Source organism: Lysinibacillus sp. NPDC093712 (assembly GCF_050280025.1).
Taxonomy (GTDB): Bacteria; Bacillota; Bacilli; order Bacillales_A; family Planococcaceae; genus Lysinibacillus.
In genome coordinates, this window is the sequence record NZ_JBNNUU010000002.1 from 802047 (window position 1) to 917389 (window position 115343).

A 115343-nucleotide genomic window follows, 5' to 3' on the forward strand; every position below is an offset into this window, starting at 1 on the left:
TCAGTTTAATGCAACGACATCATACAATGACTGTGGAGGACCAACCGCAATATCACATGCTAGTCGTGATTTATGATTACTATTTAGTGTCGACGTAACAATCTGTCCGGGTCGCGTTCTCCCTTGTGCATACAAATAATTTTGTCGTTCCTGTGAGCGATATGTTTCAGTAATGAAGATGTTTTTAATGCCAGCCTTAGCACTCCTGAAATAGTAAACGTGCAGATTTTTTCTTACCCGAACTTGGCGGTTGTTCTTCATCCCATCGATCTTCTTTTTTCCAACGACGTATGGTACTTTTGCTTACTCCATACTTAACCGCTAGTGCCTTTAACGTTACGTTCCCCTTATTTTTCAGGTAGTATTTCCACGCTTTATTTCGGTTTTTATTTCTAGCCATAATTCATCTTCACCACCTCCCACCTTACTTACAGGCGTTTTGAAGTGTAGTTACTTCGATTGCTTTTCTTTATTTTCGAGATATTTCGCTTTTAGTAATTCCATTCGTAAGATGCGCTTTTTGTTTAGTTTTTTGCCATTTTTCCGATAACACTTCTTGTTCACGTGCATATTTCTCCGTTAGTTCATCTTCAACGAAAATTGTTTCTTCTCCACCACAATTCTGGCAAAGAATATATGAACGGATTTGATTTTTCTTCATACTCCTACTATCTCGATGTAGTGCGTCTTTTACATTGCAACTGTATCCACAAGGGCATTCAAGTTTTCCAATATTATCACCTTTCCACAATACTTATCATAATTTTAATTGAATTAATAGAAATGAAGAGCATAACTAAAAGAAAGCGTTGTTCTTTCTTTTTTGGTAAAATCATAAAAAGAGACCACCGAATTAGTAGTCTCCACTTTTTCATATGCAATTAGTCAACACTTTTTTACTCACAATTACTTTTTCCAGGGAATTTTTTATCCATTTCTGCTGCGCACTCTACCTGAATCAACGTAAGGGTTGTAATAACTCCCCAAATATTTGAATTAAATCCTAATTTAATTATTTTTTCTGCAGCTAATTTAAACTCTTTATCTCCAATTAAATTTGCTATAGTACTTGCTATAGCTATGTAACCATAACTAGAAGTTATACCGTTAGTGATACATTTATTTTGGGCTGCTGTAAATTCTGCTGTTGGTCTCATTAAATGCCATCCACAAGCTGCAGCTCTAGTACCAATTTGAGGTTTTTCAGAAATATCGATTTGATTTGTAGTGACAAATAACCCCTCATCCTCAATTTGTTGCATAAACCCTTCATAATCATCGTACTTACTCAATACATTTTCAAAAACCTCTCTATTATACCCTAAGAAATAACCTTTTTCGTTAGTAACTACACCTGTCTCATAAATTAGCTCTAAGGAATCTTCCATTAATGCAATTTCTTCTTCTAAGTTCTCGCTTTCATCGTATTCTCTTGCACTAGTGTTTTCAGTAAATACCCCTAGAATAGAAAACATAGCGATTGCTACTACCATAATAATTTTAAATAATCCATCTTTGATTTTTATTGTCATATTATAACTCCTAAGTAATATAATACCATTTCATTTTTTGTTTTTCAATGGATAATTAACTAAGAAAAATAACGTAGAAATAATTATTGCAATAAAAATTTTTATTAACAAATTTAAATTTGTTTGTAGCTGCATAATGAGTAATAATGCTACAAAGAAAAAAACAGACGCCCAAAGCACTCTATTTTTTATTATATTTTTTTTACTACTCAACTAAAATCACCTCATTTTAATAAAATATTTACTTAATTAATTTTACACCAATATATGGAATATATGTATTTTAACAACTTTAATTAGTTCTTAACACTATATTTTTATAAATAAATGTAAATAACACTTCTAAGCTAAAATTCTTATTTGTTTTAGCGAAAAGCCTCACTTTGTTAAATGTGACTTCTTGTTTTCTTATCTACGATAATATCGACCTAGCTTCTTCTTCCCACCACACCATTTTTCAATAATTTGGTCTGTTTCTAAGTTCAATAAATCCATTACAAATTTACCTTCATAATTTTGTTCACTTGGTGACCACATAATCACGTAAAGAACCTTTGCATCGACACTAGTGGAACTCATAATAAGGTTTCAGCTAATTCTTCCATCGCTTTTCTGTTTATAACGACGAGCTATTAACAAATGCTCGAACTGATCACAGTCATCAATGGTCAGACATTGAATTCAGGAATTTTGTTGATTCTTTCAAGGAAGTCGCTAATTTACTTAATATTGATGGAGATGAATATTGGGTAAATAAAGCTTTATCTTCTGACAAAGAATAATGAAACTACCTGTTCAGTTTTTCTGAGCAGTTCTTTCTATCTTAGAAAATAGGTCTTACCGTCCAATCATTTGCCAATATATCCTATGCTTTCGGATTCCAACGTTTGCCGGGGATATACTTTTCACCAACCTGACCTATATAATCTTTTGAGATATGAACTATATAACAATCATCAGTATTAGTTGGTTGAATTCTAAAATGTTCAAAACCTTGTATTTCTCTTGTTATAAACAGCCCTTCATTCAAAGCAATCCTTGTTGCTTCCTGAATGTTCACATTCTTCACCCCCATCATTTTTTTAAATCCTAACGCTTCTGTAGCTACACCCATGTAACGTCTCGTCTCTTAAGAGAATTATCGACCTCTTAATTCATCTAAACTTACTTCCAATGCATCTGCTATTTTACACATAATCTTAAATGTTGGATTTGGTTTCTCATTATTTTCAATCATTTGTAAAGTTGAGTCATTTACACCAGATAATTTTTCAAATTGGTATCGTGACAACCCTCGACTTTTCCTAACCTCTTTTAATTTAAAAATCAATATACAGCACCTCCAATCCTTGAATAGCACATTATATTGTGTTATTTTAATTGAAAGCACTTGACCACTATTCACACGTATTAAAAGAAATGGAAAAACGCGATGAAGAAATTGCAATTAACATTTATTCATCCTAATTTTTTGTTCACCTTGTTTACATTTTGTTTACCTAATATAAATTTTATATGATATTCAATGCGATACTCGATATCTTCCTGACAAAGTAAAAAACGCCTAAAACCCAGTATTCTCAAGGTTTTAAGCGTTTTTCTTTTTGGTTTAAAATCGATCTACGTTTTGCTAAAAACGTCCCAGGAGGGATTCGAACCCCCGACCGACGGCTTAGAAGGCTGTTGCTCTATCCTGCTGAGCTACTGAGACAACTACGTTTCTTTGAATTTAGGGATTCGGTCAAATTACGTTCTTAGACCGAAAGTATCTTTGAACCTATAATACCATTAAAAAATATTTCCAAGAAGATATTCTCACTTTCTGCCAATAATACCTTCTTTATAATACGAATTAACTTGTAATTTGCTTATGTCAGTTACAAAACTAGCTGCTTTTTTTCTCGTTTTTCTATCTTGTAATCTTGTATGCAACGGTCTTAAACTTGTCCCAACGCTTCCAATTCCCAATCCTTCTCTAACTTGTTCTGAAATATTACCATTAAAACTACTAGTAATTCCTATTATAGTACCAGTAAGGGCAATACCTAAATCTAATAACTCGAAAGCTAATCCTTGCTGTCCTTCTATTAATAGCCTCTCAATATCCGATGGTGTATTTTCATTTACTTTATAATTTGGTTGATTAATCATAACATCTACTAGCTTTTGAAACTCTTTTAGTTTTTGTTGATATGATTGGGTATTTCTTAGTTTAATTATATCTTCTAATTGAATATCTTCAATTTTCATAGGAATCTTTAATTCAATAAATTTCTTAATTGAATTACTTGTTTGTATTATTCTCTTGGAATAGTAAGGACTTCGAACTATTCTTTTTTTATTTTTATGGTCTTTCATATCAGTAATTATTGACATATCATTTTTATTAGCTATTTCATCAGCTAAAATTGACATATATAAGTTTCCGATATCTTCGTGTATTATTACACCGTTTTCAGTTCTTTGGGCGAAACCATTTTCCAAACAATACGTTTCTAATTGATAACTAAACTTGGAGCTAAACAGCTCGAAATTTTGAAGATTCGGATTCCTCCATGTTTCATAAAGCCCATAATCTATCCTGTCACGTTTTGAAGCCTTAGCAAAAACACTATTCAATTCAGAGTCTATTTTGGTTAAAGCCATTTTAGTAGTCTCAATTCTTTCATCAAAATTCGGCCTATATGAAACGAGTAAATCAGTCTCTCTTAATATTGTTTGATGGACTTGTGTAAGCTGTATATCTGCATCTTCTGGAACTATAGTATTAATTTCAGTCATATATAATAATGCAAATTTTAGCCAGCTTTCATCCTGAATAAAAAATGATGGATAATATAACAATCTCTCCATATGTTAATCCCTCTCTCTATCTAAATGTGTATCCTAATGTCTATGTTGACCAATAATTTCTTTTAATTCTTCAACACTTAATACTTCATCTTTTTTTCTATGTATCATTCGGTGACAGTTAGCACATAGTGGAACTAAATCTGTTTCGGGATTTATCTCAACCGCTTCTTCTAATGTGCTTAAAGGTTTAATATGATGTACCTCGATGAAGTCTTTCCCCCTTTTACCATAAACTTCTTCAAAGTTAAATTCACACGCAAAGCATTTAGTGCCATGTTTTTTAATCGCTAATCTCCTATTCTTAGAATCTCTTTCGTAACGTTTTCCATAGTAATATTTCACATTACCTTCTATGCCATGACCTTCTTCAACTTCTTCAGCTTCAAGGTCAGAATTAATCGTATTTATTAACTCACTATCATCTAGAATTGTTAACAAACAGACTGAATCTTCATAACCTTTGCCCTGCTCTCTTAATATTTCTATAACTTCCTTTAATTCTTTACCTTCAAAGATTCCTTTATAATCTGCTTTCATTCCCAGATAATGAAGGATACCCATTGATTGATAACCTTTGCTTTTCTGTTTATCTAATCCAAGAACAACTTCGTCAAGCTCTCTATGTTTCAAGCCATTAACAATATGTTCAAAAATAACTTTTGCTTTTAAATAGTCTTCATAGTCATTAAATTCTCTTTCTCGACCACTTGGTTGTAAAGATGGTAAATCGAAACTTATATCTTCTACCTCATAACCAAATTCACTTAATCTAGTTTTAGCAGTCTCCAACTCTTCTTTAGTAAACAAAGGTTTAAATTTCTTTTGTAGTATCACAGCTTCAGTTGATAAATCTAATCTGTTAAGTTCCCATAATTTCTCAAACCCTGTAGAAGTTCTATGAATCAGTTTTTTTGCTACAGTGTACCCACCTTCATTTGCTATCATTTGATTAAACTTAGTAGGATTGTATCCAATACTTTTAGCACTTTTTGCTGCTTCTAATAATGCTTTATGTAATTCATTTTGCAATTGCTTATTTTCTTCTACTGCCATACCTTTCCCCCTTTAATTTTCAGATGACTCTAAGAGATTTTTCAAGTTACTTAAGATAATTATACCTTTAATTCAAGTACAGTTATATAATAACAAAACGAGATAAACACATAGTTTATCCCGTTTAATTGCTACAGATTACACTTCATCAAGTTGTTCACTTAAAAATGTACTTAAGCTCTAACTAAAATATTACCGATAAGTTCCAAGTGATGTTTTATTGAAAACCGCTTTAACATCCCTAGCCCCGGGAAATTACCGTTATGGTGACACGCTAACAATTCATTCAAACCTTGAGTGTTGATTGTCGGTGAACTATTTTCGTTATACCATTCAATAAACTTTTCCAAAGCTTCACCAAATTTACCTGCTTGGTCTGCTCGGTTTTCATTAGAATCAGAAACAAAATGTCTAATTCTTAAATGATTTTGATTGTCAGGGTATAAAATATGAATAGCCACTGCTTTAGCACCAAATCCACTTTCTGTATACTCTTCGCCCACAATAGAGTAATCTGCAAACCCTATAAAACCTTCCTCTTCATGATATAAATGTTCTGCTGAAAACCATTCATCTTCATGATTCAAATACTCAGCATTAGGTGTTCTTTTTTCAAATGAATCCTTTAAAACTATTCCATTATTATTTGCAAATCTTCTTCTAAAAGGGGTTTCATCTGGTATAAAGTTAAATTGAGCTTCTAGCTCTCCAAATAATTGGTCATAAGTAATTAAATTTCTCAAATCATTATGGAAAATAGCTACATTCTCAAGTCCACCACCACATCTCTCAACAATTTGTGGTAATTCATCTAATGCATTATCAGACTCTAAATGATATCCAATTATGGCATGTGAATGACTCATAACTTCTAAAACCTCTTCAAGTTGTTCTCTATTTTCTGTCAAATCATCAACGAATGTCCCAACACTTGGATTCATTATTACAATTACATGGCGATTACTATCTAGTAGACCACTAAGTGTGTTCACCAACTGTGTAGAATACTTCACTGGCTCAATAATAGGTATTATATCCTCGGTTAATATACCTACTTCGTTTAAATCTCTTAAGGCAAAAAGTTCATGTTGCTTCCCACGTAAAAATGGATAATACACTCAAAATCCCCCTTGTAGATTATTTAAGAGCCTTTCAAATTTTTCTTTATTAAGCTGCGATTGATATACTAACCACCTTAACTCTAAAGGCACTCTATTTAGGTATTCTACATCATTCTTGTTTTTCCTCCCTAATAATATATTAAATACCAATTTTTGAGCTTTTATTAGTTCTATCTTCTTAAACATACTCAGATATGTTGCATATTTGAATATCGGTTTTACTTCTGGTACATTATCAAATTGTTTTTCAATTAACCCCTCATACTCATTTTTTCTAAGAAGTTGAAAAAGGCTTTCGTGACTTAATTTACTGTAGTCCTCAGTAGCTTGTTTCCTAACACTTATTGCATTTTTTTGAGTTAAAACCATTATTCCTACATTAGTGTCTTTCGTTAATCGATATACTTGATAGTAATAATTTTCAGAAGTTAAAACATAGACCATCGAAAAAACTTTGTAATAGTCCTCAATCTGATAAATAAGCTTATCTAACGTATCTAAGTCAGTTTTAATTTCAATTACAAATGATTTTTTCCTATTGATTAAAGCAAAATCAGCTTTCGATTTATTAATTTCTATTTCACTCATTGCAATTGAAGTATTTAAACTATAAGTACCTAATAAATACTTATTAAACAAAGTATTTTTATAAAAAAATTCATTTCTATAACTAGTAGCCAACTCTTTATACAATTCTTCTGACTTTTGAATGCCATCTAAAAATTCTTCAGCTACCTGAGGTTTAATTAGCTCAATCACAGTTTTTTTATTGAACCACTCGTTAAACCTACTTTTATCCATAATTAACACTCTCTCATTTAAATTTTTACTATATTAAAGATATTAGCATTATAGTTTATACCTTTTCTCTCTCAACGGTTTTTATTTTACAAGTAGTGATTACAAAAAATTTTAAATTTTTTTTTTGATTAATCTCGTATCGCTCCATTTTCCTTTTGGTGTGGTTGTAGTAGGAGGCTTGAATTCTTCATTTATTATCATCAATATATCGGAAAACACCCCCTACCTGAACCATGCCATGCACCACTTGAAATGGCTCTTTGACAAGCTTTCGACCTCCACTGACCCAATTGTTCAAATCGACCTCTAGAGGCAAGCTACGAGCCAGCTATGCCCCACTCACAAGCCATCTGACACGTTCATGACAGCTTCACCTCGACTCATGTAAAAGCTTGATTTTACGGCTTCCCTATAGCAACAATTGAAGCGGATTAAAGCCTTATAAATCAAGGGATGAATTGATAAGGTTACGCTCATGTACTTACTGTAATTTCTGTGCCTTACGCTTATTCATGGCTCTGATTAATGTACTCTTACTTATTCCTGTCTTTTCTGTCACTTGGTTGTATGAATGGTTCTCTAGCATACTTAAAGCATGTTCTAGCTGTGCCTTTGTGTATGTAGGCTTTCTCCCTTCACGATAGTTAGGATTCTGTTTGGCAATGGCTTTGCCTTCCTGTGTACGTTCAATTATCATATTGCGCTCCATTTCAGCAACCGCAAGTAAAGTTGTTAAGAAGAATCGTCCCATGCTTGTGTTCTCCAATAAGCCTACATTCAGCACATGGACTTTCACATCTTTCTCAAATAATTGTTCGATTAGTTCGATACCTTCTTTGGTGTTACGTGCTAAACGGTCTAGCTTAGTTACAATCAACTTATCTCCTGCATGCAAAGTTTCAATCAGTTCTTGTAGCTGTGGTCTGTCTGTAGATGTACCTGTGAACTTTTCTTTGTAGATGTATTCCACATTCTCTTTCTCTAATGCTTCAATCTGTACCTCTAGTTCCTGACCTTTAGTTGACACACGAGCATATCCATATACTGTCATTTCAGTTCCTCATTTCACGTTTATTTATGACACTTAATTACGACACCGTTTAATATACAGATAATACTACATCGACTCACTGGTGTCAAAACTTAAAAGTTGAGACACCAACAATTTGAGTTCCATTTCAATTGCAGTTACAATATTTTTATAACTCTAGGAGGTATTTATGAAATTCATTAAGAAACAAATAGCTAAAATTATGGTTGATGAATTAAGTGAACCAAATGTCCTTGTAAAGTTCATAGGATTAACGTTTATTGTTTTCGGTGTTATGTTTATTTTCGACTTAATATCCATAAGCAATCAGTTTTTAATGTGCATTGCCTTGGCAGGAGTATTTTTCGTTATCTCTGACATTTCACAGCATTACTACGATAGTTATTCCACCAAGAAAGCTTTACCTATTAAGCATCGTTTTAGAGTAAGATTATTATGTAAAGTTTTAAAGTTTGTATCTTTATTTTTTGCTATCTTTTCTATAGTAGCAGGACCTTACATACTATTACCTTTCACAAACTCATCTATTGAAAAGTTCGCTACTACAATTACTGTATTAGCTATTGGATTAACAATTTTCAATATAAGTTTGAATAATACAAAAAAACAATTAGAATTTTACGAAAGTATTGCTAATGACTACGAAAACCTTTACCAAGAGCTTCAGGAAGTTGAACAAGTCCGTAATGAAGAAAAATAACCATTCAGCCAAACCGCAATAGTATTAATTTCACCGACTTGTACAAACATACAAGAGAAATTTCAACATCAGCGTCAATTATAACTTCTTTGAATATCTCTAAAATATCCCTATAATCCACACCTTTTTCAGCTAAAGGCATTTTTCACAATAGCAGTTGCCTTTAGTTGTTTTTTATTCCCATTGTTTGATTCTCTATTTTTCTTTTACAATTGAAAGATTCCTTAATGATTTTAATGTTATCGTACTCCCTCTCGTCAAGACCCTAGTTTCTTTATGAAATAGCGGTATTCATTCACACGTTTTAGATGATGATACTTTTACCCTTATGTACCGCTACTATTTGGATAACCATTTAATTTGAGTATTGTATAGGATTTTCCCCATGAATCGCTGCGCTTTATTGTTGAATAGACTTCTATGCTCCTTTAACCTGCTCGTCTCGTTGGTTTTGTAACAGTCAATCTTTCTTGTTGTACATTTCCATTTATCTATCAAACTAAAATTTACTATGGTATGATTTTTACGTATAATTTCCAATTAAATAAAATAAGTGGAGGGATAATATTGAATAATAGTTGGTTAAGACGTGCAATGGAAAATCTCTTTAAAAAGAGTGAAGAACAAGAAGATTTCCAAAAAGCACGTCAAGAATGGCTTTACAACGGACTAGAAGACAATGAATATTGTGAAGCAGAATGTGAATTATGTAACCATGAGGAAATCCGCTACGAGTACACTATTATTAATAGTTTGAATAAAAATGTAATGATTGTTGGTTCAGAATGTATCAAGAAATTTACAGATGATTTTAAAACTGATTTCTATGATATAGAAGGTAATCTTGTTAATGAGAAGCGCTTATCAAAAGATAAGAACGAATACTTCAAAAAAATTTTAAATGAAGCATTGGATGAGAGATTAGCCAATTCCAACAATTCATTCTACAAGAGCATTGCTGAACAGATAAAAAAAGATGGAAAATTAACTCCTAATCAATTAAAGCATTTATACAATTTCTATCCAACTCTTAGTGATATGGGAAAACGTGCGTTTAAAAGTATAGTGAAAGTAAGTTTAAGAAAACAAAGAGAACAGGAGCAAATCGCTACACTTAGTCAAATTAATTTAGAGTTTGTAGTACAGTTTATGACACCTGAACAACGTAAACGATTCGGTATCTCACATTCCTAATGTTACATAATTCTAAATTCTCAACTTTTAAATCTATGGGGCTTGTATGCAGTATGTCTAATCACTCACACAAGTCCTTTTGTTATGCTTTCGCAACCTATCCTGTAGCCCCATAAATGTTCCTATAGCAACTATTAGATAGCCTGTGTCAAATGGATTCCTCTGCTCCCTATCAATGCTCACTAGCTCGTTAAACACTTCTAGGAGTTTGCTATTATTATTCTAGTTAACTCAAAGTTGAATCTATTTTGCCCTTATCCTTTTGCCCTGTGATAACGGTCAAATGATTGAGTTGCACCAACCCTATTAATATCAAAAATACATTAATGCTATCACTTACTACTTCATTTACAATTACAAATAAAGAAGGAGGAAATAGAGAATGGATTTTTTTATAGATAATTCAGTTATAAATAAAATGGAAATTCAATTAGCTCTTATTCTAATAATCATGCTTGGAGCAGGTGTTGCTATAGGATTAGCTTTGAAAATTATTAAAGCCCCACAGTGGGTTTTCAAACCTTTTATTACGTTAGCTATCCTAGTTGGAATGTACTTTGCGTTCAATATCATAACTTAACTTCACAAACCATCAAACGAATGGAAAGTATGGCTTTCATGATGTTCCATTAAGGCTGTCAAATCTTTTATGGTATTGTGAAAGCCTCAGGTGCTGAACTAAGTACTTGTGGCATGGCTTTATCTGTTGTCATTCAAGTTCTCAACAGCACTCTTAGGCGAATCGAGAAAAGAACATATGAATAGTTGGTCACTCAATTACGCTGAGCGCCATTTCAATAATCATACTTCGACCAAATAAAAACGATAGAGCATTGATTCACTCTACCGCATAGCAATATATTAAAAAGGGAAATAACCAAGGTCACTCAAAACATGGCTTAACGCTAAATATAATGTATTTTCATCTACAGTTATACTCTTAACCACATTATCTCTATAAATCAAATCTCTAACCTCATGGTCATCACTGAATAACTCAGTACCATCTCCAATATCATTATTCGCAATATATTCATTAACTATCAATTTAATTCTATCTTTTAATATCTTATCTCTTTTCTTCCTATTTTCTTCATTGAATTGATACGTTAATTTCGATTCAACCTTATTAGGCTTTACTTCTCTAATTTCTCGCTTAACATCACTAAACATTTTTTGAAGATAGTCCATCATAGGTAATTCTGTGCTTTGCAAATTCGCTACTTTAAATGTACCAAAATCCTTTAAGTACATACTTTCTTCTTTTAACGACTTCTTATAAGTAGCATCTAATTTCATTTTCAATTGATTTTTCATATCAACAATATCTTTATACCTTAAATCTCTCGGGTAATTTATACGATATATAGATGAAATATCAAAAACATAATCTGTTGAATCATCTTTCAACAATATAAACGGTCTATCAAATGCCAATCTTACACCTAGTTCGAACATTACATTTGGATTCTTAGAACTAACATCAACAATTACAATATCATCAGAATAGATTCTTTGAATTATTGTTTTTTGAATTAATGTAGAATCCTCTGCTTCGCTAACCATACTTACTTCAACTTTATAATCCTCAAACTCACTCAATGCTTCCTCAATTATTTTCCTCACGTCACCCCAATGCCCTACAGGATAACCTTCAGTATGCGATATAGGCATTATTAAACCAACTTTTAATTTCTTTGTCTCAGTTTCCGTTTCACTTGATTCATTCTGTCTAGATTCAGCAACCATCTCTACCACAACTTACACCCCTTATATTATGTATTTATTCCATTATAAGACAAAAAGCGACCGTATTTCTATAAAAAGCAATATAGCCATTGCTTTTGAACTGAGAAGCAACCTTAGAGCAATCCACGCAACCAAGTATACTCCTATCCAATTCTCGAATCGCCTGAGTGCGAATGTTCTGTGAGACTAAAAAAAGAAAGCACATCAATAGTACGATGCGCTCTCTAAATTACTAATTGTAAATCATTTCACCATCAGGTTTTTTCAAATGCTTACCTGCTGGTTCTTGATTATGCTTATTGCCGTAAAAGATAATTAAAGGTTGCTCCATTGACTCATGCATTTCTTTTGAATTCTTATGTTTATCTTCAACAATAAACAACTTGTTACCGATAAATGACAAACCTTTAGGCAATTTAGATTCTAGGCTAAATGCCCATGCATTTTTATAAGCTGTCACAAGAAACACCTTCAATTGTTGATAATTATCATATTCCGTTTGGGCTACTGTATACTCATTTGTTCCTCTTAGACTAGCGCCCATTTGTTCTAATGCTAGCTTTTCATTACGAAGGATAATAATCTTTAAACCTTTATCTACTCCCTGATTCCACAAAACATCTTCATCTTCTAATAAGTGTTTGAACTCTGCATAGACAAATTCTACATCTTGAATAATGCCATTCGATACATTTAAAACGAATGTATCATCAGGTTGGCGATATTTCACCACTCGCTCATGCCCAACAAACTTACGATTTTTATTTTTTGCATTAGATGCATCATCTTCGTGACAAATACGTAGATTACATTTTCGATTATCATTTTTATCTCCATTAATATGGTCTACATAGTCTTTTGAAGGCTTATCTAACATATTCATCACTACTCGATGTAAGGATACCTTTTTACCAAGATTTTTATCACTGGCAATTGCATACCCTTCTGCATTTCTACAGATAGTATATTTTTCTATTAATGCTCTGTCATCAATATCGAAAATAAACGGTATTGCATCAAAAACATTCGGGAATACTTTTAAAATATTTCCTTCTTCTACTATAAAGTTCCCACGTTGTCGCTTTTTCTTTTCAGTAGCGTTTCCTGTTACTTTTACCTCATTTTGATTTGTATTAGTTATCATTTCTATTATCTCCTCTTAGTCTTCGCCGAATGGGTCTTCATGCTCTAAACAAGCTTTTTCAAATGTATTCATATTAGACTGATTCTTAGGCGATTTCTGTTTAATTTTGTCTTGATGCGTTACAAATAAAATATCAGTTTTACTGATTTGGCTAACTTTTCTATTAGCCTTTTCAACCTTGTCATCAACAATTGTTTTTAGCTTCGGGTTTGTTGATAAGATTTTAATTCTCCGTTGCGCCACATCTAATAGCTTTTCTTCTTCAGGTGCTAGCAGGTGTGTTTTCTTTCTTCTCGCCGCAATTGCTACAGGATAATAGTGTTCATCATTTGGAAAGAACTTTTTATCCATATTTTCAAATGCTCTAATTGCTTCATCAACTTGATAAGCGTATTCTTGCATACCCTTCCGCTCACTTAAAGGGGTGCTGTCATAACCCATGATTCCATCCATATACTTGCTATTAGCTGCTTTTTCATATGAAATTGAAGCAAGAGTCTTAGAACCCTGTGGAATCGGTTTGATATGGTATTCATTAACCTCTTGTTGCTTGGAAGAACCTTCAATATAGTTCCCACGATTAACGAATATTACTTTCTTAGATACAGCTTCTTTGATTTTGCTTTTAGCTGTTCGCTCTGAACATTGGAGCAATTCCGCCCAACGTGTATAAGGACACTTAAAGAAGCCTTTATCTTTGTTTACCCATCGAGCAACACACACATAGATATAAAGCATATCCACATTATTCAGCGACTCTATCACTTCAAATGGTACTTGTGTATGGTTCTCTGTGTTCTCAGGCATACGGAAAGCTAATAAGTCTTTGCTCGAACTATTTTTCCAATCCGAGTTTTCAACAATTAAAGGTGTCTTTTCTAATAACTCTTCTAATGCACCATTCAGTTTTGTAACGATGGTACTTCGTTTAGAGCCGTATATCCCCTCTAGCTGTTGAATCAAAACATCTCTATTTGTAGAAAATGTCTTGTTAATATTCAGCTGTGAATTAATCAGTACATACAGATATAAACCATTAACAGACAGGTGAGATTCTGAGTTTTCGGTTATTAATCTATTCTGCACTTTTATAAAAATTTCCAATTTAATTTCTTTTCTCCTCTCTTGTTCTCTCTTTATAGAGTTCTTTCTTTAAACTGGGTAATAAAGGTGTCATGAAGATACTCAAATGTAGGTTGATGATGGAAATTGGAGGTACTGAATGAAACCATTTTTGCACTAATAGTCCATTCAGCTAGTATCGTTGTAGAATATAAAAAGACACTCATAAACTAGCGTTTAAAAGTGTCTATCATTTGAAATGTTTGGTTTACGTTCTTTCGTTCTTAGACCAAATAATCAAAATAACAGACAATCCATAGCATAGCCATATCCTTAAAAAGCCTATTCTTAATAAGCCTAATACGAAACATAAAAGGCAAACTTAAATAAACCCCTTTAAAAGGATTTCAAAAACCTATTTGACTATACTAGGCACTATCTCATTGTCGAGATGTATGTTCTGCTGTATGTGCCTAAAAACTCTTCACACTTACTATTATATATTCTATTTCTACTTTTGACAGGGTATTTTTGAAACTTTTTTATTTAACTGCATCGACATGTTAACTCTAAACGAATGCTAACTAAAGACAACTGCTTTGTGTAAAAATGACTGACTACATCACAGAAACAAAAAAATCTTGAATCTATGACATAGACTGCCATAGAATTTATAGGTACTCTCTCAAATCCTTCGCCACTTCCTCAACATCTAAGTCCAAGTATTGTGTTGTGACAGCTAAATCTGAATGACTGAGGGCTTTAGATATTAATGCTATACTTGCTCCCTTTTCATGTAAGTTCTTTGCGTAGGCTCTCCTAATAGCATGTGCATTGATATTCTCAAGTCCATAGCGCTTAGCATACTTAGTAAGCTGTTTAGAAATGGCATTGTTGGTTGACTTCGTGTTCAATGGTGTTGCCTTCGAGGATATAAACAAGTTGGTATTACTTTCTCCATAGTGTTTTCTTAGTCTATCATTACATTGAATCAGCACTTGGTATAGACTTACTAGCTGTTCATCTATTGGTAACTTCAACACTTGGTGGTTTTTCAATATCGCTCCATCTAGCACTAAGCATTTATTCTCCCAATCAATATGTCGCTCGTTTAACTGTCCTAGAGTGTTAATGCGAATCCCTGTCTTGTACATCGTTAAAATAGCCGTTACATCTCTCAGACCAATGAATGTACTTTTATCAATTAACGACACTAAGATTGCAATGTCATTTGGCTTTGCTCCCTTTTTAACCTTCTTATCTACCTTCACATTGATTGATTGCCAAAAGTTTAAGTGTCAGCCAACCATTGGTGAAACACTTACCTAAGAACGATTTCAGAACCTTTAGGCGTGTTAGCTTTGTTTGATTCACTACATGCATACTATCAAGCCATGAATAAATAGTATCTACTGTGATTTCTTCCAAATAGGTAACCCCCGCACTCTTTGAGAAGTTTCTCAGTACTGTATCATAATCCTTGATGGTACGGGGTCTATAGCCGCTAACCTCCATTTGACTTAAAATAGTTCTCACCGCTTCTGAAAAGAGCTTGTAGGAAGCGGTAGTTGTCTTCTCCCCTTTAATAGAAGCGGTAAGCTCTTTAGTTATTAGTGAGAAGTCTACATCAAATAACCCTGACTTTTTGGTCATAAAAAAATCCTCCATTCATTTAAATTGGAAGATAATTTCGGTACTATATTCACGTAATTTTCAGGGTAATAAAAAAGGGATTCTACATCAGTGACCGAAGCCCTGACCGAATCCCTAGTTTCTCACAAACTCAATGGTATCAATGGTTTGTGACTGTTTTATAGACGTCCCAGGAGGGATTCGAACCCCCGACCGACGGCTTAGAAGGCCGTTGCTCTATCCTGCTGAGCTACTGAGACATGATGTGTGTTCCTAATTTCTAATTTAATTTTCTCTTAGGAAAGACAATATTTATTATATGTCGTATATAACATAATGTCAACATTATTTTTACTATGAAGGCAAGGTTTGCCTTGAAAATATTATATACCTATTTATTGTATGAATCTAGATGTTTCTTTATGCCATTTCAATATAGTTCACTGCCCTATTTTTGCTAAAATAATGAAAAGTAAAAATTGGAGGAATGAGTATGTTTGAAAACGCTGTTGTTGTCGTAACTGGTGGTGCACAAGGAATTGGAAAAGGTGTAGTGCTAGCATATGCAAAAAGTGGTGCGAAGGTTGTCATTGCAGATGTCAATGTAGAGCTCGGTAAACAGCTGGAGCAAGAAATGCATGGGCAAGGTTATTCGGCATTATTCGTAGAGACAGATGTTACAAAGGAACAAGATATTATTTCTTTAATGCAACAAACGGTTCAACATTACGGGACGATTACAATTTTAATTAATAATGCTGGAAAGTTTCTGCAACTGTCTCCTTATAATATTACGTTTGCACAATGGCATGATATTTTACAAACGAATTTAACAAGTGTTTTATTCTGTTCACGAGAGGCGGCTAAAATAATGCGGACGAATGAGAATGGTGGTTCGATTGTTTCTTTAGCCTCTACACGGGCTTTTATGTCTGAGCCCCATACCGAAGCATATGCCGCTACGAAGGGCGGTATTGTCGCTTTAACACACGCTTTAGCACGCTCTTTAGGGTCAGATCAGATTACGGTCAATTGTATATCGCCTGGTTGGATTGAAACGGGGGATTATGAACAGTTACGTTCCATCGATCATGCACAACATTTATTAGGACGTGTTGGCGTGCCGGAGGATATTGCTCAAGCATGTCTATATTTAACTAATCCAGCAAATCGATTTGTTACTGGTATTAATCTTACTGTCGATGGAGGTATGACAAAGAAAATGATGTATGAAGAATAATGCACGCTCTGCATTCATGCACACTCAAAAATCTTGTCGAGTATTCTACAATAGAATGTATTCATGAGGAAGTGAACGTGCATTGTTTCCGTATCCAAATGAATATTATAGCAATTCATTAAGCGCCATCTATACTGCCCCATCCAAGCGGTATAAAGCGCCTATTCGGCACTTTTTACAACCACAGCGCGATAATCGAAAGTGCATCAGTAAAGCCGAATCTGATTATTTAGCTATGAATCGACTGTTGTGGATGGACCATGTCAATTGGACGAGGATGACCATTATTAGCATTGTCTTTGGTTTGCCAGATTTACCATTTGTGCAAACGCGTCTTTTACAAAAATGCGACTGATTTAGGAAATTATCTTCGTCCATTCTATAGTGATCAAATAGCTGATCGGTACGCCGAGCTTATTAAAGAGCATCTACTTATTGCAGCACAGCTCGTTACAGCAGCGAATAAAGGCGATGCGGCAACAGCAGCAGCAAAAGAAAAAGAATGGTATCGTAATGCCGATGATATTGCTATATTTTTAAGTACGATTAATCGTTATTTGAGGAAAGAAGCTGTACAGCAAATGTTTTATAGCCATTTAGCTTTAACGAAAAAAGAAGCTGTTTCCATGATTCAAAAAAACTATCAAACAGATGTGCAAGTTTTTGATGAGATAGAAGCAGAGGTACTCGAAATGTCGGATATGATTGCAATGGCAATTGTTATGAATTTCGCTACCACTTCTATTAAACGAATCAATAAAAAACCAGATTCATCGACAATATCTTTTGTCCATCAATCTGGTGTATTTTCCTATAAACTAGTGTTTCCCTTTTATTTAAACCAACCTATCATTTCTCCGTATCGATTGGTTGCTTATCAACATAGCGGTAATATAAATTGCGTAGTTCAGATTCTTTAAAAAGCCCTAGATGGCTCTTTAATTGAGGATGTACTAATATTCCCTTTGCACGTAGCTCCTTTACAAACCAACCTTTAGAATATTGATGCACGTTGCACAGTCTCCTTTTCTGTTATTCATACATAACGTATGCTTAAAGGTTTTGTGCTGTTACCGCTTTCCTTTTACATCAATAAAAAAACGAAGGATATGAAATCCCTTCGTTTTAAATATATGATTATGTGCCACAGAACGTTTGATAAGGACAGCTCGTTGGTGCTGGTAGCGTTGCATACTCTTCTTGATTAGCTAAATGGGCGTATGGCTGTGAAAGTGCCTGTAATAGCTTGTCCATTACACGATAATCACCATGTGTAACAGCAGCTTCTAATGCTTCTTCTACTCTGTGGTTTCTAGGAATAATCGCTGGGTTGTTATTTCGCATTAATTGTTGTGATGCCGCTTCAGTTTCCTCTTGTCTCCCACGTCTCGCTAGCCATTGTTCATTCCATTTTTTAAATTCTGTACTATCAAATAGTGAAATTCCTTCACATTGATTAAAAGTTAAAGCACGGAATGTATTCGTAAAATCGGCATCATTCTTTTCCATTAATGTTAGCAGTTCTTCAATCAATGTTGCATCTTGCTCTTCTTCATTAAAAATCCCTAATTTCGCTCGCATGCCTGATAACCAATTGGTGTAATACAGCTGAGGATATTGCTGTATTACTTCTTGGGCTAATGTCACTGCCTCTTCTTCGTTGTCATGAATGAGCGGAAGCAATGATTCAGCAAAACGCGCAATATTCCACCCTCCAATAGGTGGCTGATTTCTATATGCATAGCGACCTTGTCTATCGATTGAGCTAAAAACTGTTGCAGGGTTATACGTATCCATGAAAGCACAAGGACCATAATCTATTGTTTCACCACTAATGGTCATATTATCAGTGTTCATAACACCGTGAATAAAGCCAACTAGCTGCCATTGTGCTATGAGTTTAGCCTGTCTCTCCATAACTTCCTGAAGCAGGCTCAAATAGCGATTAGGTTGCGTCTGATCAATCATTGGGAAATGGCGTTCAATCGCATAATCAGCTAAAATTTGAAGCTCTTCATTGGTCCCCCATTGCGCCACATATTGAAATGTTCCTACACGTAAATGACTGCTCGCAACACGCGTCAAAATAGCACCAGGTAGTTCAGTTTCACGTATGATTGTTTCTCCTGTCGTTACCACCGCTAAACTACGAGAAGTCGGAATGCCAAGTGCATACATCGCTTCACTAATAATATATTCGCGGAGCATCGGACCGAGTGCTGCACGACCGTCTCCTCCTCGAGAATATGGTGTTCGCCCTGACCCTTTAAGCCCGATATCATAGCGCTCCCCTGTAGGTGTGATTTGCTCGCCAAGCAGCAGTGCTCTACCGTCTCCTAGCATGTTAAAATGCCCAAATTGATGTCCTGCATAAGCCTGTGCTATCGGTAATCCACCACTTGGCACCTCATTTCCAGCAAGTATCTCGATACTGTCTTCACGTTGGAGCGCCTGATAATCTAATCCAAGAGACTTAGCCACTGCCTCATTAACAATCACCAATTTTGGTGATTGTACACGATTCAATTGAAGGCTGCTATAGAATGAACTTGGTAGACGAGCGTAGCTATTATCAAAATTCCAACTTAAGTTGTTTGCCATTGTCATTTAATCACCCTTGTTCTTTTCATTTAGTTTTACTACTATAATGCAAATAATTCATGGTCATAATTTCCAACAACATTGCTTTGCATAAATATAAAAACGCTTAAACTCTCTTTTAGCAGAATCTTAAGCGTTTTTATATTAGTTTTTGCCATTTAACTTATTTCCGAACAAACTTATGCGTTGAAATACAATCATTGTCATCTGTTAAGAAATTGACCTGAAAATAATCATCTTGAATATCTATAATTGCAAAGCTTTTTTCGTTGCGACCTCTTGGCTTTAGTAAGCTTCCTGGATTTATAAATAGGACATCATCTATCATTTCAGCACCTAATACATGCGAGTGGCCGAAGCAGGCAATTTGTGCATCGACCTCCTTTGCGCGATACGACAATGATAAAATGGATGTTTTCACATTAAATAAATGACCATGTGTCACAAACAGAGTAACATCTTCCACTTCCATAATGACTTCATCTGGAAATGCTTTATCGATATCACAATTTCCTCGAACTTTCTTCATATCGTTGAGTGCTTCATGGGAGAAAGGAAGCTCACTATCGCCACAATGAATCAAAGTTTCTACATTTGGATAAAAGCTACGTACTTTATCAATAACAGCGCTATCTCCATGTGTATCACTCATGACTAATATTTGCATAGAATCACCTCTTACTTAATAAGATTTGGCAATTGATCCTTTAGCTTACGAATGGCATTTCCACGGTGAGAAATAGCACCTTTTTCTTCTGGCGATAACTCAGCCATCATACGATTTAAGCTTGGTACAAAAAAGACTGGATCATATCCAAAGCCATTTGTACCACGTTTTTCACGTGCAATTACACCTTCACAAGTGCCAAAAACAGTTGTTGTTTCAAATTCTGGACCTGCAATGGCAATGCAGCAACAAAATCGAGCTGTACGCTTATTTTCTTCAACGTCTTGTAAATTTTGTAATAGCTTCACCATATTCGCCTCGTCATCATGATCTCCAGCATAACGTGCCGAATAAACACCTGGCTCACCATTTAACGCATCCACAGCTAACCCACTATCATCTGCAATAACAATAGTAGCAAGCTCTTTCGCCAAAGCTTCTGCCTTTAACACAGCATTTTCTTCAAATGTAGTGCCTGTTTCCTCTATTTCCATATTTGGCGCAACATCAAACATCGTCACCACTTCATAGCCAAGGGGCGCAAATAACGCTTCAAAATCTTTGGCTTTGCCTTTGTTTTTTGTAGCAATTACAACTTGTTTCATATTAGCTGTTTCCTCCTACTTTATGAGCCAGATCTCCAAGCGCTTGTTTTTGTAGTTCAATTAATTCTTGGATTCCTTTTTCACCTAATGCTAGCAATTCATTTAATTCTTCTCGTGAAAATGTTGCTTCTTCCCCTGTACCCTGTAGTTCTACAAAACGGCCAGCACCAGTCATGACGATGTTCATATCTACAGCTGCATCAACATCTTCAACATAGTTTAAGTCTAAAACTGCACCTTGCTCTTCAACAATTCCTACACTTGTAGCAGCTAAGAAATCTGTAATTGGGAATTTTTCTAGTTGTTTTTCTTCAGCAAGCTTAGCAATCGCCTGTGTCATCGCTACAAATGCACCTGTAATTGACGCAGTACGTGTCCCACCATCCGCTTGAATTACATCACAGTCAATCCATACTGTACGTTCACCCAAAGCCTCTAAATCGACGATAGCACGCAATGCACGCCCAATAAGACGTTGGATTTCCATTGTACGTCCGTTTACTTTTCCGCGTGACGATTCACGTGGTGTACGTTGTGCTGTGGCACGTGGTAGCATGGAATACTCAGCAGTAATCCATCCTTTACCTTGGCCGCGTAAAAAACCCGGTACTTTATCTTCAACTGTTGCCGTACAAATTACTTTCGTATTTCCAACTTGGATCAATACTGAGCCTTCTGGATGTAATAAATATTCGCTATCCATTTTTACAGGACGCAATGCATCTGCATTTCTACCATCAAATCTTGTCATAATTAATCGTGCCTCCTAAAATCTTTCGCGCCCTTATTTTATCATATTTTACATTGGTGCGACGATTTACTACGCCCAATATATGATATTTATCATATAAATTGCATTACATTTTCATCTACAATGAAAAATCTCCTCATGTTATAGTAATATAATAAAGAAAGAGGTGATGGTCATGTCTCAACCAACAATTGGGCATAATAGTTATACCATAAAGGAAGAATTTTGGAATGCGCTAACACATGGAATAGGTGCATTTTTGACAGTTCCTGCTACCCTTCTATTAGTGCATAAAGCTTTAACAACTGGTACAAGCACCGAGCTTATTAGTTACATTATTTTTGGTTTATCGATGTTTTGTTTATACATAGCATCTACCTTGTATCACTCACTGCCGACAAACAAGGTACTTTTAAAAAAACTAGATCATAGCTCCATTTTCTTATTAATCGCTGGAACTTATACACCGATTGCATTAATTGCGGTTGGTGGAAAGCTTGGATTGAGCATTTTTATTATTGAATGGGTACTTGCCTTCATCGGCATCATACTAAAACAATTTTTCGTGTATCGTTTTAAAAAAATATCATTAATCGTCTATATTGGCATGGGCTGGCTCATTGTCTTCGCCTATAAGCCATTAGTTGCCTACATCTCATTCAAAGGGTTTATGACACTTTTAATCGGCGGCATTTTTTATACTGCTGGCACTTATTTTTATAAGAACAAAAAGATTAAGTACAACCATGCAATTTGGCATGTCTTTGTAATGGCTGGAAGTGCTGCGATGTTCGTTGCAATCTATTTATTTATGTAAAACATTTAGCTCCATAAATTATTACGAAATAAAAAAATCAGCCTAGCTATTAAGCTAAGCTGATTTTTATTTTAATGTAATACGGTTTATGTCAAGCGTACCTTGCTCCAGCCAACTTTCTGCAATCGAACGGAAAATTGGAACAGAACCCGTTGCAAAAAATTTATGTGCGGGCTTAGCATTTGAATTTGCTAAAGTGCCATTATACGCAAGCATTTCCTCAACATCCTTTGCTGTTTCTTCCGCAGAAGATAGCACGAATACATCTTCTCCGACAACAGCTTCAATTTGTTTTTGCAAAATAGGATAATGTGTACATCCTAAAATGACCGTATCAAATTGTTCGTTTTTTAACGGTTTTAAGCCATCAGCAATTAAATTATTTGCAAATTCACCTTTATATTCGCCACTTTCTACTAGTGGTACGAATGTTGGACAAGCCAATGGAATAATGTGGGTAGACGTATTAAGAGATAATAATGCTTCTTCATATGCCCCACTTTTAATTGTTCCTTCTGTTGCAAGCACAACGACTTCATGTCGCTTCGTTTTCTTTACAGCTGCACGTGCGCCAGCATTAATAACGCCTAATATCGGAAAAGGCATATTACGTTGTAAACTTTCGAGTGCTACTGCAGTCGCTGTATTACAAGCAATGACTAGCATCTTGATATTCATTTTCTCTAGCGCTTTTGCCATTTGCCAAGTAAAATTCCGTACTTCCTGACGAGTTCGAGGACCATAGGGACATCTTGCAGTATCACCAATATAATAAATCGTTTCATTTGGTAAACGTTTTATTATTTCCTTTGCTACGGTTAAACCGCCTACTCCTGAATCAATAACGCCTATCGGGGCATTCATACTTTCCGCCTCAATCCTGTTTCATGTGTACATGTAGTTTTTGTAAATAGCTTGATAATTGCGCGACTTCTTGTTCGTTAAATCCAACAAGCATTTCCTGCAAATATTGCTGTCTTTTTTCTATAACCTCTTGAATAATACGTTCGCCTTTTTCGAGAAGATGAACGACAACGACACGACGGTCATTTTCATCACGCATTCGCTTGACTAATTCATTTTTCTCCATTCGGTCCACTAAATCTGTTGTCGTACTAAAAGCTAAGTATAAACGGTTTGATAAATCGCCAATTGTAATATCACCAAGCTCTTCTAACCACTGCAATGCAACAAATTGTGGCGGCGTAATCGCATATTGTGAAACAATTTCTCTTCCTTTTTGCTTCACAATGGCCGCTATATAGCGTAGTTCCTTTTCAACCGTTGCAACGGTTTCAGGTGAGTGCTTTGTTACTTCATCCGACATATAACTATTCCACTCCTAAAAATACGTTGAATAGTTCTATTTTGTCGTTTTTTTAATGAAATAGCAAGAGTCCATTAGTCTAATTTAAATTCTTCTAAGCGTAACAGCTCAATTAACGCTTGAGATCGATTTGTTACACCCAGCTTTTGAATTGTATTGGAAATGTGATTTCGCACTGTTTTTTCACTAATACCAAGTTGCCCTGCAATATCCCTCGTTGTTTTTTCAGCTAATAAAAGCGCAAATATTTCACGTTCTCGGTTTGTTAAAAGAGAACGATGATGAGAGCCATTCATTTTCAGTCACACCCTCCTCCCCCGCACGTATTGTAACTTATGTTAAGGAGTGTTGAGCGGTGACGGCTATTTTCATTAATATACGCAGTTTCCACAAAAAAATCGGAAGTTCTTCTATAATAGCGCAATTTACAAATTAAAGATGAATCAATTACCTTTGCATAGTTACGTCCAGCTTTTTTGAACTTGTCGAAAAGCTCCTCTTTAAATTTGTAACATCTACGCATTTAGTTTGATTTAGCTTTATTCCCATCCCGACTTATAAAAGTGACAGTTGCTGATGCAAGCTAAATAATAGCTAATGCCGCTAAATGTGCCTTTTCTTCTTCTGTTATTGGCACACTTTTACCTGTTCGAGGGTCCATTTGTACAACGGTACCACGTCCCGTAAAGCATACTTCATCCTTTTGATTTTTTGCTAAGTAATGAATATCCATTGATGAATTACCTACTTTAGCTACTTTCGCATACACGTGAATTACATCATCGAAGAAAACTTGCTTTCTATAATCACATTGTAAATCCGCTACGATTGGAATCCCATTTACATTGTCATCAATTGCAGAAGGCATTAATATGCCCAGATGATTAAAATAATCAATCCTAGCCTGTTCAAAATATGTAAAGCTAACTGTATTATTCATATGGCCATACATATCCGTTTCTGAAAAACGAACACGTACCTGAGTATAAAATGAGAAATCATTTGCCCATTTCTCAAAATCCCCAATATAACTTGCTTTCATATTTAACTTCCCCCTTCATTCTGTATCCAGCTTATGTTTTATGAAACTGTTGTTTAGTTAGCCGTATTTTAATAGTTTAAAAATGAATACAAATTCATTATAAAGGAAATTGCTATATTATGATAGAAAAATCAGAAATTTTAGTGTTTTATTCCCGAATTACCTATTTTCTTATAACTAACAGTCTATAAAAAAAATCCCTTACACAATTGTGTAAGGGATTTGCATGTACAATTAGTCAACGTAATGGTCAGAACCGAAGAAGTTACGGAACATTTGCACTGTTGTTGCACGGTTTAAAGATGCGATAGATGTTGTTAAAGGAATACCTTTAGGACAAGCAGCTACACAGTTTTGAGAGTTACCGCAGTTAGCAAGACCGCCGTCACCCATAATTGCATTTAAACGTTCGTCCTTAATCATTGCACCTGTTGGGTGTGTGTTAAATAGACGTACTTGTGATAATGGTGCTGGACCAATGAATGAAGCTTTTTCAGACACGTTTGGACACGCTTCCATACATACACCACAAGTCATACATTTAGATAATTCATAAGCCCATTGACGTTTACCTTCTGGCAAACGAGGACCTTCACCTAAATCATAAGTACCATCGATTGGTACCCATGCTTTTACTTTTTTCAGTGCGTTGAACATACGATCACGGTCTACTTGTAAGTCACGTACTACCGGGAAAGTTTTCATTGGCTCAAGGCGAACTGGTTCAGTCAATTGATCAATCAGTGTTGAACATGATTGACGTGGACGACCATTGATTACCATTGAACATGCTCCACAAACTTCTTCAAGACAGTTCATGTCCCATGAAACTGGTGTTGTTTTTTCACCTGTTTCTGTCACTGGGTTTTTTTGAATCTCCATTAACACAGAAATAACGTTCATACCATGACGGTAAGGAACTTCGAATTTCTGCCAGTAGCCTTGGCCACCTTGTGTATCTTGACGTAAAATTTCAACTTTTACTTTTCTTCCAGTATTAGCTGCGATTACCATAATTCTTAGTCTCCTTTCGCAGAGTAGTCACGTTTACGTGGTGGGATTAATGAAACGTCTACTTCTTGATATGTGATAACTGGCTCGCCCGTAGCTGGGTCGAATTTCGCCATAGTTGTTTTTAAGAAGTTTTCATCATCACGTTGCGGGAAGTCTGGTTTATAGTGCGCACCACGAGATTCATTACGAAGTAAAGCACCTTTTGTCATTACTTTCGCTAAGTAAAGCATGTTTTTCAACTGACGAGTAAAGTGAGCACCTTGGTTACTCCATTTTTGCGTATCGTTGATATTGATGTTTTCCCAACGTTGTTGGAATTCGCCAAGTTTTTTATAAGTTTCTTCAAGTTGGTCGTTAAAGCGTACAACTGTCATTGTAGCTGTCATTAACTCACCAAGCTCTTTATGAAGAAGGTAAGCGTTTTCTGTGCCATCCATTTTCATGATAGCATCCCACTTAGATTGCTCTTCATTAACACGTGCATCGAAGATATCTTGAGATAAATCTTCAGCATGCTTTTTAAGATGTTTAACGTAATCAACTGCATTTGGACCAGCAACCATACCACCATAAATAGCAGATAATAATGAGTTTGCACCTAGACGGTTTGCACCATGTTGAGAATAATCACATTCACCTGCTGCAAATAGACCAGGAATTTCAGTCATTTGGTTGTAGTCAACCCATAATCCACCCATAGAATAGTGAACTGCTGGGAAAATTTTCATTGGTAATTTACGTGGGTCATCACCTACGAATTTTTCGTAGATTTCAATGATACCACCAAGTTTAACATCTAATTCATGTGGATCTTTATGAGAAAGATCTAGGTATACCATGTTTTCGCCGTTGATACCAAGCTTTTGGTTTACACAAACGTCAAAAATTTCACGTGTTGCAATATCACGTGGTACTAAGTTACCGTATGCAGGGTATTTTTCTTCTAAGAAGTACCAAGGTTTACCGTCTTTATATGTCCAAATACGACCACCTTCACCACGAGCAGATTCTGACATTAGACGGTTTTTGTCATCTCCAGGAATCGCTGTTGGGTGAATTTGAATGAACTCACCATTCGCGTATGAAGCACCTTGTTGGTATACGATAGAAGCAGCAGAACCTGTGTTAATAACAGAGTTTGTTGTTTTACCGAAGATAATACCAGGTCCACCAGTCGCCATAATAACAGCGTCTGCACGGAATGATTTAATTTCTTCTGTACGCATATTTTGTGCTACGATACCGCGGCAAACGCCGTCATCATCGATAATTACACCAAGGAATTCCCAGTGTTCATATTTGTTAACTAATCCAGCTACTTCGTGAGAACGAACTTGCTCGTCCAACGCGTATAGTAATTGCTGACCAGTAGTTGCACCTGAGAATGCTGTACGGTGCATTAACGTACCACCGAAACGACGGAAGTCTAATAAACCTTCTGGCGTACGGTTGAACATTACACCCATACGGTCCATTAAGTGAATAATACCAGGGGCTGCATCACACATACCTTTAACAGGTGGTTGGTTCGCTAAGAAGTCCCCACCATATACTGTATCATCAAAGTGAATCCAAGGAGAATCCCCTTCACCTTTTGTATTTACGGCACCATTAATTCCACCTTGCGCACATACAGAGTGTGAGCGTTTTACAGGAACTAATGAGAATAAATCAATTTCAGTACCAATTTCAGCTGCTTTAATCGTTGCCATCAGACCAGCTAAACCGCCGCCAACAACAATTATTTTGCTTTTCGCCATGATTATTTCTCACTCCTCTTAAAAAATTGCAATGATTGCATGCACTCTTATAGTAGCTTCTATTAAATTAAACGAAAGCTAAAATAGCAGCCACGCCAACTACACTTAAAATTACGAAAAGAACGTTTGTTACATAAGTAGCAATCTTTTGAGACTGTGGTGATTGTGTAATACCCCAGCTTACTAGGAATGCCCATAAACCATTTGATAAGTGGAACGTTGCTGATATAATACCAACAATATAGAATCCAAGCATAAATGGATTAGCAACGATACTTGCCATCATGTCGTAATCAACGTGTGTACCAAGCGCTTTTTGAATACGAGTTTGGAAAATATGCCATGCAATGAAAATTACTAAAAATACACCAGTGAAACGTTGTAATGAGAACATCCAGTTACGGTATGTGCTAAAACGCCCTGTATTTGGTGTAGCAGTGAATGCGATGTACACACCATAAAATGCGTGGAACATTAATGGAATGTAGATGACAATCCACTCTACTAGGATAAGAAATGGAATCTTTTCCATTACTGCGGTAGCATCATTGTAACTTTCTGCTCCGCCTGTTGCTGTAAAGTTAATGAATAGGTGCATCGTTAAAAACAGACCTACTGGAATGATACCTAGTAGAGAATGTAAGCGACGCCATAAAAACTCTCGATCTTTCGACAAGACTGTTACCCCCCTTAGTACTTAAAATAGCACAACAAAAGAAGTCACCATTTTGTAAATGATACTCCATTGACTGTGTATTTCATCATGGTACAATATTATGACATGTTTATTGTACTCTCAAGTGCTACGAGCGTCAAGGTAACATAGATTTTTTACTAGCCCTTATTATAGAAGCAATCTAGTACATAACGTGTCGATTCTTCTCGAAAATTCTATCTTTACTTTATTGACGCTAAATTACAAGAAAATTCTAAGAAAGAAGGATTTCAATGTTAAATAATCCATCTAATACAATCTCTTCATTCGGATATGAATTAATCCGTGATCATATTCTATCTTCTATTCTCGGTAAGCATGAAAATGACGTGCTTTATTGGGCAGGGAAGGAGCTTGCACGGAAGTTCCCTTGTAAAAGTCAAGATGAACTTATCGCATTTTTCGCGGATGCGTGCTGGGGTACTCTTGAATTGACAAAGGAGTCTAAAGATGGACGCATTTTCCATTTATCGAACGAACCTACACTTTTGCAAATTCATAATCGTAGCTTCAGACTAGAAGCAGGGTTTATTGCTGAACAAATCCAGCAAGTAAAAGGTTACTTAACAGAATGTTATGATGAAAAGCGTGAAAAGCAACAGCTCGTCATGTTTACAGTTAAATGGGATGTTAAAGAACGTATTATGAACACAATACCAAATAAATAAACTAGTAAAGGATTGCGATTTTGTTAGAAAAGCAATCCTTTCTGAGTATCGGCAAAAGGCAACATGAAGTAACTCTTGATGCCTTTTGTCATTTTTTTATCCTTTTATAGTAATCAATTGGAATATTCATGCCACCTTGTACCTTTGATTGAAGCGGAGGACGGCGACTCCTGCTCAGAACGCACAGAACATAAGACGTAACAAACCGCGCGTTAGCGAGGGTTATGGCTTACGTATGTGCCCGCGGAAAGCGTCCGCCCGAAGCGGAAATCAACCGCTGTATCCATCTATACTTTATAGAAAGCTACTGTGCATGAATCTTCTCCGCTAAATTAAACTCATCATGTAATGCGTTTGCAGCGCGAATCATTTCGTCCTGTGGCACAACAACAGAAACTTTAATTTCAGAAGTACTGACCATTTTTACTGCAATATCCTCGCGTCGTAAACGATCAAACATTCGTGCAGCAACGCCAGGATTTGATGCCATGCCTGATCCTATAATTGAAACTTTCGCTAAGCCAATTTGAAAATCTGCAAAGCTAAAACCAAGTGACAATTTACTATCCTCTAGTACACGTAAAGCATCAGCAAACTCTTCTTTTAAAATTGTAAAAGATACTGATGGTCTCACACCTTCTATAATAGCTTGCACAATAATATCAACATTAATGCGATTTTCTGCAAGTATAGCAAACATATCTGCTAACGATGCAGTTGAGTATGTATCATAACCGATTGTTAGACGAATAATATCAGACTCATAAGCAACACCACGTACGATTAAATTTTTCTCCATTTCAACTTCCTCCTTCAATAAAGTACCTTCTGAATCTACTACGCTTGAACGAATAATGACTGGGATTTGAAACTTTTTTGCGAGCTCCACTGCACGTGGATGTAAAATATGTGAACCTAAATGTGATAGTTCAAGCATTTCATCATATGAAATCTCCTTTAACTTTCTTGCTTTTTCAATATGACGAGGATCTGCTGTATAAACTCCATCCACATTTGTATAAATATCAACACGTTCCGCTTCTAATGTGGCTGCAATGGCTACTGCTGTTGTTTCTGCGCCACCCTTACCTAGTGTTGTTATATTGTGCGCACTATTAATACCTTGCTCCCCCGCAACAACGACAATTTGTCCTTGTATCAAATGTTCTTTCATACGGCACACATCGATATGGTCGATACGTGCATTAAAATGTTTCGCATCTGTTTGCACACCAGCCTGCCAGCCAGTCAATGAAATTGCATCATAACCTTCCTCTTGTAATGCAATTGCAAATAGGGCACTTGCTAATTGTGAGGTCGTCGATAGTAGTACATCCATCTCACGTTTAGAAGCATCGTCTGATAAATCACGGACCATCTTCGCTAAGTCTTTTGCTGTGCGACCCATTGCTGCGGTTACTACTACTACTTCATAGCCGAGCTCTTTTTTGGCTATCGCTATTTTAGCGACCTCTCGAATCTGCTCAGTTGAAGCGATTGCAGGTCCGCCAAATTTCAATACAATACTAGCCATTATCATCATTCTCCTTTATCAATTCGTCACTTGAACAGCAAAAAGGCAGCCCTCACATAACGTGAAAGCTGCCTGCAACATGTACAATAAAAAGCTTGCGCATGTGTGATAGCTCTCCGAAACGTAAAGATTCGACAGTCTTACATCTATTAAATGCAAAACCAGCAAAGTATCGGAAACAACGATACTTCACTTCGGCAAGCTCCCCTTTCACACATCGTCACTGGATTTGTCCATCCTTCAATGTGCTACTATTGAATCTTGCACCTCTATCATCACTTAAAATAGTGAATTTATTAATTTTCCCTTTATGAAAATAGTTCCTTTTTATGCTTTGCTCACATAAACATTCATATAAGGTGTCATAGAACAAGATAGTGTTTTCACTTCATTGTTCTATGACAACCTTAGCATATGTCTAATCCTTTGACAATGTCTGTTGCTGAAAATAATTGTAAATACTGTTCGCTAAGTTCGCAGGTATTCCCGCTTCTTGAAGTGCAAGCTCACTTGCCTCACGAATCTTTTTAACAGAGCCGAAATGCTTCAATAATTGTTGCTTGCGCTTTGGACCAACACCTTCAATTCCATCGAGAACAGATTGAATAGCATTTTTCTCATGCTGTTGGCGTAAAAATGTAATAGCAAAACGGTGTACTTCGTCCTGAATACGCTGTAGTAAATAAAACCCGTCACTTGTCCGCTTTAATGCAATGACATCGGGCGGATCTCCAAATAAAAGCTGTGATGTATTATGCTTTTCATCTTTTGCTAAGCCAGCAATTGGGATAACAAGACCAAGCTCATCCTCTAACACTTCTCGCGCTACTTCCATCTGTCCTTTACCGCCATCTATTAGAACTAAATCAGGCAATGGCAAACCTTCTTTCAATACACGCGTGTAACGGCGACGTATCACTTCTTGCATTGCTCCGTAATCATCATGTTTAGCGGCTGTGCGTGTTTTGTATTTACGATATTCCTTCTTTGCAGGTTTACCATCAATAAACACAACCATTGCTGATACCGCATCAGCACCATGCATATGACTATTATCAAATGCTTCAATGCGAAGAGGTGCTGAAATCCCCATTGCTTCACCTAATGCCTCGCAAGCACCAATTGTTCGCTCTTCCTGTCGCTCAATTAGCTGGAATTTTGCCGCCACAGCAATTTCTGCATTTTTCATGGCCAAATCTACTAATTCTTTTTTTTGTCCTCGCTTCGGTGTTAGCACTTTAACCTCTAATAATTCCGTTAAAATTGTTGCATCAATCGACTGAGGAATAAAAATTTCCTTAGGCTTAATATGCTCAGGCTTTTCATAAAAGCGACCAACAAATGTTAAAAATTCTTCCTCAACATCCTGATAAATAGGGAAAATGGAAACATCGCGTTCAATCAACTTACCTTGACGAACGAAAAAGACTTGCACACACATCCAGCCCTTTTCAACTGCATAACCGAATACATCGCGATTCGTAGTATCACTGGACACAATTTTTTGCTTTTGCATAACCGTTTCAATATGTGCAATTTGATCGCGGAACTCCTTCGCTCGCTCAAATTCTAATTGCTCAGCTGCAGCCAACATTTTCGCTTCAAGCTCTTTTTTTACTGTCTCAACTCCACCATTTAAGAACTTCGTCATATCTTCAATCATATCGTGATATACTTGTGCATCAATTTCTTTTACACACGGCGCTAAGCATTGTCCCATATGGTAATACAAGCAAACTTTCGAAGGCAATTGTACACATTTTCGAAGTGGATATAGTCTATCGAGCAACTTTTTTGTCTCACTTGCTGCATACGCATTTGGATAAGGACCAAAGTATTTTGCTTTATCTTTTTTTACTTTCCGTGTTGTAATAAGCCGTGGATATTTTTCATTCGTAATTTTTATATACGGATACGTTTTATCATCCGTTAGCATGATATTGTATTTAGGATCGTGTAGTTTAATAAGGTTCAACTCTAGAATGAGTGCCTCTAAATTAGAAGAAGTCACAATGTACTCAAAATCCTCAATCTCACCAACAAGGCGCTGTGTTTTTCCTTCATGCGTTCCTGTAAAATACGAACGTACTCGGTTTTTAAGCACCTTTGCCTTACCTACATAAATAATTGTCCCTTGCCGATCCTTCATCAAATAGCAGCCAGGCTGATCTGGTAAAATATCAAGCTTTCGTTTAATTAAATCATTCATCGCCTACCTGCCCCCCCTTTTGATGTCTTAATAATAACCGCCATTCTATAACCATTCTCTTATTGTCTTTCATCGTTACAAAAAACAAGAAAATTTATTAAAAAACGAGCGTTTATTGATTTTCCTCTATCTATTATATAACGAAAAAAAGCCAAGCACATCTAAAGATGGCTCAGCTCTTTATTTTACGAATTAAGCATGTTTAGCGATGAAAGCTTCTAATGCTTCTTTTGGTTGGAAACCAACAGTTTTATCTACTAATTCACCGTTTTTGAATAAAAGCAATGAAGGGATAGACATGATTTGGTATTGTGCTGCAGTACCTTGGTTGTTATCCACATCTACTTTTACGATTTTAGCCGCACTACCTGAAGCGTCCATTTCTTCAAGAACTGGTCCAATCATTTTACATGGTCCACACCAAGCAGCCCAAAAGTCGACTAATACTAAGCCTTCTTTAATATCATCTTGAAACGTTGCATCTGTTGCATGTACAATTGCCATTTGAAATCCTCCTTAAATCTTACTATGGTTGTAGTATAGCATGGATAAAATAGCTTGAGCGAACAATCTGCCTGCAATGTATATTTTATGAAAAAAGTGTCAGGAAAATAAATAACGCCTATTAATTCACCTGATGTCGGCCTATAAATACATACGTTAACGTAATAAAGATGTATATTGCCAACGTAATTCCTGTCACGATAATAGATGTTGTAAAAATAATCCCAATGAGTATGGCACTTAACGCAATAATTGCAATCCACGTTGTATATGGAAACCATTTAACTTCATAAGCGCTTGTTTTTTCTGATTGTTTTTTTCGTGATTTTAAATGGGCAATCGCAATAATTAACCAAATAAATAATACTGTATAGCCAAGCGATCCCATTAGGAAATCGAAAGTCTTGCTTCCAGCATATAAAGAAAAGATTACACCTATATATAAAGCTAACGTACACATTAAAATAGCATATACAGGCACTTTTCGTTTAGATAGATGAGCAAAGATTTTAGGAACACGACCGTCTACAGCTTGTGTATACAGCACTCGAGATGAACCATAAAGCCCTGAATTCATAGAAGAAATAATAGCAAGTAAAACAACAGCATTCATAATATGGTCTGCACCTGGAATTCCGATCATTTTAAATACCATGACAAATGGACTTTCAGGAACACCATTTACTTCATTCCAAGGAATCAAGCTGACGATAATAAAGAACGGTAGTAGATAGAACGTAACAATACGGACTAATGTACTGCGAACAGCTTTTGGTACTACTTTTTCAGGATTTTTTGTTTCAGCTAATGTAATCCCAATGATTTCTGTTCCACCATAAGAATAAATGACGACAAGCATTGCAGCTATTAACCCAGTTGATCCGTTAGGGAAAAAGCCTCCGTGTTCAGTTAAGTTAGAAAAACCAACTGCTGTATGATTTCCAAACGTACCAAACAATAAAATAAGTCCCGCAATAATAAATACAATAATAACAGTGATTTTAATCATTGCTAGCCAGTATTCTGTTTCTGCAAATAGTTTTACGGATAACAGGTTAACGGCTGTTACTAATATTGAAACAGATAGAGCAAGTATCCAAATCGGATATTGAGGTAGCCAATATTGAATAAAAATAGCAGCCACTACTGATTCTGCTGTAATATTTAAAACCCACATTTTCCAATAAATCCAATCAAGAAAATACGCAGGGTATTTTCCTAACACGGACTCAACTAAATCCCTGAACGTTCTTGCTTCTTTATTTCGAACAGCCATTTCGGCTAAACCTTGCATGACAAATAATAAAATAATGCCTCCTACTAAATACGCAATAAGCACAGACGGCCCTGCCATATCAATGGCTGCACTACTTCCTTTAAATAATCCGGCACCAATGGCACCACCTAACGCCATCATTGTAATATGGCGCGAGGTCATAGTTCGTTTTAATTGTTGATTGTTGTTTTCCACTTTCTTACCTCCTAAAATCAAAAAAGGCATACCGTCTGTTCCTTCATAATCAAATGAAAGAAGAGACGATATGCCATAAGCAACCGCGGTACCACTCTAATTGGTCCATTAAGAACCCAACTTAAAAAACCTTGTAACGAAGGTTAATCGTCAAACAAATAGAATAATCCGACAATTCTATTTATCTTACCACTCCTAGGCAAGTTCAAAGTCTTATTGGACTGCGTTGCACCAACCCGCAGCTCTCTTTACCGAATAATGAGCTTTTACTACTCCTAATCTTTGCGTTTCAAAACAATATTATTGAAAAAATTAATGATTATTCACCACTATAATGTTTACTGTTAGTTATGTCAATATTTTATTTTACGATAATTTTCAAATAATGCCTTTCGCTAGATACATCCATACAAAAAGCAGGAAGGATTAACCCTTCCTGCTTCTGCTTGTTATGCGTTTACTTTTAATGCTTTAAATTCTTCGATTAGAAGCGGAATCACTTCAAATAAATCGCCTACAATACCGTAGTCTGCTACTTTAAAGATATTCGCTTCAGGATCTTTATTAATCGCTACAATTACTTTAGAGTTAGACATACCTGCTAAATGTTGAATTGCACCTGAAATACCTGCTGCGATATATAGGTCTGGTGTAACAACCTTCCCTGTTTGACCAATTTGTAAAGAATAATCACAGTACTCAGCATCACATGCACCACGAGATGCACCAACTGCACCGCCAAGTAAATCAGCTAATTCCTTTAATGGTTCAAAGCCTTCCTCTGATTTAACACCTCGACCACCAGCTACAACTACCTTTGCTTCTGAAAGATCTACACCTTCTGAAGATTTACGTACGACCTCTTTAATGATTGAACGTAGGTTTGTAATATCTACAGTGACAGAAGATACATCACCTGATTTACCTGCATCTTTTTCTAAAGGTGCAATATTGTTCGGACGAATTGAAGCTAACACAATGCCCTCTTTTACTTTTACCTTTTCAAAAGCTTTACCTGAGAAGATTGGACGAACGAAAACTACATCGTCACCAGCACCTTCAATCGACGTTACGTCAGAAACAAGACCAGCTTGTAATTTACTAGCAATTTTTGGAGATAAATCTTTACCATTTGCAGTATGACCAAATACAATGCCCGTTGGCTGTTCTTGCTCGATAACAGCTAACAAAGCTTGTCCATAGCCATCTGATGTATATTGTTTTAAATGTGGATGTTCCACCGTCACAACACGATCTGCACCATACTCGAATAATGGACCTGTTAATCCTGCAACTGCGTCCCCTAAAAGTACGCCAACAACCTCGCCACCATCAGCGATTTGTTTTGCTGCTGCAATTGCCTCGAAAGATACATTACGTAAGCTTCCTTCACGAACTTCACCTAATACTAATACTTTTTTTGACATAGTATATTCCCTCCGTTACCCTTTAAGATTCGATTTGCGCTAACACTTAAACAACTTTCGCTTCTGAATGAAGTAGGTTGACTAGCTCTTTTGCTTGCTCAGAAAGTTCGCCTTGTAAAATACGACCTGCTGCTTTTTGAGCTGGTAAGTAAATGTCGACTGTTTCTACTTTTACTTCAACATCATCTTCATCGATATCTAAATCATCTAATTCAAGCTCTGCAAGCGGTTTCTTCTTCGCTTTCATAATGCCTGGTAAAGATGGGTAACGTGGCTCATTTAGACCTTGTTGAGCAGTTACTAAAAGTGGTAAAGACGTTTCAATCACTTCTGAATCACCCTCGATATCGCGCACGATTTTTGCAGATGTGCCATCGATTTCAAGGTTTGTAATTGTTGTAACATAGTTGATGCCTAATAAATCTGCAACACGTGGGCCTACTTGACCAGAACCACCGTCAATTGCCACATTCCCTGTTAAAATCAAGTCAGCATCTTTATCTTTTAAGTACTCAGCTAAAATGTATGCAGCTGCATTTTGATCTAATTCATCTAGATCATCTTCTGTATTAATAAGAACCGCTTCATCTGCACCCATTGCTAATGCTGTACGCAATTGCTTTTCTGCATCCTCGCCACCGATTGTAACAACTGTTACTTTACCACCAGCTGCATCACGAACTTGAATTGCTTCTTCAATTGCATATTCATCATAAGGATTAATAATGAATTCAGCGCCGTCCTCTTGGATTTTACCACCCGACACAACGATTTTTTCTTCTGTATCAAACGTACGTTTAATTAATGCAAAAATGTTCATATTTCATACCCCCTGCAACGTTTTTTAAATTCCCAAGTAAACTTGTAAATATTATATATTTTCAGAGTTGATAAACTCCCCTTAAGTGGTTAACAACACTGATGGAAAACTATTTGCCAGTAAACACAGGCTCGCGTTTTTCAATAAATGCTTGAATTCCTTCTTTAGCATCTTCTGATACAAATACTGTACCAAATGATTTAGCTTCAGCTTGAATACCCTCATAAAATGAAGCATGTTTCGCATATTGTAATGCTTGAATCGCTTCTTTTAATGCAATTGGGCTCTTCTTCGCAATCTTTTTCGCTACCTTTAGTGTTTCATCAAGTAATACTTCTTCTGTAAATGCACGATTTGCTAGTCCCCATTGCACTGCCTCATTACCGGAAATAGGATCGCTTGTAAACATCATTTCTGCTGCTTTAGCTACCCCAACATAACGTGGTAAACGTTGTGTGCCACCGAAGCCTGGAATAAGACCTAGTTGTAGTTCAGGCAATCCTAATTTCGCAGATTCCGTTACAAAGCGCAAATGACAGCTCATAGCTAATTCTAGACCACCGCCTAGTGCTGCACCATGAATTGCAGCGATTACTGGCTTATGGAACGACTCAACGCGTTCAAATACTTGTTGACCATGACCTGCAAGCTTCGTAAACTCTTCCCCAGAGTCAACTTCTGTAAATTCTTTAATATCTGCACCTGCTGAGAAGAAACGGCCTTCGCCATGAAGTACAAGGACACGTACTGCGTCATCGTTTTCTACGGCATCTAGCACAGCATTTACTTCTGCAATGATTCCGCGAGATAATGCGTTTGCTGGAGGACGTGCAATCGTAATAATCGCTACTCCATCTTCTACTTTCCAACTTAGAAATTCCATTTCTCCACATCCTTTTAAGCTTTAATCCCGTTCAGGATTAATGCCTGAACTTTCGGAACCTGTTCTATCAAATCATATCGATAGTCATTCATAACCCAAGACGTAATAGTTTCGTCAATTGTTCCAAATACCATTTGACGCGCTAAGCGAACATCCATCGTTTGATTGAACTCACCAGAAACCATACCTTCAATTAAAATTTGATCAAGCAGTTGTAAGTAATCTCTTAATACACCATTGATCTTTTGTCGTAAATCTTTATTTGATTGTCGAAGTTCTAATTGTGTAACGGTCGCAAGTGATCGATCTGTAGCTAGAACACTAAAATGATTTTCAATCATCCGTGAAAGTTTGTCTTTCGACGTACTCCCATTTTCTATTATATCTTGTAATGACTCTACAAAAACAGCCATTTTTTCATTAAAGACAGAAATTAATATATCTTCTTTATTTTTAAAATATAAATAGATTGTTCCATCGGCTACTCCTGCTTGTTTTGCAATCTTCGATACTTGCGCTTGGTGATAACCATTTTCTGCAATAACGAAAACAGCTGCATCAATAATTTGCTTATATTTTGGCTTATCTCGCTTCATTTTTAAATCACCACCTACAAAAAACATACGCACACCTAATTATATTTTGTGACATAATTGACTTATCGTTAAAATAATAATTTGCCAATATGAAACACACTGTGTAATTCCTTAAACGCTGAAGTTTCGAAACAAAATTTTGAACCGGTTCTTCATGATTAACATGGCGTGGTTTTAAAGAAACAAAAAATACGAAAATATGAATGGTTATTCATTCATATTTTCATATTATATTTTACATTCACGCTTGTCAATACTTTACCACGTAGTTATTTTGCTTCTTTATTCGCCATTTTTGTTTTTTCTTCTTCCACTAAAGTACGACGTAGAATTTTTCCGACTGCTGTTTTGGGTAACTCATCTCGGAATTCATAAAAGCGTGGCACTTTAAAAGCAGCTAAGTGCTGACGACAGTATTTATTTAATTCGTCTTCAGTAATCGAATATCCTTCTTTTACAACAATATAAGCTTTTACTGTTTCTCCTCGATACGGATCTGGAATGCCTGCTACTACGCATTCTTGAATTTCTTCCCGTTCATATAATACTTCTTCGACTTCTCGAGGATAAATATTAAAGCCACCCGCTATAATTAAATCTTTCTTCCGGTCAACTACATAGAAGAAACCTTTTTCATCCATATACCCAAGATCACCCGTTAAGAACCAACCATCTGCAAAAGTCGCAGCTGTATCCTCTGGACGATTCCAATAGCCCTTCATCACTTGCGGACCTTTAACAGCAATTTCGCCTACTTCACCAACAGCAAGTTGTTCAGTATCCCCTGTACGTAAAATGACAGAATCCGTATTCGGCCATGGTAAACCTACTGAACCTAAGACCCGGTTACCCCAAATTGGTGTTGCGTGCGTTACTGGAGAGGTTTCGGTTAACCCATAACCTTCGACAAGCTTGCCACCTGTTACTGCCTCAAATCGCTCCTGTACTTCTACAGGCAATGAAGCCGAGCCACTTAGGCATGCTTTAATAGACGATAAATCATATTTCGCAATATCCGGATGATTTAATAAACCAATATATAATGTCGGCGCACCAGGGAACAATGTTGGCTTTTGCTTATCAATCGTTTTCAAAGCTGTTTCTGCATCAAACTTCGGTAATAACACCATTCTATTTTGAGTGAACACCGATAGTAGCATGACTGTTGTCATCCCATAAACATGGAAAAATGGAAGCACACCCATAATCGTTTCCTCGCCGTGGACACATTTATACATCCAGGCGTCACACATTGAGGTATTGGCAATTAAGTTTTTATGCGTTAACATAACACCTTTCGGATACCCTGTCGTCCCACCTGTATACTGAAGTAATGCAAGATCTTCTTCGAAATCAAATGGCATTTCAATCATTTTCACAGGTGAGGACTTCATAATTTCTGTAAATAAATGATTTTGCCCGCTATGCTCAACTTTCACACTAAAGCCGTACTGCTTTTTTTGAATAAATGGATATACTAAGTTTTTTGGGAATGGTAAGTAGTCTTTGATGGCTGTTACAATGACATTTTCAAGCGCTGTTTCTTTCATAATTTTCATCACGCGCGGATATAAAATATCCATTACTAAAATGACCTTTGCACCTGAATCCGTCAATTGATATTGCAATTCACGTTCAGTATATAGTGGATTTGTTTGTACGACGACCGCTCCGGCATACATCGCCCCATAGTAAGCGATTACACTTTGTGGGGTGTTTGGCAACATAATTGCCACCCGATCTCCCTTTTCTACACCAAGTGCTTGTAAATAGTTCGCGAACTTAAGTGCAGACTCATATAACTCGGTGTACGTCAAATCCTTACCCATAAAATGAATTGCCACTTTAGATGGTTTCTTTTTATAGGCACGTGTCAAAAACTCTTGCACAGGAATTTCCTCAAACGTTAAAGACGGTGGTATTTCTTCAGGATAATTTGCTAGCCATGGTTTTGCTGTCATACGTCCTCTCCCCTTTGTCCCAAACTTTGTAAATTCTTAATTCAATTATAATGAAAAAGAAATGTACTTTCAAACACAAAATAGAAAATAAATGTATTTTCGATTAATTATTATGCGTTTTACAACATTTATATAACTACCATATAAAGGGTTTAAGTCGACTTCCCTTATGAATGCTCATTCATTGTTTCGTTTTTTATACAATTGATGCTCCCCCTATTTCTATATTAAAAAAATAATTTTCTTCAAAAGTATTTCTATTATTTTATAAAGAAAATAGACTTTCTCTATTAGCGATTCATAGTTTTGATACAAAAAAACTGTAGAGAAACTTGAAATTCCAAGTTTCTCTACAGCTAAACATTCCCTCACATTATTGAGGCTACATTATAAAATTATACGGTCATCATATAGTAAATACCGACTGCCAAAAATGCGATGCAGACTATGATTAGAACTTTCGCTAATTTTTCCATCTCATAACACTCCTATGCAATACTTGCCCCAATAACGAACGATAGACCAACTGAAATCGTAAAGGAAATAAAACCTACTGAGCGATTATCATTGGCGATTTCCTGATCCACGTTAAAGCGTGGCGTCATAAATTCAAATAAGAAATAGGCCACAATTAGTAACGTAAAGCCAAATAGTCCCCACCCAATCATTTCACTCAGCGTACTATGGCGTGCAATTGAATAACGGAAAATATTACAAATCCCTAATATTTTACCGCCGGTTGCAAGCGCAACAGCTACATTACCATTTTTTATTTCTTCCCAGTTTTTGTATTTCGTAACGACTTCGAACAATGCCATCGAGACGACTAAACATAACACAACAACACTAAAATATCCTGCCGTTTCGATAATTGGATATCGCCAAAAGCTAGAATTCAGCATTTTCTCCGTCCCCTTTACAGCTTATTTCAATTCCACAACAGTAACGCCAAATCCACCTTCGCCTGCTTCTCCAAAACGGAAGGATTTCACCCGTTTATGTTTTTTTAGGTAACTTTGTATGCCCTGACGCAATGCCCCAGTCCCAACGCCGTGAATAATCGACACTCGACCATAGTTTGAAAGCAGCGCATCGTCTATATATTTTTCAGTGCGAATGATCGCATCCTCATAGCGCTCCCCACGTAAATCTAACTCTAATTTCACATGGCTATCTCGATTTTTCACACCAGAAACTCGTTGTACAAGCTCTTTTTCAGGTTTAATGTATTCTATATCTGTATCGGCAATTTTCATCTTTAAAATGCCCATTTGTACAACCCATTCAGCATCAGATACTTTTTCAAGTAAAGTACCTCGTTGACCATAGCTTAACACCTTTACCTCATCACCGACAACCAAGTTTTGTGCACGCGCCTTAACTTGCGCTGCTTTTTTCAATACTTTGTTATGCTCAAGTGGTGTCGCTTCTTCTAAACGTTTACGCGCCTCAATAAGCTCATGCTCTTTCACTACTTGATCAGCATTTTTACGCATTTCGCGAAGCTCGGTAATAATTGTTTCTGCTTCTCTTTTTGCATCATCCACAATTTTACGTGCTTTTTCTTTCGCTTTTTTATCGAGTGCCTCTTTGCGCTCTTCATATGCTTGAAGCTTGTCTTGTAGCTCTTTGCGAAGTGCCTCAGACTCTAATAGTAAGTCATGGGAGCGCTCGGCATCATCCTCTGATTGGCGTCTCGTTTCTTCTAAGGAAGCAATCATAGACTCCACCTCATGACGGTCCGTACCTGTGAAGCTTTTAGCACGATCGATAATGGACTCCGGTAAGCCAAGACGACTAGAAATTTCAAAGGCATTGGAACGACCAGGCACACCAATGAGTAAGCGATATGTCGGACTTAATGTTTCGATATCGAATTCTACACTTGCATTGGCAACGCCAGGGCGATTATAGCCGTATGCTTTTAATTCAGGATAGTGCGTTGTTGCCATTACACGAGCGCCACGACCATGCACTTCATCCAAAATTGAAATAGCTAAGGCAGCCCCTTCTTGTGGATCTGTTCCTGCACCCAATTCATCAAATAACACGAGTGACTCGTGATCGAATTGCTGTAAAATGTCGACAATGTTTACCATATGAGATGAAAATGTAGAAAGCGATTGCTCAATTGATTGTTCATCACCGATATCAGCAAAAAGCTGCTCAAATACCGCTAGCTCTGAACCATCCAATGCTGGCACTGGTAAGCCTGCCTGCGCCATTAACGTACAAAGACCAACTGTTTTTAACGTAACGGTCTTACCACCAGTGTTCGGTCCTGTAATCACAATTGCTGTAATGTCTCTCCCGAATTCGATGTCATTAGCAACCGCAGTTTCAATAGGTAAAAGTGGATGACGCGCTCGCACAAGTCGAATATAGCCGTCCTTGTTCATCTTTGGCATCGTGCATTTATTGGCTTGGCCGTATTTACCCTTTGCTAAAATGACATCAATTTCACCTAATATTTTTACTAAGTTAAATAAATCTGGTGCAACTTCCTCAACCATGGCGCTTAAAGCAAGCAAAATACGATCAATCTCCGTTTGCTCTTTCATTTTAAGTCGATGTATTTCATTATTTGCTTGTACAACTGAATCTGGTTCGATAAATAATGTTTGGCCAGATGACGATTGATCATGCACAATTCCACCATAATGATGACGATATTCTTGTTTAACTGGAATGACATATCGGTCGTTACGAATCGTCACAATGGCATCTGAAAGCATTTTTGACGCATTACTTCCTCGAGTTAAGCTTTCTAGTTTCGAACGCACTTTAGCCTCTTCAGCACGCAGAGATTGACGAATAGATCGCAATGTTTGACTTGCTGAATCTAAAACAGCGCCGTTATCGTCAATACAGTTATTAATTTCATGCTGTAATCCTGTTAGTACAGGCATCATTTCTTTTTTAGTAATGAAATGAGGAATTTCAATGATTTCTTCGGACTCTAAATCCTCAAGGAAATTGCGAAGAATACGACTAGCTCGAATCGTACTTGATACTTCCATTAATTCCATCGCTGAAAGCATTCCGCCGATTTGGGCACGTCTTGCAGCAGGTCGAACATCGAAAATACCACCCATAGGCACATTACCTTTTACACGTAAAATGGATAGCCCTTCATCCATCTCTTCTAACAACTGAACTACTTTTTCATAGTCTGTTTGTGGTACAAGCTCATCAATGGCTGATTTGCCGATTGATGAAGTACAGTATGTAGCCACTTGTTGACGTACCTTATCATATTCTAGTGTTTTCAATGCGCGGTTTGCGATCACTGAGAACACCTCCTCAACCTATTTATTTCGTCGAATGAACGCCTCAAACTGTTCACGCGTCCATGTGTTGACAATCATATCTTTTTTCAGCCATGCCTTATTTGCATAGCGCACACCTATATCCATAAAACGTAAATGAGCGGTATCATGAGCATCGGTATTTATTGCTACAGGGACACCTGCTGCAACAGCCATTTCTAAGTGCTCAACACATAAATCTAAACGATATGGATTTGCGTTTAACTCTAAAATTTTACCATATTCCTTCGCCCATTCAATTAGCTGTGCTATATCTGGATTATAACCAGCACGATCCTCAATAATGCGACCCGTCGGATGGGCAATCATATGAACATACGGATTTTGCATTGCCGTGTGCAAACGCGCCATAATTTTATCCTGCGATTGTGTAAAACTCGAGTGAATAGAGGCTATTACGAAATCTAATTTTTTTAGTACTTCGTCATCAAAATCTAACGAACCATCCGGTAAAATATCCATCTCTGTTCCTGCATATAAATAAAAGTCTGGATGTGCTTCGTTAAATGCATCAATTTCTACTCGTTGCTTCTCTAAACGTGCAGGTGTTAAACCATTCGCCACTTTTAAATACTGGGAGTGATCGGTAATAACGCCATAGTGATAACTACGTGACATTAATGCATCTCCCATTTCAGCAACGGAGTATGCACCATCTGACCATGTCGTATGCATATGCAAATCTGCCACAATATCCTCTAGCTTTACTAAATCCTTCACTTCACTTTGGCGATCAAACTCAGTCGACCCCGTTCGTAAGCTAGGTGGAATAAATGGCATATCAAAATGGTCAAAAAATGCAGCCTCATCCTCAAATGTCAATACTGAGCCATCTGCTTGCTCTACACCATATTCACTAATTTTCTCCCCACGTGCTTTTGCAAGTTGACGCATACGAACATTATGATCTTTTGAACCAGTAAAATGGTGCAAGGCCGTTGCATACTCAACATCCTTCACTAATCGAAAATCAACACTTATCGGTTCATCTAAATCTAAAATAACTGAAATCTTTGTATCACCTGCAGCCACGACTTCCTGAATTGCCAGTTCACTCAATAACTTTTCACGTACTATCTCAACCGCTTCAGTTACAACGATAAAATCAATATCTTTACTCGTTTCTGAGGCACGGCGGAAGCTTCCAGCTACTGAGAAACGTGCCACTTCCTCCATACTACCGAGAAGTGCTTCAATTTGTAAAACAACAGGCTCTAGCAGCCAAATTGGCAAACGTTCCGAACGATTGGAAAAGTTTGCAAGCTCCTTTAAAATTTTTTCTTCAGTTTTCGCCGCAAAGCCCGCTAGCTCGCGCACTTTACCAGCCTCACATGCAGCCTGTAAGCTTTCTGCAGAGTCAATGCCTAACTCTTGGTGAAGCTTGGCAATTTTTTTGCCGCCTAGACCTGGCAACTTCAATAGTGGCAGTAAGCCTTTTGGCACGATATCTTGTAATTCTTTTAAGAGACTTGATTCTCCTGTCTCAATCAGGTCTTCAATAACAGCAGCTGTGCCTTTACCGATTCCCTTAAGCTTTGTTACATCTTCCATTTCACTTAACGAGCGTTCGTCTCCTTCAAGTGCTGCAGCGGCCTTTCGGAAGGCGGATACCTTAAACGGATTTTCACCTTGTAACTCCATATATAATGCAATTTTCTCTAGTGTACGAATAATTGTTTTTTTGTTCATTTAGAATTCCTCCTATCGTAAAAACACTTCCCTCAAGTCCGAGAGAAGTGCATCGATTACTATTGCCTATTCATTACGGCTCTGCGCACAAAATAGCTGTGCTCTTAACAGCAACTTCGCCATTTAAGCGGATTTCTACGGACAAACAAGTGAACACCACATTCAGTTTTCCATGCGTAGACGCCAAATTTTATGAAGCATGGAGATAAATATACCACCAATTTTGGAACATCTTTGTAATAATCGGTGTATGCTCCAAAATGAGGCCTGATAAGAACGACTTCGACATTAAATTCTGCACCAATTCAATTGGTACTAATGCCAAAACATACAACACAATAAACAAAATTAAATAATTTTCAATCATGCCAAGCAGTGCACCAAGCCAACGGTTCACTATATTAAGCACCGGTAGATAGGCAATAAAATCAAAAATAGATGCCACAATTTGCAATGCGATTTTCACAGCAAAGAAAATAACCGCAAATGCTATAACACGGTAAAACGTGCGGTCTAAATCTAAGCTGTCAATGACAACCCCAAGGCTTCCCGAATCCGTAACACCTGGATATGGCACCCAAAACACAAATTTCTGTGCTAATGGCTTATAATAAATATACGCAACAATTAGGGCAACGACAAAGCTGACAATATGCATCATTTGTACAATGAAGCCACGTTTTGCCCCCACTAGTAGTCCAACTAATAGAACTACTAATATGATTAAATCTAGCATTCACTTCAACCCTTTAATTTTTTCAATTCTTCTTCTAGTAATTCTATTTGCTCTTTTAAGAGTAAATAATCGTGCACCGTATTTACAGCTGTAAGGACGGCAAGCTTTGTGCTATCAAGTGAGGGATTATGTAAATTCATTTCGCGCATACGGTCATCAACAATAGAAGCGACAAGTCGCATGTGTCCAATGGATTCGGAGCCGACCATTTTATATGTATGACCATATATTTCCACAGAAATTTTATTCTTTTCTTGATTTTCCATAGTCGCACCCTCCAATAAAATCATTTTGCTCACGATTTTGACAGTAATGAGCAACGTCCACACAAAAAAGCTATATATTATCATAACATGAAAGGTATAAAATTGTGAACAATGAGGATAGAAAGGAACGGTTAAATGTCAAATATTGTACTTTTAATTTCAACAAATGCACAAAAAGAGGTGATGTCTTATTACGCAAGTTATTATGTGGAGCGAAAAGCACCAGGTGTCGTATTCGCCGCAAAACTTCCTGATACAGCTATTACGATGTACAAATCAGGGAAATGTATGTTTCAAGGAGGGGGTGCTGAGCGAGAAGCGGCACGATGGGGTTCCTCTGGGGTAACAACAACCCAAAAGTCTTCAACTGTTGGCGCAAAAGGCGATACGCTTCCTGAGGGCTTTGCTTCAATGTCTGTGCTAGGCTCTGATGAAACAGGGACAGGCGATTATTTTGGGCCTATAACAGTCGCTGCAGTTTACGTACCTTCTTCAAAAATCGAACTAATAAATGAGCTCGGCGTTAAAGATTCTAAAATGCTTACTGATGACTATATGCGAAAAATAGCTCCAGATTTACGTGCGGCATGTATCCATAGCGTACTCGTATTACGCAATGAAAAATATAATGTATTACAAGCAAAAGGTTACTCACAGGGTAAAATGAAAGCAATGATGCATAATAAGGCGCTCGGCAATACATTGTCCAAAATGGCCCCTGAAAAGCCTGCACATATATTAATTGATCAGTTCGCAGAACGTGGAGTCTATTACAATTATTTAAAAAATGAGCGAGAAATTGTTAGAGATGACGTACTATTTTCAACGAAAGCAGAACAATTACATGTTTCAGTCGCTACCGCTTCGATTTTGGCACGCGCTGCATTCTTAAAGGAAATGGACCGACTAAGTGAGTTTGCTGGCATAGAGTTACAAAAAGGAGCATCTAGCAAGGTTGATGCATTAGCGGCACGGATTTGGCGTGGACAAGGCGAGGAATTTTTGCGCTCCATCACGAAATGGCATTTTGCGAATACAGAAAAGGCTCGAAAGTTAAAATAAATTTATATGGGTCGATTGCCGTTGATTTCCGCTACGGGCTGGACGCTTTCCGCAGGCACACCGTAAGACGCAACCCTCGCTTACGCGCGGACTGTTGCGTCTTACGTTTTGTGCTGTTCCCGTAGGAGTCGCCAGCCCTTCGCTCCAATCAACTAGACTGCATTCTCTTCCAGAAGATAAAAATTAAAATTAAGCACAATCAACATTCTTACGTTCTGAGCAGGAGTCGCCACACTCCGCTTCAATCAACTTGCTATCAATAACAAAAGAATAAAAAAGACAAAAAGCATCTAGAGCGAACCTCTGGATGCCTTTTGTCGACACTCTTAGCTGTCTCTAACTTCGAGACAGCTTGTTAAATTAGTATAAATTAACGTACTTCTGTTCCTTCAATTGTGGCGATTGCTTTTAACATTTTGTTATGTGCTGCAACAACCTCATCATCTGTTAATGTTCGTTCTGGATCGAAGTATGTTAATGAGAAGGCAACAGATTTTTTACCTGCCTCCATTTTTTCTCCTTCGTAGACATCGAACACGCGAATATCCTTCAACAGCTTCACGCCTGCTGAACGAATAGCGGTAATTACTTCACCCGCTGCTGTTGCACGGTCCATAACAAGTGCGATATCTCGAGACATAGCTGGGAAACGAGGAACTGGTTTATAACCAAGTGGTGCTTCACTTGCATTTGCATGAAGTAATGCTACTAAATTCATTTCCATTACGTACGTATCTTTTACACCCCATGTTTTTTGTTCTGCAGGATGTAAACCGCCGATAATACCAACTTGTTCTCCATCTAATAAAATGCTAGCTGTACGTCCAGGATGTAAGCCAGCTACTTCTGATTTAACAAAGGTAATGCGATCTGCTAAACCAAGCTTACCAATTACGCCCTCGATAATACCTTTTAATACGAAGAAGTCTACTTCCTTTTTCTCGCCTTGCCAAGCATGATCTAACCATTTACCTGTTAAAACTGCTGCAACATGCTCTTCTTCAAACGGTAGCCCCTCTTCCGTTTGACCTAGGAAGACAGAACCAACTTCGTATAATGCCACGCTATCAGCTTTACGCGCAACGTTATATGCTGCTGCTTCAATTAAATGTGGAATTAAGCTTTGACGTAGTGTTGAACGGTCTTCACTCATCGGCATTAATAAACGCGTTACCGGCTCTGCTTTTAGTGCAAAGCGTTGTGATAGTGCGGCAGATGTTAAAGAATAAGTGACAGCTTGATAAAGTCCTGCACCTTCCATAAAGTTACGCACTATACGACGATTTGCTTGGTAAGCTGTCAATGTCCCAACTTGGTTAGCACCTTCTGGTAAAGTCATTGGAATTTCATCGTAACCATATAAACGTGCAATTTCTTCAACGATATCTTCTTCAATTTTAATATCTTGACGACGTGTTGGTGCATCGATAATTAATAAGCCATTCGCTGCTTCTACACCAAATTTCAAACGCTCTAAAATCGAAAGCATATCTTCTAATGAGATTTTCATGCCAAGACGCTCGTTAATAAAGTCTGGAGAAACAACAACACGTGCTGGTGTTTTATCTAATTCATCTACGATACAAGTACCTTCTAACACTTCACCACCAGCTAACTCAGCAAGTAATGCTGCTGCTCGTTCAGCTGCAGGAAGCACTCGGTTTGGATCAACGCCTTTTTCAAAACGAGCTGATGCATCCGAGCGAAGACCTAGATTACGTGAAGTTTGGCGCACTGTTAAGCCATCGAAATAGGCAGATTCAATAACAACAGTTGTTGTAGATTCTGTTACCTCAGAATTTGCTCCACCCATTACACCCGCAATCGCTACTGGCTCTTTGCCATTCGTAATCACTAAATCAGTTGCCTTTAATGTACGTTCTTGGTCATCTAAAGTCGTGATTTTTTCACCTTCTGTTGCTTTACGAACAACAATTTCACCAGTTGCTAAGCTATCATAGTCAAATGCATGAAGTGGTTGACCATATTCCATTAAAATATAGTTTGTCACATCGACCACATTGTTGTGGGGACGTACTCCAGCTGCCATTAAGCGGTGCTGCAACCACATTGGTGATTCTGCAATTTTAACGTTTTTCACAACTTTTGCTACGTACATTGGGTTTGCTTGTAGATCTTCCACTTGAAGCTTTAATAAGTCCACTGCCTTTTCAGAAGATGTATTATAAGCGATTTCTGGGTACTTTACTTCTTCTGAAAGAATTGCACCTACCTCATAAGCTACCCCTAACATTGAAAGTGCATCGGAGCGGTTTGGTGTTAAGCCAAGCTCAAGCACTGTATCACGAAGACCTAAAAACGCTAGTGCATCAGAGCCCACCTCTGCATCTGCTGGTAACACATAAATGCCTTCAGCATAAGCTTTCGGTACTAACTTACCTTCAATACCAAGCTCTTGTAATGAACAAATCATACCGTTCGACTCGTGCCCACGAAGTTTTGCTTTTTTAATTTTAATGCCACCTGGTAAATGTGCACCAGGACGAGCAACGATCACTTTTTGACCTGCATCTACGTTTGGCGCTCCACAAATAATTTGTTGTGGTTCCGCTTCCCCAACATCTACTTGGCAAATGTTTAATTTATCGGCTTCAGGGTGCTTCTCTTTTGACACAACATAGCCGACAACGACTTTATCCATACCTTTAGCACGGTCAATAACTGCGTCTACTTCTATGCCAGAGCGTGTAATTTTTTCTGCTAAATCTTCAGGCGCTAAGTCCTGTGTACTTACATAATCTTTTAACCATTCTAATGATACTAACATTTATAGTCCCCCTTACGCCTCTGTTCGCTCGAATTGTGATAAGAAACGTGTATCACTTGTATAGAAATGACGAATATCGTCGACACCATATTTCAACATAGCAATACGTTCTGCACCAATACCAAATGCGAAACCAGAAACTTTCTTCGGATCATAACCAGCCATTTCAAGCACATTTGGATGTACCATACCCGCACCTAAAATTTCAATCCAACCTGTGCCTTTACATACGTTACAGCCTGAGCCACCGCATTTGAAGCAAGAAATGTCCATCTCTACAGAAGGCTCTGTGAATGGGAAGAAGCTTGGGCGTAAACGAATTTCACGATCAGCACCGAACATTTTTTTCGCTAACGTATCTAACGTTCCTTTAAGGTCGCTCATACGAATATTTTCGCCAATTACTAAACCTTCAATTTGCATGAATTGGTGAGAGTGTGTTGCGTCATCATTATCACGACGGAACACCTTCCCTGGACAAATTATACGAATGGATTCGCCTTTTTTTGCTTCCATTGTGCGTGCCTGCACCGGTGATGTATGTGTACGTAATAATATTTCCTCGGAAATATAGAACGAGTCCTGCATATCACGAGCAGGGTGACCTTTTGGTAAGTTTAAAGCTTCAAAGTTATAGTAATCCTTTTCTACTTCTGGTCCTTCAGCAATTTCGTAGCCCATACCGACAAATAAATCTTCAATTTCTTCGATAACACGTGTTAATGGGTGACGGTTACCTACTTTAATATCACGACCAGGTAATGTAACATCAATCGACTCACTTGCTAATTTTTCAGCAATTGCTGCTTCTTCTAAAACAGTTACTTTTGTTTCTAGCACCGCAGTGACATTTTCACGAACTGTGTTAACTAAAGCACCCATTTTCGGACGTTCCTCAGCCGATAATTTCCCCATGCCTTTTAATAAATCTGTGATTGGCCCCTTTTTCCCTAAATAAGCGACACGCACATCATTTAATTCTTTTAAATTTGCTGCTGCTTCAATTTTTGCTAGCGCTTCTTGCTCTAATTGCTTTAATTGCTCTTCCATGTGTAAAACCTCCTTGTTCATATAAGTGCCCGCCTGCACAAATGGCACAAAAAAACCTCGCCCCCAAAAAAGGGACGAGGACATATTCGCGGTACCACCCTAGTTATTGCACGATTAACTCCGCACAATCACTTCATTGACATAACGACTCGATTGAAGCCGGCATACCTTTACAGCCATTTTCACTTGCTGGTCCCGGTAGCTGCTCGCAGGCTGAATTCAAAATTGCATTGGTTCGGCGTTGGCTCTCAATCTCTGGCTTACGCTCCCTGTCGTCCATTCACAATCTTTACTACTTCCCGGTCAAAGCATTTCAATATACTTAATTACAATTTAAATGTGATTATACATTATTACGCCGCTTCAAAGCAAGGGGCATCTGTTCCTTGTTGCAATATGATTTGATTTATCGGCGATTGCTGCTGTTTTATGAGCAATTGCCGTAGTTTTATCGGCGATTGCCAGCGTTTTATCGGCGATATCGACTAGTCTAATGTGTGTAAGACAGAACTTATTTTACAAGTCCATATAAAACAATACCTGTTGCAACAGCGACATTTAATGATTCTGCTTGTCCAAAAATAGGAATAATGATATTTTGATCCGTCATTGCTAATAACTGCGGATGAATGCCACTGCCTTCATTCCCCATCATAATAGCAAAAGCACCCGTATGCTGAATATCATTATAAACGACAGCATCCTCATCAAGTGCTGTTCCAAATACAGGCACACCATTTTCCTGAAGCATATCAATCCAATCTTCTAGTTCTCCACGAATCACTGGAATATGAAAATGTGATCCTTGCGCAGAACGTAGTGTTTTCGGGTTATAAAGATCTGCACAGCCCTTGCCAAGTATAACCGCATCCAAACCAGCTGCATCCGCTGTTCGTATCATTGTTCCAATATTTCCTGGATCTTGCACAGCATCGATTAGAAGAACCTTGCGCCAAGAAACCATCACTTCTTGCTCTACCGTCATCTGCTTACAAACTGCAAAGACTCCTTGTGATGTCTCAGTCTCAGCAAATTCCTTTGCTACAGCTGCTGTCACTTCTACCATTGCCACATCATCAATTGGCCATAGCATTGGTAAATCAACGCCCTCACGCACAATTAGCTGTAACACTTGACCACTATTTTTCAACGCTTCCTCTACTAAATGGAAGCCTTCTACTAAAAACTCGCCTGAACGTTCACGCTCTTTTCGCGTAGTCGCTAATTTTTTCCAATATTTCACTAACGCATTTTGCGTAGATTCTATTCTCTTCATCGTCTTTCGTACCGCCTTTTTCCTATTTACTGTTCATTATTATACAGTAGAAAACAACAAATTACATAGTCCAGCAAAATGTAGCCAATTGTCAGAATTGTTTGGGTGTCTGGCACTCAAAAGTGCTTACTCTATTTCTTCCATTTTCCTTCGAAACATACAAAGCTTTATCAGCCTTTTTCAAAATCGTTAAATCGGTATCCTCTTCAGTTACTATTGCAATACCGATACTGATCGTGATGCTACCAGTTTGCCACTGTGCCTGTTCAACAGCTTGACGTAATTGCTCCGCAATAGTCCTCGAAGCATTCACATCTGTTTCAGGTAAAATGATGACAAATTCCTCCCCACCAAAACGAGCAACTACATCATCTTGACGAGCTTGGGCATTTAAAATTTGTGCCAATTCGGCAAGGACTTCATCACCTACTTGATGTCCGAATGTGTCATTTACCTTTTTAAAATGATCAATATCTAAAATTAAAAGAGAGAATGGTTTTGCTGATTCGTGGAATATAGCTAGCTGCTCCTCAAGCTGCTCTTGAAAAAATCTTCTGTTTTTCAATCCTGTTAGCTTATCAGTAACGGAAAGTTCTACTAGTGTGGCGTTGATGTTTAGTAGTTCATCTTGTTTTTTCCCAATTTCCAAATGGAGTTGCTCTAATTTAGCTAAAGCCTGATCCTTTTCTAAATAAGCAGCCTCTAGTTGCTTTTTCGCTGAGCGTAATTCTAACTCATAATCAATGCGCTTTTTCATTGGTACTAAAATACAATCAATGCATTCAGTCTCTCCCACTAAATACTTCCTGCCATTCAATAGAAAAGGAACAGCTGTACCATTGCGATGTTTTAAACTGATAAACAGTTCTTCTACATGATCGTTAAGATTTATAGTTGGGTAAAAATAAGAATGAAAAATCATCTTATTCGGCTTGGACATTAGCAATTCAATATGCTGGTGTAATAAATCCACCCGTTCATAACCCATCCACTTCAGAAAGGTCTGATTCACCTCTATCATCATTCCATCATGCGTAATGGCAATAAATCCACAAGGTGCATAGTTCAATCGTTTATCCATGAATTATTCATAATCCTTTCATATTCCATTACAGAAATTGTGTAATTAACTGAATCGTTTCCTCAGGATGACTAATATGAGGATAATGACCTTTTGCAGTCATTAATCGAAACGTACTTGCTTTTAAATGGTTGTGCAAATATTCACCAACCTCAATTGGAACTATACTATCATCCGAACATTGCATAATTAAACTAGGAACACCAGCCTTTATTAAGTCGCCTCGATGATCTGATAAGAACGTTACTTCGGCAAACTCCCTTGCAATAACTGGGTTAGCAGATTTAAAAGTCTGTTCAAGCTCATTTGTTAATTTTGGGGAATCAGGATTATTCATGGCAATCGGCGCTAGAAAGCTAGCCCAGCCAGAAAAATTCATTTCCATCATATCTAATATTTCTGTAATATCGCTCAGCTCAAATCCACCAACATAGCCATTCCCATCATTTAAATACCGTGGCGAAGGTCCAATCATAATTAGTTTTTCAAAATAATCAGGGCATTCAATGGAAGCAAGCAGACCAATCATTGAACTAATCGAATGACCAATAAAAATGACTTGTTGCAGTCCAAGAGTCTCAATGATGTCCAAGACATCCTGCTTGTACCCTTGAAGAGACTGATATTTTTCGGATTGATAAGCGTTTAAATCGGAATTACCTGAACCAACATAATCAAACAAAATAATTTGATATTGCTCCTCAAAAGCTGGCGTTATATAGCGCCACATATTTTGGTCGCAACCAAATCCATGCGCAAAAAGTATCGGCTGCTTCCCTTTCCCAATTATCTTCACATTATTGCGTTCAACAACATCCATCATCGCATTTGCCCCTTCTAGAAATATATGTAATATCTCCATTTTGACTGTGCTTTCAATAATTATCAAGGAAATAATAACAGTGAACTTAACAAAAAAGTAGAATGCTTATTTTCTATGCACTCTACTTTCCATCTAACGATATTCTAAAAAATTTGTTCTAGCATTACATCCACTTTTTAATCGTTGGAATACTTTGAGGGAATGTAAAGACATTGTAAGGATCATATTTGGTTTTCACTTCTCTTAGTCGTCTAAAATTACGTCCATAATAGGCGGTAGGCCAATTTTGAATAGATTGATCTGGAAAATTCACATAATCCCCCATTGTAAAAGGAGATAATGTCCTTCTAATATCCTCAACCCACTGCACATTTTTCTTTTCATCTTCATGATTTTCCCATGAAGTGATATATTCTTGGGTAATCAGCGCATTTCTATAATAATAGGCAGTTCTGCTTGATGCAATCTGACCTACAGCACCTCTTAGCGACTGTTGCCAGATGCTAGCATTTCTATTAGGGGCATCGGCTAAAAATTGTTTCATTTTCGAAATTGCCACATGCGGAAAAGGCTTTTCAATAAAGGAACCTGATCTTTTGCGGAATGCTGGTTGATTGCCACTTGCAACATCAAAAAATCGCACTGCTTTAATGTACGGTACTTCTTTTATCCACACTTCCGTAGGTGAACCACTTTTCCTTAAAGGCCGCAAATGCTTTTTTAATTCAGAAGCCGCACCAACAAATAAACCTTGCACCACAATTTCGCCTACTTCCTGTGATTTTAGCTCTATTTGTGAAGTTATGCGTTCATCCGTAAATGGCGCCCATTTTTGCCAAGTATCAAAAGCAATCTCAAAATCATCCCACTCCCACACGATGGCGAAAAGGGTAACGTCTGAAATTGGTTGAAGCTTGAACGTAAGGGCAGTAACAACACCGAAATTGCCTCCACCGCCGCCACAACTAGCCCAAAACAAATCACTATTCGTCTGTCTGTTTGCTTGGATCAACTCGGCTCCTAGATGTTCACTCGCTCTGACCATTTCAATTTCAATCAAGTGATCGCAAGTAAGCCCGAAAGGACGGGATAGCATGCCAATACCACCACCTAGTGTTAAGCCAACAATCCCTACACTACTTTCGGTTCCGGCTGGGATTGTCATCCCATGCTCCCATAATGCACGGTATACCTTCCCCAGATTAGCACCAGCCTCAATTCGAGCAGTTCCATCTTCCAAATTAACTGTAATGTTGTTCATTTCACTCACATCTATAATTAGACCGTTATTGACTAAGGAATAATTTTCATAATTATGTCGCCCGCTCCTTATTCGAAAATCTTCATTATTTTCCCTGACCCACCTTAAAGCATTGATTACATCTTTTGTTCTTTGACAGAAGACAATTTTACTCGGGAATTTCGGCAGACTTAAATTATTATTTGTTCTCGCTTCGTCATAATCTGGATCACCTGGACTAACAATTCTTCCTGTGAGCTTTACCTTCTTCAACGTCCAGCTCCTTTCTCAAATGATACAATTCGCACGTTCTATACTATGTATAACGAATAAGAAAAAAATATGAGTATTGAAATGATTAAACAATTAAAAATTACACTACATTTCATCATTAGGTAGATATTTGGTTACATATGATGCATTAACAAAACTTATTTAGGAGGAGTCCGAATGTTAATACATGTGGTAAGCGCTGGTGAAACACTTTGGCAAATTGCAAACCGCTATGCTGCACCAATGAGTGCTATTATTCAATTGAATGCTTTACCCGACCCAGATCAATTAGTGATCGGACAATCACTTGTTATACCTTCTTCTTTTACAACGCACACCGTTAAAAAAGGCGAAACGTTGTCGTCCATTGCCCAACAATATAACGTGTCACTACAATCCATTATCCAAGTAAATCATCTTACAAATCCCGATGTTTTAACACCAGGAACAAAACTAATCATTCCTCCAATCATTCATATTGTGGAAGCTGGCGAGACTTTATCTCAAATTGCTAGGAGCTATAGTACAACCGTTCAAGCCATTATAGAGGAAAACGATATTACAAACCCCAATATGATTTATGTCGGTTCTCACTTAGTTATTCCAAGAACGAAACCTACCGTCGAAGTAAATGCCTATACGTATCAAACACCTGATGAGGCTGTTCAGTCACTAAATGCAGTGGGCTATCTTCTTACTTATTTTAGTCCGTTTGCTTATTTGATGAACGCAGACGGAACATTAGAACCTTTGAACGACAAAGCAATGATAGATGCTGCTAATTCTCAAAACATTATTCCGATGTTAACCGTTACGAACTTCACATCAACAGAAACCGGATCCAACTTAACCCATGTAATATTGTCAAATGAACAATTATCAGAAAAAGTCATCGATAATATTTTAAAAGTCATGGAAGATAAAGGCTATAAAGTACTAAATGTAGACTTCGAAAATGTGCTACCCGCAGATCGAGAAAACTATAACCAATTCCTTCAATTAGCAGTTGATCGCCTTCACCCGAAAGGATATTTAGTATCGACCGCACTTGCTCCAAAAACAGGTCCATCTCCAGCAGGGTCAACTTATGAAGCATATGATTATGAGGCACATGGAAGAATTGCGGATTTTGTCGTACTGATGACTTATGAATGGGGCTATCGACTTGGACCTCCACAGGCAATCTCTCCAATTAATGAAATGAGGAAAGTTGTAGAATATGCTCTAACAGTAATGCCTGCTAATAAAATATTTTTAGGCTTCCAAATTTATGCACGTGATTGGCTCGTTCCACACGTGAAAGGTCAAGAAGCAGAAACATTTAGCCCGCAAGAAGCGGTTGCAAGAGCGCAACAATATGGAGCAACTATCCAATATGACAGAACAGCACAATCCCCTTATTTTCGCTATGTTGACAAGCAAGGAAGAAATCATGAAGTATGGTTTGAAGATGCAAGAAGCGCACAAGCTAAGTTCGACCTAACAAAGGAATATAATCTCCGTGGTATTAGCTATTGGGCTTTAGGTTTTCCTTTCCCACAAAACTGGGCACTATTAGATAATAATTTTTCAATTAAAAAATAAATATTGCTCTTATCATTTACCTAAACTCGACCTTTCATAAGCAAGCATATACACTAATTTTTTTGCATTACTACATGTTATTCTTATGTTTCCCTAGTTTTTCCCTTGATAAAAATATCAATTCGAAGCCATATTAAGAAATATTAAAGCGAAAGGAGCATCCAAACATGGGAAGAGATAATAAGCAAGGGCAAAGCAATAACAAAGGTTCATTACCACAGACGCCGAAAAACCAAAAAATTGCACCAAACAAAGTAAAAGAAGAATTTTCTCAAGAATTTACGGAGCTTATTAATTCCGTAACGAAAAACAAGCAAAAAAAATAAGGAGGGGCTTCGATTGGATTATTTACGCGCACAAGAAATTGTTGCCTCTCCAAAGGAATATGAAGTGAGCTATAATGGCGTTTCTGTATGGATTGATAAGCTACATGATGATGGCAAAACAGCAACCGTTCATTTACGACGCTCACTAGAAGAACGCTCTGAAGTCACGATTTCCGAGCTAAAAGAAGAATACCTCGTTCATTAAATAACACCCCAACCTAAAAAAATCCGCATTGTACTTTTGTCGGCCAGCATATTACATCCAATTTTGCTGTCCCAACTTAAGTCAAAGCGGATTTTGCCTTTTAATTCCCTACACTCAGTGCATTAAATGTGATATTTTTCACCGCATTTAAACTGCTCTAAAATCTGATCAGCATGAACATGTAAATCTTTAAACGTCGCAGTCAGCTCCTCGGCAGTAATAGGTTTACTAAATAAATAACCTTGTATATAATCGCAATCGCCTGCAATAAGGAATGCCAGCTGAGCAACTTCTTCTATCCCCTCAGCCACTACCTTTAGACGTAAATGCTTAGCCATAGACAAAATCATAGAAACGAGCGCTTCATCATTAGCGTCATGCTGGATATTATGTACAAAAGCGCGGTCGATTTTTAAACAGTCAATTGGAAATTCTTTTAAATATGATAAGGACGAGTAACCTGTCCCAAAATCATCGACTGCTATTTGAATTCCTAGTGCCTTTAATTCATGTAATAATTGGGTCATTTGATCAATATTCATTGTCATACTTTCGGTTATTTCCAACTGAAGATAGCTTGGTTCCAGCTTACTTTGCTGTAAAATCTCCTTCACCATTTGCACCAAATCTTGCTGAAATAATTGCCCGAGCGATAAATTAACAGCAACCTTCATTTTAGGTAGACCTTGTGCCTCCCACGCCTTCGCTTGCAAGCATGCTGTTTCTAGTATCCATTTACCAAGAGGAATAATTAGACCGGACTCCTCGGCAATGTCAATAAACTTATCTGGTGGAACAAAGCCACGAACTGGATGACGCCAACGCACAAGCGCCTCCACCGATTCAATTTTCCCTGTTTTCAAATTAATCTGAGGCTGGTAATCCAAATAAAATTCCTGTTGATCGAGTGCTCTATGTAATTCCTGCTCTAGTAATATACGGTCTGTCACGCCAGCTGACATATGCTCTTTATAAAAAAGGAAACGTTGCGGTATTTGGCTTGCTTCACGCATTGCTAGCTGTGCATGCATCAATAATTCTTCAGCAGAACAATTTTTTTCATTAAATGCAATGCCAATATTCACATTACCTTTTAATGAGAAAAGCTGTACTTGTAGTGGCTTATCCATTGCACTTTTTAAGTTCAGACAAAACTGTATTAGTTCTTCATGTGTTTGGACATGATTAACATAAATAACAAATTGGCTTTCCCGTAACTTTGTTGCAAAATAATGCGGAGGTAGCATTGCTTGAATCCTTTCCGCTACAAGTTTCATCATTTTATTGGAATTGCTAATACCTAAGGAATCGCTAATGGTTGCAAGACGGTCAATTTCAATAGATATAACTGCCTTACATTTACCATCCTTATGCAACTCCTCCTTTAATGTTTTCAACAGAAGACGCTCATTTGGCAATTGTGTAATATCATCATGATAGGCTTGAAAAGTTAGCTCTTGTTGCGATTGTTCCAGGTCTTGCTTAATTTTCAGTAGTTGTAGATAAGGTTTTTCCACAGAAGTATAGTAAATCGCCTTTAAGAAAACATAATAAGCTAAAAACTGGTAAAGTAGAGCGGTAAACATCCAAATGGCGCTGTAGTCTGTGCTGAAAACAAACAAAAGATCGCTTAAAATTAAGTATACTGACCCACTAATGAGCCATAGCACCTGTTTTGGCGCATTTCTATAATGCTTGCTTAAAAAATAGATAGAAACACCTTGGATCATCCCCGTCAATAATCGGACTGTATGTGGTATTATTGAATGACTATTTTCAAGCAATGGCTGTGCCCTATATAAAATAAAAAGCATAAGCGTAACAGTAAAAAGGGCGATTCCATAAGCTACCCTACGGTGAGCCAATGTTAACTTTATTCTAGGCTTTATAATAATAAGTAGGATACCTATTACTAAAGCAATCCGCATAAAAATCTGTATCCAGACGCCTATTAATACTGTATCTAAACTTTGCGGGACTGATATGACAATATTAGTAATCTCTAGCAAAGCGATAAGGAAAAAAACACTGCCTATGTATAAAGTATGATTAATTAATAAATGCGAAAATACTAGCCATGAATGAATGGCGATTGTCATAGTGAAAACAACAATTAATATTTTCATAATCAATCTTAAATAATCGACGACACTTCCTTCTATAAAAATAGTAATAAGCTGATTATTAAAAGCTAATAGAGGTATCAATAGAAGCAGCGGTATCGCACTATACCATAGCTCCCTTTTATCTATAATTAAATGATTACGCGCGTTTTCCAATACTAACCCCCCATATCAATATATACACAATCAAAATAGATAGGTATCTATACCTACATATTATTTTCAATGGCCTTAAAATTGTATATTTCTTTGACTTCTTACAAATCATAGCATTTTAATTGGACTTTGTATGCAATTAGTAAAGTATGCTAATATTCAATTTATTTTGATATTAGCATACTTTTACTATCTTTTAGTAGTAATTTAGTTTATTGACAAAGGTGACTACGTAGTTTGTTCATTAGTCTAGTGCGTCTTTTTTGACTGCGGCGACTGATAGCTGTAGTACTTTAGCTATTTCTTCATACCTATAACCATCTAGGTAATAAAGTTGCAGTATCTTTCTTTCTTCCTCATTTAAATAGTTCATTATTTTTTCTACTAATGAGCACTCTTCTAGTCGATTTATCTGTTCCACACGACAACGTATAATGTTCAAGATGTCATCAGCCATTAATGATACATTGTCCTGAAATCGTCTTTCTTTCGTAAGTTCTTTCAAAATTTCCCCTTTCACTGTTGTATAAATATAGGCAGAATATTGCCCTTTCGAAGGATCAGCATTTTCGTAAGCTTTCCACACAGCAATTGCTGCAATATGACGATAATACTCAAAGTCTTTGTAAATATGGCACTTTACTAATATGGAGGTAATCATCGGCTGCACCAATTCTAATATTTCCTCAAATGGCTGTTCTGGCGAAAGAATTTGTGTATGTTTTTCAAATGACACTGATACTTTCCTTACGACTTGTGCACAGTCCATTATTCCTAGGTGTTATTAGCTTAACTTGCGATAGAAAGCACGTCGAATGCCCCTTTTACACTAAATCTTTAAAGATTTGCATGAATTTCCGTCTAAATTTAAAGCAAAAATCGAGAGAATTTAAAAAAATCCTATGTTTTGCATTAATTTTTATACATATTTCTAATTTCAGTGGACAAATTATCACTAAGGAGGCGAAATAGATGAATTTTCAAATAAGAGATGCCATTACGGCAAATGTCCATGGTCAATCAGCAGCAGAATTTAAAGATATAGTCCAAGATGCCATTTCACGTGGTGAAGAGCATTTACTACCTGGGCTAGGTGTATTTTTCGAAAAATGGTGGCAACAATCATCTACAGAAGAACAAGATGCATTCGTACAAAAGCTAGAAAAAGTATTTGCACACTGATTTTTTATAAACAGTACATTCCATTTCCACTAATCGCATGATAAATTAGATTTATCAGAAAGTTTGGAGGGATTGGAATGACTGTTGCAGTAGAGCTAATAGTAAATCAACTTAGAGAGGTATTATCGGATGAGCAGGTGTCAACAAACGATACGGTACGAGAGCTACATGGCAAAGATGAATCCCATCATGCAATGAACTTGCCAGATATAGTAGTGTTTCCACGTTCTACAGGAGACGTTAGTGCCATCATGAAAATCGCACATGCAAATCTTATACCGGTCGTACCATTTGGCGTTGGCTCAAGTTTAGAAGGAAATGCTATTCCGATTGCCAACGGTATTTCTATCGATTTTTCTGAAATGAATACAATTTTAGATATTCGCCCAGAAGATTTACTAGTTAAAGTGCAACCGGGTGTGACTCGTGCACAATTAAATAAAGAATTAAAAAAACATGGCCTTCAATTTACGGTAGATCCAGGAGCAGATGCGACACTTGGAGGAATGGCAGCAACGAATGCCAGTGGTACTACAGCAGTTCGTTATGGTGTTATGCGCGATCAAGTGCGTGATTTAGAAGTTGTACTTGCAGACGGTACTGTTATACATACTGGAAGCTTAGCAGCTAAATCATCTTCGGGTTATCATTTGAATGGCTTATTTGTTGGTTCAGAAGGTACATTAGGTTGTTTTACAGAGCTGACATTACAAGTATATGGAATTCCTGAATTTGTAACTGCGGGCCGTGCTGTATTTGAAACAGTTGGCGATGCTGTCAGTGCAGTTGCCGCATTGTTACAGGCTGGTATTTCCATTGGTCGTGTAGAGCTTGTCGATGAAGTTTCTATTACACAAGCTAATATTTATAATGAAACTTCTTATGATGAAAAACCGACACTGTTTTTAGAGTTCCACGGTAATGATGCAGGTATGCAAGCAGATATTGAATTTGCTACAGAAATTTTTGAGGACTTCGGCTGTACGTCTGTCGAGTTTGAGCAAGACAATGCAGCTCGCAATAAGCTATGGGAGGCACGACATTCATTGGCCTATGCATATATTCATGCGTACCCAGGAAAAAAGCTTATGTCAACCGATGTTTGTGTTCCGATTTCAAAATTGGCTGAAACGATATTGTATGCCCGTGAACAGCTAAACAACGTCGGTCTAGCGGGAGGGATTGTCGGACATGTCGGAGATGGAAATTTCCATGCATTGTTAATGTTAGACCCCACTGATGCACACGAACAGGCACTAGCTGACCGTTTTAATGAGCATATTGTGCAATATGCGCTGCTTCGCGGAGGAACTTGTACCGGTGAACATGGTGTAGGTATTGGCAAAATGAAATACCAATCGATGGAGCATGGTGCGTCGTTACTCGTAATGAAGAGCATTAAGGCAGCACTCGATCCGCATAACATTATGAATCCAGGGAAAATTTTCAACTTATAGTTGTTCCAAACTTTTCGCAATTGCAATTCATTCCATAACCAATGAAAACACGGTCTCCTCCACTATAGTAGGGACCGTGTTTCTCATTAGAGGTGCCGGGCACTCATATTACATTCTGTCCTAGTGCGCGAGGAACCATCGTTTCGACAAAATAATCATCTTCCTCGTAAATTATTTTTTTCAGCTCTATACCGAAAAATTCCTTCATCCTAGACTCAGTCATTACCTCTTGAACATTGCCATATATAACATCTTTTTCTTTCGCTGTCATCAACACATGATCTGCAAGGTAAAAGGCATGGTTTGGATAGTGAGTGTTAATGATGCAAGAAATACCTCGCTCCTTGGATAAGCGCTTTATCGTTTGCAATATAACAATTTGCTTTTGTATATCCAAATGTGATTCAGGTTCATCCAATATTAATACTTCAGGATTTGACACGAGCGTACGGGCAATTAAAGCCAACTGTAGCTCTCCTCCACTAATTTCATTACACGATTTTTTAGCAAGATGCATTATCCCAATTGTATTTAGTGCTACATGAGCCGCTTCCATATCTTTAGCTGAAGGCTGAGCCAATGTACTAATATATGGCGCACGTCCCATTACAACAAGCTCCTCCACTGTAAAACCAAATACCATTTTATGCGCCTGTGGCACATAGCCTACTCGCTTCCACAATTCCTTACGATCCATTGCTGCAAGTGGTTTACCATCAATCATCGTCTTGCCTTTTTTCCAATCGAGAAGACCTGTAATACACTTTAACATCGTTGTTTTCCCTGCACCGTTTGGTCCAAGAATAGCCATTATTTCGCCTGATGCTAATGTAAAATTAATATCTTTCGCATATAAGTTAGGCAATTTTGTACGACGTTTCTCATAATAGTAATTGCCATCGACTACTTCTATTTTCATCCCCAGCCACCTCCTGAACGACGTAATAAATAAGCAAAGAATGGTGCACCGATAATCGCTGTTAAAATGGACAATGGAATTTCTGTTGCTGTTAATGTGCGTGCTAAATCATCGATAATTAATAAATACACACTACCGATTGCAACAGACACCGGGAGAACAAATTGATTGTTATTGCCGACAAGCATGCGTGCAACATGGGGAATAATTAAACCAACCCAGCCAACAATTCCCGCCACAGCTACAGATGCCGCTGTTATTAGTGTTGCACCAAAAATCACGAACCATTTTAAACGCGCAACTGGAATACCCATTGACTTTGCCTCATCCTCTGGCAATGTTAAAATATTTAGTCGCCAACGCAGTAAATAGAGTAGTAGAATACCTATTAAAATTAATGGACCACCAATATATAAATCTTTATAGGTTGCAGTGCCGAGACTTCCCATTAGCCAATATGTAATGGCCGGTAGCTTCTCCTCTGGATCTGCCACAAATTTTATAAGGGATATCAAAGCATTAAAAAGTGCAGACGTTACAACACCAGCCAATACGAACATAAAAATAGGTGCATTCTTTTTTGCACCTGCTACTAAAAATGTAAAGCCAATCGCGCCTAAACCGAAAAGAAGTGCCATTATTTGTGCCGAAAAATTTTGGCCAAATAATAAAATACCTAATGATGCACCAAAACCTGCACCTGCTGAAACACCTAAAATATCTGGCGAAACTAACGGGTTGCCAAACATGCCCTGAAAGCCTGCACCCGCTATCGCTAACCCTCCACCAATTAGAAGAGCGAGCAAAATACGTGGTAACCGGACATTCATCACAACAGTTTCTTCCATCTTTGTCCACGTCTGTTCAATAGGGAACACTTGCGATGTTAAAATTTTTACAATATGGTCAAGACCTACTTCGAAACGACCAACACCTAGTGAAATGATTGCTACCATAATTGGTAGCAACCATAGCAATACAATAATCCATTTCTTCATTTAACAATCAATCCTTAATATTTCGCCGCGTCAGAAGAAGGGTTTAATATATCATGTATTTCCTCATCTGTTACGTCAAATTCATAGAAATCTTTGTAATACGTTTTAATTTCATCTTCAATTTTATACGTAAATAACTCTGGATGATTTTTTTGAGCCATCCATTTTAGCATTAATGGTGCATCGCCACTTGGTGGGAACCAGCGATAAATACCCAGTGGAATTTTATAAACCTTTCCATCTTGCACTGCCTTTACCTGACTCCAGTCCTGTCCATTAACTTTATTTTCAAGTAAATCTTCGGGCTGTGTTTCCGTAAAGTTTGTAATGTAAATAATATCAGGATTCCAAGAGTAAATTTGTTCCATATTTACTTCTTTTCTTCCTTGTACATCCTTTTCAGCAACATCTATCGCACCAGTTGCGTTTAGCCATTGATTGCCGAAGAAGTTGCTACCACCTACCGTAATGGACTTATCATTATGCATAAATAATATTAATGCACGTGGCTTGTCCTCTTTTGCTACATCTTTTAATTTGGCATCTAGTTCAGACTGCACTTTTTTGCCCTCTTGTAAAAAGCGGTCAGCACGATCAGTCGTTCCAGTTATTTTACTCGTTAATGTTAACCAACTATTGAATGTTGCTAACGGTTCAGCGGCTGCGGCATCAATTGCTTTTACCGCAACAACAGGAATACCCGCTTCCGTTACTTTGTTAATTGAATCTTCATTTGTTGAAATTTCTACATACAGTTGGGGATCAATCTTTAGTAATTCCTCAACATTCACTTCACCATTTTGAATATAAGACGTTTCTGCATTTAACACATCTGGTGAAATTTTTGCTAGAATAGAGTTTTTTGCTGCATTATATGAATTGGGGTGCATGCCCACTATCTCTTTTGTAGAGTTTGTCGCTACATACCATGTAGAGAAATATGGCAATATCCCTCCTGTCACTACACGTTCAATTTTTCCGGGTACTGTCACTTCTCTGCCTAGTTGGTCTGTCACAACTTTTTCTTCAGCCGTTGTTTGAACATCAGAAGTTTCAGACGGTTGTTCTGTTACTGCCCCCTCATCTTTATCGCCACACGCTGCTAGCATTGCCGCTAATGCTAATGTTGCTAGAAATCCGTATTTTTTCATTGTCCTTCTTCCTCTCTGAGCCATTTTGCTATACCGTGTAAAAACGGTTTTGATTGATCAATAAAACCTAGTCCTATATGAAACATAGGGTCAAGTGTTGTTACGACTAACTCTCCGTTAAAGCTTACATTGTCTACATAAAATAGGGAGCGACCCTCGGGAATATCAAGTAAAGACTGGGCACCTTCTGGCGGTAAAAATGAGCCATGATAATGCCATTTTAAATCACGGAGTGTTACGTATTTAAACAATGGGTGTGTCATATTTTGCTCTGTCATTGGCAAGTCTCCACCATCTCTCACCCACCAGCTAAAATTCACCTCAGAATCTTGCCAATCAATCGTAGGAAACCAATTATCCAAAATCTCACCAAAAATAATGAGCCGCTTACCTGATTCAATGAACGCTAAAAGCTGTGATTGATAACGTTTTAAATGAGGAATATCTAAACGGCAAGATAAAATTAACGTATCGTAATTTGCTAAATCATACCGATGCAGCTCTCGAATATGTAAAATATCATCATATAAATAATGAAATTCCTCCTCTGCAAAAAAGCGATTTTGAAATGGTAGTCCATTTGTGACAATCCCAATCATTGTATTTGAGCTCCTTTCGCTTGATTGCGTGCATATTCCGCACGAATGCATGCAAGCATTTGCACACTTAATTGACGAGCGGTATTATCCTCGTCAATGAACACACGATATATATCTGTTCCAGCACCAGCAAAGATTGTTCCATTTGTTGAATCATGATCTACATAAATAATGACTGCTCCACTTTGGTCCGTCACAAGAATCTCTGCATGCGGTGGAACATTTTCAAAATATCCACGTGAGAAAAAGCCCCTAACACCTTTGCGATAGTTAATGTCATATGCATCAATTCCCACAAATAATGGATGGGCAGGATCTTTTATAACGATTTCACGATCCTTCAATGGAATTGGCGAACGTTTCCAGTTAGACACACCTACTAACCAAGGTAATGATGTCTCAGTTAGCGAAAAGATTACGCCACCCTGTTTTAAATACTGCTCCAGCATAGCTTTATGCTCTAACAAAAACTGCTCCTCAACTAGATTCGTAATAATAAGGCCCGCATAAGCACGTAAATCTGCATACGGCAAATCGTATAAATATAAAAATGTAAGTCCGCGCCTGCGATCCTCATCTGACAACCTGGCAAATTGAATATCGATACCGATATACGCAATTGGTTTCACGGCATTCCCTACTTTCTTTTGAAAATATATTGAAAATGATTATCATTTGCAATAGAATATATATAACAGTATATTGATAATGATTCTCAATGTCAATTTGCTTTTTATAGAATTCTAATATTCGCAACATATTTTTGGTCAAACAATATTTACATAGCATTCTAAATGTTTTTTTAATATTATTTATTACCAAAAAATGATTGGATATTTAATTATTTTACTAGGAGGATATGTTGATGAGCATTCCATTTACAATGCTAAAACTAGATCCAGGACATGCTTTTGGTGTCAATGGTCGCATGCAGAAAGATACAGGTAATGAAGCAAAAATCGTGGATCAATATGATTTCCCACTGGTTGATTTGGACGAAGTAGATGTTCTCTTTATTCCAAATTTTATTGACCAAGAATGGTTATATTTACAACGTGAAAAAATTGCAGCATTTTTAGCAAACAAAAAAATAGTTGTATACTGTGGGCATTTATTCCGAGAATGGTTGCCAGGCTGTGGCCTATTTATGCCCCAACACATTCAAAATTTCAAAGATTATGAAGTCTTTCCAACGGAGCACTCAGGTATTTTCAATGGCGTTTTAACTGAAGATATGACATTTAAAAAAGGGGTTGCAGGCTTTTTTGCACGCGGCTATCATCATGCACCAGCAAACGCTGAAATTTTATTAACGTTTGCAAACGGTAAGCCAGTTACATACATTGACCGCTTTTCAACAAATGGGACGATTTTAGTTCACGCAGGACGTGATCTGCTTGGTTATGCAGGTGAAAACAAATCAACTGATCGCATTCGCCCGCAGTTTTTAGCCTGGCTTGAAACTGAGGTACAAGCTTTAAAGGAGGATAATGATCAATGAGAAAAATTGGGGTTATATACAGTGGGCATGAATCCCATTACCGTACGTTCCACGAACCAAAGTTCAATCAATATATTACAAAGCTAATTTACCATCCAGATTTTTTAGAAACTGATATTGACGACCTTGATGTGCTCATCGTCCCTTCCCAATTAAACTACCAGCTATTGCTAGCAAGCGTTGAAAAAATCCACGCATTTGCGGAGAATGGTGGCATAATCGTCGCTTTTGGACCACAACCATGGAATTGGATTCCTGCGCAACAATGGGAAGAACGTATAACAAACTTCTGGTGGTGGCTTGATAAAGATGCTTCTAGCGGTTTAGTACTGCAAAATCCAGCGCATCCTTTATTCAATGGCTATCTCTCATTGGCAGATTGCACTTGGCATCAACATGGCGTTTTTTGGCCGCCTGAGCATGCTGATATTTTAATTGCTACAGAAGATGGTGGCGCTGTGCTCTATATAGATGCACATTCAACTGCTGGAACATGGATTGTTACAACGCTTGATCCAGATTTTCACTTTGGTTCCTATTTCATGCCCGCAACTGAACGGTTTTTCGAAGGATTTTTCCCTTACCTTGCATATGGAACGATTTAATGTCAGTCTCACTTGAACAAAAAACCCGCTGATAGCATACTTATCAGCGGGTTTTCTTTTACAAATCATAACGAAAGCTTTTCACCAATATATTGCCCTTGTAAAACTCTTTTGACTCGTCTCTAACAAATCCTAGTGATAAATACAGATTAATTGCAACTTGCATAATATCACCTGAATGCAAATACAGAGACTGATCTTGACGCTCGCGAGCAAAGGCAAAGCTTTCTTCTAATAATTTTTTGGCTACGCCCTGCCCTCTCCCTTTAGGATGGACTGCTAATAAACGTACAATCGTTGATTCAATACCAAGTTCAGGAAGACCATATGCTTTTTCAGAGTTTGTAAATAACTGCAATCCTCCTACTATTTCTTGCTCACGCTTTGCGACTAATATTGTCTCGGCATTTGGATTTCCTACTGATGCCCGAATATCTTGTAAATATTGCGCCCAATGTGCTGGATCTTTATAATCCTTCTCATACTGCGCATAACTCTCCACAAGCACTTCCAAATAAGCTGGGTAATCTTCTTGTCGTAAATGTTCAATAACAATTTCTGCTACTGCCATAGACAACACTCCTTTCAATTCTTCTTTTTTATTTGTCGGGGTCATTTAAACACAACTACACACTACCCTTACTATAAGCCGTCGCTCTTTTTTCTATTAGATGGGCAATCCATTCAACAACAATCGAAACACTCCAATAAATTAAACCGACTGCTATAAATGCCTCTAAAAATTTCAAATTAACTGAAGCTACAATATTGGCAGCGCCGGTTAATTCCTTAATTGACACAAAAAACGCTAAAGAAGTCGCATGTAAAAAGCCAATAAAGACATTTGTAAAATTAGGTATCGATTTACTAAATGCTTGTGGTAAAATCAAACGTCGCATTGCCTGTGAAAACGTCATTCCTACAGCATACGCTGCTTCCAATTGACCTTTTGGAACACTTAAAATACCAGATCGGATAATTTCCGAAGCGTAGGCACCCGCACTTAACGTCAATGCCAGTAATACGAAAAATAATATAGGAATAGTATTTGCTTGAAAATCCAGCTTCAACACATGTGCGATTGTATCCACAACAATTGGTACACCAAAGTAAATTAACATAATATGCATAATAATCGGTGTACCTCTAAAAAAGGATACGTAAAAATTTAATAATGGTGTTATACCTTTTATTTGTTGTATCCGAACAAAGGCTACAGCTATACCGATTACTATACCTAAGCATACAGGTGTAAAAGTCATAAACAAGGTTAATGGCAACACCTTAATAATCTCCTGCAACGCATCTATCACAAATGCGACATCTATCGTCATTATCAAATCCCCCTAGCTCGTCGCTATTTCTTTCATATAACGATTGAGATAGCGTTCATTGCGTTTTAAACCTTTTTCTAATAGCATCACAATAAAATAGTAAACAACTGAAAGTGCCAAATAGATTTCTAGTGCCCGTGTCGTCGAAGCAATAAGCGTTTCTCCCCGACCGACCATATCCATTACACCAATTGAAAATGCCAAGGAAGTATCCTTTAACGAACTAATCATTGTATTCGACATATTTGGAAAAGCAACACGTAGCGCCTGCGGTAGTATAATTCGGCAAAATGCTTGCGCTCGATTTAAGCCAACTGACAACGCCGCCTCCATTTGTCCTTTATCAATCGTTAATATAGCTGCTCTGAAAATTTCAGCAAACGCTGCAGCATTACTGAAAGTATAAGTTATCATAACAAAATAAATAGCATCCATTCTTGTAACATCAATATGAACTAGCTTTAATATTGCTGGAATGCCATAAAACACTAAAAACAACTGTATTAAAATAGGCGTGCCACGAATAAATGAAATATATACCGTGACTATTTGCTTCAAAATAGGTATATGCAGTAGCTTTGGTATAGCTACTACCATTCCAAATAACATCCCAAAAAGGATGGAGCATACTAAAATTTCAAGTGTTACGGGTAAATATTGAAGCAATATCGGAAGTACATTCGCTATTAGCATCAAGTCAAAATCATTTGCCATACTTCCTTCTTCCTCTCCTATGTCGTCTAGAAATCTACAGTATAATCATCACCTAGCCATTTTTTACTAAGCTCGCTAATGACCCCCTCCGTCTTTAACTCTTTAATTGCCTCATCGATACGTTCCTGTAATGTCACTTCATCCTTGTTCAGTAGGAAATAAACTTTAGAGTTTAATAGTGCTTCTCCCACTACTTTTTGCTGTGTTTCATTGCTTTCGTTATAGTATCTCACCGCAAATGGTGTCGTAATTATCGCATCAATACGACCAGTTGCAAGTTGATTATTAACATCCACTGAACCAGAGGAATACACAATGTTTATCCCTAGATCATGCTCTTTATTGTATTGCTCAATAAAGACTGCAGAGTTACTCGTTGGCGAGACACTAACATTTTTGTCTTTTAAATCAGCGATTGATTGGATATCATTATTTTTCGCATTCACTGTTACTTGTAATGGGAATACATTATAAGGCTCCTTGTTAAATAGAAACTTTTCCTCACGCTCACGATTGACTTCCATCTGATGTGCGATTAAATCTATTTTCTTTGTTTCTAAACTTAGTAATAGATTCGAGAACTCCATCGTTTTAAATTCAAAATTATACTCAGGTAGCTTTTCATCAATCGCTCGAACAAGTTCAACATCATAGCCTGTTAAATTCCCCTTTTCATCGAGGAAGCAAATATTCGGAAATTGTGTTCCTGTGCCAACTAGTATTGTTTGAACCTCATTTTTACTTTGTGCTTTAGCGTTGTCACGAATACTTACCTGAGATTTTTCAGTACTTGAGCAAGCCGTTAAAAATAACGTAAGCACACAAGTTATATAGAGCGCTAGTTTCCTCATAAAATCTTCCTCTTTTCTATACTTTTGATGGTAGATCAATAGCAAGTGCTGTTTTGACATGCTCAAGCCCTATTTCTGTCACAGCTTTGTATACTCCATCTTCACTTGACCCAATTTCCACTATAGGTACATAACGTACATCATACTTTGCTTGTAAAATGTCCCGCAAAGTATCGTTATGTGTGACATCAACTGTTTTATACGGAATTTCCAACTCGTGTAAATACGCTTTTACTTCATCACAATAACTACAGCCTTGCTTTGACCAAACGACTACATCTATCTTTTTTGCCATGTTCCTTCCTCCTTAGCTCACTGCTTCTTTTTGTTGTAAATGTAAATTCACAGGACTTAATAGTTCAAATGAGCGTTGTCGTTCAAATGCCTTTAAAACAGGCGTATGCAAAATGAATTCATCAATTTGAAATTGCTTGTGATAGGCATCTAATGTAGCTTTAATATCTTCAGGTGTGCCAAATACAATATCAGCATCATACTGCTGTACAGTAAACGCCTCCCCTGATTCTTGCCCAAATTTCTCGGCTAATTCAACTGATTGCAGGGTCAAACTACGCCCACTTGCTAAATGCACCTTTGTAATTTTTTGTTCCCCTACTAATGCCTGCGCTTCTTCCGTTGTTGGTGCAGCAAGTGCTGCAATCGAAACAGCAAAATGACCATTCGGCAGATGCGTACGATATGTCTTAGCCGCTTCAGTCAAAACATCGATATCACTATTGATAAAACGTGCAAAGACAAAGGCAATACCAAGCTTTCCTGCAAGTTCTGCACTTTTCGGACTTGCACCAAGTAAAAATAACGATGGCTTTATTTTTGGAATAGGTGTTGCCTGCACACCATTTAGCTCATGTTCTACCGGTAGCGTGTTAGCAATTAATCGTTGTAAAAACGTTAGCCGTTCCTCAAAGTCTTCACCATTGTTTAGCGTGCCATATTGCAATGCCTTTGTGGACAGCGGTAGACCCCCTGGTGCTTTTCCAATGCCCAAGTCCACTCTTCCTGGCTCCAACGATGCTAACACATGAAAATTTTCAGCCACTTTATAGGGGCTATAATGTTGTAACATAACACCACCTGAGCCAATACGAATCGATGTCGTTTTTGCAAGTAAATACGATACTAAAACCTCTGGTGATGTCCCCGCTAATGTCTCGCTATTATGGTGTTCCGACACCCAAAAACGTGTGTATCCTAGCTGCTCAGCCTTTTGCGCCAAAGCGACTGTTTGTTGTAATGCTTGCTCGTTTGTTGCTCCCTCGATAAGAGGACTTTGGTCTAATATGCCTAAAGAATAACTCATACAATACCTCCTCTAAATATATTTATTCAAATATGTTTACTTGGTTTTTAAACAGACTGTTTGATGTATCGACTTTCTTTAAACGGTAAGCCTAAATTACCACGTAATGTATTTGCTTCATATTCCTCTTTGTAAATACCACGTGATTGTAAAATCGGTACAACCTTATCGACAAAATCATCAAGTGCATCTGGCACTGTTACAGCAACAATAAAACCATCAGCCGCTTCTTTTTCAAACCATTCTTGCACCAAATCTGCAATCTGTTCAGCAGTGCCAAAGAATGCTGTTTTTGGCGTTGCTTCACGTAATGCTACTTGACGAAGCGTAAGCCCCTCATGCTTGGCATATTTTTTTATATAATCTGTCGTACTACGGAAGCTGTTTGCCCCAATTTCACCTAGCTCTGGGAACAATGCATCCACATCATACTGAGTAAAATCATGATGATCGAAGTAGCGACCAAGATAAGCAAGTGCACGTTCAATCGAAACAAGTTCTACTATTTCCTGATACTTTGCCTCTGCTTCTTCAATCGTGTCTCCAATAATTGGCGATATCCCAGGGAAAATCTTTACTTCATCAGGATTTCGTCCAAAAGCAGCGACCTCCGTTTTCACCTTTTTATAAAATTTCCGCGCTTCTTCTAACGATGCCCCATGCGTGAATATTGCATCAGCATCTTTTGCAGCTAGACGAACACCCGCATCAGATGATCCCGCTTGGAAAATTACAGGCTGACCTTGTTTTGAGCGTGCAATATTAAGTGGCCCTTGCACAGAAAAGTATTTTCCCTTATGCTGCAATGTGTGTAATTTTTTCGGATCGAAAAACACGTCATGTTCCACATCTGCTATAAAGGCATCATCATCCCATGAATCCCAAAGTCCTTTTGTCACCTCTAAGTATTCCTCTGCAATTTGATAACGTTCTGCATGACTTGGATGCTGTTCTATCGTTCTATTGTAGTTTAACGCCGAGCTTTCTAATGGCGTCGTTACAACATTCCAGCCTGCCCGACCGTTGCTAATATGATCGAGTGATGCAAACTGTCGTGCCACCGTAAATGGTTCACTATAGGATGTCGATACAGTTCCAACGAGCCCTATATTTTTTGTTGAAACAGCTAGTGCTGATAATATCGTTAGTGGCTCAAAGCGATTTAAAAAATGAGGAATCGACTTTTCATTGATAAATAAACCATCTGCGATAAAGGCAACATCAAACTTCCCTTGCTCCGCCTTCTGCGCCTGTTGTATATAGAAAGGTAAACTCACACTTTGATTGCTCGCTACTTTTGGATGACGCCAGCTAGAAATATTCCCACCTACACCGTGTATAATCGCCCCAAACCGAATTTTATCCTGTCTCACCATAATGTTAATCCTCCTCGAATTTATTATTTTTACTAAACTTAGTGGTTAAGTATGCTTTAAGCTAAAAAATAATATTTCACTTATGCTGTCAGATGGACATTCATAAATAAAATAGGATTGAGGAAGATATTACCGTTCAATGAACATGAATGCAATAGTTCTTGTAATAGAAAAAAATTTTATGTTCTATAAAATTTTTTATCAATGCAGCTTTTGGATACTTTCAAATTGATTGGCTGTACTTAAAATGTTGTCCCAAAAAGCTGATTCTAGCGTGTCCTTCTTTAAATACGTTAAGAAAATATGCTGATTAATATCGAGTAAATGCTTCACATCTATTTCAACAAACTCGCCACTTTCAAGCTCCGTTTTCACACTTAGATGTGGTAAAAAGCTCACATATTCTTTCGTTCGAATAAATGACTTTGCTACTTCTAAATGGTCTGTACGAACTTCAATATTTGCTGACACGCCTTCTACCTCAAACATTTTATGCACATAATTCCAATCAAACGCACCGCATTCAAAAAACACCATTTTTTGCTTTGCTAATTCTTTTGCTGTTATATTGGTCTCTTGTATAAATGAATGATCACGATGCATAACGAGCTTCACCGCATTATTTAATAACAACTCATTGCATACTCCATCTTTATGCACATATTGAATAAAAGCAAAATCAATTTGGTGACTTTGTAATTTTTCTAAAATAATCGCAGTAGAACCTGTAATGATATGAAAACGCATATTCGGAAAACGTTCTTTCCATTTAGGTAGTGCATAGGCTAAAAAATATTGAGCCGTCACACCGTTTGTTCCGATGCAAACTTCATTTGAAGCATGTGTTTCCTGCAATTGTTTTTTGCCATGCTGGAACGTTTGCACAATCTGTGTCGCAAATGGTAAAAAGTCCTTTCCTTTTTCCGATAATATAACACTTCGCGCATCACGATAAAATAATTCAACATTTAACTCACGCTCCAATGATTTGATGCGAGCTGTTACAGTGGGTTGTGATAAAAACAAAGCATTAGCAGCCTTATGAATACTTTTATAATGAACTACATATAAAAATGCCTCGATATGATCTATATTCAATAAAAGCCCTCCTAAAATTTCGTATTGTCCCTATTATATAGATTTATTTTTCATTTCTCTATAACATATAGGAAAACTATGTATATGTGCTATTAAAATAAAAAAAGTAACCCAGCGTCTCCCAGGTTACTTTCACTATGTAGCGATGAAGTCATCCATCTTGACAACGTACATCGCGTGCAGCATACATCCCTCTGTCTGTATGCCACTGGTATGTTGCTCACATTAACACCCTCTGTTGCGAATGTGAACTTTGTATATAGGAACTCTCAATTAGAGAGTCAACTATCATATCCTTTTTTTAAGCCATAATTGAAGCTAAAACTGCTTTTTGAGCATGGAGTCTATTTTCTGCTTGCTCAAAAATATAAGAATTCGGGCCATCTATAACAGATGTTGCCACTTCCTCTTCACGATGTGCTGGTAAGCAATGGAGGAACATATAATTCGGCTTTGCATGTGCCACTAGCTCATCATTGATTTGATAACCAGCAAAATCATGTAAACGCTTCGCCGCTTCCTCTTCTTGGCCCATCGATGTCCAAACATCTGCATACACTACATCTGCATTTTGAACTGCTGCCACAGGATCATTTGTAATTGTAATCGTACTGCCATTTGCCATTGCGATAGCTTGTGCTTTTGCGATAACCTCTGCATCACATTCATAGCCAACAGGCGTTGCTACTGCGACGTTCATACCGACGTGTGCAGAAGCGACTACTAAAGAGTGCGCAACGTTATTGCCATCACCAACATATGCAATTTTAAGACCTTGTAATTCACCTTTAAATTCAGCGATTGTTTCTAAATCGGCTAATGCTTGGCAAGGATGATATATATCCGTTAAGCCATTAATTACAGGAATCGTTGCATGCTCTGCAAGCTCTTGAACCATCGCATGAGAGTTTGCACGAATCATAATGCCATCTAAATAACCTGATAACACATGTGCAGTATCATATATTGATTCACCGCGACCAATTTGTAAATCACGCGCATGCATAAACATACCTTTACCACCCAATTGTTCCATTCCCACTTCAAACGAAATACGAGTACGAGTTGAATGTTTTTCAAAAATCATGCCGAGTGTTTTTCCTTCAAGCAACTTCGGACATTTACCTTCTTTTGTAATAAGTTTAAGTTGCGTCGAAAGTGCAACTAACTGCTGAACCTCTTCACTTGTATAGTCTAGCAAAGTTAGTAAGTCTTTTCCTTTTAAGCTTGACACTAACTTTAACTGTACTTCTTCTAGTAATTTCATAGCCTTCTCTCCTTGCTTTTGTAACTGTTGAGTTTAGTATACACATGCATAAATATAAAATCAACTGAATTTTTATGTTTATTTTCAAAAGTTAGAATTAATATGTTCTTTGTGTCAATAATGCGTCTATTTGAATATTTATGCATTTAGGGCTAGTCTTGAGCATATGATTTCCCCTTCTTACCAATACAAAAAAGCCTCCTAACATTTAGTTAGAAGGCAAAAATACATTATTTTTATTTACGGTTACAATTAATCAAAAGTAATTTTGTTCACTGCATCGCGGTCTAATTTTTTAATGACTTCAACCATTAGCTTCACAGCATTATCGTAGTCATCACGGTGTAAAATACCTGCGTGTGAGTGGATATAGCGTGTTGCAATACCGATTGATAATGCAGGCACACCATTTGCTGTTACATGGATTGAACCAGCGTCTGTACCGCCACCAGCCATTGCTTCAAATTGATATGGAATATTGTTTTCGTCAGCCACATCTAAAACAAATTCACGTAAACCACGGTGAGATACCATTGAAGCATCGTAAACAACGATTTGTGGACCTGCACCCATTTTGCTGTTTGACTCTTTCGGTGTTACGCCTGGTGTATCTCCTGCCACACCTACATCAACTGCAAAACCGATATCTGGTTGAATTTTATGTGTTGCTGTTTTCGCACCACGAAGACCTACTTCTTCTTGTACGTTCCCTACAGAATATAGGATATTTGGATGTTTTTCATCTTTCAATGCCTTCATGACATCAATTGCAATCGCACAGCCAATACGATTATCCCATGCTTTAGCTAATAAATATTTGTCATTTTTCATTACATTGAATTCGAAATAAGGTGTTACCATGTCACCAGGGCATACTCCCCACTCAAGTACTTCTTCTTTTGAAGCTGCACCAACATCGATAAACATGTCTTTAATATCTACCACTTTGTTACGCACATCAGCTGGTAAAATATGAGGTGGTTTTGAACCGATTACCCCAATAATTTCTTCACCTTTACGTGTTGTAATTGTTACACGTTGTGCAAGCATTACTTGGCTCCACCAGCCACCAACTGTTTGGAATTTGATGAATCCTTTTTCATCGATTTGTGTCACCATAAAGCCTACTTCGTCTAAATGGCCAGCAACCATAATTTTTGGGCCGTTTTCATCGCCCACTTTTTTAGCAATTACACTACCTAAATGATCTGTTTCTACAGTATCTGCGTATGGTGCGATATATTTTTTCATTACCTCGCGTGGTGCACGCTCGTTACCTGCAATCCCATTCGCGTCTGTTAAATCTTTAAACATTTGCAAAGTTGAATCTAGTTGTGTCATCCTTTTGCCTCCTACATTTTGTATCTCATCTATTATACTTCGTTTACCGAAATATTCCTAGCGAATTTGTCTGAAAATTGGTGTTTTTTTTACTCTTTAGTCTAGTAAATTAATAGCCACTACGTTGACGATTATAATTTTCTTCATTTTTTTCAATGTATGCTGACACGACATCCTCAAATGTGAAACCAAGGTTATATGCAAGTAAACCATAGCATTGCCAAATCGCTAAATATCTATCCTCTGTTGGATGGTTAACAAACGTTAATATATAGTCCTGTGTCATTAAAAATGTTTCTGTTAAATCTCGCTTCTCCTCAATAACAGGCCATTTTTCAATAGACGTATACCCTTTTAATAGTCCTAGCGATAAAATAAAATGAATAGAATCCACATACTCCTCTAAAATCACATCACGCTCAGACGGCCCTTTCGTACTCCAAAACTTAAAGCAACGTGTTTCATTAGCAAGTTCCGCTAGTTCTACCATTAATGCGAGGCCTTTTTCTTTAAAAACATCACGTTCAATTTTTTGTGTCGTTTCAATAAAATGATCTAGTTCTTTTTGCATCGAAAATAATTGTTGTAAATTCATTTTTTTCTCCTAAATTTCTAAAAAATATTTTTAAAAAGTGAAACTAAATGTCTCCCCTAATCGTATAGGTAGGAATAACCTTTCTTCAAGGGGGAATTTTTAAAATGTTACCGTTACTTATTCGACTTGCTGTGATAGCGCTTATTATCTATGTATTCTATAAAGCGATTCGATATATAACCGATCCTAAACGAAAACTCGATGAAGCCTATGAAAAAGGCCAATATTACTTTTATGATGACGTAAAAAATGTTCGAAAGAATTTCTTTATTTCTTTTAAGGGTGCGCTTTTTGAAGGTGAAAAATACTTAGGCACAACAGAAGATGCCTTTGAGGTCGTTACCATTTTTGTTGGTGCTCGCGATGCCGCAACTTTACAAGGGTTTACTAGGAGTGACTTCGAATATCTTCAGCAAGAAATCCTATTTAACTACCCTAACGCTAAAATTAACTGGAAGCAACCCATTGAACAACTTATGCGTAACACATCCTCCACATGAGGATGTGTTTTTTAACGCAAAAAGTGCCCGCGGGAAGTGCCAGTCACTCACACAATTTATGATTTTTACGAGAACGCACGCTTCCTGAGAACTATCGGCGATTTTTCTGTTACTACCGGCGATTCCAAAGAGTTTACCGGCGATATCACCTGTTCTACCGGCGATATTAGTAGGGGTATCGGCGATTTCCAGTGTGCTATCGTTAATTTCAGCAAAATATCAGCAATCTCCTGTGGAAAGCCTCTCTATAAAGAGCTGCCCCATAATTGCACAATAATAAAAATTTGAATGGCCGCAATCATTGGGAAGCCAAATGCAAAGCTGTTATGACGTGTTTTATGACGAAATAAATACATGCCTAACACGCCACCAACTGCCCCACCTGCAATAGCTAGTGTAAATAACGTACGCTCCGCAATGCGCCATTCATGCTTTTTTGCGCGTGATTTATCCATGCCCATCATGACGAGCAATACGACTGAAACAATTGCCATATAGGCAAGTAATGCTTGAGCCATTAAAACAACCTCCTATGTAAAAAGACTGATGAAATACCCCCCATCAGTCTTAACTATACACTAATTTAATTACCCCTGTCGCTTCGCTTTCGAGGCAGATACCTTATTTTGCCCCTGTCGCTTCGCTTTCGAGGCAGATACCTTGTTTTGCCCCTGCCGCTTCGCTTTCGGGGCAGATACCTTGTTTTGCCCCTGCCGCTTCGCTTTCGGGGCAGATACCTTGTTTTGCCCCTGCCGCTTCGCTTTCGGGGCAGAAATAAAAAAGAGCGACATAGTCGCTCTTTTTTATTTCGCTACTGCTTTTTTAGCAGCTTCTGCTAATTGTGTGAATGCTGCAGCATCTGTTACAGCTAAGTCAGCTAACATTTTACGGTTAACTTCGATACCAGCAACTTTTAAACCGTGCATTAAACGGCTGTATGAAAGACCGTTCATACGAGCAGCTGCGTTGATACGAGTGATCCATAATTTACGGAAATCACGTTTTTTCTGACGACGGTCACGGTATGCATATTGACCTGATTTCATTACTGCTTGGTTAGCAACTTTATATAATGTATGTTTAGAACCATAGTAACCTTTAGCTAATTTCAATACTTTTTTACGACGTTTGCGCGTCACTGTTCCGCCTTTTACGCGTGGCATATGAATTACCTCCTGCTTTTCATTAAAAAATGAATATTAGTTTATTTTGTGTAGTCAATCATTTCATGTAAACAAGTAATGATTTGATGCGTTTGAAGTCACCTGATGATACAACTTTACCTTTACGTAGGTGACGTTTTTGTTTTGTAGATTTGTTTGCGAATAAGTGGCTTCCATAAGCACGGTCATATTTTAATTTACCTGAACCCGTTTTTTTGAAACGTTTCGCAGCTCCACGGTGAGTTTTCATTTTTGGCATGTCGAATTCCTCCTAAACTGTTTCGTCTAATACTATTTCTCGTTCTTTGGTTGAAGAACTAAGAACATGCTTCGGCCTTCCATCTTCGGTTTTTGTTCAACCGTAGATACTTCAGCACAAGCTTCAGCAAATCGATCTAATACACGCTGACCAATATCTTTGTGTGTAATCGCACGACCTTTGAAACGTAAGCTACATTTAACTTTATCACCTTTTTCAAGGAATTTAATCGCATTACGTAGCTTTGTTTGGAAATCATGTTCATCGATTGTTGGGCTCAAACGAACCTCTTTCATCACGATGACTTTTTGATTTTTACGAATTTCGCGGTCTTTCTTTTGCTGTTCAAACTTAAATTTACCATAGTCCATGATACGAGCGACTGGCGGCTTGGCTTGAGGGGCCACAAGGACAAGATCCAAGTTTACACGAGTGGCGATTTCTAGCGCTTCGTTACGTGTCTTTACACCAAGCTGGTCACCATTGTGATCGATTAATCGAAGTTCACGTGCGCGAATGCCTTCGTTTACATACATGTCTTTGCTAATAGTAATCCACCTCCAAGTAGTTGTCGCGAATACATGGTTTGGGCAAAGCCTTGCCCGGTTGAACGGTACATCCTCTTGTCATGTCCATAAAAAAAGGACGGACATTTTTGAAGATGTCCGCCCGCTATATGTGCATGCGTAAGTGTACGCAAAACAATTCAACGTGTAATACCTGTTCACAGCCTAAGCGTTGTATCAGGTGAGAAGCGGGCAGCCTCTACTTCAACCACAAACTTTGTATTCATTAACCTTAATTATATTAGCATGTACAATTTAGATTGTCAAATATGTTTTTTACAATCTTATAATTATTATGTGCAATACATTGAAACTTTATACATACTATAGCACAACGAAAGAACATTATCTAATCATTTGTTCTATTAAAAACGTGTAACCTCAGCTTTAATATTCGCTAGGAAGTCCTCGAAAGAAATTGTTTCTGAGTCTTTTGAGCCGTAGCGACGCACGTTAACGCCGTTTGCCTCAACTTCCTTATCCCCAATAACAAGCATGTATGGGATCTTTTTCATTTGTGCTTCACGGATTTTATAACCAAGTTTTTCTTCACGGTCATCCATTTCAATACGTAAACCTGCTGCTGTCAACTGTTCTTCGATTTGTTTTGCATAATCAAAGTGTGCTTCGTTCGATACAGGAATTACCTCTACTTGAACTGGTGCTAACCAAGTTGGGAATGCTCCTTTGTATTCTTCAATTAAGAATGCTACGAAACGTTCCATTGTTGACACAACGCCACGGTGAATTACAACTGGACGGTGTGGTTTGCCGTCTTCACCTACGTATGTTAAGTCAAAGCGTTCTGGTAATAAGAAGTCTAATTGTACAGTTGATAATGTCTCTTCTTTACCAATCGCTGTTTTAACTTGTACGTCAAGTTTAGGACCGTAGAATGCAGCCTCACCTTCAGCTTCGAAGTAGTCTAGGCCAAGCTCATCCATCGCTTCTTTTAGCATGCTTTGCGCTTTTTCCCACATTGTATCATCATCAAAATATTTCTCTGTATCCGCAGGGTCACGGTAAGAAAGACGGAATGAGTAATCTTTTAAATCAAAGTCTTTGTATACTTCTAAAATTAATTGTACAACTTTTTGGAACTCTGCTTTAATTTGATCTGGACGAACAAAAATATGTGCATCGTTTAAAGTCATCCCACGTACACGTTGTAATCCTGATACAGCACCAGACATTTCATAACGGTGCATTGTACCAAGCTCAGCAATACGTAATGGTAAGTTACGATATGAGTGCATGCTGTTTTTGTAAACCATCATATGGTGTGGACAGTTCATCGGACGCATAATTAATGTTTCATTGTCCATTTCCATTGGTGGGAAAATGGAATCTTGGTAATGATCCCAGTGACCAGAAGTTTGGTAAAGCTCTTTTGAACCAAGTACTGGTGTGTATACATGTTTATAACCAAGAGATAATTCTTTATCTACAATATAACGTTCGATAACACGACGGATTGTTGCACCATTTGGTAACCAAAGTGGTAATCCTTGACCAACTTTTTGAGAAGTTGTGAATAACTCCAATTCTTTACCTATTTTACGATGATCACGTTCTTTTGCTTCTTCTAACATTTGTAAGTGATGCTTTAATTCTTCTTTTTTGAAGAAAGCAGTACCGTAAATACGTTGAAGCATTTTGTTATCAGAGTTTCCTCTCCAATAAGCACCTGCTAATGATAATAATTTAAACTCACGTAGTTTACCTGTTGATGGTACATGAATCCCACGACAAAGGTCGAAAAACTCACCTTGATAGTAAATAGACACTTGCTCATCAGCTGGAATCGCCTCAAGTAATTCTAATTTGTATTCATCGCCAATTTCTTCAAAGATTGCTTGTGCTTCTGCACGGCTTACATTTTTACGCTCTACTTCTAGATTTTCAGCGATAATTTTTTTCATTTCTTTTTCGATTGCTGGAAGGTCTTCAGCAGTGATCGGTGTTGGTGCATCAATATCATAATAGAAGCCACCTTCAATAACTGGACCAATGCCAAGCTTCACTTCTGGATATAAACGTTTAATCGCTTGTGCTGTAAGATGGGCAGTTGAGTGACGAAGGATTTCTAATGCTTCCTCATCATCTTGCGTAATAATAGCAATTGTTGCATCTTCTTCAATTGGTGTTTTTAAATCTACTAATTCCCCATTTACTTTACCTGCATATGCTTTTTTACGAAGTCCTGGGCTAATAGATAATGCTACATCATCAGTAGATGTACCTTTTGCAAATTCCTTCACAGCGCCATCAGGGAACGTTAATTTAATCATATCTGACATTTTTTTGCACTCCTTATTTGGTTGTTTTTGTGATGCACGATGAAACAGTGGACTTTATGTGTTGTGTAAGTTTGAGCAATAAAAACTCCTGAAAAACAAAAAAGCCCCGTCCCTCACAAAAGGGACGAAGCGTATGCTCGTGGTTCCACCCTTCTTCCTTCCGACAAAATAGTCAGACGAAGCTCAAGGCTAGCTAACGGGCTAGGGACCGGCGAAAGATATTCCCTTTCGCTGCTCAGTAGGTAGTAAAAAATGTGCCCAAACTAGGAAGCTTACAGCCGATGACTTCCCTCTCTAAAAGCTGTTACACAAAATTCATGTCCTCATCATTGCATTGTGATATATAGTATATGTGACAGTATACGCTCGATTGTCGTAAAATGCAACTGCCAATATTATAAACGTCGATTTTTGCCGCGCATTTCAATTGGTTCTGTTAAAGCTTTAATACGTTCCATAATACGTCCAGCTTTCACAACCTCAATTCCTTTTTGGGACTGAGCTAAATGATGTTCTAATTCATCATAATTAAAATTGGAAGTAATGAATGTTGGCAATTGCTCTGCCATTCGATAATGGAAAATGGTTCCCAAGATTTCATCGCGCGTCCAAGCTGACATCGTTTCCGCTCCTAAATCATCAAGCATTAACACTGGCGCCTTTTTCACATAATCTATTTTGTCATTTAAAGTATTGTCACCGATAGCATTTTTCATTTCACGTAAAAATTCAGGTACGAAAACAACTACTGAACGAATCTTCTTTGAAGCTAGTTCATTAGCAAGTGCACCAAGCACAAAGGATTTTCCTACACCGAACTTTCCATATAAATAAAAACCTTTCGTTGGAAGCTTCCCTGTTTCCTCAGTTTTCTTAACAAACTGTGCCGCTCTTTGCGCAATAAGGACACGTGATTCATCATCAATCATTAAATCTTGGATTGTCGCCTGAAGCACATCTTTCGGCATATGCATACTGGCAATCATATTAGCAACATCACGACGTTCATCCTCACGTACCTTTTGTTCACAGCGTACGTAATCAATTTCTACCGTATTGCGTACTACACGTAATGTTGGAATAAAACCTTTTAAATAGTTTGTACAATGTGCTGTATTATCGCAGCCACAGCAAACAGTAGATTGACTAATAAATTCATGAAGCTTTGGTAAATTGCGTTCGACGGCATCATAGCTAAGCTCTTCTGCATGCTCTGCTAAAAAAGCTTGCACTCTAGGGTGTTCTAAAATTTCTCTACGCATCGCTTCATATCGCTCTTGAAAAGATGGTACATTAATTGCTCTTTTTAATGGCTTGTTAATTGGTTCGATTGCCATTCACCTACCTTACTTATCGCTTTTCCCTAGCATTGCTAATATTTTTTGACGCTCTTTTTCAAAATCCATTGCGCTTGAAGAAGATGCGCTTTCTTCGGGTTGCTCATTGCGTTTATAAAACCACTCAGGCACCTTTTCCTTACGCTGATTGTCTACTCGACCTTTGGCATATTGGTTATTTTTAGTCGGTGTCTGTGGTTTATTTTTCCACGTTGTGTATTTATCATGTTCTTGGCGTGCAAGTTCCATTGCTTCCTTCGCCGTCTTAATATTTTTTCGTACCCAATGGTCGGCAATCGTTTCTACATACTTCTTTGGTAACTTCATATCCGTTGAGAGCATGACATACTCAAGGAGTGCATTCACTACGCCTACTGGCATGCCATGTTGGACGATTAAGCTCTCAGCTAGCTGGACAGATGTTTGCAATGGTTCTTTCCCATTATTAATATCTCGTAACACTTGGACAGGAGGTGTTGATTCTAAATAATGTTGCAACTCCTCATCCTTCGTTTTTTGAACAGCATCTTCCTCTACTGGGGAAGCAAATACTTTTGCAAGCTTCGGTGGCTCTTTAGAAACTGTCAGTTTATAAAAATCAGCTGCTGCTTTTCGCAAACGTTCTAATGAAATACCTAAATCATCATCAAGTGCTAAAATAACAACTTTTTGCATATCCAACGCAGTTAAATGATATAAGAATGCTAGTTTCGCAATTGTTTCGCGCACTTCAAGCGTCAATAAATTTGCTGGTACTAACTGGTCAGATAAACCTGCCTGTAACAACTCAAAATCAAATTGCTCAAAATAAAACGGATAAACCTTTTGTGAATTTTCTTTGCTTTCAATCCCACCTTGCAGGTCTGTAGGTATATTGGTGTTGACTGGTTTAAAAACATCCATAAAGGCACGTGATACATCTTTAAATTCTGCACCTCTTACAGGCTGAATAAAACGTTGGCGCAACTTCCGATACGCCTGTTCTCCAATTTTACTAAACAAAAACATAGACAATAGTGGATCTTTCATAAAGCTATCTGCATCAAGAGGGCGCATTAGCTCATATACAAAGCATCGCTGTTCTTGCTCTTCTTTTTTCCATGTTCGCAATAAACCGATTGCCTCAAGGGCAATACGCGCTTCGAACACTTTACCTATTGGCAGCCCGAGCACATTCATTAAATAATAATGATTCATTTGCTGTCTTGGCATTTGCTCTGCTTCAGCCCATAACGTTAAATAAAGACTAATTGGTTCAGCACCAGTTAGTGGTTGATAAAATAACGTTACTAATTGACGTTCTATCGTGGAAAGCGCATGAGGTAGACGAATGTCAAAAGTATCTGCTGGTTGCAATTCTTTATACAAATGAATCAACGTCATTCACCCTCTCTGTTTTTCCTATGATTTTTGCTCTGTTTGACGTTGAATAATTTCTTTTATTTCCTCGATAAAAACATTGATATCCTTAAACTGACGATAAACCGAAGCAAAACGAACATAGGCAACTTCATCGATTTTTGCTAAGCGGTCCATCACCATTTCTCCAACATCCTCTGATCGTACTTCAGCATTTCCAATACGTCGAAGGTCTTTTTCAATAGACATTACAAGTGCCTCTAATACATCTAGAGCGACAGGACGTTTCTCACAAGCACGAATAAGACCGCGCAAAACCTTCTCGCGGCTAAACTCTTCCCGCGAGCCTTCTTTTTTCACAACGACTAACGGTGTCTCTTCAATTTTTTCAAACGTTGTAAAACGAAAGCCACACGACTCACATTCACGACGTCTACGTATTTCTTTATTATCATCTACTGGCCTCGAATCCACTACACGTGTTCCGTTAAATTGGCAAGAAGGACATCTCATATTTTTACTCTCCTGATTCCACAACAATTTGATATTTATATTATAACAAATTTCCTACAAGTAAGAAAAGCTCATTCATCTAACCGTAGTATGGCAGATGCTTTCAGACCTAGAACAGTGTACATTTTCCCTCATTTTCTTTTCAGCAAACAAGATACTAGAAGCGTCTTTGAGAAGACTAAAACAACAAAAAAATGCTTTTGCAATCGCTAATTCGTTGCCAAATAAAAGTGCATTCCAGACTACTGTCGGAACGCACGCAATGTAAGCCGCAACAGATAGTGACTTACATCGTGCCCACGGAAAGTGCAGTGGATTTTTACACTTTAGGAGTAAAATAGTATGCTTATAAAAAAAAAGCACATTGAAACCATCAAGATTTCAATGTGCTAAGACTTCATTAAGCGCTAACTGTTTCTAATGCTTTTGCAACTTTTTTCACTAGGTCTACAACACGTGCAGAATAGCCCCACTCGTTGTCGTACCAAGCAAGTACTTTCACTTTACGATTTCCCATTACCATTGTGGAAAGACCATCAACTGTTGATGAGAAAGTTGTTGTGTTGTAATCAATAGATACAAGTGGCTCGATCGAGAAGTTTAAGATTCCTTTCATTGGCCCCTCAGTTGCAGCCTTCACAAATGCAGCATTGACAGAATCCACTGTAACATCAGTATTTAAATCTACAACAAGGTCTACTAATGATACATTTGGTGTTGGAACACGAAGTGCCATACCGTGAATTTTACCTTCCAATTCAGGTAACACTAATTTTAATGCTTTTGCAGCACCTGTTGAAGTTGGAATAATAGATTGTGCACAACCGCGCGCACGACGTAAATCTTTATGTGGATTATCTAAGTTTTTTTGGTCATTTGTATATGCGTGAACTGTTGTCATTAAACCGCTTTCGATACCAAATGTATCATTTAACACTTTTGCAACAGGTGCTAAACAGTTTGTTGTACAAGAAGCATTTGAAATGACGTCATGTTTTTCAACATCAAGTTTTTCATCGTTTACACCTAAAACAATTGTAACATCCTCGTTTTTACCAGGTGCTGTTAAGATAACTTTTTTTGCGCCTGCTTCAAGATGCATAGCTGCTTTCTCACGATCATTGAATTTACCAGTTGCTTCAATTACAATATCTACACCCATTGTAGCCCATGGTAATTTTAATGGATCACGTTCGCTAATAATTTGGACATGTTTACCATTTACAATTAAAGCATCGCCCGCTGGTTCAATCGTACCTTCGAATGTTCCGTGATTTGTGTCATACTTAATCAAATGTGCTAACGTTTCGGCTGGGTAGCTTGCATTAATTGCAACAATATTTAAACTTTCCTGTACGATCGCTTGGCGGAATACCATACGTCCGATACGTCCGAAACCGTTAATAGCAACTGAGACTGTCATTATAAAATCCTCCTGTGAGTGCATACTCATATTCATTATATACTTTATGATACTTTATGCTAATTAGTATAACACAATTTCAAAAAAGATGAACATTATATATCCATAATGAAAAAGTTCTTATTTTCTGAAAAATAGGACCCTTTTAGAAATGAAAAAATTCAGTACTTCATCCTTATTATTTCGCATAAAAACAAAAAAATGCGCAGCAATTATCGCTGCGCAAAGAATGCATTTGGCTACTAACGTTGATTTCCGCTCTGGGCAGGCGCTTTCCGCGGGCACACCGTAAGCCGCAACCCTCGCTACGCGCGGTCTGTTGCGTCTTACGTTTTGTGCGTTCCCGCAGGAGTCGCCCGCCCGCCGCTCCAATCAACTAAACAACGTAAATCGTGTTTTGCTAACTTAGAAAAACGATTATTCTGATATGAAAAACATTTTTATAAAGGGGATTTGACAAATAGGATGTTTAATTGGGTAGTTGAATGGCATTTCAATTCTAAAAAGAATAAAAAAATAACAAGAGACATCAAGAGTAAACTTCTTGATGCCTTTGACAGTACTATTTTCCTGCACTTTTTGACTAAAGTACGCCCCAATGACTAAGAATCTTAATTAACTGCTCTTCTGTTTGCTGTAAATTTTCATTGTTATAAATGACAGCATGTGCACTTTTTTCTTTCACAGACATTGGTAACTGCGAATGGATCCGTGCTAGCGCATCTTCTTTTGATAATTGATTGCGCTCCATTAATCGTCGAAGCTGCACCTCTTCGCTAACTGAAACGACAAGTATGCGCTCAACAAAATGTTGCAATTTACTTTCGAAAAGTAATGGAATATCCATCACAACATGTTTTTGTCCTGCCTCTAAATATGCATCACGTTGACGTAGCATTTCATGACGAATAGCAGGATGCATAATATCATTTAAAATTTTTCGTTTCGCAGGCTCATGGAAAATAATATCCCCAAGCTTTGGACGATTTAGATTGCCGTCATCAAGCAATATGTCCTCGCCAAAATTTTGAACAATGAGCGCTAACGTTTCCGTTCCTAGTTTTACCACATCACGTGCAACAACATCTGCATCGACAATCGGTAAACCAAGTGCTGTCATCATTTTTGCGACTGTACTTTTGCCACTCGCAATACTTCCTGTTAGTCCGATAATCATATTTAATTCCCCTTTAATGTTGACAATTTGGACAAAATACAGATGTACGTCCACCAATTGTCATTTGACTCGTCTCTGTACCACATACCGGGCATATCTTCTTTCCATACATTTGTAAACGGTTTTGCATGCTCCCTGCTTCACCGTTAATATTTCGATAATCCGAAATTGTCGAACCTCCTGCTTCAATGCTTTGACGCAGAACGGCAACAATTGCATCAAAAAGTGCACGTTTGCGCTTTTCGCTTATGCGGTTCATTTTGCGGGCAGGGTGAATTTTTTGTGCAAACAGCGCCTCTGTGGCATATATATTGCCACAGCCCGAGATAACTTGCCCGTCCATAATTACTTCTTTAACAGCCTTCTTCTCATATTTCGGTAGCAATGATTTAGCTATAAAATAATCGCTTGCTGCCTCATCAAACGGTTCAGGCGCCATTTTTGTTAGTGGTGCATGATCTTCTATTTTCGTTAAAAACCGCAGCTCACCAAAACGACGAATATCTGAGTATATTAAATAGCCGCCGTCTGCCATTTGAAAAGTCGCATGAATATGCTTTTTAAATTTTTCCTCATTGATATCTTCAGGAGTGTCCACAATAAACCATGCACCTGTCATGCCTAAATGACTGACCAAAACATAGGACGACTCCTCTTTCATCAAATGAAAAAATATATATTTTGCACGACGCTCAATTTTCATAATCTTCATTTGAGATAATGCCATCTCAAATGCATCTGGCTCAGCTTGCTTCACTATACATTGCTTTCCTTCATCATAAGAAAAGCGAATAACTTCTGAAAGCTGTACCTGCTTTATTGTGCGACCTTCAATTTCAGGCTTTAATGCCTGTACGACACCTTCTACCTCTGGTAATTCAGGCATTTTTACCCCTCCTTACTTTGCATCGTACCATGTTGCCCCAAAGTCAAAGTCCACTTTCAATGGAACATTTAGTTCAATGGCATGTTCCATTACTTCTGGCACGATTTTTTCTAGTAATGCAACTTCTTCCCTAGGTGCTTCAAAAATTAATTCATCGTGTACCTGTAAAAGAAGCTTTGCTTGCATGTTTTCCTTTTTCAAGCGTGCATCCATATCTATCATTGCTTTTTTAATAATGTCTGCAGCACTTCCTTGAATCGGCGTATTCATCGCTGTACGCTCCGCAAAACTACGTAAATTGAAATTCGAACTAGTAATATCCGGTAAATAACGACGGCGATTTAATAGTGTTGTGACATAACCATTAAACTTGGCATCTTGCACAATTTCATCCATATATTTTTTAACACCTGGGAAGCTGGCGAAATATTTCTCAATAAAAATAGCTGCTTCCTTACGTGTAATATCTAAATTTTGTGATAAACCATAGTCACTAATTCCATAAACAATCCCAAAGTTAACTGCTTTAGCAGCCCTACGCATATTGCTATCAACTTCTTCTGCAGTAACATGGAAAACATCCATAGCTGTACGTGTATGAACATCCATGCCTTCACGGAAAGCTTCCACTAAGTTTTTATCCTCAGACATATGTGCTAAGACACGCAATTCGATTTGTGAATAGTCGGCCGAGAAAAGAATCCAATCTTCTTGTGATGGCACAAATGCCTGACGTATTTTACGACCTTCCTCTAAGCGTATAGGAATATTTTGTAGATTAGGATCGGTTGAACTTAGACGTCCCGTTGACGTTAGTGCTTGCTGGAAGCGTGTGTGCACTTTACTGTCCGCTTCATGAATTTCTTTTAGCAAGCCTTCAATGTAAGTAGATTGTAACTTACCAAGCTGACGGTACAATAAAATATGCTCGATAATGGCATGTTCAGGCTTTAATTTTTCCAACACATCAGCCGCTGTGGAATAACCTGTTTTCGTTTTTTTAATAACTGGCAACCCAAGCTTATCGAAAAGTATAACGCCTAACTGCTTTGGTGAATTAATATTAAACGCTTCTCCTGCTTCAGCATAAATTTCCTGCTCAATAACGACTAGCTTATTACTCAACTCTTGCCCCATCGTTTCAAGTGTTGAACGATTCACTGTGATGCCTTCGCTTTCCATCTCGCTTAAAATCGAAGCCAATGGTAGTTCTAGGTTTTTATACAAGTCAAACTGTTCATTTTCCTTTAGCAATGCCTCTAGCTTAGGTTGTAATTCCCACACAGCAAACACTTTTCGACTGGCATGTTCAGCTAAAATTTCGATAGCAGGAATAGCACGTTTTGCTCCTTTTCCATAAACCGCCTCATTAGCTTGCACTTCACGATATCCAAGGTCTTTTGCTAGTGTAGCCACATCATCACCGCTTAGTGCCGGATTATTGATATAAGAAGCTAGCAATAGGTCAAACTCGACACCAGCTAAACGAATGCCTACTCGTTTCAAAGCTGCCTGCGCTGCCTTCGTATCTGAAATATATTTAGTTTTAGTTGCATCCTCTAGCCAACGACGAAGTACATCTGATGAAGAGACCACATCGAATGGCACATAAAACGTTTCAGTACCATCAGTTAATGCGATACCTAACTGCTGACATGTATGATAATGCTCGTCCTCTAACTCTAAATGAATCGCCATGACATCCTTTAATTGCTCTGGCTTTACCTCTTGCATAATGTCATAGTCAAATGGAGCACGTTGTTCTTCTTCCACAGAAAAATCACTTTTTTCAAGTAGTGATTTGAAGCCAAGCTCTTGCCACACACTAATTAGCTCTTCTTCATTTGGCCCACTGTAAGCAAGGTCATTAAAAGTTACTTCAATTGGCGCCTCTGTAAAAATTGTAGCAAGCTTTTTACTCATAAGTGCCTGTTCTTCATTTGCAACTAGCTTTTCTTTCATCTTTGAAGCTTTTAGCGTATCCATTGCTTCATATAGTGCCTCAACTGAACCATGCTCTTTTAGCAATTTAACAGCTGTCTTTTCTCCAACACCAGGTACCCCAGGTATATTGTCCGAAGCATCCCCCATGAGACCCTTCATATCTATAATTTGAAGAGGTGTTAAGCCATACTTTTCTTCAATAAATGAAGGGGTATTTTTTTCAATTTCAGTAATACCTTTTTTCGTAATGTACACTGTTACCTTCTCTGTTGCCAGCTGGGTAAGGTCGCGATCTCCTGACACGATAATTACTTCCATATCCTGTTCTGCTGCTTCTTTCGCTAATGTCCCTATAATATCGTCGGCTTCGTACATTTCAAGTTCATAACGCTTAATCCCATAAGCATCGATAAGTTTACGAATATAAGGAAACTGCTCTGATAGTTCTGGTGGCGTTTTTTGGCGGCCACCTTTATATTCTGTAAATGTATCGTGACGGAACGTCGTTTTACCTGCATCAAAAGCAACGAGCATTTTCGTCGGTTGCTCTTCCTCCAAAATTCTTTGCAACATCGTTGTAAAGCCGTACACTGCATTCGTGTGAATGCCGCTATCATTCGTTAGTAATGGCAACGCAAAAAATGCACGGTAAGCTAAACTATTACCGTCTAGTAATAGTAATTTTTCCTTAGTCATTTTATTATCCTCCTGAAGTCGTCGTTCTTTTAATTGTAAAACGAAAACGTATGTTTGAAAATGCTCTTTCCTCTACTTTATCGGGAAAGTAAACTTTTTACCAATCATAGGACGCATATCAGATAAAAAATTCACGTGTATTTTCTGCTAAATCCATAAAAAAAGTCAATTGCATATAGCAATCGACTCACCTACTGTTATTGGCTTACGTTATTAACTCTTTCTTTACGGTGGAATATTTCCTCATAAATAACCGTCATAATGAAGGCATTCATAAAAGCAATAACGAAAAATAAAGGCATTCCACCTAGCGTTAAATGTGTTAGCCCTGTACTAAATACCATAATCACACCGATTTGTGATAAGAAGAAAATAAAGCCAATTCCAACTTGCCAAATTGGACGTTTTTCTTTACGTTTCTCGTACCAGAACATTTTTTTAAAAACTTTTCGTACATCCTCTGCAATGACTAAACCTAATAAAAACAAAATTACAAAAAATACCGGAATATAATAAACACTTTTCGTCACCCATGCAAAATCAGTTATACGGAAGAAAAGTGTAAAAAGCGATGCAATACTACAAGCAATCCCTAAATTTTGGAGCCACGTGCTAAAATATAATTTCACAGCTATTACCCCCATTTATCATTTCTAAACATCATCATTTTATCAGAAAATAGCAATCTATAACACCACCAATTATTTGTTTGCATTATTTTCTTTGTTTTGGTGCCAGGCACTTTAAACGGAACAAAAGAGAAAAAGTGTTAGAATGACAGCCGTCAATCGAACACTTTTTTTGCTAACAGTTGATGTCTACTATGGGGTGCTTTCCGCAAGGGTCACCACCTCCACTACCATCAACTAATGTATTAAACCCCTGCAAGGATTACAATATTATTCTATATAGCCTGATAATAGTTTTGCATATGGTGAAGTTGAAGGCAATATGATGACCGTATCCTCACCAACTGTTTTCTTATATGATTCTAATGTGCGGTATAGTGAATAAAATTCAGGATCTTTTGAAAATGAGCTATTGTAAATTTTTGCTGCCTCCGCTTCTCCTTCCGCTTGAATCAATGCCGCTTCTTTGTTAGCTGTTGCTAGCATCTCTTGCACTTCTCTATCTGTTTGTGCTTCAATACGGCGTTTATCCGCATCACCTTCAGATAAATATAGCTGTGCAGTAGATTGACGTTCAGAAACCATGCGGGTAAATACAGACTGCTCATTTTCTACTGGCAAGTCTGTTCGACGAATGCGCACATCAACTACTTCAATTCCGTATTTATCGTTAAGCAATAGTTCGTTCACACGTGCTGTCACACGGTCATTTAAACTACCTCGTGAAGTATTGTCATCATTTATGTTTTCATCATTTATGATTTGTTCGTATTTTAGTTGTCCGAGTTCTGTACGAATAGCAGAATAAATAAACTCTGCCATCCTAGATTCCGCCTTCGTAAGCGTTCCAGCATTGGAGATTAGCGCTTTCGGATCTGTAATGCGCCACACTGCATAATTATCGATAATAATCCGTTTTTTATCCTTCGTGTTAATCTCTTCCTCGGAAATATTATAAGTCATTTGATTTTTCGGCAGTGTTGTCACGCTTTGAATAAAAGGCACCTTCATTTTCAAACCTGGATCACGTTCAAACTTTACAACTTCACCGAACTGTCGAACTACTGCATATTCAGATTCTTTTACAATATACACATTGGCAAAGAGAATAACCGCAACAGCAAAAACAATTGTTAATGTTACAACAAGAGAAATGTACTTTTTAGGATTTAATGGGCCCTTTTTTGACATCTTAATGACCTTGTCTCCATCACTAGAAGCAGTATTTTTTGATTTCCCCGATAAAAAACTTAGAAATTTTTCAAGATCTTTATTTTTCTGGTCCATTAATTACCGCTCCCTTCTTTTTTCTCTGGCGATGATTGTTGCTCCGTTGGTGCTTGTTGTTGTGTGGTTGGTTGTAACGCCTGTAGTGGCAAATACTTCATCGTATTACCATCATCATTCATAATATAAATTTGTGCCTTAGGTAACACATTTTCAAGAGTTTCTAAAATTAAACGTTCGCGTGTAATTTGTTGATTACCTTTGTATTGCTCATACATTTTATTGAAAACTGCTACATCCCCATGAGCTTGCTCAATACGAGCTGTTTTTGCACCATTTGCTTTTGAAATAATCGCATCCTTTTCACCATTCGCTTCACTAATTCGTTGGTTTTTGTATTTTTGTGCTTCATTCGTTTTTGTATTTTTCATCTCGCGTGCATCTGTTACGGCTGTAAATGCTGCACGTACCTCTGCATTCGGTAATTCTACATCTTGCAATTTGACACCTAATACACCAATCCCAATATCATATTTGTCTATGAGTGAAACAAGCAATTCTCTTGTCTTTGCTTCAATATCTGCTTTTCCATCTGTTAGCGCAGCATCAATTGTCGAGCTACCGATTATGGAGCGAATCGCGCTTGATGTAGCGCTATGTAATACTTCTTCTGGATTTTGTGCATTAAATAAGTACTTACGAGGATCGGTAATTTTCCATTGTACAACAAGATCTGTTAAGACAATATATGAGTCTCCTGTAATCATTTTTGTTTCTGCATCATAAGTGACTAATTCGCCTTCCTTATCTTGCTTATACCCAAACTGTAAACTAAATGTTTCTCTCGATAAAATCTCAACTGATTGTATTGGCCAAGGCATTTTCAAATGTAAGCCCGGATTTGTTACCGTTTCATCGGCACGACCAAATGTTATAACAACAGCCTGCTCCGATTCATCGACTGTGTACCACGAAGTAAATACAGCGATAAGTGCTACGATGCCGAAAACCCCAAGTCCTACCATCATTAGTGTCTTTTTCACACTCATGTCTGTTCCTCCCTTTTGCTTAGTACTATTGTATACGGTATAGCTTTTAAAAAGATTCGAAATTTCATAAAGTAAACATAGAAGATAGTCAAACTTAAAAAATCCTGGGTTTGAATACTGTAGTTGTTTTCCGTTGCGTTCGGCACCTAGCAAAAAGATGGCTACTAAATCGTAAAAACCCACTTCGCTCCGCTGGCACGATGTAAGCCACAACCGTCGCTGTTGTGTCGCCTGTTGTATCTTACAATACGTGCGTTCCCGCAGGAGTCTACGTGGATTTTTACTTAGTTAACTCGACTAGCAGTGCCGTGGGAATTTTCAGAATTGTGTGTGTGCCTGGCACAAAAAAATCCTGTCACCATTAAGGTAACAGGATATTCATAACTAGATGCTCTAATACTGGGAAAAATGTTGTTGATAAAACAATACTTATTAGGGCGGCTACAATCATCGCTAAACTAGCAAAGGTACCTTCTAGTTCTCCTAATTCAAATGCTTTTGATGTACCAGTGCCGTGAGCACCCATCCCAAGCATTAAGCCTCTTGCAGATGGCTTTTGGAAACGACATATTCGAATAACGATTGGTGCAATCAAACTACCTAATATACCAGTTGTCATAACAAAAACAGCTGTAAGAGTAGGTGACCCTCCTATCATATTAGAAATATCCATCGCAATAGGAGTAGTGACCGAACGTGGCACTAAGCTATGAACAAGTTCATCATTTAGTCCAACAACGCGTGCAATGATAAATGAAGAAGCAATTGCAACAGCCGACCCGACAGCAATGCTAAAAATAATTTCAAAAGCATGTTTTTTTAATAGATTAAAATTTTTATAAATCGGTACAGCGAATGCAACCGTTGCAGGCCCTAATAAATTGGACAAAATATTTGCCCCTGCATTATATGACGCATAAGATGTACCGGTTAATAGTAACAATACAATAATAATTAATGGGCTAATCAATATCGGAGTAAGCCATTCTTTAGGAAACTTTTGATAGAATGCTTTGCAAGCATAAAAAATAGCAATGGTTCCTAGTAAACTGATGACAGCAATAACTATACTCATACAGCGTCACCCTTCTTTCTTTCTAACCATTGTGCAGTAAAACCCGTCACTAACATCACGACGAATGCACTTACTACAATAACAACTACAACTTTCATACCTTGTATACCGATTAGTGCATCATAATCAATGACGCCTATCGCTGAAGGAATGAAAAACAATAACAATTCACTAAGTAATAATCCTGCGCCTAACTCGATCCATTCTAGTTTAATAAGATGAAACTGTAATAGTAAAAATAATAAAACGAGCCCAATTATACTACCTGGAATCGGCAAGTGAAGTAAACGCGCAATGCTATTTCCTATAAATAACACTATATAAAGATAGCCAATTTGCACGAAACTTTTGACGATTTTCATGGTCAACCTTCTCTCAATTTTTTATGCTACTATACTTTACACCTAAATCACTGATGTGTAAAACAGAAAAGAATCCATTTCCCCAAAATAGGAAATAGATTCTTTCTGTGGTGAAGCTAAAGTAGTAACCATAAAAATCTTCATACAAGCATAGTTAGATTTCAAAATTATTTTCATTTTATCATACAAAATAGGGGGTTTCTATAAAATAGTATAGCCCTCTATTTTGAATCTTATATATTATTATTGTAAAGAATTTGTTAATTTTTTTGGAATCATTACAATCATCTTTGTGCCAACGCCCACTTTACTTTCTACCTGAATCCGTCCATGATGTGCCTCCACTAGATGCTTCACAATGGCTAGCCCCAAACCAGTTCCACCAGAATTTCTGCTACGTGCACGATCGACACGATAAAAACGTTCAAAGACGCGTGCAATTTCATTCTTTTCTATGCCGATACCTTCATCTTCAATTTCAATAATTCCATATGTGTCATTTTCCTTCAAGCGAATCGTTACTGTTGTATTTTCAGGTGAATACGTAATCGCGTTTGTAATTAGATTCGTGACAATTTGAATAACCCGATTGGCATCCCCCATTACTTCTACATCACGGGCAATATCCACTTGAAAGCTCATATTTTTTTCATCGAGCCGCGGCCCTGTTAATTCTGCTCCACGTATAAGTACATCCTGCAAGCCCATTGGCATAATATTTACAGTGAAACCATGTTGTTCAATTTTAGACAGCTCTAATAAATCTTGGATGAGCATTTGTAGCCGATTGCTCTCCTTATGCATAATTTCTAAAAAAGATAGCAGCATCTTTTCATCTTTATAGGCACCATCCAGTAGTGTTTCAGAAAAGCCTTTAATCGATGTAATCGGTGTACGTAGTTCATGCGATACATTGGCTACAAAATCTTTACGAATTTGCTCTAGTCGAACAAGCTCCGTAATATCGTGCATGACAATGACAACGCCTAGCCATCGTCCGTGATCACCAATTACTGGTGCACCATATACTTCTTTATTGTATAGCTCTTGTTGTACTTCCATCTTTATTTGTTGTCGATAGGGCATTTCCGTTAAAAACACGTGGTCAATAAATTGCTCAAGCGTTTTCGGTAAACCAATCGTGCGGAAGACTTTTCCTTGCACATTCTCAAGTTGCATGCCAAAACGTTCTAAAAATACTCGATTGACGATTGAAATGTTGCCTTCACGACCAATCATCATAAGTGAGCTACCCATGTTTTCAATTAACGTTTTTAGCCTTTCTTCCTCTACCTCTCTTATCGTCGTAATATCCTGTAAATTACGCGCTAAAATATTGATAGAGTGACTCAGTGGCATCATGCGCTCATGCTCATTTTCGTGTGCACGGGCACGATAATTTCCTTTTGCCAATTCAAGTGCCGTTTCGGTCACATTATCAATTGGTGCGGTGAAATTTCGAATCATATAGCGGCTTACAACAGCAATTAATATAAGCGTAATTGTAAATAAAATCGCTAACACACCATAAAGCCGGGCACGTACATATGACAGCAGTGAGTCCTTCATTTCGATTGTTTGAGCTGCAAATAAAGCTTTCTTATCTTTCTCAGATAAGGAAATTTGCCGTTCATCAAGTACTTTTTCCATTGCTTCTTGACTATATGAACTCGATCGATCATTGTATTGTTCTACATAAACAGGAAAAAGCTGACCTATAACAATCATTAGGACAGCAAGAATTGTTCCGAGCGAGAGCATGAATGTCAAGAATAAGCGGTTGCTCATTGATTTCATGAAGTTTTTGGCTCCTCAAATTTATAGCCAAGACCACGAATTGTTTTGATAAACATAGGTTTACGACTATTTTCTTCAATTTTATCGCGGAGGTGACTAATATGCACATCCACAATACGAGTATCGCCTGCAAAATCATATTTCCAAACAGCACTCAATAACTGATCACGAGTTAATACACGGTTTTTATTTTCTAGTAAATAAATGAGTAGCTCAAATTCCTTTGGTGTAAATTCAAGTGCTTCTTCTTGTAAAAATACTTCAAAACGCTCAGGATATACGCGTAGTTGACCAAACTCATACATTTTTTCTTGAGGCTCATCCTTATCCTCTATTACAACATTTTGTGTAAATCTTCTTAAGACTGCTTTGACACGAGCTAAAACTTCCCGTGGACTAAAGGGTTTTGTCATATAATCATCTGCCCCTAGCTCCAAACCAAGCACCTTATCGAACTCATCATCTTTTGCTGTTAGCATAATGATTGGTGTATTCATACGTTGTTGACGAATTTGTTTACAAACTTCCATGCCATCCAGCTTAGGAAGCATCAAGTCTAAAAGGATTAAGTCAGGCTGTATTTCCATTGCTTTATTTAACCCTTCTAAACCGTCTGCTGCTGTTTCAACTAAATAGCCAGCCTGTTCTAAATTATATTTTAATAAGGTCGCAATAGAAAATTCATCTTCTACAACTAAAATGGTTTTTGTCATGTATATTGCCTCCGTTAGTGATTTGAAACCCCCATTTCAAATCTCAAGACGCTCGCTATAATGCCAGTGGTGGTGTCACCAGCAATGTACCTTCAATTACAAGCTGCTTTTGTTCATTATAGGAGAGCACAGATACGGTAATGGTATTCTGTACTTTATTTACTGCTGTTACCTCTAAAAGCGTATCGAATAATTCATAATGATAGAGTGGCCCTAAATAGCTTAAATGTTGTTCTATAATACGCGCACCAGGTCCTGGAATATACTTCGACACAGCTGACGTAATAATACCATTTAACATAATAGTTGGTACAATCGGCTTTTTAAAAGGCGTCATCGCTGCATAATCATGTTGAATATAAAGCGGATTATTATCATTTGTAAGTCCTAAATAAAGCAATAAATCCTTATCTTCTATTTTTTCAGTAATATGAATCTTCTCGCCAACTGTAATTTCATCAATAGTGAGACCTAGCTTACTGTTCTTTTGAAGCAAAGATACGCCAACCCCTTTTCTATCATACTACCTTCATAGTATCAATTTTATTCTAAAAGTACAATGAAAAGCAGAATAACCATTTTATGTGTATGCATATTATGAAGAACAATAGAGGCTGTTTTTACAGTTTCTTTATGTATAAAAAAAAATCGAGTAAGAATGATTCCTACTCGATTTCATAAGCTTTTATTAAGCTAAAACTTTCATAACTGCTTTTACGGCTTCAGCAGAGTTATCCAATGCTGCCTTTTCTTTGTCAGTTAATTCAAGCTCAAAGATTTTTTCGATACCATTTGCACCTAGTAATGTTGGTACTCCTAAATAAATATCGTTGTACCCATATTCGCCTTCTAAGTATGCGATTGATGGTAGGATACGCTTTTGATCTTTAATAATTGCTTCAGCCATTTCAATAAGTGCTGCTGCTGGAGCATAGTAGGCAGAACCATTTCCAAGTAAGTTCACGATTTCTGCACCACCATTGCGCGTCCGGTCAACGATTGCTTCTAAACGCTCTGGGGCGATTAAAGTTTCTAAAGGAATACCGCCAGCAAATGAATAACGAGTAAGTGGCACCATTGTGTCACCATGGCCACCTAATACAAAACCAGTGATGTCTTTTACAGAGATGTTTAGCTCTTCCGCAACAAAAGCGCAGAAACGAGCAGTATCAAGTACACCAGATTGACCGATTACTCGATTTTTAGGAAAACCCGTTTCTTTGAATACTGTGTAAGTCATTGCATCAACAGGGTTTGTTAATACGATAATGGTTGCATTTGGCGAATGAGCGGCGATTTCCTTTGAAACAGTCTTCATAACACCTTGGTTAATTTGAACTAAGTCGTCACGGCTCATGCCAGGTTTACGGGCAATACCCGCAGTAATAATTACTACATCAGAATCTGCAGTGTCTGCATAGTTAGAAGTACCTTTAACAAAAGAATCAAAACCTTGTATTGGAGCAGCTTCCCACATGTCTAAAGCTTTACCTTTTGTTGGGTTTTCAGCTTGTGGAATATCTACTAATACAACATCGCCAAGTTCCTTTTGTGCTGCTAAAAATGCTGCAGTAGCGCCGGTGAATCCGCCACCGATTACTGAGATTTTTTTACGTTTCAAAGTCATTTGAATACGCTCCTTTTTTAGGTTGTATGCTAAAAAAGGGAGGAGAATAAATTCTCTCTCCCTCCATTAAACCAGGTACTAATATTACTGTAGCAAACCAATTTTACATTAAACAAATATCTGTTAACCACGCTAGTTTGTTACAGTGATAATTTTTACAGCTTCGTAAAAATTATAGGTTTTTAATTAGTTCGTTAGCGAATTCTGAACATTTCACTTCTTTAGCGCCGTCCATTAAACGAGCAAAGTCATAAGTTACAACTTTTGAAGAGATTGTATTCTCAACAGATTTAGTGATCATGTCAGCTGCTTCTTGCCATCCTAAGTGTTCAAGCATTAATACACCTGAAAGTAATACTGAAGATGGGTTTACTTTATCTTGACCAGCATATTTTGGAGCTGTACCGTGAGTAGCTTCGAAGATTGCGTGACCTGTTACGTAGTTAATGTTCGCACCTGGAGCAATACCGATACCACCAACTTGTGCAGCTAATGCATCAGAAATATAGTCACCATTTAAGTTCATTGTAGCTACTACATCGAACTCAGTTGGACGAGTTAAGATTTGTTGTAAGAAGATATCAGCGATAGAATCTTTTACTAAGATTTTACCAGATGCTAAAGCTTCAGCTTGTGCTTTGTTTGCTGCTTCTTCACCTTGGTCAGCTTTGATTGCATCATATTGGTTCCAAGTGAATGTTTGATCAGCAAATTCAGTTTCAGCTAATTCATAACCCCATTTTTTGAATCCACCTTCAGTGAATTTCATGATGTTTCCTTTGTGAACTAGTGTCACAGATGGACGGTTATGTTTAATTGCATATTCGATAGCAGAACGAACTAAACGCTCAGTACCTTCTTTAGATACTGGTTTTACACCGATACCTGAAGTTTCTGGGAAACGGATTTGATTTACGCCAAATTCTGATTGTAAGAAGTTGATGATTTTTTTAGCTTGTTCAGAGCCAGATTCGAATTCGATACCAGCATAGATGTCTTCTGTGTTTTCGCGGAAGATAACCATATCAACGTCTTCTGGGCGTTTAACTGGAGAAGGTACTCCATCAAAGTGACGAACTGGACGTAGGCAAACATATAAATCAAGTTGTTGACGTAATGCTACGTTTAGAGAGCGGATACCACCACCGATTGGAGTAGTAAGAGGGCCTTTAATTGCAATTAGGTATTCGTTAATTTTATCTAAAGTTTCTTGTGGTAACCATTCACCAGTTTGGTTGAATGCTTTTTCACCAGCTAGAACTTCTAACCATTCGATTTTCTTTTCACCGTTGTAAGCTTTTTCTACAGCTGCGTCAATTACGCGAGATGCTGCTGCCCAAATATCTGGACCGATTCCATCACCTTCGATGAATGGGATTACTGGATTGTTTGGTACATTAAGTACGCCGTTTTCAACTACAATTTTGTTTGACATTGTTGTTGCCTCCTAAATTCATAATCATAGGACTGTGTTATAGGTAACACAGTCCCAAATATTCTAGCATATTTTCCAAATTAGCGCTCGCTGATTGGAACATATTTTTGCATACCTGGTCCAACATACTCAGCACGTGGACGGATCAGGCGGTTGTTAGCATATTGCTCAAGAATATGTGCTACCCAACCAGAAGTACGTGAAACTGCAAAGATTGGTGTGAATAAGTCATGATCGATGCCTAAAGAATCGTACACTGATGCAGAGAAGAAGTCTACGTTTGCAGGTAATTTCTTTTGTTCAACAATCATGTCATGGATTTTAACTGACATTTCATAAAGCTCTGGTTTACCAGTTAGTTCAGTTAATTTTTGTGACATTACACGTAAGTGTGGTGCACGTGGGTCGCCTTTGCGGTATACGCGGTGACCGAAGCCCATGATTTTTTCTTTGTTATCTAATTTATTTTGAATGTAAGATTCAACGTTTTCAAGAGAACCAATTTCAGTTAACATCTTCATAACTTGCTCATTTGCACCGCCGTGAAGTGGTCCTTTTAATGCGCCGATAGCTGCAGTTACACCAGAATAAACATCTGATAATGTAGCTACACATACACGTGCAGTAAATGTTGATGCATTTAATTCATGGTCAGCATGTAATACTAACGCTTTATCGAATGCTTCTATTTCGATTGGTGCTGGCTCTTCACCTTTTAACATATATAGGAAGTTTGCTGCATAGCTAAGTTCTGCTTTAGGTTGAATTGGCTCTAAACCTTTACGTACACGCGCAAATGCAGTAACAACAGTTGCAATTTTAGCTTGTAGACGAATTGCTTTACGGTAGTTAGCTTCTGGATCCATAACATCCGCTTCTTCATCGAATACACCAAGTAAAGATACTGCCGTACGAAGTGCAGCCATTGGATGTACAGTTGAAAGTGGGTACGTTTTGAATTGGTCTACAATTGCTTGTGGAATAGCCATGTTGTCTGCCAATTGTTGTTTTAATTCAGCAAGCTCGTCCGCTTTAGGTAAACGAGTATGCCAAAGTAGGTAAATTACCTCTTCAAATGATGCGTTATCTGCTAAATCATCAATGTTGTAACCAACATATGTAAGTGTGTCATCGATAATTGAACTGATTTTAGATTCCGCTGCTACGATACCTTCTAATCCTTTTGTTGCTGACATAAATTATCGCTCCCTCATACTAATAATTTTTGTTGTAAACGCTTTTTCAACCTTAGCATTTACGTTTTTGCTCACATGAACCATTAAGTAAATCGCTTACATTGTTATTATAATCATTTTTGACAGCTTTGTGAATGAAAAACCTTCAAATTAAGAAAAAGTCGGACGAGCGACTATATAAGCGTACTAAAGAGGGTATTTTGTATATTTTGACAATGTATTTTCATTTGAATTGGGGTGAATTTGTTAAAATGAGGAATATTAAATATTTTTCATACGAAAGAACTATTAATGTTTTATTATTTGTTTTTTATTTAGTGATTCTTTGGTTCGTTTTACCTGTATCACTTGCTATATTTTTATCATTTACAACCTATCCTATAATGAATTTCCTTCATAAGTACATTAAAATCAATTACTGGATTGCCGCTATTATCGTAGAAATATTGATACTTTCTTGTATAGTTCTCCTCATAGTCATCTCAATAAACAGTATTATACTCATTTTTCCTGAAATACGTGACACACTTCAAAACTTTCCATTGTTCACTGAGTATGAATCAATATTTATACAGTTTTTGCAAGAAAAATCAATGTCTATTTTCGATTCTATCGTCGTTTATACAGCAAATTTATTTCAAATATTTATGAAGCATGTCATTGAAGTTTTTATATTCCTTGTAGCATATTATTTTGCATTAATCGAAACAAGAAAATCTCGTTACTGGTTCTTTCAATATGTCCCCAAAAAATATAGAAATCAATGGCAATCTCATTTTTCGAAAGTCATGCAACTTTTCCATTACTTTGTATTCGTAGAATTTCAATTATTTACGATAACATTACTTATACTTTGCGCGGGCTTTATGATATTTCAATTTGAACAAGCCATTATTAAAGCATTCATTGTAGCATTTGCAGATGTACTGCCCTTCTTTGGTATCGGCGTCTTTCTTGTACCAATGAGCATTTACTTCTATTTCAATGGCAATACCTTTTTATGTGGTGCAATTTTACTTTTGTATTTGTTTGTTCAATTAACAAGGCAGCTGGCTGAATCAATGCTTTGGTCAAATACGTTGCAATTACGAACGTTTCATACGTTTTTCATCAGCGCTGCCTCCATCTTATTATTTGGTTTTTATGGTATTTTACTCAGCCCAATTTTTTTATTTTTAGCTGTTAAGCTGAAAGAAAAGTCTATTTTTGAACGATAATAAATTGACCTTTTTTCATTTTTTTACGCATCCAATAAAATACAAGTGGTTGGAACAATTTACGTGTCACTGGTAGTAGCATTAATAAACCAATTATATCTGTTATAAAACCTGGCAATGCCAAAAGCACACCGCCACTAAAATTCAACATTGCATCCACTAGTGCTGGTCCAGGGGCTTCTCCTCGCGCTACCATATGTTTTACGTTTTTCACTGAATTGATACCTTTATTTTTCGCTATATAAATGCCAATGATAGTCGTTGCGACAACAAGCAATAATGTATTGAAAACACCAATATTTTGACCAATAACTATTAATAACGCCAGTTCGGCTAATGCATATACAACAAAACTAAGAAAAAATTTTTTCATATTTTTCTCCTTTCTATTGAAAAAGCTATACCTTCTATACGTTATTATAGCCCAATAAGTTTCAACTAAAAAATAAACAGGCGTAAATACTAAATTTCATTGTTATTTAAAAGGCTCTAGTACGGTTACCCCATACTAGAGCCTTTTTATTATCTATTAAAGTACGCTGGCATGTCCCTTATAAATAACACCTGTTTCAGCATCCATTGTTATTTCTTGACCGTGGCGAATTAATGTTGTTGCTTCTTTTACACCTACGATTACAGGAATACCAAGACTTAACCCTACTACAGCGGCATGACTTGTCAGTCCGCCTTCCTCTGTAATTAGCCCGATACACTTTTCAATAGCTGGCATCATATCACGATCTGAACCGACTGTTACTAAAATACATCCTTCTGTATCATAAGCCAATGCCTCAGCTGCATTTTTTGCTACTACTGTATTACCAATTACTGACGCTTTGCCAATTCCTTGACCACGCGCAAGTAAATCGCCAATAATGTGTACTTTCATTAAGTTTGTAGTACCAGCTTCCCCTACAGGAACACCTGCTGTAATAACAACTGCATCACCATGATTTACAAAACCATGCTTCAAGCTTTCGTCAACTGCTAGTTCTAAAATTTCGTCTGTCGTTGTAACACGTTGACAAACTACAGGATAAACACCCCAAACAAGTGTTAGTGTATTTGCAGTGTTTTCAGAGCCAGTAACAGCGACAATCGGCACACCAGGACGATATTTTGCAATCATTCTAGCCGTGTTTCCACTTTCTGTTGGCGCTAGTACAGCTTTTACGCCTAAGTTTATTGAAGTATATGCTACCGCCTGAGAAATAGCCTCTGTCATATTCGCTTCTTTTTCACGACTACGTGTAGAAACGATTGCTTTATAATCTAATGAATCTTCTGTACGTTGTGCAATTTTGTTCATTGTTTGTACGGATTCAACTGGGTATGTCCCTGCTGCTGTTTCACCAGATAGCATAATCGCATCTGTTCCATCAAAAATGGCGTTCGCAACGTCACTTGCTTCAGCTCGTGTTGGACGAGGATTACGTTGCATGGAGTCTAACATTTGAGTTGCCGTAATAACTGGTTTACCAACTTGGTTACATTTTAAGATTAATTTCTTTTGAACTAATGGTACCTCTTCAGCTGGAATTTCTACGCCTAAGTCACCACGTGCAACCATTAATCCGTCAGAGACTAAAATGATTTCGTCGATATTATCGACACCTTCTTGGTTCTCGATTTTCGGGATAATTTGAATATGACTACCGCCATTTTGCTCAAGTAATTCGCGAATTTCTAAAACATCCTTAGCTCGTCGAACGAATGAAGCTGCAATGAAATCCACACCTTGTTTAATACCAAATAGAATATCCTGTGCATCTTTTTCAGTAATTCCAGGTAGTTGAACTGAAACCCCAGGGACGTTAACACCCTTTTTATTTTTTAAGACACCTGCATTTTCTACTATTGTGTGAATAAGCCCTTTTTCCTTATCTGTTGCTAACACACGTAATTGAATTAAGCCATCATCTAATAAAATAATTGAGTTTTGTTGTACGTCTTCGATCAGTCGTTCATACGTAATAGAAAAACTTGCCTCTGTTCCTTCTACTTCCGTCATCGAAATGTCGATTACCTGACCTGCTTTTAAATGTAGTTCCCCATTTTGCATGTTATGCGTACGAATTTCAGGTCCTTTTGTGTCGAGCAAAATACCTACTGGTTTCCCTAATTTGTTTGCAACTTCACGAATTAAATTAATACGCACTTCATGTTCTTCATGTGAACCATGTGAAAAATTCAAGCGAGCTACATTCATACCTGCTTCAATTAGTTTTTCTAAAATTTCTGGTGACTCACTTGCCGGACCAATTGTACATACGATTTTTGTTTTTCTCATTCTCTGCCCACTCCGTTTTACGCAAAATTATATTGATAGTTCTTTCATTAAAGTATATAAACTTACATCAGACTCATGATTCTTTTCAAAAGCCTCTGGCATATCGTAGTCAATGACTGTATGGTTGCGTATTCCTACAGCTCGACCAGATTTACCTTCCATTAATAATTCTACCGCATGTGCACCAAATTGACTTGCGAGGACACGATCACGTGCCGTTGGAGAACCACCGCGTTGAATATGACCAAGAACCGAAACTCGCGTCTCTTTTCCCGTCTTTTCTTTCAGTAATTTTGCCAACTCGCCACCTGACATTACACCCTCTGCCACAATAATGATACTATGCTTTTTCCCTCGTGCTTCACCACGCTCTAAGCGTGATACGATGTCGTCTAAATCATATTCTTCTTCAGGAATTAAGACCGTTTCAGCACCTGCTGCAAGCCCTGCCCATAATGCGATATCACCTGCATCTCGCCCCATTACTTCAACAATAAAAGAATTTTCATGGGAAGTCGCTGTATCACGAATTTTATCGATTGATTCTACGACTGTATTGAGCGCGGTGTCAAAGCCAATTGTGTATTCTGTTCCAGGAACATCATTATCAATTGTGCCAGGCACTCCAACAGCTGGAAAACCTTTTTTTACAAGATCCATTGCACCTCGGTAAGAACCATCACCCCCGATAACAACTAACCCTTCGATACCTGCTTCACGCATATTAGCAATTGCTTGCTGTTGAACAGCATCTTCCTTAAATTCAGGGCACCGTGCTGAAAATAAATTGGTACCTCCTCTTTGAATGATGCCACCTACAGAACCTAAATCGAGCGGCTCAAAAGATCCTTTTATTAAACCTTCATAACCATGCTTAATTCCTACAACATCCATTCCGTGATAAGCTGCCTTACGAACGACTGCTCGAATGGCTGCGTTCATGCCAGGGGCATCTCCACCACTTGTTAATACGGCAATTTTTTTCATTGTCGAACAACCTCCTGCAGTGTTATCTAATATTATTCACATTAACACGAAAAAACAAACTATGTAAGGGTTCTGAAGCTAGAAAAACATAACTTTTACATAAAAAATGAAAAGAATGCGCTTTCACACACTCTTTCCATCACAAAGCATCTAAAATTTAACATTTTATAAAAATATTTCGCTTTAATTTAACGGATTAGACCTTTAGAGCATCGCCATGTGATTTGTCTATTCTTCTATATATTGTCCGATTTTTTTAAATTTATCATATCGATCTTCAATTAATTGCTCACCATTTAAAGAATTTAATGCTTTTAGTGTGTCGCTAATACATTCTTTTATATAGATTGCCTGCTTCGCCACATTGCGATGTGCTCCGCCAGTTATCTCAGGAATAATACCATCAATCACACCAAGCTCTTTTAAATCAGGGGCAGTAATTCGCATTGCTTCAGCTGCTTGCTTAGCAAGGCTACCATCACGCCATAATATTGAAGCAGCACCTTCTGGAGATATAACAGAATAAGTAGAGTTCTCTAACATGTAAACGCGATTTGCTACACCTAAAGCTAGGGCACCACCACTACCGCCTTCTCCAATAACGATGCTAATGACTGGTACTGATAATCCCGCCATTTCTACTAAATTACGAGCTATCGCCTCACTCTGACCACGCTCTTCTGCTGCTTTACCAGGGTAGGCACCTTTTGTATCAATGAAACAAATGATTGGGCGATTAAATTTCTCTGCTTGTTTCATTAAGCGTAACGCTTTACGATAACCTTCTGGATGGGGCATACCAAAATTACGACGAATATTTTCTTTCGTTGATTTACCACGTTGGTGTCCAATAACAGTGACAGGTTGTCCTTCAAAAATGGCAATACCGCCTAGAATCGCTGCATCATCTCCAAACGTACGATCTCCGTGTAATTCAATAAAGTTCTCACATATAGCTTCAATATACTGTAGAGTTGTCGGACGTTCAGGATGTCTTGCTACTTGCACGCGATCCCACGGCTTCATATTGGCATAGATTGATTGCTCGAGTTGCGTTAAACGCGTTTCTAGTTTTTCAATCTCCCCTGTCATATCTACGTCCGCTTCAGCAGCAATTGTTTTTAATTCATCAATTTTTTCGCGCAGTTGAACTACTGGCTCTTCAAAAGCTAAATTTTTAGACATGTTGCACGCCACCTTTCGTATGCATTTTTACAAGCACAGATACTTGTTTCCGTAAATCTTTACGATGGAAAATGGCATCCAGTTGACCATGCTCTAATAAAAATTCTGCTGTTTGGAAATCACTCGGTAGTTTTTCTCTTACCGTTTCTTCGATTACACGTCTTCCTGCAAAGCCGATTAGTGCCTGAGGTTCTGCAATATTGATATCCCCCACAGAGGCAAAGCTTGCAGAAACACCACCAGTAGTTGGGTGCGTTAAGATTGAAATAAATAATAAGCCTTGATTGCTATGACGTTTTAAAGCAACACTTGTTTTCGCCATTTGCATTAAAGAAAGAACACCTTCTTGCATACGAGCTCCACCACTTGCAGTGAAAATAATAAACGGCACACCTAATTCGGTTGCTTTTTCAACAGCACGTGTTATTTTTTCTCCAACAACAGAGCCCATTGATCCCATACGGAAATGGGAATCCATTATCGCTACTACAACCTCTTCTCCATCAAGCGTACCTAAACCTGTCAATACAGCCTCATTTAGACCTGTTTTTTGTTGATCTGCATTAATTTTCTCAACATAGGCAGGGAAATTAAGTGGATTACTTGTTTGTAAATGGTCGTCCATAGAAACAAATGATCCTTCATCTAAGAAATAGTCAACACGCTCTTGTGCAGTCATTTTAAAATGATGGCCACACTTCGTGCATACTTTATGATGCTTTTCTAATTCTTTTGTTAACTGAATATGACGGCATTCTGGACATTTTGTCATGAGTCCTTCTGGAAATGCCTTTTCCTGACCATCCTGTTTCTTTTTTCGATTTGCGTTAAATATGTCGCGTATTGCCATGTTTGACTCCCCCTTTATTGTCTAAAAAGTTTGACCAGTACCCATCCACTGCTCGTAAGCTAGTAATGCTTCTTTTTCATAGCCAAGTTGCATCGATTTCAACATCGTTTGAAGGATTAGTTTTTCATCTTCCGTTGAGTTTCGATTTAAACGGTCACCGTCATATGCTGCAAGTTGAAACCAGATTTTCAGCGAAAGCCGATTGCCTGACGTAACTAATATTTCTCTCAATACGTCACGACAATTTACTGTTCCTTCAATTTCCAGCTTCACAAAAAAACTATCCCACACAGGTAGTGTACGAAGAATCTCTGTACAACTTATTACGCGAATTGCTTCCTTTTCATGAATTTGTCGCGTTAATTCGACATCTTTTTTTGATTTTTCATCTTCTAATATAAACATCGACAGTACTTCTACAAGCTGATGCTTATGTGTTGAGGCAAGAAATGTACCTCCACCGTGTCGCGTTTCAATGAGTCCAAGTAACTCTAAACTGCGCAGTGCCTCCCTTACAGAGGATCGCCCAACACCTAACCTTTCTGATAAAACACGTTCAGAAGGAAGCTTCTCTCCAGCTTGAATTTTTTCCATTCGAATAAGTTGACGCAATTGCTGAACGATTTCTAAAAACACTTTTTTTTGTTCGGTTTGTTTATCCATATGATTAACTCCCGTTATCAAAAAGTGGTCTGACCACTTTTTTAGCATTGACTACATCTTACAAAATAACTGTTTAAAAGTAAAGAAAAAACTGCATAAAATTCTATGCAGTTTCTAAAATCTTGTTTAATTTCATATCTTTTTAGTCGATTGTGCATGTTTTACTTTCACTTGCGATTTCCCAAAACGTTTTTCAAGTGTACCTTCAATATAAAGCAATTCATCTTCTATCAAAATTTCCTGTACTAGTTGAAATACTTGTGGAAATAAGGTTACTGATACGATTCCAAATTCATCTTGAAGTTGGACAAAGGCCATTTGCTCTCCTTTTTTTGTCCTTATTTTTTTCACTTCTTCAATTAAACCAATCATTTTTACATACGTTCCTTCACGTGCATACTTCAGTTCAGCACATGTTACAGTAACTTCTCCCCAGTAACTTCTTTCTTCAGTAACTGGATGAGCAGATATATAAAAACCTAAACATTCTTTCTCATGCTGGAGCTTTTCCTTCTGAGACATCGCTTCAGCTTGCATATATTTCGGTTTCCCAAAATTAAAGGCAGTTGCTGTTTCTATATCTACATCCTCTGTTGGGCGCACGAGCTCTGCCTGTTTTAATGCTGCCTCTAAGGTAGCCACAAGTACAGCACGGTCCTTCCCTAAATAATCGAGCACACCTGCATAAACGAGAGACTCCATTACATTCGGTTTAAAATGCTGCGCACTTAAAGCTACAGCCAAATCAAATAAATTATGAAAGGCATCTGGATTTGTTTTACGTAACGTCACTACTTTCTCTAAAAAGGTGTGCGGTACACCTTTAACGCCAGATAAACTATAGCGAATGCCATCCTTTTCTACTAAAAAGAATTTAGTACTTTGCAATAATGATGGCGGATAAAACGGAATGCCTTTTTCTTTCGCTTCCGAAACAAGCTGTTGAATTTTTTCTACATTTCCTGTTGCATTTGTTAATAATGCTGCATAAAAGCTTTGTGGGTAATGAGCCTTTAAATACGCCATATGATACGAGATGACACTATAGGCAACCGCATGACTTTTTGCAAAGCCGTAGTCCGCAAAGCGTACAATTAGCTCGTAGACATCCTCTGCATCTCTCCTAACAAAACCTTGTCTCAATGCTCCATCTACAAAGGCAGTGCGTTGCTCCTCTAATATATCGCGATTTTTCTTACTAACCGCACGGCGTAATAAATCCGCCTGCCCCATCGTAAAACCGGCCATAGTCGCAGCAATTTGCATAATTTGCTCCTGATAGACAATTACACCAAATGTTTCACGTAAAATTGGCTCTAGCAACGGATGGGGCATCGTTACATGTTCTTTGCCTGCCTTTCTTCTTGCATAGACAGGAATAAAATCCATCGGTCCTGGCCGATAAAGTGCATTAACAGCAACAATATCTGAAAATTGCGTTGGATGAATATCACGTAATGCTTGTTTCATGCCATCTGACTCTAATTGGAAAATACCTACTGTATCTCCTTTTTGAAGTAACTGAAAGGTGCGCTCATCATGCATAGGGATAAGATCAAACTCTATCCACGGTCCCCCTGCTTTGTAAATAGACCAACGTACTTGCTCTAAAATTGTTAGATTGCGCAACCCTAAAAAGTCCATTTTTACAAGCCCACGTTCTTCCACGTCCCCCATAGGCCATTGGGTACAATAAATCCCTTCATGTCCTTCCTCAATTGGGACCGTATCAACTAATGGTGTCGGTGCTAAGACAATGCCGGCAGCATGGGTAGAAGAATTTCTTGGTAAGCCTTCTAATTTTAAAGCTACATCAAGCCAACGTCGATGGTATTCATCTTCTGCTAACCAACTTTGAAAGTTTTGTGACTCCGCTACAGCTCTTTGCAAAGTCATACCAGGTTTGTTCGGAATCATTTTCGATATTTTTTCCATCACTTCAGCATCAAATCCAAAAACACGCGCAACATCTCTCGCCACTGCTTTCGCAGATAAAGTACCAAAAGTAATAATTTGTGCAACATTAGCCTTGCCATATTTTTGTGCGACGTATTGGATTACTTGTTGTCGTTTACTGTCAACAAAGTCAATATCAATATCCGGCAATGTTACACGTTCAGGATTTAAAAATCGTTCAAACAATAATCCATAGGCAAGTGGATCTACCTGTGTAATGGAGAGACTAAATGCAACAAGCGAACTTGCCGAAGAGCCACGTCCTGGTCCAGTTAATATACGATTTTCTTTGGCAAAGCGCATAAAATCTGCAACGATTAAAAAGTAATCAGCATAGCCCATCGAACATATAATTTCTAGTTCATATTGCAGTCTATCTCGATAAATTGCTGGTACCTCAGACAGCTTTAGGCGCTCAGCTAAACCAGAAAACGTTTCTTTTACAAGCAAACTTTCGGCTGTTTCACCCTCTTGTATCGGAAATTTTGGCATTTGAACATGCATTTCAGGAATTTTTGCTATACAGCTAGCAAGCATGCCTGCACTTGCCTCAATCCATTCAGGACGGTCTAAATACCATTCCTTCCACTGTTCCTCAGTTGGTGCAAAATAGTTTTCTAAATGAGCTGTTAGCATTGTGTCTTGAAGTTTTTCCCCTGTATCAATTGCTCTAGCAACCTCATAAGCAAAATGATCTTCAGGTTGTAAAAAATAACAACGCTGAGTTGCTACGATTGGAATTTCTTTTGTCTCGCACCAATGTGAAATCATAGCTTCATTGTCTGCTATTATTCCTCCTGGTCTTGCAATCCCTACATATAAACGTTTTCCAAATACTTGTTGTAAAGCACTTGTCATATCTGTCCATTCTGCTATTTCCGCTATATCCATTGCCGAAAGTAATGCTATACAACCCGCTGCATAACCTTCAAGCCATCTCCAAGGCAATACCTCATCTTCTCGAATAGAAACAGCACTACTAATCTTTAAAAGATGCTGGTAACCTTCCTGTGTTTGTGCATACAGCACGAGCGGTATTATTTTATTATCCCATTGCACCTTCACCGAAAGCCCTATTACAGCATGAATATTTGCCTGCTGCATTGCTTTACAAAAAGGCAAAAGCCCGTACAACTTCGAATTGACGATTGCACAGGCCTGCGTATTTTGTTCTTGTAAAAAAGGGATCAATTGTTCAAGCCGAATCGTGCTTTTTAATAAATCCGCGCTCGTATGCATTTGTGTATATACATGTGTCAAAAGAATCCCTGCCTTTCAAAAATTATTGATATGTCTTACAAATGTCTTTTAAACGTGTAGTGACGCGATCCGCTTCTTGCCATGAATAGGCAGTTGCACCAGAAGCAAGTGGATGCCCACCACCATTAAATTCCTTCGCTAATGTATTAATAATCGGACCTTTAGAACGCAGACGGACACGAATTTGGTCTTCCTCTTCTATGAAAATTACCCATGCACAAATTCCCTTTACACTACCTAGGCAGCCCACTAAAAGCGAGGCTTCAGATGGAACAACTTTGAATTCGGCAAGCAATTCTTTTGTCAGCTTTACATACGCTGCGCCATTTTCATCCATAATGAAATTTTGGTAAATATATCCTTGTAAAGTTAGCAGCTTTTGCTCCATTTCATACATCCCATCGAAAATTTGATTTCGATCAAAGTTATATGTAATTAGTTCCGCTGCAACTTTAAATGTTTTTACAGTTGTGCTTGGGAATTGGAAACGGCCTGTATCTCCTACAATTCCAGCGAATAATAATCGTGCGGATGCATCTGAAAGTTTCCAATCAGCGATTTCCTTTCCTTCTTCAAAAAGCTCATAAATCATCTCACTGCATGAACTAGCAGTTGTTTCCACCCACAATAAGTCTCCGTATTGATCGTCATTTGGATGGTGATCTATTTTTACGACCATTTTTCCTTTTGTATAACGCTGATCGTCAATACGCTCAGTATTCGCCGTGTCTGTAACAATAACCAATGCATTTTCATATACATCATCCGCTATTTGATCAGGTTCAGCTAAAAACGACAAGGATGTATCATGTTCACCAACAGCGTAAACTTTCTTTTCTGGATAATTTGCTAAAATCAATTCTTTTAACCCTAATTGTGACC

The 115343-nt window shown here is 37.6% G+C and carries 114 protein-coding genes, 2 tRNA genes, 1 pseudogene, 1 riboswitch and 1 other annotated feature (1 of these 119 only partly in view); of the genes and pseudogenes, 17 read left to right on the top strand and 100 right to left on the bottom strand.

Annotation, left to right across the window (positions count from 1 at the left end; all coding sequences use genetic code 11):
- From ACQKNX_RS11485 to ACQKNX_RS11545, 13 genes are all read right to left on the bottom strand, one after another.
- Complete coding sequence (locus tag ACQKNX_RS11485; protein WP_427429197.1) at positions 1–261, bottom strand: hypothetical protein; 261 nt, start codon at positions 259–261, stop codon at positions 1–3.
- Complete coding sequence (locus ACQKNX_RS11490) at positions 197–400, bottom strand: phage terminase small subunit-related protein (RefSeq protein WP_427428984.1); 204 nt, start codon at positions 398–400, stop codon at positions 197–199. Before ACQKNX_RS11490 ends, ACQKNX_RS11485 begins: the two co-directional genes overlap by 65 nt.
- Before the next feature lie 69 nt (positions 401–469).
- On the bottom strand, positions 470–661 hold the full coding sequence (locus tag ACQKNX_RS11495) for a hypothetical protein (protein WP_427428985.1): 192 nt from the start codon (positions 659–661) through the stop codon (positions 470–472).
- Between the two features lie 235 nt (positions 662–896).
- Positions 897–1532: a hypothetical protein gene (locus tag ACQKNX_RS11500; RefSeq protein ID WP_427428986.1), complete on the bottom strand. Its 636-nt coding sequence runs from the start codon at positions 1530–1532 to the stop codon at positions 897–899.
- A 408-nt stretch (positions 1533–1940) separates the two neighbouring features.
- Positions 1941–2111: a hypothetical protein gene (locus ACQKNX_RS11505; protein WP_427428987.1), complete on the bottom strand. Its 171-nt coding sequence runs from the start codon at positions 2109–2111 to the stop codon at positions 1941–1943.
- A 286-nt stretch (positions 2112–2397) separates the two neighbouring features.
- Entirely contained in the window at positions 2398–2646 is a 249-nt protein-coding gene (locus tag ACQKNX_RS11510) for a hypothetical protein (RefSeq protein ID WP_427428988.1), read from the bottom strand.
- Between the two features lie 24 nt (positions 2647–2670).
- Positions 2671–2937 carry a helix-turn-helix domain-containing protein gene (locus tag ACQKNX_RS11515; protein WP_427429193.1) on the bottom strand — a complete coding sequence of 89 codons (267 nt, stop codon included), beginning with the start codon at positions 2935–2937 and terminating at the stop codon, positions 2671–2673.
- Between the two features lie 232 nt (positions 2938–3169).
- Positions 3170–3243 (bottom strand) — tRNA-Arg (locus ACQKNX_RS11520).
- 104 nt (positions 3244–3347) lie between these two features.
- Positions 3348–4385 carry a hypothetical protein gene (locus ACQKNX_RS11525; RefSeq protein ID WP_427428989.1) on the bottom strand — a complete coding sequence of 346 codons (1038 nt, stop codon included), beginning with the start codon at positions 4383–4385 and terminating at the stop codon, positions 3348–3350.
- 33 nt (positions 4386–4418) lie between these two features.
- Positions 4419–5438 carry an HNH endonuclease gene (locus tag ACQKNX_RS11530; protein WP_427428990.1) on the bottom strand — a complete coding sequence of 340 codons (1020 nt, stop codon included), beginning with the start codon at positions 5436–5438 and terminating at the stop codon, positions 4419–4421.
- 173 nt (positions 5439–5611) lie between these two features.
- Positions 5612–6556 carry a sce7725 family protein gene (locus ACQKNX_RS11535; RefSeq protein ID WP_426761397.1) on the bottom strand — a complete coding sequence of 315 codons (945 nt, stop codon included), beginning with the start codon at positions 6554–6556 and terminating at the stop codon, positions 5612–5614.
- Positions 6557–7360: a sce7726 family protein gene (locus tag ACQKNX_RS11540; protein WP_427428991.1), complete on the bottom strand. Its 804-nt coding sequence runs from the start codon at positions 7358–7360 to the stop codon at positions 6557–6559.
- Between the two features lie 481 nt (positions 7361–7841).
- On the bottom strand, positions 7842–8411 hold the full coding sequence (locus ACQKNX_RS11545) for a recombinase family protein (protein ID WP_427428992.1): 570 nt from the start codon (positions 8409–8411) through the stop codon (positions 7842–7844).
- A gap of 169 nt (positions 8412–8580) precedes the next feature.
- On the opposite strand from ACQKNX_RS11545, the gene ACQKNX_RS11550 reads away from it, so the two are divergent.
- The 3 genes from ACQKNX_RS11550 to ACQKNX_RS11560 all read left to right on the top strand — a co-directional run bounded on the left by ACQKNX_RS11550 (position 8581) and on the right by ACQKNX_RS11560 (position 10885).
- The gene (locus ACQKNX_RS11550) at positions 8581–9111 is read left to right on the top strand and encodes a hypothetical protein (RefSeq protein ID WP_426761400.1); all 531 of its coding nucleotides are present in this window, start codon (positions 8581–8583) and stop codon (positions 9109–9111) included.
- A gap of 567 nt (positions 9112–9678) precedes the next feature.
- Positions 9679–10305 (top strand): hypothetical protein, encoded by a 627-nt coding sequence (locus ACQKNX_RS11555; protein WP_427428993.1) that lies wholly within the window; start codon positions 9679–9681, stop codon positions 10303–10305.
- A 382-nt stretch (positions 10306–10687) separates the two neighbouring features.
- The gene (locus ACQKNX_RS11560; RefSeq protein ID WP_426761402.1) at positions 10688–10885 is read left to right on the top strand and encodes a hypothetical protein; all 198 of its coding nucleotides are present in this window, start codon (positions 10688–10690) and stop codon (positions 10883–10885) included.
- A gap of 281 nt (positions 10886–11166) precedes the next feature.
- Here ACQKNX_RS11560 and ACQKNX_RS11565 read toward each other — a convergent pair whose 3' ends face one another.
- From ACQKNX_RS11565 to ACQKNX_RS11590, 6 genes are all read right to left on the bottom strand, one after another.
- Positions 11167–12063: a hypothetical protein gene (locus ACQKNX_RS11565; RefSeq protein WP_427428994.1), complete on the bottom strand. Its 897-nt coding sequence runs from the start codon at positions 12061–12063 to the stop codon at positions 11167–11169.
- A 223-nt stretch (positions 12064–12286) separates the two neighbouring features.
- Positions 12287–13198: a hypothetical protein gene (locus ACQKNX_RS11570; RefSeq protein WP_427428995.1), complete on the bottom strand. Its 912-nt coding sequence runs from the start codon at positions 13196–13198 to the stop codon at positions 12287–12289.
- Positions 13199–13213: 15 nt separating this feature from the next.
- Positions 13214–14302 carry a hypothetical protein gene (locus ACQKNX_RS11575; protein ID WP_427428996.1) on the bottom strand — a complete coding sequence of 363 codons (1089 nt, stop codon included), beginning with the start codon at positions 14300–14302 and terminating at the stop codon, positions 13214–13216.
- 629 nt (positions 14303–14931) lie between these two features.
- On the bottom strand, positions 14932–15531 hold the full coding sequence (locus ACQKNX_RS11580; RefSeq protein WP_427428997.1) for a tyrosine-type recombinase/integrase: 600 nt from the start codon (positions 15529–15531) through the stop codon (positions 14932–14934).
- Positions 15518–15913 (bottom strand): hypothetical protein, encoded by a 396-nt coding sequence (locus ACQKNX_RS11585; RefSeq protein WP_427428998.1) that lies wholly within the window; start codon positions 15911–15913, stop codon positions 15518–15520. The genes ACQKNX_RS11580 and ACQKNX_RS11585 overlap by 14 nt, the downstream gene beginning before the upstream one ends.
- 165 nt (positions 15914–16078) lie before the next feature.
- A tRNA-Arg gene (locus ACQKNX_RS11590) sits at positions 16079–16152 on the bottom strand.
- Positions 16153–16385: 233 nt separating this feature from the next.
- Here ACQKNX_RS11590 and ACQKNX_RS11595 point away from each other — a divergent pair.
- Positions 16386–17132 carry an SDR family NAD(P)-dependent oxidoreductase gene (locus tag ACQKNX_RS11595; protein ID WP_427428999.1) on the top strand — a complete coding sequence of 249 codons (747 nt, stop codon included), beginning with the start codon at positions 16386–16388 and terminating at the stop codon, positions 17130–17132.
- Between the two features lie 127 nt (positions 17133–17259).
- A pseudogene (locus ACQKNX_RS11600) lies at positions 17260–17863 on the top strand (hypothetical protein); the annotation flags it as partial.
- 118 nt (positions 17864–17981) lie between these two features.
- Here ACQKNX_RS11600 and ACQKNX_RS11605 read toward each other — a convergent pair.
- The 5 genes from ACQKNX_RS11605 to rph all read right to left on the bottom strand — a co-directional run bounded on the left by ACQKNX_RS11605 (position 17982) and on the right by rph (position 21756).
- Positions 17982–18143, bottom strand: a complete 162-nt coding sequence (locus ACQKNX_RS11605; RefSeq protein WP_340823188.1) for a DUF2639 domain-containing protein — start codon at positions 18141–18143, stop codon at positions 17982–17984.
- Positions 18144–18269: 126 nt separating this feature from the next.
- Positions 18270–19733 (bottom strand): protein adenylyltransferase SelO, encoded by a 1464-nt coding sequence (locus ACQKNX_RS11610; RefSeq protein ID WP_427429000.1) that lies wholly within the window; start codon positions 19731–19733, stop codon positions 18270–18272.
- A gap of 163 nt (positions 19734–19896) precedes the next feature.
- Entirely contained in the window at positions 19897–20400 is a 504-nt protein-coding gene (locus tag ACQKNX_RS11615) for a metallophosphoesterase (protein WP_427429001.1), read from the bottom strand.
- A gap of 11 nt (positions 20401–20411) precedes the next feature.
- On the bottom strand, positions 20412–21005 hold the full coding sequence (locus ACQKNX_RS11620) for an XTP/dITP diphosphatase (protein ID WP_427429002.1): 594 nt from the start codon (positions 21003–21005) through the stop codon (positions 20412–20414).
- 1 nt (position 21006) lies between these two features.
- Positions 21007–21756, bottom strand: coding sequence for a ribonuclease PH (gene rph, locus ACQKNX_RS11625; RefSeq protein ID WP_427429003.1), 750 nt, complete (start codon positions 21754–21756; stop codon positions 21007–21009).
- Between the two features lie 175 nt (positions 21757–21931).
- Here rph and trhA point away from each other — a divergent pair, with 175 nt between their 5' ends.
- Positions 21932–22573, top strand: a complete 642-nt coding sequence (gene trhA, locus ACQKNX_RS11630) for a PAQR family membrane homeostasis protein TrhA (protein WP_427429004.1) — start codon at positions 21932–21934, stop codon at positions 22571–22573.
- A gap of 66 nt (positions 22574–22639) precedes the next feature.
- On the opposite strand, the gene racE is transcribed toward trhA, so the two are convergent.
- The 7 genes from racE to ACQKNX_RS11665 all read right to left on the bottom strand — a co-directional run bounded on the left by racE (position 22640) and on the right by ACQKNX_RS11665 (position 28392).
- A complete protein-coding gene (gene racE / locus ACQKNX_RS11635; protein WP_427429005.1) occupies positions 22640–23437 on the bottom strand; it encodes a glutamate racemase in 798 nt (265 codons plus the stop codon).
- 10 nt (positions 23438–23447) lie between these two features.
- On the bottom strand, positions 23448–23900 hold the full coding sequence (locus tag ACQKNX_RS11640) for a MarR family winged helix-turn-helix transcriptional regulator (protein ID WP_172772341.1): 453 nt from the start codon (positions 23898–23900) through the stop codon (positions 23448–23450).
- 74 nt (positions 23901–23974) lie between these two features.
- Positions 23975–24196: a helix-turn-helix domain-containing protein gene (locus tag ACQKNX_RS11645; protein WP_172772342.1), complete on the bottom strand. Its 222-nt coding sequence runs from the start codon at positions 24194–24196 to the stop codon at positions 23975–23977.
- Between the two features lie 287 nt (positions 24197–24483).
- A complete protein-coding gene (locus tag ACQKNX_RS11650) occupies positions 24484–24942 on the bottom strand; it encodes an acyl-CoA thioesterase (RefSeq protein WP_427429006.1) in 459 nt (152 codons plus the stop codon).
- Positions 24943–25176: 234 nt separating this feature from the next.
- The gene (gene sdhB, locus ACQKNX_RS11655) at positions 25177–25956 is read right to left on the bottom strand and encodes a succinate dehydrogenase iron-sulfur subunit (RefSeq protein ID WP_427429007.1); all 780 of its coding nucleotides are present in this window, start codon (positions 25954–25956) and stop codon (positions 25177–25179) included.
- A gap of 5 nt (positions 25957–25961) precedes the next feature.
- Positions 25962–27716 carry a succinate dehydrogenase flavoprotein subunit gene (sdhA, locus tag ACQKNX_RS11660; protein ID WP_427429008.1) on the bottom strand — a complete coding sequence of 585 codons (1755 nt, stop codon included), beginning with the start codon at positions 27714–27716 and terminating at the stop codon, positions 25962–25964.
- A 67-nt stretch (positions 27717–27783) separates the two neighbouring features.
- Positions 27784–28392 (bottom strand): succinate dehydrogenase cytochrome b558 subunit, encoded by a 609-nt coding sequence (locus tag ACQKNX_RS11665; RefSeq protein ID WP_427429009.1) that lies wholly within the window; start codon positions 28390–28392, stop codon positions 27784–27786.
- A 272-nt stretch (positions 28393–28664) separates the two neighbouring features.
- Here ACQKNX_RS11665 and ACQKNX_RS11670 point away from each other — a divergent pair, with 272 nt between their 5' ends.
- Entirely contained in the window at positions 28665–29099 is a 435-nt protein-coding gene (locus tag ACQKNX_RS11670; protein ID WP_427429010.1) for a YslB family protein, read from the top strand.
- 304 nt (positions 29100–29403) lie between these two features.
- Here ACQKNX_RS11670 and ACQKNX_RS11675 read toward each other — a convergent pair whose 3' ends face one another.
- From ACQKNX_RS11675 to zapA, 14 genes are all read right to left on the bottom strand, one after another.
- Positions 29404–30633, bottom strand: a complete 1230-nt coding sequence (locus tag ACQKNX_RS11675) for an aspartate kinase (protein ID WP_427429011.1) — start codon at positions 30631–30633, stop codon at positions 29404–29406.
- A gap of 101 nt (positions 30634–30734) precedes the next feature.
- Positions 30735–30913, bottom strand: a riboswitch (Lysine riboswitch).
- 138 nt (positions 30914–31051) lie between these two features.
- Positions 31052–32842 (bottom strand): excinuclease ABC subunit UvrC, encoded by a 1791-nt coding sequence (uvrC, locus tag ACQKNX_RS11680; protein WP_427429012.1) that lies wholly within the window; start codon positions 32840–32842, stop codon positions 31052–31054.
- A gap of 192 nt (positions 32843–33034) precedes the next feature.
- Entirely contained in the window at positions 33035–33346 is a 312-nt protein-coding gene (gene trxA, locus ACQKNX_RS11685; protein WP_427429013.1) for a thioredoxin, read from the bottom strand.
- Between the two features lie 121 nt (positions 33347–33467).
- Positions 33468–34817: an amino acid permease gene (locus tag ACQKNX_RS11690; protein WP_427429014.1), complete on the bottom strand. Its 1350-nt coding sequence runs from the start codon at positions 34815–34817 to the stop codon at positions 33468–33470.
- Positions 34818–34875: 58 nt separating this feature from the next.
- Positions 34876–35109, bottom strand: a binding site (T-box leader).
- A 157-nt stretch (positions 35110–35266) separates the two neighbouring features.
- Positions 35267–36244 carry an electron transfer flavoprotein subunit alpha/FixB family protein gene (locus ACQKNX_RS11695; RefSeq protein ID WP_427429015.1) on the bottom strand — a complete coding sequence of 326 codons (978 nt, stop codon included), beginning with the start codon at positions 36242–36244 and terminating at the stop codon, positions 35267–35269.
- Between the two features lie 46 nt (positions 36245–36290).
- Entirely contained in the window at positions 36291–37064 is a 774-nt protein-coding gene (locus tag ACQKNX_RS11700; RefSeq protein ID WP_403054483.1) for an electron transfer flavoprotein subunit beta/FixA family protein, read from the bottom strand.
- 109 nt (positions 37065–37173) lie between these two features.
- Positions 37174–37947 (bottom strand): enoyl-CoA hydratase, encoded by a 774-nt coding sequence (locus tag ACQKNX_RS11705; protein ID WP_427429016.1) that lies wholly within the window; start codon positions 37945–37947, stop codon positions 37174–37176.
- A 14-nt stretch (positions 37948–37961) separates the two neighbouring features.
- On the bottom strand, positions 37962–38543 hold the full coding sequence (locus ACQKNX_RS11710) for a TetR/AcrR family transcriptional regulator (protein ID WP_172772354.1): 582 nt from the start codon (positions 38541–38543) through the stop codon (positions 37962–37964).
- 269 nt (positions 38544–38812) lie between these two features.
- Positions 38813–40504, bottom strand: a complete 1692-nt coding sequence (locus tag ACQKNX_RS11715) for an AMP-binding protein (protein ID WP_427429017.1) — start codon at positions 40502–40504, stop codon at positions 38813–38815.
- 488 nt (positions 40505–40992) lie between these two features.
- The gene (locus ACQKNX_RS11720; RefSeq protein WP_010860124.1) at positions 40993–41406 is read right to left on the bottom strand and encodes a DUF350 domain-containing protein; all 414 of its coding nucleotides are present in this window, start codon (positions 41404–41406) and stop codon (positions 40993–40995) included.
- Between the two features lie 21 nt (positions 41407–41427).
- On the bottom strand, positions 41428–43794 hold the full coding sequence (locus tag ACQKNX_RS11725; protein ID WP_427429018.1) for an endonuclease MutS2: 2367 nt from the start codon (positions 43792–43794) through the stop codon (positions 41428–41430).
- A gap of 18 nt (positions 43795–43812) precedes the next feature.
- A complete protein-coding gene (polX, locus tag ACQKNX_RS11730) occupies positions 43813–45522 on the bottom strand; it encodes a DNA polymerase/3'-5' exonuclease PolX (protein WP_427429019.1) in 1710 nt (569 codons plus the stop codon).
- Between the two features lie 190 nt (positions 45523–45712).
- The gene (locus ACQKNX_RS11735) at positions 45713–46258 is read right to left on the bottom strand and encodes a CvpA family protein (RefSeq protein WP_427429020.1); all 546 of its coding nucleotides are present in this window, start codon (positions 46256–46258) and stop codon (positions 45713–45715) included.
- A gap of 5 nt (positions 46259–46263) precedes the next feature.
- Positions 46264–46524 (bottom strand): cell division protein ZapA, encoded by a 261-nt coding sequence (gene zapA / locus ACQKNX_RS11740; RefSeq protein ID WP_024363855.1) that lies wholly within the window; start codon positions 46522–46524, stop codon positions 46264–46266.
- Between the two features lie 135 nt (positions 46525–46659).
- Between zapA and rnhC the strand changes: the two genes are divergently transcribed.
- Positions 46660–47586: a ribonuclease HIII gene (gene rnhC / locus ACQKNX_RS11745; RefSeq protein WP_427429021.1), complete on the top strand. Its 927-nt coding sequence runs from the start codon at positions 46660–46662 to the stop codon at positions 47584–47586.
- 370 nt (positions 47587–47956) lie between these two features.
- Here rnhC and pheT read toward each other — a convergent pair whose 3' ends face one another.
- The 6 genes from pheT to ACQKNX_RS11775 all read right to left on the bottom strand — a co-directional run bounded on the left by pheT (position 47957) and on the right by ACQKNX_RS11775 (position 56117).
- Positions 47957–50374, bottom strand: coding sequence for a phenylalanine--tRNA ligase subunit beta (pheT, locus tag ACQKNX_RS11750; RefSeq protein ID WP_427429022.1), 2418 nt, complete (start codon positions 50372–50374; stop codon positions 47957–47959).
- Between the two features lie 12 nt (positions 50375–50386).
- Positions 50387–51424 (bottom strand): phenylalanine--tRNA ligase subunit alpha, encoded by a 1038-nt coding sequence (pheS, locus tag ACQKNX_RS11755; RefSeq protein WP_427429023.1) that lies wholly within the window; start codon positions 51422–51424, stop codon positions 50387–50389.
- 511 nt (positions 51425–51935) lie between these two features.
- A complete protein-coding gene (locus tag ACQKNX_RS11760; RefSeq protein ID WP_427429024.1) occupies positions 51936–52700 on the bottom strand; it encodes a TrmH family RNA methyltransferase in 765 nt (254 codons plus the stop codon).
- A gap of 91 nt (positions 52701–52791) precedes the next feature.
- Positions 52792–53781, bottom strand: coding sequence for a sensor domain-containing diguanylate cyclase (locus ACQKNX_RS11765; RefSeq protein WP_427429025.1), 990 nt, complete (start codon positions 53779–53781; stop codon positions 52792–52794).
- Positions 53782–53809: 28 nt separating this feature from the next.
- Positions 53810–54604 (bottom strand): alpha/beta fold hydrolase, encoded by a 795-nt coding sequence (locus tag ACQKNX_RS11770; RefSeq protein ID WP_427429026.1) that lies wholly within the window; start codon positions 54602–54604, stop codon positions 53810–53812.
- 163 nt (positions 54605–54767) lie between these two features.
- The gene (locus ACQKNX_RS11775) at positions 54768–56117 is read right to left on the bottom strand and encodes an FAD-binding oxidoreductase (protein WP_427429027.1); all 1350 of its coding nucleotides are present in this window, start codon (positions 56115–56117) and stop codon (positions 54768–54770) included.
- 177 nt (positions 56118–56294) lie between these two features.
- Between ACQKNX_RS11775 and ACQKNX_RS11780 the strand changes: the two genes are divergently transcribed.
- The 3 genes from ACQKNX_RS11780 (at position 56295) to ACQKNX_RS11790 (ending at position 58232) form a co-directional block, all read left to right on the top strand.
- Complete coding sequence (locus ACQKNX_RS11780; protein ID WP_427429028.1) at positions 56295–57701, top strand: LysM peptidoglycan-binding domain-containing protein; 1407 nt, start codon at positions 56295–56297, stop codon at positions 57699–57701.
- 167 nt (positions 57702–57868) lie between these two features.
- Positions 57869–58027, top strand: a complete 159-nt coding sequence (locus ACQKNX_RS11785) for a YfhD family protein (RefSeq protein WP_172772364.1) — start codon at positions 57869–57871, stop codon at positions 58025–58027.
- A 13-nt stretch (positions 58028–58040) separates the two neighbouring features.
- Positions 58041–58232 carry a small, acid-soluble spore protein, H family gene (locus ACQKNX_RS11790; protein ID WP_401008998.1) on the top strand — a complete coding sequence of 64 codons (192 nt, stop codon included), beginning with the start codon at positions 58041–58043 and terminating at the stop codon, positions 58230–58232.
- A 122-nt stretch (positions 58233–58354) separates the two neighbouring features.
- Here ACQKNX_RS11790 and ACQKNX_RS11795 read toward each other — a convergent pair whose 3' ends face one another.
- Together ACQKNX_RS11795 and ACQKNX_RS11800 are read right to left on the bottom strand one after the other, a co-directional pair.
- Positions 58355–60511, bottom strand: coding sequence for a putative bifunctional diguanylate cyclase/phosphodiesterase (locus ACQKNX_RS11795; RefSeq protein ID WP_427429029.1), 2157 nt, complete (start codon positions 60509–60511; stop codon positions 58355–58357).
- A gap of 244 nt (positions 60512–60755) precedes the next feature.
- On the bottom strand, positions 60756–61247 hold the full coding sequence (locus ACQKNX_RS11800) for a sigma-70 family RNA polymerase sigma factor (protein ID WP_427429030.1): 492 nt from the start codon (positions 61245–61247) through the stop codon (positions 60756–60758).
- A 236-nt stretch (positions 61248–61483) separates the two neighbouring features.
- Here ACQKNX_RS11800 and sspI point away from each other — a divergent pair, with 236 nt between their 5' ends.
- Complete coding sequence (gene sspI / locus ACQKNX_RS11805; protein ID WP_401009001.1) at positions 61484–61693, top strand: small acid-soluble spore protein SspI; 210 nt, start codon at positions 61484–61486, stop codon at positions 61691–61693.
- A 77-nt stretch (positions 61694–61770) separates the two neighbouring features.
- A complete protein-coding gene (locus ACQKNX_RS11810) occupies positions 61771–63150 on the top strand; it encodes an FAD-binding oxidoreductase (RefSeq protein WP_427429031.1) in 1380 nt (459 codons plus the stop codon).
- A gap of 103 nt (positions 63151–63253) precedes the next feature.
- Here ACQKNX_RS11810 and ACQKNX_RS11815 read toward each other — a convergent pair whose 3' ends face one another.
- Genes ACQKNX_RS11815 through ACQKNX_RS11835 form a run of 5 tightly spaced genes read right to left on the bottom strand, consistent with a single transcriptional unit; the run spans position 63254 to position 67446 of the window.
- A complete protein-coding gene (locus tag ACQKNX_RS11815; RefSeq protein ID WP_427429032.1) occupies positions 63254–64069 on the bottom strand; it encodes an ABC transporter ATP-binding protein in 816 nt (271 codons plus the stop codon).
- Positions 64066–65067 carry a FecCD family ABC transporter permease gene (locus tag ACQKNX_RS11820; RefSeq protein ID WP_427429033.1) on the bottom strand — a complete coding sequence of 334 codons (1002 nt, stop codon included), beginning with the start codon at positions 65065–65067 and terminating at the stop codon, positions 64066–64068. Before ACQKNX_RS11820 ends, ACQKNX_RS11815 begins: the two co-directional genes overlap by 4 nt.
- A 14-nt stretch (positions 65068–65081) precedes the next feature.
- Entirely contained in the window at positions 65082–66218 is a 1137-nt protein-coding gene (locus tag ACQKNX_RS11825) for an ABC transporter substrate-binding protein (RefSeq protein WP_427429034.1), read from the bottom strand.
- Positions 66215–66817, bottom strand: coding sequence for a hypothetical protein (locus ACQKNX_RS11830; RefSeq protein WP_427429035.1), 603 nt, complete (start codon positions 66815–66817; stop codon positions 66215–66217). Before ACQKNX_RS11830 ends, ACQKNX_RS11825 begins: the two co-directional genes overlap by 4 nt.
- Positions 66814–67446 carry a hypothetical protein gene (locus ACQKNX_RS11835; protein ID WP_427429036.1) on the bottom strand — a complete coding sequence of 211 codons (633 nt, stop codon included), beginning with the start codon at positions 67444–67446 and terminating at the stop codon, positions 66814–66816. The genes ACQKNX_RS11830 and ACQKNX_RS11835 overlap by 4 nt, the downstream gene beginning before the upstream one ends.
- 236 nt (positions 67447–67682) lie before the next feature.
- Here ACQKNX_RS11835 and ACQKNX_RS11840 point away from each other — a divergent pair, with 236 nt between their 5' ends.
- Positions 67683–68318: a hypothetical protein gene (locus tag ACQKNX_RS11840; RefSeq protein ID WP_427429037.1), complete on the top strand. Its 636-nt coding sequence runs from the start codon at positions 67683–67685 to the stop codon at positions 68316–68318.
- On the top strand, positions 68315–68923 hold the full coding sequence (locus tag ACQKNX_RS11845; protein ID WP_427429038.1) for a hypothetical protein: 609 nt from the start codon (positions 68315–68317) through the stop codon (positions 68921–68923). Before ACQKNX_RS11840 ends, ACQKNX_RS11845 begins: the two co-directional genes overlap by 4 nt.
- Before the next feature lie 58 nt (positions 68924–68981).
- Here ACQKNX_RS11845 and ACQKNX_RS11850 read toward each other — a convergent pair whose 3' ends face one another.
- The 11 genes from ACQKNX_RS11850 to ACQKNX_RS11900 form a co-directional block, all read right to left on the bottom strand.
- Positions 68982–69494, bottom strand: coding sequence for a GNAT family N-acetyltransferase (locus ACQKNX_RS11850; protein WP_340823122.1), 513 nt, complete (start codon positions 69492–69494; stop codon positions 68982–68984).
- A 55-nt stretch (positions 69495–69549) separates the two neighbouring features.
- Positions 69550–70257 (bottom strand): amino acid ABC transporter permease, encoded by a 708-nt coding sequence (locus tag ACQKNX_RS11855; RefSeq protein ID WP_427429039.1) that lies wholly within the window; start codon positions 70255–70257, stop codon positions 69550–69552.
- A 12-nt stretch (positions 70258–70269) separates the two neighbouring features.
- The gene (locus tag ACQKNX_RS11860) at positions 70270–70971 is read right to left on the bottom strand and encodes an amino acid ABC transporter permease (RefSeq protein ID WP_427429040.1); all 702 of its coding nucleotides are present in this window, start codon (positions 70969–70971) and stop codon (positions 70270–70272) included.
- A 26-nt stretch (positions 70972–70997) separates the two neighbouring features.
- On the bottom strand, positions 70998–71822 hold the full coding sequence (locus ACQKNX_RS11865) for a transporter substrate-binding domain-containing protein (RefSeq protein WP_427429041.1): 825 nt from the start codon (positions 71820–71822) through the stop codon (positions 70998–71000).
- 16 nt (positions 71823–71838) lie between these two features.
- Positions 71839–72117, bottom strand: a complete 279-nt coding sequence (locus ACQKNX_RS11870) for a glutaredoxin family protein (protein ID WP_427429042.1) — start codon at positions 72115–72117, stop codon at positions 71839–71841.
- 12 nt (positions 72118–72129) lie between these two features.
- Positions 72130–73143 carry an LLM class flavin-dependent oxidoreductase gene (locus ACQKNX_RS11875; RefSeq protein WP_427429043.1) on the bottom strand — a complete coding sequence of 338 codons (1014 nt, stop codon included), beginning with the start codon at positions 73141–73143 and terminating at the stop codon, positions 72130–72132.
- 47 nt (positions 73144–73190) lie between these two features.
- Positions 73191–74519 (bottom strand): LLM class flavin-dependent oxidoreductase, encoded by a 1329-nt coding sequence (locus tag ACQKNX_RS11880; protein ID WP_427429044.1) that lies wholly within the window; start codon positions 74517–74519, stop codon positions 73191–73193.
- 201 nt (positions 74520–74720) lie between these two features.
- Entirely contained in the window at positions 74721–75617 is an 897-nt protein-coding gene (locus tag ACQKNX_RS11885; RefSeq protein ID WP_427429045.1) for a LysR family transcriptional regulator, read from the bottom strand.
- A 301-nt stretch (positions 75618–75918) separates the two neighbouring features.
- The gene (gene argF / locus ACQKNX_RS11890) at positions 75919–76884 is read right to left on the bottom strand and encodes an ornithine carbamoyltransferase (RefSeq protein WP_427429046.1); all 966 of its coding nucleotides are present in this window, start codon (positions 76882–76884) and stop codon (positions 75919–75921) included.
- 252 nt (positions 76885–77136) lie between these two features.
- Positions 77137–78225, bottom strand: coding sequence for a M42 family metallopeptidase (locus ACQKNX_RS11895; RefSeq protein WP_340823105.1), 1089 nt, complete (start codon positions 78223–78225; stop codon positions 77137–77139).
- Between the two features lie 109 nt (positions 78226–78334).
- A complete protein-coding gene (locus ACQKNX_RS11900) occupies positions 78335–78820 on the bottom strand; it encodes a dUTP diphosphatase (protein ID WP_427429047.1) in 486 nt (161 codons plus the stop codon).
- Between the two features lie 104 nt (positions 78821–78924).
- Here ACQKNX_RS11900 and ACQKNX_RS11905 point away from each other — a divergent pair, with 104 nt between their 5' ends.
- On the top strand, positions 78925–79320 hold the full coding sequence (locus ACQKNX_RS11905; protein WP_172772388.1) for a sigma-w pathway protein ysdB: 396 nt from the start codon (positions 78925–78927) through the stop codon (positions 79318–79320).
- 245 nt (positions 79321–79565) lie between these two features.
- Here ACQKNX_RS11905 and ACQKNX_RS11910 read toward each other — a convergent pair whose 3' ends face one another.
- The 23 genes from ACQKNX_RS11910 to citZ all read right to left on the bottom strand — a co-directional run bounded on the left by ACQKNX_RS11910 (position 79566) and on the right by citZ (position 104053).
- Positions 79566–79838, bottom strand: a complete 273-nt coding sequence (locus ACQKNX_RS11910; protein ID WP_427429048.1) for a DUF1294 domain-containing protein — start codon at positions 79836–79838, stop codon at positions 79566–79568.
- A 285-nt stretch (positions 79839–80123) separates the two neighbouring features.
- Complete coding sequence (rplT, locus tag ACQKNX_RS11915; protein WP_024363826.1) at positions 80124–80483, bottom strand: 50S ribosomal protein L20; 360 nt, start codon at positions 80481–80483, stop codon at positions 80124–80126.
- A 58-nt stretch (positions 80484–80541) separates the two neighbouring features.
- Positions 80542–80742: a 50S ribosomal protein L35 gene (gene rpmI / locus ACQKNX_RS11920; RefSeq protein ID WP_024363825.1), complete on the bottom strand. Its 201-nt coding sequence runs from the start codon at positions 80740–80742 to the stop codon at positions 80542–80544.
- Positions 80743–80774: 32 nt separating this feature from the next.
- Positions 80775–81278 carry a translation initiation factor IF-3 gene (gene infC / locus ACQKNX_RS11925; protein WP_024363824.1) on the bottom strand — a complete coding sequence of 168 codons (504 nt, stop codon included), beginning with the start codon at positions 81276–81278 and terminating at the stop codon, positions 80775–80777.
- Positions 81279–81673: 395 nt separating this feature from the next.
- On the bottom strand, positions 81674–83608 hold the full coding sequence (gene thrS / locus ACQKNX_RS11930; protein WP_427429049.1) for a threonine--tRNA ligase: 1935 nt from the start codon (positions 83606–83608) through the stop codon (positions 81674–81676).
- A gap of 395 nt (positions 83609–84003) precedes the next feature.
- Positions 84004–84939, bottom strand: a complete 936-nt coding sequence (gene dnaI, locus ACQKNX_RS11935) for a primosomal protein DnaI (RefSeq protein ID WP_340826441.1) — start codon at positions 84937–84939, stop codon at positions 84004–84006.
- A gap of 15 nt (positions 84940–84954) precedes the next feature.
- Positions 84955–86328 carry a replication initiation and membrane attachment family protein gene (locus ACQKNX_RS11940; RefSeq protein ID WP_427429050.1) on the bottom strand — a complete coding sequence of 458 codons (1374 nt, stop codon included), beginning with the start codon at positions 86326–86328 and terminating at the stop codon, positions 84955–84957.
- Positions 86329–86346: 18 nt separating this feature from the next.
- Complete coding sequence (gene nrdR, locus ACQKNX_RS11945) at positions 86347–86817, bottom strand: transcriptional regulator NrdR (RefSeq protein ID WP_172772392.1); 471 nt, start codon at positions 86815–86817, stop codon at positions 86347–86349.
- A gap of 400 nt (positions 86818–87217) precedes the next feature.
- Positions 87218–88240 carry a glyceraldehyde-3-phosphate dehydrogenase gene (locus tag ACQKNX_RS11950; RefSeq protein WP_427429051.1) on the bottom strand — a complete coding sequence of 341 codons (1023 nt, stop codon included), beginning with the start codon at positions 88238–88240 and terminating at the stop codon, positions 87218–87220.
- Between the two features lie 583 nt (positions 88241–88823).
- Positions 88824–89417, bottom strand: coding sequence for a dephospho-CoA kinase (gene coaE / locus ACQKNX_RS11955; RefSeq protein ID WP_427429052.1), 594 nt, complete (start codon positions 89415–89417; stop codon positions 88824–88826).
- A gap of 13 nt (positions 89418–89430) precedes the next feature.
- On the bottom strand, positions 89431–90303 hold the full coding sequence (gene mutM / locus ACQKNX_RS11960) for a bifunctional DNA-formamidopyrimidine glycosylase/DNA-(apurinic or apyrimidinic site) lyase (RefSeq protein WP_427429053.1): 873 nt from the start codon (positions 90301–90303) through the stop codon (positions 89431–89433).
- A gap of 12 nt (positions 90304–90315) precedes the next feature.
- Positions 90316–92943: a DNA polymerase I gene (gene polA / locus ACQKNX_RS11965; protein ID WP_427429054.1), complete on the bottom strand. Its 2628-nt coding sequence runs from the start codon at positions 92941–92943 to the stop codon at positions 90316–90318.
- A 197-nt stretch (positions 92944–93140) separates the two neighbouring features.
- Positions 93141–93572: a DNA polymerase I gene (locus ACQKNX_RS11970; protein WP_427429055.1), complete on the bottom strand. Its 432-nt coding sequence runs from the start codon at positions 93570–93572 to the stop codon at positions 93141–93143.
- Positions 93573–93842: 270 nt separating this feature from the next.
- Positions 93843–94859, bottom strand: coding sequence for a protease modulator HflC (hflC, locus tag ACQKNX_RS11975; protein WP_427429056.1), 1017 nt, complete (start codon positions 94857–94859; stop codon positions 93843–93845).
- Positions 94859–95848 carry an FtsH protease activity modulator HflK gene (gene hflK, locus ACQKNX_RS11980; RefSeq protein WP_427429057.1) on the bottom strand — a complete coding sequence of 330 codons (990 nt, stop codon included), beginning with the start codon at positions 95846–95848 and terminating at the stop codon, positions 94859–94861. Before hflK ends, hflC begins: the two co-directional genes overlap by 1 nt.
- Before the next feature lie 361 nt (positions 95849–96209).
- Positions 96210–96923, bottom strand: coding sequence for an LrgB family protein (locus tag ACQKNX_RS11985; protein WP_427429058.1), 714 nt, complete (start codon positions 96921–96923; stop codon positions 96210–96212).
- Positions 96920–97285, bottom strand: a complete 366-nt coding sequence (locus tag ACQKNX_RS11990; RefSeq protein WP_401020680.1) for a CidA/LrgA family holin-like protein — start codon at positions 97283–97285, stop codon at positions 96920–96922. Before ACQKNX_RS11990 ends, ACQKNX_RS11985 begins: the two co-directional genes overlap by 4 nt.
- Before the next feature lie 243 nt (positions 97286–97528).
- Entirely contained in the window at positions 97529–99082 is a 1554-nt protein-coding gene (gene pnpS, locus ACQKNX_RS11995; protein WP_427429059.1) for a two-component system histidine kinase PnpS, read from the bottom strand.
- Positions 99079–99795 (bottom strand): response regulator transcription factor, encoded by a 717-nt coding sequence (locus tag ACQKNX_RS12000; protein WP_427429060.1) that lies wholly within the window; start codon positions 99793–99795, stop codon positions 99079–99081. The genes pnpS and ACQKNX_RS12000 overlap by 4 nt, the downstream gene beginning before the upstream one ends.
- Positions 99796–99850: 55 nt before the next feature.
- On the bottom strand, positions 99851–100291 hold the full coding sequence (locus ACQKNX_RS12005; protein WP_427429061.1) for a MaoC/PaaZ C-terminal domain-containing protein: 441 nt from the start codon (positions 100289–100291) through the stop codon (positions 99851–99853).
- Between the two features lie 192 nt (positions 100292–100483).
- Complete coding sequence (gene mdh, locus ACQKNX_RS12010) at positions 100484–101422, bottom strand: malate dehydrogenase (RefSeq protein WP_401020684.1); 939 nt, start codon at positions 101420–101422, stop codon at positions 100484–100486.
- Positions 101423–101594: 172 nt separating this feature from the next.
- Positions 101595–102857, bottom strand: a complete 1263-nt coding sequence (icd, locus tag ACQKNX_RS12015; protein ID WP_427429062.1) for an NADP-dependent isocitrate dehydrogenase — start codon at positions 102855–102857, stop codon at positions 101595–101597.
- Between the two features lie 80 nt (positions 102858–102937).
- On the bottom strand, positions 102938–104053 hold the full coding sequence (gene citZ / locus ACQKNX_RS12020; RefSeq protein WP_427429063.1) for a citrate synthase: 1116 nt from the start codon (positions 104051–104053) through the stop codon (positions 102938–102940).
- A 251-nt stretch (positions 104054–104304) separates the two neighbouring features.
- Between citZ and ACQKNX_RS12025 the strand changes: the two genes are divergently transcribed.
- Positions 104305–105270, top strand: a complete 966-nt coding sequence (locus tag ACQKNX_RS12025) for an AI-2E family transporter (RefSeq protein ID WP_427429064.1) — start codon at positions 104305–104307, stop codon at positions 105268–105270.
- Here the strand turns inward: ACQKNX_RS12025 and ACQKNX_RS12030 are convergent.
- The 8 genes from ACQKNX_RS12030 to ACQKNX_RS12065 all read right to left on the bottom strand — a co-directional run.
- Positions 105254–105643: an FxsA family protein gene (locus ACQKNX_RS12030; RefSeq protein ID WP_172772408.1), complete on the bottom strand. Its 390-nt coding sequence runs from the start codon at positions 105641–105643 to the stop codon at positions 105254–105256. The genes ACQKNX_RS12025 and ACQKNX_RS12030 overlap by 17 nt on opposite strands.
- Positions 105644–105799: 156 nt before the next feature.
- Positions 105800–107560, bottom strand: coding sequence for a pyruvate kinase (gene pyk / locus ACQKNX_RS12035; RefSeq protein ID WP_427429065.1), 1761 nt, complete (start codon positions 107558–107560; stop codon positions 105800–105802).
- Positions 107561–107587: 27 nt separating this feature from the next.
- Positions 107588–108547, bottom strand: coding sequence for a 6-phosphofructokinase (pfkA, locus tag ACQKNX_RS12040; protein WP_340823072.1), 960 nt, complete (start codon positions 108545–108547; stop codon positions 107588–107590).
- Between the two features lie 228 nt (positions 108548–108775).
- Positions 108776–109732 carry an acetyl-CoA carboxylase carboxyltransferase subunit alpha gene (locus tag ACQKNX_RS12045; protein WP_427429066.1) on the bottom strand — a complete coding sequence of 319 codons (957 nt, stop codon included), beginning with the start codon at positions 109730–109732 and terminating at the stop codon, positions 108776–108778.
- Complete coding sequence (gene accD, locus ACQKNX_RS12050; protein ID WP_427429067.1) at positions 109725–110582, bottom strand: acetyl-CoA carboxylase, carboxyltransferase subunit beta; 858 nt, start codon at positions 110580–110582, stop codon at positions 109725–109727. The genes ACQKNX_RS12045 and accD overlap by 8 nt, the downstream gene beginning before the upstream one ends.
- A gap of 21 nt (positions 110583–110603) precedes the next feature.
- Entirely contained in the window at positions 110604–111245 is a 642-nt protein-coding gene (locus ACQKNX_RS12055) for a FadR/GntR family transcriptional regulator (RefSeq protein WP_401020693.1), read from the bottom strand.
- Between the two features lie 132 nt (positions 111246–111377).
- On the bottom strand, positions 111378–114461 hold the full coding sequence (dnaE, locus tag ACQKNX_RS12060; RefSeq protein WP_427429068.1) for a DNA polymerase III subunit alpha: 3084 nt from the start codon (positions 114459–114461) through the stop codon (positions 111378–111380).
- 22 nt (positions 114462–114483) lie between these two features.
- Positions 114484–115343, bottom strand: the 3' portion of a protein-coding gene (locus tag ACQKNX_RS12065; protein ID WP_427429069.1) for a DHH family phosphoesterase. The gene runs 85 nt beyond the window's last position; only the last 860 of its 945 coding nucleotides appear in the window; its start codon lies beyond the right edge, outside the window — the gene reads right to left on this strand; the stop codon is at positions 114484–114486.

Coding starts and splice junctions, on each gene's coding strand:
- ACQKNX_RS11485 (WP_427429197.1), bottom strand. CDS start 261: ATGAAGAACAACCGCCAAGTTCGGGTAAGAAAAAATCTGCACGTTTAC.
- ACQKNX_RS11490 (WP_427428984.1), bottom strand. CDS start 400: ATGGCTAGAAATAAAAACCGAAATAAAGCGTGGAAATACTACCTGAAA.
- ACQKNX_RS11495 (WP_427428985.1), bottom strand. CDS start 661: ATGAAGAAAAATCAAATCCGTTCATATATTCTTTGCCAGAATTGTGGT.
- ACQKNX_RS11500 (WP_427428986.1), bottom strand. CDS start 1,532: ATGACAATAAAAATCAAAGATGGATTATTTAAAATTATTATGGTAGTA.
- ACQKNX_RS11505 (WP_427428987.1), bottom strand. CDS start 2,111: ATGAGTTCCACTAGTGTCGATGCAAAGGTTCTTTACGTGATTATGTGG.
- ACQKNX_RS11510 (WP_427428988.1), bottom strand. CDS start 2,646: ATGGGTGTAGCTACAGAAGCGTTAGGATTTAAAAAAATGATGGGGGTG.
- ACQKNX_RS11525 (WP_427428989.1), bottom strand. CDS start 4,385: ATGGAGAGATTGTTATATTATCCATCATTTTTTATTCAGGATGAAAGC.
- ACQKNX_RS11530 (WP_427428990.1), bottom strand. CDS start 5,438: ATGGCAGTAGAAGAAAATAAGCAATTGCAAAATGAATTACATAAAGCA.
- ACQKNX_RS11540 (WP_427428991.1), bottom strand. CDS start 7,360: ATGGATAAAAGTAGGTTTAACGAGTGGTTCAATAAAAAAACTGTGATT.
- ACQKNX_RS11545 (WP_427428992.1), bottom strand. CDS start 8,411: ATGACAGTATATGGATATGCTCGTGTGTCAACTAAAGGTCAGGAACTA.
- ACQKNX_RS11550 (WP_426761400.1), top strand. CDS start 8,581: ATGAAATTCATTAAGAAACAAATAGCTAAAATTATGGTTGATGAATTA.
- ACQKNX_RS11560 (WP_426761402.1), top strand. CDS start 10,688: ATGGATTTTTTTATAGATAATTCAGTTATAAATAAAATGGAAATTCAA.
- ACQKNX_RS11570 (WP_427428995.1), bottom strand. CDS start 13,198: ATGATAACTAATACAAATCAAAATGAGGTAAAAGTAACAGGAAACGCT.
- ACQKNX_RS11585 (WP_427428998.1), bottom strand. CDS start 15,913: ATGACCAAAAAGTCAGGGTTATTTGATGTAGACTTCTCACTAATAACT.
- ACQKNX_RS11595 (WP_427428999.1), top strand. CDS start 16,386: ATGTTTGAAAACGCTGTTGTTGTCGTAACTGGTGGTGCACAAGGAATT.
- ACQKNX_RS11610 (WP_427429000.1), bottom strand. CDS start 19,733: ATGGCAAACAACTTAAGTTGGAATTTTGATAATAGCTACGCTCGTCTA.
- ACQKNX_RS11615 (WP_427429001.1), bottom strand. CDS start 20,400: ATGCAAATATTAGTCATGAGTGATACACATGGAGATAGCGCTGTTATT.
- ACQKNX_RS11620 (WP_427429002.1), bottom strand. CDS start 21,005: ATGAAACAAGTTGTAATTGCTACAAAAAACAAAGGCAAAGCCAAAGAT.
- rph (WP_427429003.1), bottom strand. CDS start 21,756: ATGACAAGATTTGATGGTAGAAATGCAGATGCATTGCGTCCTGTAAAA.
- trhA (WP_427429004.1), top strand. CDS start 21,932: ATGTCTCAACCAACAATTGGGCATAATAGTTATACCATAAAGGAAGAA.
- racE (WP_427429005.1), bottom strand. CDS start 23,437: ATGAATGCCCCGATAGGCGTTATTGATTCAGGAGTAGGCGGTTTAACC.
- ACQKNX_RS11640 (WP_172772341.1), bottom strand. CDS start 23,900: ATGTCGGATGAAGTAACAAAGCACTCACCTGAAACCGTTGCAACGGTT.
- ACQKNX_RS11645 (WP_172772342.1), bottom strand. CDS start 24,196: ATGAATGGCTCTCATCATCGTTCTCTTTTAACAAACCGAGAACGTGAA.
- ACQKNX_RS11650 (WP_427429006.1), bottom strand. CDS start 24,942: ATGAAAGCAAGTTATATTGGGGATTTTGAGAAATGGGCAAATGATTTC.
- sdhB (WP_427429007.1), bottom strand. CDS start 25,956: ATGGTAATCGCAGCTAATACTGGAAGAAAAGTAAAAGTTGAAATTTTA.
- sdhA (WP_427429008.1), bottom strand. CDS start 27,716: ATGGCGAAAAGCAAAATAATTGTTGTTGGCGGCGGTTTAGCTGGTCTG.
- ACQKNX_RS11670 (WP_427429010.1), top strand. CDS start 28,665: ATGTTAAATAATCCATCTAATACAATCTCTTCATTCGGATATGAATTA.
- ACQKNX_RS11675 (WP_427429011.1), bottom strand. CDS start 30,633: ATGGCTAGTATTGTATTGAAATTTGGCGGACCTGCAATCGCTTCAACT.
- uvrC (WP_427429012.1), bottom strand. CDS start 32,842: ATGAATGATTTAATTAAACGAAAGCTTGATATTTTACCAGATCAGCCT.
- trxA (WP_427429013.1), bottom strand. CDS start 33,346: ATGGCAATTGTACATGCAACAGATGCAACGTTTCAAGATGATATTAAA.
- ACQKNX_RS11695 (WP_427429015.1), bottom strand. CDS start 36,244: ATGTCAAAAAAAGTATTAGTATTAGGTGAAGTTCGTGAAGGAAGCTTA.
- ACQKNX_RS11700 (WP_403054483.1), bottom strand. CDS start 37,064: ATGAACATTTTTGCATTAATTAAACGTACGTTTGATACAGAAGAAAAA.
- ACQKNX_RS11705 (WP_427429016.1), bottom strand. CDS start 37,947: ATGGAATTTCTAAGTTGGAAAGTAGAAGATGGAGTAGCGATTATTACG.
- ACQKNX_RS11710 (WP_172772354.1), bottom strand. CDS start 38,543: ATGAAGCGAGATAAGCCAAAATATAAGCAAATTATTGATGCAGCTGTT.
- ACQKNX_RS11715 (WP_427429017.1), bottom strand. CDS start 40,504: ATGACAGCAAAACCATGGCTAGCAAATTATCCTGAAGAAATACCACCG.
- ACQKNX_RS11720 (WP_010860124.1), bottom strand. CDS start 41,406: ATGCTGAATTCTAGCTTTTGGCGATATCCAATTATCGAAACGGCAGGA.
- polX (WP_427429019.1), bottom strand. CDS start 45,522: ATGAACAAAAAAACAATTATTCGTACACTAGAGAAAATTGCATTATAT.
- ACQKNX_RS11735 (WP_427429020.1), bottom strand. CDS start 46,258: ATGCTAGATTTAATCATATTAGTAGTTCTATTAGTTGGACTACTAGTG.
- zapA (WP_024363855.1), bottom strand. CDS start 46,524: ATGGAAAATCAAGAAAAGAATAAAATTTCTGTGGAAATATATGGTCAT.
- rnhC (WP_427429021.1), top strand. CDS start 46,660: ATGTCAAATATTGTACTTTTAATTTCAACAAATGCACAAAAAGAGGTG.
- pheT (WP_427429022.1), bottom strand. CDS start 50,374: ATGTTAGTATCATTAGAATGGTTAAAAGATTATGTAAGTACACAGGAC.
- pheS (WP_427429023.1), bottom strand. CDS start 51,424: ATGGAAGAGCAATTAAAGCAATTAGAGCAAGAAGCGCTAGCAAAAATT.
- ACQKNX_RS11760 (WP_427429024.1), bottom strand. CDS start 52,700: ATGAAGAGAATAGAATCTACGCAAAATGCGTTAGTGAAATATTGGAAA.
- ACQKNX_RS11765 (WP_427429025.1), bottom strand. CDS start 53,781: ATGGATAAACGATTGAACTATGCACCTTGTGGATTTATTGCCATTACG.
- ACQKNX_RS11770 (WP_427429026.1), bottom strand. CDS start 54,604: ATGATGGATGTTGTTGAACGCAATAATGTGAAGATAATTGGGAAAGGG.
- ACQKNX_RS11780 (WP_427429028.1), top strand. CDS start 56,295: ATGTTAATACATGTGGTAAGCGCTGGTGAAACACTTTGGCAAATTGCA.
- ACQKNX_RS11785 (WP_172772364.1), top strand. CDS start 57,869: ATGGGAAGAGATAATAAGCAAGGGCAAAGCAATAACAAAGGTTCATTA.
- sspI (WP_401009001.1), top strand. CDS start 61,484: ATGAATTTTCAAATAAGAGATGCCATTACGGCAAATGTCCATGGTCAA.
- ACQKNX_RS11810 (WP_427429031.1), top strand. CDS start 61,771: ATGACTGTTGCAGTAGAGCTAATAGTAAATCAACTTAGAGAGGTATTA.
- ACQKNX_RS11815 (WP_427429032.1), bottom strand. CDS start 64,069: ATGAAAATAGAAGTAGTCGATGGCAATTACTATTATGAGAAACGTCGT.
- ACQKNX_RS11820 (WP_427429033.1), bottom strand. CDS start 65,067: ATGAAGAAATGGATTATTGTATTGCTATGGTTGCTACCAATTATGGTA.
- ACQKNX_RS11825 (WP_427429034.1), bottom strand. CDS start 66,218: ATGAAAAAATACGGATTTCTAGCAACATTAGCATTAGCGGCAATGCTA.
- ACQKNX_RS11830 (WP_427429035.1), bottom strand. CDS start 66,817: ATGATTGGGATTGTCACAAATGGACTACCATTTCAAAATCGCTTTTTT.
- ACQKNX_RS11840 (WP_427429037.1), top strand. CDS start 67,683: ATGAGCATTCCATTTACAATGCTAAAACTAGATCCAGGACATGCTTTT.
- ACQKNX_RS11845 (WP_427429038.1), top strand. CDS start 68,315: ATGAGAAAAATTGGGGTTATATACAGTGGGCATGAATCCCATTACCGT.
- ACQKNX_RS11850 (WP_340823122.1), bottom strand. CDS start 69,494: ATGGCAGTAGCAGAAATTGTTATTGAACATTTACGACAAGAAGATTAC.
- ACQKNX_RS11855 (WP_427429039.1), bottom strand. CDS start 70,257: ATGACGATAGATGTCGCATTTGTGATAGATGCGTTGCAGGAGATTATT.
- ACQKNX_RS11860 (WP_427429040.1), bottom strand. CDS start 70,971: ATGGCAAATGATTTTGACTTGATGCTAATAGCGAATGTACTTCCGATA.
- ACQKNX_RS11865 (WP_427429041.1), bottom strand. CDS start 71,822: ATGAGGAAACTAGCGCTCTATATAACTTGTGTGCTTACGTTATTTTTA.
- ACQKNX_RS11870 (WP_427429042.1), bottom strand. CDS start 72,117: ATGGCAAAAAAGATAGATGTAGTCGTTTGGTCAAAGCAAGGCTGTAGT.
- ACQKNX_RS11875 (WP_427429043.1), bottom strand. CDS start 73,143: ATGAGTTATTCTTTAGGCATATTAGACCAAAGTCCTCTTATCGAGGGA.
- ACQKNX_RS11880 (WP_427429044.1), bottom strand. CDS start 74,519: ATGGTGAGACAGGATAAAATTCGGTTTGGGGCGATTATACACGGTGTA.
- argF (WP_427429046.1), bottom strand. CDS start 76,884: ATGAAATTACTAGAAGAAGTACAGTTAAAGTTAGTGTCAAGCTTAAAA.
- ACQKNX_RS11895 (WP_340823105.1), bottom strand. CDS start 78,225: ATGACACAACTAGATTCAACTTTGCAAATGTTTAAAGATTTAACAGAC.
- ACQKNX_RS11900 (WP_427429047.1), bottom strand. CDS start 78,820: ATGAATTTACAACAATTATTTTCGATGCAAAAAGAACTAGATCATTTT.
- ACQKNX_RS11905 (WP_172772388.1), top strand. CDS start 78,925: ATGTTACCGTTACTTATTCGACTTGCTGTGATAGCGCTTATTATCTAT.
- ACQKNX_RS11910 (WP_427429048.1), bottom strand. CDS start 79,838: ATGGCTCAAGCATTACTTGCCTATATGGCAATTGTTTCAGTCGTATTG.
- rplT (WP_024363826.1), bottom strand. CDS start 80,483: ATGCCACGCGTAAAAGGCGGAACAGTGACGCGCAAACGTCGTAAAAAA.
- rpmI (WP_024363825.1), bottom strand. CDS start 80,742: ATGCCAAAAATGAAAACTCACCGTGGAGCTGCGAAACGTTTCAAAAAA.
- infC (WP_024363824.1), bottom strand. CDS start 81,278: ATGTATGTAAACGAAGGCATTCGCGCACGTGAACTTCGATTAATCGAT.
- thrS (WP_427429049.1), bottom strand. CDS start 83,608: ATGTCAGATATGATTAAATTAACGTTCCCTGATGGCGCTGTGAAGGAA.
- ACQKNX_RS11940 (WP_427429050.1), bottom strand. CDS start 86,328: ATGACGTTGATTCATTTGTATAAAGAATTGCAACCAGCAGATACTTTT.
- nrdR (WP_172772392.1), bottom strand. CDS start 86,817: ATGAGATGTCCTTCTTGCCAATTTAACGGAACACGTGTAGTGGATTCG.
- ACQKNX_RS11950 (WP_427429051.1), bottom strand. CDS start 88,240: ATGACAGTCTCAGTTGCTATTAACGGTTTCGGACGTATCGGACGTATG.
- coaE (WP_427429052.1), bottom strand. CDS start 89,417: ATGATTATCGGACTAACAGGAAGTATTGCGAGTGGCAAAAGTACAGTC.
- mutM (WP_427429053.1), bottom strand. CDS start 90,303: ATGCCTGAATTACCAGAGGTAGAAGGTGTCGTACAGGCATTAAAGCCT.
- polA (WP_427429054.1), bottom strand. CDS start 92,943: ATGACTAAGGAAAAATTACTATTACTAGACGGTAATAGTTTAGCTTAC.
- hflC (WP_427429056.1), bottom strand. CDS start 94,859: ATGGACCAGAAAAATAAAGATCTTGAAAAATTTCTAAGTTTTTTATCG.
- hflK (WP_427429057.1), bottom strand. CDS start 95,848: ATGAGTGTGAAAAAGACACTAATGATGGTAGGACTTGGGGTTTTCGGC.
- ACQKNX_RS11985 (WP_427429058.1), bottom strand. CDS start 96,923: ATGAGTATAGTTATTGCTGTCATCAGTTTACTAGGAACCATTGCTATT.
- ACQKNX_RS11990 (WP_401020680.1), bottom strand. CDS start 97,285: ATGAAAATCGTCAAAAGTTTCGTGCAAATTGGCTATCTTTATATAGTG.
- pnpS (WP_427429059.1), bottom strand. CDS start 99,082: ATGAAATCAATGAGCAACCGCTTATTCTTGACATTCATGCTCTCGCTC.
- ACQKNX_RS12000 (WP_427429060.1), bottom strand. CDS start 99,795: ATGACAAAAACCATTTTAGTTGTAGAAGATGAATTTTCTATTGCGACC.
- mdh (WP_401020684.1), bottom strand. CDS start 101,422: ATGACTTTGAAACGTAAAAAAATCTCAGTAATCGGTGGCGGATTCACC.
- icd (WP_427429062.1), bottom strand. CDS start 102,857: ATGTCAAACAAAATTGTAGTTGAAAACGGCGTACTTAATGTACCAAAC.
- citZ (WP_427429063.1), bottom strand. CDS start 104,053: ATGTCAGCAACAAAAGGATTAGAAGGTATCGTAGCAGCGGAATCTAAA.
- ACQKNX_RS12025 (WP_427429064.1), top strand. CDS start 104,305: ATGAGGAATATTAAATATTTTTCATACGAAAGAACTATTAATGTTTTA.
- ACQKNX_RS12030 (WP_172772408.1), bottom strand. CDS start 105,643: ATGAAAAAATTTTTTCTTAGTTTTGTTGTATATGCATTAGCCGAACTG.
- pyk (WP_427429065.1), bottom strand. CDS start 107,560: ATGAGAAAAACAAAAATCGTATGTACAATTGGTCCGGCAAGTGAGTCA.
- pfkA (WP_340823072.1), bottom strand. CDS start 108,547: ATGAAAAAAATTGCCGTATTAACAAGTGGTGGAGATGCCCCTGGCATG.
- ACQKNX_RS12045 (WP_427429066.1), bottom strand. CDS start 109,732: ATGTCTAAAAATTTAGCTTTTGAAGAGCCAGTAGTTCAACTGCGCGAA.
- accD (WP_427429067.1), bottom strand. CDS start 110,582: ATGGCAATACGCGACATATTTAACGCAAATCGAAAAAAGAAACAGGAT.
- ACQKNX_RS12055 (WP_401020693.1), bottom strand. CDS start 111,245: ATGGATAAACAAACCGAACAAAAAAAAGTGTTTTTAGAAATCGTTCAG.